The following is a 94,483-nucleotide window of genomic DNA, read 5'->3' as shown; positions in this document are numbered from 1 at the left end:
CGTCTCCAGCTGGAACAGGCTCTGGTTGGGGTAGGCGGTGCGGAGCGTCTCGATCAGCTCCGGTGTGACGATTTGCGGCTGCATGAATTCTCCGGGATTGAGATTGAGAGAGATCCGGGGAGAAGGACGCGGGTCCGCCCGGGAAGACCCGGGGCCAGGTTTGTCCACGTTCTGTCTCCTCGGACGATGCTCGATCAGACGTAGGGCAGCATGCCCGTGGCGAAGCCCGAGCACTTGATGCTGATGGCCTCGGCGTCCTCGGAATCCGAGATGCCACCGTCGCAGGCCACGAGCTCCACGCCCGTGAAGGTCTTGGACATGGCGGCATTGAGGCCCGGATAGAACAGGACGATGACGCCGTTGCGGAAGTCCGTCGGGTCCAGGTACATCTCGCCCGCGGCCAGGCTGCCGACGCTCATGGCCGCGCGCAGGGCCGTCATGGGGACGAGCAGCTCGGTGATCTCGAAGTCGATCTCGTAGGTCTTGTGGTTCGACCGGACCACCCCGTGGGCGTCCGCGAACCCCGCGCCAAAGACCGGCTTCTTGTCCTGGGCGAGCTTCCAGTTGAAGTTCTTCAGGCCGAACACAGGGACGCCGTTCACGAGCAGCTTGACGCTGTTCCCGGCGACGCCGTCCGCAAATCCCGGAGTGGGCGGCATGGCAGTTCTCCTTCAGTTGCGAGCCGGCAATGCCTAGCTCAGGTACACCTTCTCCAGGATGATCTCGAAGGCCTTCATGCTGTTGACGCTGGCCACCACCTGGACCTCGCCCGCGGCGCGCATTTCGGCCGTGGAGATCAGCTGCAGCTCGTAGCCGTCGATCTCGCCCTTCTGGACCATCAGGTTGGCCACCTGGCGGATGTCGGCCTCCAGGAGTTTCAGTCCTTCGCCCTCGCTGTCGTTGGGCTTGCCCAGGTGCGGCAGGGACGCCAGACGGGTGGCCTTGCCGAAGGCGTAGACCGCGCGCAGCTTCTCGACACGGTTGTAGGCGCTGCCGGCCGGGCAGCGGACGTTGGACAGGCCGATGATCAGCCCGAGGCCGGGTTCCTGGCGCAAGTGGATCAGGTTCTCAGTGACGAGCACCGTCTGCTGGCCCACGTTCCACTCAGGGCAGAGGGCCGAGATTCCGGCGGGCTGCTTGGCCAGCAGGCTCTCCTGGACCTTCAGAGCCGCCAGCTGGCCGGAGACCGCGCTGGTGATGCGGTTCCAGTAGACCGTCCCGTCGTGGCCGGTGAAACGGGCCTCGCCCGTGCAAATGACCGCGTTCGTGTCGGCCACGCTGGCGATGAGGGTCTGGATGGTCGTCAGGTAGGTGGACACCTCGGCGGCCGTGGGCGCCAGCGGGCTGGCCACCACCATCCGCGGCACGTCCAGGAGGGCGAAGCGCTCGCCCAGGTTGCCCGTCACCATCGTGCGGCAACTGGCCAGGATGGCCGCCCACAGCGTCAGGGTATCCGCGCCAACGAAGTGGACCCAATTGACGTCCGTGTAGTCCTCGCTGGCCGTGATGCCCGCCGTGACATCTCCGTTGGCCAGCGTCAGGCCGTCGTTGCCGCCCGTCATGTTGGCCGTGACCTTGGCCGCCACCAGCGTGCCGGCGCCCAGCGTGGCCTTCACCACGGACTGGCCGGCATTGATGGCGTCCACCAGCGCCGCGTTGGTCGTCCCGGTGAAGCTGGTTACCGTGTCCGTGGCGGGATCCAGGATCTCCACCGTGCGGTCGGCTCCGTTCGCCGTGACACCCACCTCCACGTCGTTCCACCACGCGCCCGGGTAGTAGCCGGTGAGGGTAAAGGCCGTGCCCGTGGCGCCGGGGATGGTCATGCTCGCCGTCGCCAGGGCGCTCCCGGCCAGGCGCAGGGCGTAGATGACCGAGGAGCCGGCATCCAGGCGCTCCAGCACCGCCTGCAGGAGCGGCCCGCTCTTCAAGAGATCGATGGCACTGCGCTTGTCCGAGAGGATGTAGCGGGTCAGCTTATCGCCGCCGCCCGCCGAGCCGGCCACGAGCTCAATGGCCGACGGCAGCTGGCTCATGCCGGCCAGCCCCGAGAAGTACTCGGTGTAGACGTCCTTGATGATCCGGGTCACGATGCCCTCCCTACTTCTTCGCCGGAGCCGCGAGCCACGCGGTCACCTGGGCCTGGAACTCTACCGGATCCACGAGGGCCGTCCGGGTCAGCCCGTGTTCGGCCAGGACGCCGGCCGCCACCGGCTCCGGCAGCTTCAGCTTTTTCAGCACGGTCTCCACCCGCTGCAGCGTGTTTGCCTTGGGATCCTTCAGCGGGTTCTCAGCTGGCTGGGTGAGTGGCGTGTTCGGCTTCGTCATGGTCTCTCCCTATTCCACGTCCACGGTCAGGGTCACGTCCTGGAAGGGTGGCGCCACGGTGGTCACCACGGGCCAAACGGCCATCAGCTCCACGTCCAGGGTCTTCTGCGCTTCGAATGGCACCCGGCTGAGCTGGGGACTCTGGTCGCTCTCGGTGATGAGGCGAAGGCGCTCCACGTGGACACTCGTCCCCGTCGCCGCGTCCACGAGATCCAGGGCCTGGCCCTGGGCGTGTGCGCGCAGGAGGCTGCGGATGGCGTCCGCCACTTCCTCCACCAGGGTCGCGCCGCTCTTGCCCGCCTTGGCCGCGCTGCGGATCGTCAGCCGCAGGACCTGGCGCTCCACGTGGTGCTTTTCGTAGCGGTAGGTCCCCGTGTCCTCGTCGAAGATCCGTCGGTCGTAGGTCCCCGTGCCCTTGGACCCGGGCCGGAGCGACACGAGGGTTACCAGCAGGCAGGGCCAGGGCTCGCCTGCCTGCGTCCAGGCCAGCTCGTCCTTGAAGACGGCCAGGCCGGGCGACAGGCCCACCACGTGGGCGGCAAAGGAGCGCTGGACGATCACAGGAACTTCTCCACGGTCTGGAACGCCATCTCCACGGCCGCTTCCACCGTCGCGGGGGTCATGGTCACGCCCATCATCCAGGCCGGCGCCATGAAGGGCTTAGGGCTAGGGTGGACGAAGAAGTAGGTCCGCTCCGCCCCATCCTGGATCTTGTGGCGCACCAGCCATTCCCGCAGGCCTGGGATGTTGTCCACCTTCACGAAGTGCCCTTTGGTGCCGTACTCCACTGGGGCCGCGTACTCAGATGGCGTGCCCACCAGGACGGTGAGCGGGCCGACCACGACGATGTGCAAGGATGCCCGCAGCGCTCCTAGGTCGATGGCTCCTTCGTCCGTCAGGCTCTGCTGTGCCTGAGTCTTGATGACCAGGGCGATCTGCATGATGGCCAGAGCCAGGCTCTTGGCCAGCACCTGTGGAAAGGCCTTCAGCAGCTTCTTGGTTTTCTCCAGGGCCTTCTTGTCCAGCAGCATGGTGACGCCGTCAAGCATCAGGCCCCCCCGTGCAGCTTCTTGGCGGCCAGCTCCAGGTGGGTCACCGTGCCGAAGAGGTTTCGCTCCACCACGTCCACCACCCGGTAGCGGTAGGCGCCGTGGGTGAACTCGTCGCCCTCGGCGACCATGGTCGCCGAGGCCACCACCACCAGGAGCTCGTGGCCCACCTGCAGCAGGTCCTCGGGGGCCTTGGCCGTAATCACAGCAGGGACGGCGGCGGGAGACCCGAAGCTCTCGCCCGGGTCCCCCGCAAAGCTCGTGGCCGGGGGGGTCTGGCGCGCCCGGAGCTGGATCACGTCGCCTGTCATGGCGAGCAGCTGGTCCATGTCCTTCAGAGACAGGGTGGCCTCGGATGCCGTCAGGTAGCTCACGCGCCCTCCGTGGCCGTGACAGAGCCCCGCTCGAAGAGGAGCGGCTTCAGCGACGCGAGGCCTTGGGCCACGCCCAGCTCCACCAGCCGCAGGTACTCCTCGTTCGCATGAGACAGGAGCTCGCGCCACGCTCCCGCAGCGCGCGTGTTGTCGATCTCGATGGCGCCGGCCTTGAAGCTCGGGCGCCGGGTGGCCTTGGCGATCTCGATCCGGCAACAGGTGGGCAGGGACGCCAGGAGCAGCAGCTCCTCGTCCGCCCCGGACAGATCCGGCTCGATGGTCTCCAGATCCGGCAACAGGATGTAGGCGCGCTCGAAGTCGCGGTTCAGGGCCGCCAGGCCCCGCTTCAGCGAGCCACGCAGCTGCTCGGTCGTCAGGTCGGCTTCATTCGCCGCGACGAGCTCGCTACGCAACGCGCTGATGAGCTGGGTGATCGTGGTGGCCATGGTGCCCTACTTCTTCCCGCCGCGGCCGCCCTTGCCCGCGGGTGCGTCTTTGGGTGCCGGACCGTGGGTCTGGCCTGCCGATGCGGCCGGGCCTTCGGTCGGGTCCGCGAAGGGATCCGGCGCCATGCCCTGGCCACCCGTGTCCTCGTCGTCATCACTCACGGTGATGAGGGCCACGCCGTTCGTGAGGGCCTCATCCGTCAGGAGAGATGGGTCCGGCGCCGTGCCCTCACCTTCCGTGGCGACCGTGGCGTCCGTGCCGGCCCCGCCAGCCTCACCGGCGCCCGTCTGCAGCGTGCCGGTGGCCGACAGACCCCCCAGAACCATTGCAGGCTGTTCATCCGGCACCTCCTCGATGAGGAGCAGGTCGGCGCGCTCCGCCACTTCAGCCGGCAGTTCCTCGGCGAAGGTCGTCGCCTGGACGGGGCTGAAGACCCGCTCTCCGATGGTCACCGTCGTTTCCTTACCTAGCACGTGATACATGGGTCCTCCTCAGGAGAGAGCACCGGCCGGAGGGATCCCCGGCCGGCTGTCTGATCCGTTGGGTTACGCGGTGATGACCGCCTTGAAAATCAGGTCGGGGCGCGTGATGCCCATCGCGCACTCGTGGTAGGTCAGGAAGCCCACCTTGAAGTCGGTCTTCTGCGGGTCCACCGTCAGTGGCGTGCGGACATCGTACTTGCCGACCTCCATGTCAGGGATGACGATGACCTCGGTCTTGCTCATCGAGGCCGTGTTGACGAGGCCCGCCCCGCCGAAACGGTTGAGGACGCCCTTCTCGATGAACTCGCGCCGGGACTCGGGGTCCAGGTTGAAGTCTTTCAGGTCGATGAGGCGGCTGCCGCGCAGGAGGATGTAGCGGGCGTTCAGCTCCAGGTCATTGATCTTGCTGATCAGATCACCGAGCCCTGTGTCGGTAAGCTTGCCGCCCGTGATGGTCACGACGTTGCTGGCCGGCAGCGTGGCCGCCGCGGCCGAGAGGAGCGCCACCAGCTTGGCGTTCAGCTTGTTGCGGATGGCCTGGGCCGCGTCGGTCTGCATCTCCTCGATCTTGCCCAGGTTGCCGCTCTTCAGATCGGTCACGTCCACCATGGGCTTGGCATGGAGGCGGAAGACCGGGAAGATTACCTCCTGGTCGTTGTTGACCTCCTGGCGGTGCGGCTGGCCGCCCACGCCGATGTAATGGGCCTGCAGGGTGCGTCGCTTGGTGTGCTTGGCATCCTGCCCGGGCGACAGGGTGTGCTCGGTCAGGATGAGGGGGACGATGTTCTTGCGCTCGATCTCCATCCGGATGACCGGGCCCACGGCCTCGGCCAGCGCATAGAGGCCGTTCTCCGTGCGCGTGGCCTGCTGCACCAGGTTCGCCAGGGCCTGCAGCTCGGCCTCGCTCATCGTGGCATGCTTCTTCACGTGTGCTCTCCTTGTCTCAGGATGGCGGGTTAGGCCACCAGGCCGTGGTTGGTCCAGAGGACGCTGATCTCCGAGCCATCCACGGAGAGCACGCGGCCCACGATCTTGTTCGTCGCCACCGCCACCTTCAGCTTGGCCGTGGTGGTGTCGAACGTGAGGTTGTTGCCCGCCGCCGGCGTGCCCGAGAACTGGTCCGTCTGGAAGACGAAGGCCCCCGTGTCCACCACGCAGGGCGTGGTCTCCGTGGCGCCCTGGGCGCTGCAGTCCTTGTCCGCGCGCTTGAGGATGCCCGCCGGCGTGTCCCCGGCGGCCGACACCACCGAGAACTCGTTGTTGCCGACGCTCTTCAGCACCTGACCCGGCGTGCCCGGCCCCTTGAGGACGCCGTCGCCGAACTCGATGCCGGGATGGGAGTTGTTGTACATGCTGCTCTCCTTGTGACTGGATCACCCGGCACCACCGGGTGGTGATGATTTCTACTCCGCGAGCTCGCCCCGCTCGCGGGCCAGGCGGCGCTCGTGGAGGGCGGACAGGCCCGCGCCGAGCTTCTCCGTCAATCCCTGGGGGGCCGGGTCGCCGCCCGTGGAGGGCGCCAGGCTTGCGTTGGCGCGCAGCGCACCTTTGCCTGCAGCGCTGGCACTGCCGGCACCACCGGCCGCAGCCGCAGCCGCCTTCTCCTCCTCGGTAGGCTCTGCGGCCTCCTTGTCGGGCGCACCGGACTTCTCGGGCGTGCCGGGCTTGTCGGGCATGTCCTTCCAGCTGTCCTCCACGGCCTTGCGGGCCTCGTCGGACAGACCGGCCAGCCGCTCAACCTCCGCCTGGCGCGCGGCGGCATCGGCGAAGGCCCGGCCTTTCTTCTCCATCAGAACCACCAGGGCCTCAGCCGCCTGCTTGGCCGCGCTTTTGGCCTTCTCGTCCTCGGCCGCCTGAACCTTGCCGGTCAGCTCCTCGTTCTGGGTGATGAGCTGCTCCGCAATCTGCAGGAGCTCGGCCTGGGTCATCTCCTTCAGCGGCTTCTGGCTGGCCGCCTGGGCATTCGGGTCCTTCATGTCGTCTGTCTCCTTGCTGATGCTCGTGAGGATCTGGATCACGCGATCCGCCGTGTCGGTGGCGGCCTGGCGGATCTTCGTGCTGGTGTCGTCCAGCGTGGCCTTTCCCGCGGCACACTCTCCCACGAGGCCGCCCACGACCATGCGGAAGGCGTCCTGCGTCCGCCACAGGTCGTCCTGGATTTCCTGCTGGATGAGGACCTGCTTGACGCTCTCGGGGCGTGCGCCCATGTCGCCGTAGAAGGAGGTGGCGCGCAAGCGGCCATCCTCGCCCTGGGCCATGGAGGTGATGTCGGCCTTGGGATCGGCGGGCTCGTAGCCCTCCAGGAGGCCGGCGCCGGTGAAGGTCACGCCGTGGAGGATCTCGAAGCAGTCCTTGCCCTCGACCTTTTGACCCTTCTGCTTCTTCAGGTGCTCGCAGCGATCCGCCGCGGCCGCGAAGGTGTGCCCGCAGACGGAGCATTCGCCCTTCTCGTAGGCGCACTCCATCGAGACCTTGGTGATGAGTTCCTCGTGGATTAGCTTGCGCGCCTTGGCCGCCAGGTCATCGCTGCCCGTGAAGAGCTTGCCGGCGCAGACCACCCGGCCGCTGTCCACGTCCTCGAAGGCCGCTGACTCGGTCTTGCCCACGATGTCCTGGGCCTTCTGACCATGCTTGAGGTTGATCTTCACCCCGGCCGCGCTGGGTGCAGCCGCCTTCAGTTCCTCCACCGAGAAGTGGTCGCTGTTCTTGTTGGTGCCGGCGTGACACAGGACGAAGGCGATCTCGTGGTCCTCGCCGCCTTCCTTGGCCTCCTCAGCCACGGCCACCAAGCGGCCCACGTCCAGGCGGGCGGTCATGCGCGCGTTGCTGGCCGCGCTCGCCTGCAGGGCGGTTATGGCCGCCGCGTCCACCGGGGGCTTATCCCTCACGTCGTCCTCCTTGGATTCCGCGGGCTCTTCGGCCGTCTTGGCCGTGCCCACGAACAGGTACTCCTTGGCCTTGGCCGGCTCTTCATTCCGCCGCTTGCCGGCCAGGCTGCCGTAGGAGAAGTCCTTCGTCTCCAACCGGAACTCGCGTCCGGCCTTCACGAAGAGCTCCTGCATTTCGGCTTCGCTGGGGTAGCTGTGGTCGCGGTAGGACAAGAGCCAGTTGGGGATGTGCTCGGACGCCCCGAAGACCTCTTGGAAGAACTCCAGGATGTTGGCCTTGGTCAGGTCGCCCTGGGTCTTTTCCATCCGTGTGACACTGTCGGCGTTGGGAGTGCGGCCCTCGCCCTTGACCATCACCGCGTCGACGACGTGGTAGTTGGCGCTGTAGTTGGCCGCGCTGAATTCAGTCACATAAGGGGGGTCGAAGTAAGCCAGATCTGCATCCACTTTGGGCAAGAACTCGCGCACGTCCAAGCGCTGGGCCGTGCAGGCGGGCCCCTCCAAGACCATGGAGTTGAGACGCCGAATGACCTCGCCCAGACGCTTGTAGAACTGCTCGGGCGAGTATCCATCCTCGCTGACCTTGCTGGTGGTGAACTGGGGAAACCAGCCGCGGGCCGAAAGCATGGTAGCGCCCAGGGCGGCTAGGGCGAGGTCGCGCTTATAGCCCTTCAGGGCGTCAACGTTCTCGCGCACCTCGTCGATGACGCCATGGATCTCGGGCTTCCAGAACTTGCCGGCGTAGTTGTCCCGGACGAAGGTGCCGGCCTTGGGGTTGGGCTGACAGAGGGCCTCAATCTCCTCGTCCGTCACGATCTCGCTCTGGTTGACCACCACGGCCCGGGCGATGTGATGGGGCCAGTGCAGGCTGTCGTTGGAATGGACGGCGAAGCCCTCGCGCTTGAGCATGTAGCTCACGCTTCCGCCGCCAGCGAAGGCATCGACCACGGTCTTCACGCCCTCGGGGATCTGCTCGCGGATCCAGTCTAGTAGCTTGCGCTTGTTCCCGATGTACTGGACGACGCTCTGGGGCGCGCCGGCACCTTGGGCGGTCAGCTCAGGGAAGAGGGCAGCTTCGACGGTTAGAAAAGGCATGCTCGTCCCCGCGAGTTCATGGATTCGCGGATACGATCTCCTGTCCGAGAGGGCATGTCAAGACTTGTTGGTGATAGTGCATAGGCCGATGGTGCTTGAAAAAGCAATTCTGCATTCTTTAGTATTTCTGAGTGGTAATCAAGCCTTCGACTTGCTATCCTCTGAATATCTTTCCAATGAAAAGGCAATGGACATCGCATAGCGACAGGCAATGGAACTGAGATACGATGCCCAGCTACTCAGATTTCGAAGATGTACAATCGAAGTGTATACTTGAGGCTGCTGTCGAGGACTGGAGCAATAAGGCGGTTGGGTTCGCATGAGCGGGTGAAGCACACTTTGTACACAGATCGGACCCGAAGCGAAGCCAGTATGCAGCCGACTCTACGTCTGTCACGGAACTTGCATTCAATGGCCATTTGAGTTTAGGCACAATGGCAAGCACAACGCAGTTGAAGCTCACGATGGGCCGACAATGATTATCAAGCGGCGCAGAATTGAGTGAAACTGAATGTGGCTCGGTAGAGGATTAACCCAGAATCGTAACGGGTGAGATCGTGACTGACGGATACCAGTATCTGGCGATAAATCCTGTAGTGGAAATGGGTTGTGAGATGGCCGCTGTCGAAGGAGACCACGGGCAGCCCCACATTCTCATCTGCCATGTCAAAGTGTCGGACGTCGAGAGAATGGCGACGTACTTAACTAGAGACATCCTTGACACATCCTGGATCATGGACTTGGATCCGAGATCGCAGCGTGCATATCGGCACACAGTGGCTGAAACCGCAACGCGCCTCGCTGACCTGTTTCGCCAGACAGCAGACACGAATAAAGTGAACAGCGCGTTCGGCGAGTTGATGGTTTCAATGGGCGCATCGAAGGCCATTGAACTCGTGTTCTCCCACACGGCACTCCCAATTGCGGAGCTTTGGAAGGCACAGATCAGCGGGAACGAAGGGTTTGACTTTCACACCATATGCCCAGCTCACGTCATCCACTTCGGAGAAGCTAAGTACTCCTCAAACAGCAATCCATACAGTGACGCAATCGAACAGATCGATCGCTTCATTGAAGAAGAGAAGCATCTTCGAGACACTCCTCATCTTCAACTCCTTGCCCCAGAAGGAATGGATGAACTTGATAGGGACACATGGGGGGTCGTTATTGCATTCTCGCTGGACGCGCATCGACCTCTCAATGTACTTCGACATGCAGTTGAGCAAGCACGTCAGGTTGCCCGGGTCAACAACTCTCATGCGATCATAGTTGTCGGTGTCAGCCATGGCGCTTAGATCTATACTCGCAAGCGTGAATGTAACGACGGAGTTGGCGGTCTTGTTGGACAGACTGCATCGTGAAGGACCAACCTCACTAACTGACCTTGAAGCGCTCGCCTACTATAAACGGTACCACTCCCTTGCCTTCACAAGAGTCGAGGGTCAAATTCTGGCGGCGTTAGGACTATTTCACAAAGTACAAGAAGACAACAATCTCTATTCATTTCTTATGTCTGGTTTCGGAAGAACCCATGAACAAGAATATGGCAAGCGTCTAACACCTATTCAGGCAAGTGTCAGCCGGTCCATCGATTCGATGCAGTATGTATCAATCTCTGCGCCAACAAGTTCTGGGAAGTCCTACGCAGTCCGCGAGTATATAGCTCGGGACCTGCAAGATGCCGTTGTCATTGTGCCATCACGAGCGCTGATCGCCGAGTACATGGGGGCTTTCAGAGATCGCTTTCGCAGCGACAAAAATGTGATGATTTGTCCTTTTGTTGAACAAATTTTCACAGTTCGGGCACCCCGCAGAATTTTCGTCCTAACCCCTGAACGCACGAAAGATCTGTTCAGACTATCTCGCGAGTTGCAGTCGGTGGGTACCTTCTTTCTCGATGAAGCACAAATCTCGGAAGATGATACGCGGGGTGTACTGTTTGATGTCACGGTTCGAAGGATCATCAAGCACTTCCCGCGTGCAAAGTTGGTTTTTGCCCACCCCTTTGTCATCAACCCTGAGGCTCAATTCAGCAAACATGAAATCGATTTCGAAAGGGGATACGCTCATTCATATGATCACGGATCTGTCGGTAGGATTTGCGTCTTCAGACACTCGAACGGCCGAGATTACTGCTTCTCACCTTACTTGACCAACGGGCATCATCTGAAAAACTGCGTGCAGTTCGAATGTGACTTCCCGACATTCTGTCTTTCCCCGCAGCATTCCATATTGGTCTACGTATCTAAAGCATCAATCTATGATGGAAGCTATCTAACAGACTTCTCTGATCACATTACAGATCTGCCTCCAATTGAGGAGCCAGATGCTCTTAGAATTGTAAGTAGGATAGTCGACATCATCGGTGCAAACGAGAATGAGCATCGTTCAGACATGATAACCCTACTGAGAAAGGGAGTCGTCATTCACCATGGATCTGTTCCACTCGAGGTTCGTTTTCTCATAGAGGATTTCATTCGTGGAGGCCATGCGGTCATGTGCTTCGCAACAAGCACTCTTGCCCAAGGTGTGAACATGCCATTTGACGTAGTATGGCTCAAGAATCCATGGCTGCCAGGTAGAGAGAAGGAGCGAGCACTGGCCTTCAAGAATCTAATTGGTCGGGCTGGCAGACTCACGAGTGGCAGCGAGTTTGATTTCGGTTATGTGTACACTACAAATCCAAAGCTCTTCATTGACCGGATGAACTTCCCCTTGAGACTAGATGAGGCATCAATAATTGAGACTGGCGACTACTCAGAAGACAGTGACACTGGTGAATACTTGAATTCTATTCGCGAAAACACCTTTGATGAGGATAAGAACTTGCCGATGTCGCGAGTTGAGCGACTATCAACCGCAATCGTCCTAGAAAGTGCCAGTCAAATTCTCGACAGCGTTTTTGCAGATGCCCGTGGTATAAGAGCAAGCATTGGGGGGGAGGACAAGGCCGAAATCAGACACAATGTTTGCGATTGTTATAGAAAAATCTACGAAGCCGCCCTAGGGCGGTGTCTCGTCGAAGGCGAAGTTGCGGTGTTTAGCCAAGCCATTCAGATATTTTTGCACACCATACAAGGACGAGCATTCAAAGAAATAGTTGGAATTCGGTACAGTCACATTTCAAGAAGAAATCTCGGAAGACAAGGGCAGGCGGAGTTCTCTCAAGCAGCTAGCCAACTGCCAAACAAGACACTAGTGCGACGATTCCCTCTATTCGTTGAGGGCACGCCGGCCAATGTAGTTAGCTATGATGCGGTGTTGTTTGACACTTATGACTATCTCGATCAAGTTATTTCCTTCTGTCTCTCAGATACCTTCGTAGCGGCCTTCAAGATCTACAGTGAGCGGACTATTGATGATCGCGCAGATCGTATGATTGAACTTCTCAAATATGGAACAAACAACGCCAAACATATCCTGCTCATGCGATATGGATTCGCACCAGACCGCATTGAAGAGATAGCAGAATATGTGGATTCGATCACAGTGGAGAATATCGTCTTCCGAAACGCCATAAGTGAAGCTCCGGATCATGTACGAGAAATAATCGAGTGGTATTTGCCTGAATAGCTAAAAACCCCGCCAAGTATGTTTCGGCATGGTATATGATTGAGTATAGTCAAGGATTGTTGATTACTCGCTCCAAAACTCTCTTTGGGAGGAAATGGCGACGGCTTTCACGTCCGGGAGTGGCCCCGCAAGAGCTTCGAGCCAACCCAAAGGATCTCAAGCCTACTAATCACTTTGAGGAGACCAGACCGATGAAGTCTCGAAAGTTACATACTACGCCAGTCTTGATTGTCACAAACTACAATATTATTCCCTATCCGAATGGCAAGTTTTTACACAGCTTTTCTCCGAAAAACACAACCACGGTGTACCAATTCATTGCGAATCATGAACCAATTCTCATGGAAGGACAGAGATACAATATAGGATTTACTGTTAAAAACGGCTTGAACTGGGTTGATGTATCGGCTACTGCAAAGGCAGACGAAGTAGATCCGCACAAGAGTCACTACGTCGCACGCTTGCTCGGGGAGGAATGTAGAGCTCTCGAAACGCAAAAATCAGATGATCGAATTCAATATAGCGCACCTGATGGTCACTATCTGGGAAGGAAGTATGCTTGGCGCATTTTTGGCATGGCTGTGGCACGTGATACCTTCGATGCATACCTTTCAGACATAAAACATCCTAGTATACCTTGCCTTACAAATGGAAGCCGATCAACAGCCTACAAGGAGGATGGACTAGGTGCCGCAATGGATGCCTTGATTCAGACAGCTACAAGGGTTGGCGGTAATAGATTCTATTCCCCGCTTCTACCTTCAAAGAGCTGGTTTCAGATCAAAGGCATCTCGGCCATCACTGACAAGAAGTGAGCATAATATTAAGTTCAGCCGTATTTGCACATACAGTCATCTAGATTTGTGTATTCTTGAAATATAAGCGTGATAATATCAGACAACTAAACTCCGATACTAAATTAGTTGACACTACTAATTGACATCATATTGACACTTTAACCCATTTAGCGCAGACTCTGACTTAATACTCTTTACACTGAAGAAGAATCTGCAACTCGTCATCGATGCTCTAGCGCTTTCTGGATCTCCAAGTTCTCCAATGCCTGGCGTGCATGGTGATCTTCCAGTATGTCCCTAAAGAGGGTAACCTTGAGGACGACGGGCTCGTGGATGCGGAGGCAAACAAGGCAGGTCGGCTAAGTCGAACTCATTGCCGTCCAACGGGTCTCAGTCTGGGCAATTGCGCTCTTCGTCGGAAGTTGGCCAGCGCCTGCCCCGAGCCCCCCTCCGCGTCTCAAACTACAGCCCTCGGTCACAGCGGCCTGCCTTTCCCAGAACCACATGGTGTAATCCGTCACGTCTTCTTCCTTGATCTGGCTAGCGCTATGGGTATAGCCCACGTGCTCTCGCCAGTATCTCAAACCTTCCAGGCCAAGCACCTTTTCGCCAACCTCTAGCATGCGATTGATGAGGTCTGATGGGATCGCCTCGTCGTCCGGGTAGGCGGGGTCGAAGACGTAATCGAGCACACCGTCCTGGAGAATCCACGCGCCGATGGGTTTCTTGCGTCCTTCAGCCTCCAGGTCGAAGACGTAGAACCAGTGCACCCTCATGGCTTCATCTCCCCCGTAGTCCGCAGCGTCTGCGTCCACTGCTCCGCCTGGCGGTCAAGCAGCGCCTGCAGCGCTGGCTCGCCGCCTAGCTCCTTCACGGCCTGCGCCCAATCGTGATACACCGCGGCCTGGCGCTCGTCGTCGTCGTGCGGGTCGTTGTGGCAGATGAGGAACTCGTAGGTGCCGCCTACCTCCCGCAGCCTGACGTGCAGGGCATCCTGCTCCAGCAATTCACATTCGAAGCAGTGCACGGGGTGGCCGCCGCCGAAGGTGTCCAAGATGCCCATCTCGGCGAAGAGCAGCCAGTGGCGCCAGCGCTCGATCTCGCCTGTCGCCCTGTTGAATAGTGGCGTCGCAGACAGGACGCGCATGCCGGCTGAGAAGGACACCAGCGTGTCCCGGTCCGCCACCCAGGTGACGCCCACCTCGCAGCCCGGGTCCTCGTGCAGACGGTCCAGATAGACCTGGAACACTCGCCGCTGCTGCTCGCGCATGTCCTCGCTCATCCGTTCACCCTCACCGCGTCATCGATGCCCCGCCCGTCGGGCAGCGCCGTGATCCCGTGCTTCTTGAACAAGGCCAGCACTCGCGTCCGCCTGGCCTGACTGTCCACCACGATGGCGTCCAAGTGCTCCAGCAGTGGGACCGCGCCCTTGAAGATCGTCTCGTTGCCCCCGTAGTTTGGCATTCGCTTCCAGGTTGGAATGTCCGAGATTCGGTTTTCGCGCACGAAATCGCCCACCACCTTGCCGTACTTGTCGCTGCTGTAGCTGATGGCGTCCGCGCGCCGTAGCATGTCCACCTTGAAGCGGATGCTGTTGGGATAGGGGCTGGCGCCCTTGATGATCCGCGTGAAGAAATAGCTGGCACCACCTGTGTTCAGGTCCTGGGTTGGGCTCATGCCGCCCAGCGGCACGCCCACGCCGAATCGGTCGGCCGTGGGCACGAAGGCACGGTTGGTGGGCAGCACAGCATCCAGAAAGTCCTCCACCGTGCCCTTGGTCAGGTGGTGCATGAGCGTGTAACCCTCCAGCTCCCTGGCCAGCTCTTCGCGCGGGATATCAAAGCGGTACTGCACGCGCATGCCGGCGCCGGCCTTGGCGCCCGTGGTGCTGGCCTGGTGGATGCCGGCGGGATTGTAGTCGGGGAGCTTGGTCACGTCCTTGACGCCCAGGTGCCGGCTCCAGGCCTCGCGCCAGACGCGTACGGCCGCCTCGCCCGAGCCTGCCTTGCGCGCTTCCTCCGCCGCCGCCAGAAAGGCCGGGGTCTGGTCCACCTTGGCGACATAGGCCACCTTCTGCAGGTACATGAGCTCCTCGTCCACGGCCGAGGCAGGCGCGGCGTCCAGACCCAGGACTTTCAGCTTGTCCATCGCCCGTGCCACAGTGGCCTCGCTGGTCCCCTCGCGCACGCGCACCGACATGCGGCCCTGCAGGGCGTAGCTCTTGCCCTCCGCTCGGCCCGTGCCCTGCCAGGGCTTGTAGACGACCTCGACCCCATCGCCCAGGTCTGCGTGGTACTCTACCAGCTTGTCGTGGATACCAGAATGCCAACGCGACAGGGGCACGTTCTCCGCCTCCACGGCCAGGCCGTGGCCGCGCGTGGCCAGGCGGTCCTCGGTCCACACCGGGCTGGTGGACACGCGCAGGCCGCTTGTCTTGGGCGCGGCCTTCATCCCCTGCCGCAGCGCCTTCAGGTCCGCCGCGCTGGGCGCGTAGGGCTTGATCAGAGGCATGCCCGTGGACATGCCCTGCCGCGTGGCATCCACGGCCTGAGCAATCGCGTCCAGCACGTCCAGGTACTGGCGCGCCATCGCCTGCTCCAGCGGGTTGCCGCCCTTGGCCAAGCGCTGCAGCCGGGGACGAAGCTCCTCGGCCGCGCTGAGCTTGCCCGTGTTGTAACCCAAATCGCCCTTGTGCGTGTTGACCGTCTTGGCCGCAGCCAGGATCGTATCCCAGAACTCATCCTCGTGCACCAGTTCCTTGGGAATCTCGCCCACCACATTGGCCTTGAAGACCTTCACCACACGCTTGTCCGCCTCGGGCCGCAGCCGCAGCTGCAGCACGGTCTGCCGCTCGCCGCTCAGGCCCGCCACCTCCCGCACCAGCACGTTCTGGTCCTCGATGTCGCCCCTGTCCACCGCCAGGGAGCGCCCTTGCCAGCCGGATTCCCGGATGGTCTTCACTTCTTCTGGCAGGTCGATGCGGCTGCCCCGCGCCCAGGCCAGCCCGTCGTCCACAGTCTTCGCAAGAGCCGGTTCCGCCACAGCGGCACCGAAGCGGAAGGTCACCTGCTTGCCTGTGCGCGCTGATTCGATCTGGCTGTAGAGGCGCTCGAAGTCCGCCCGGATGGCGTTCTTGCGATCCACCGCGGCGCGTAGGAAATCCTCCAGCGCGCCGGGCTGGCCGGCGAAGCGGCGGCCGGCATAGGGCATGAGCATCTCGCGGAAGGCCGCGTCGGAGATCGCCTCCACCCGGCGGATGCGTTCCTCCGTGGCTTGGAGGTCCAGCTTGATCTTCCCATCCCGGTGGGTGCGCAGGAGCTTGTTGTAGAGCGGCTCGTCGAAACGCCCGCCGGCGTTGGGTGCGTAGTCCACGGACAGCGTGTCGCGGCCGAAGTACTTGTAGAGCTGCCCCTTGTCGATACCGTAAACCCGGCCGTCCTGGGCGCGCAGGAACTGGCCCGCGTGGCCATCGTGGTTGGAGATGAGCCAGTCCACCACCTGCTCGTGCTGGATCTGCACCAGCTCCGCAGAGTCAATGGCCGCCACATCCATCTTCTCGAAGTTCGCGGGATCCCTGAGCCCCTTCTTCATCTTTTGGATCGAGCCCAGGCGCCGCTTCCCGTGCAGGTCCTTCAGCTCGATGCAGCGCACCTCGATGGCTTCCGGGTCGATCTCGCGCTGGATGAGGTAGGCCACCTCGTCGCCCCAGGCGCGGAAGTCCTCGGCGATGGGCTTGAACAGCCATTTGTCGCCGGCCTCATCCAGGTAGAAGTACTTCGTGTGGACGCCGCCCAGCTCGCTGGCGTCGCTGTGGAAGCGGAAGGGGTTCCGGGCCTTGAGCTCCTGCCAGGCATCATCGGCCGTGCGGGCCTGGACCGCGGGGCTGGCGGGCGCGGCCGTGGGCTGTGGCACGGGTGGTGTGGGCTTGGACGGCGGCGTAGCCTTCTTGAGCTTTGCCGCGTCCTTGGCGGCCGCCACCTTGGCCGCGACCTGCTCAGCCAGCTTGGTCTGGGCCGTCACGTCCGTCAGATAAGCGACCGACTCGTCCTTCGTGAACCACTGGAAGTTCTTGACCTTCGCCGCCTTGAGGATATCCCGCCGGACGGCCTGGGGCAAGGCCTCCACCGCGCTGGCGAAGGCGTGGTGCGACGTAAGCACGTACTGTTCCAGCTCGGCCAGTTGCTGGGGGCCCAGCAGCTCCTTCGTCTTGAAGAGGTGCTGGACCATTACATCGATCTGGGCGTGGTACTCGCCGAACGTGCCCGGATCCGTCTCCAGGGCCTTCAGCTTGCCCAGCTCGCTATGGAAGTCCGCCACGGCCTGGTTCGTCTTGGCCAGTTTCGCAGCGGCGTCCTCGGCCGCCTGCTTGGCCTGCTTGGCCGCTTCCTCGGCTTGTTTGAGGGCTGCTGCCTTGGCCGCGTCCGTGGCGTGGTCGGCCTTGTGCAGGGCCGCCACCAGCTCGTCCTTGCTCTTGAGCGCACCGACCTTGTACTGCTTGAACCAAGCCTCCAGCTCGGCGGGCGTGTGCCCAGCCAGCCACTCCTCGCTCTGGCCCGCGGCCTTCGACAAGAGGGCGATGCGGTCGGCCTTGGTGCGGGCGATGGACACGCCCTTCTCCTTGGCCACCTCGCGCAGCTGGACTTGGGTGAGCTTGCTGTAATCCCCGTCCTTCAGCGCCTCCTTGACAGCGGCGTCCTCCAGAGTCATCCCCGCCAACTGAGACTCCAAGACATCCTTGGTCATGAGTTGGGAGATGTCCGCCGGCACATGCGTGCAACGGCAAGCGGGGTGTAGCGGCTGGCTCGGCAGGTCTACCAGGCTGGTTTCCTTGCCGTCCAGCGGTCCGCAGTCGGGGCAGGTGCGCTCGTCGCCGGCCGTCAGCCAGCGCACGCGCTTGATCCCCACTTGCGCTTCGAACTTCAGCGCGCCCTGGTTGTAGGCGCGCATCACCTCGCTACGCGCGATGAGTTCGGCGCGCTGCTGCACGGTCTTGAAGACCGTCTTTCCCACCTGGCGGAACTCGTCCGGGTCCTTGACGATGCCGCCAATACGCCGGGCGATTTTGGCCGGACCTTCGCCCTGGGCAATGCCCACCTGCACGGCGCCCTTGATGCCGGCCACCAGGTCGTCTGAAAGCTTGCCCAGAAGCTGCAGCTGATAGTTCGAGAGGAAGTCCAGGGCGTCGGTGGGAACGAGGGAGAAGGCCGCCTCAGCCAAGGCCTCCCGGCCCGCCTGATCCAGGGCCTGGTAGCCGCCCACCTTCATGGCGCCCAGCTGGGCCAGCTTGCCCTCGATGCCGGCCTTGGTCGCCGTGGCCGTCAGGTCCTGATGGACCAGCGACAGGTCCTTCTTGAGCTGGGCGGCAGTCTGGGCCAGGTGCTTGTCCAGGGCCTTCAGCCGAGTCAGCTGCACGGCCTTGCCCGGCTGGGCGTCGGGACCGAACTGTGACAGGTCACCCAGCGCCAACACATGAGCCTTCACGTCCTTGGCCGCGCGGTCCAGGGCCTTCAGGCTGCCGGCCAGCACCTCGTCCGAGTAGGCCCCGGCCTGAGCCAGGCTCTGGGCCGTGGCCTGCTCGATGGCCTGGCGCTGGGTGAGTGCGTGGGAGCTGATAGCCCGGCTGCCCAGGGGCAGGAGGAGCGCCTCCACCTCCAGGTGGAGCTCTCCTCGGGGCAGGGGCGCGTGCCAGCTGCCGCAGCTGCAGGCTGCGCGTGGCATCAGGCGGTTGGCGTGGAATCCGCGGCCAGCTCTCGTACGCGTTCGCGGGCCACCAGCACGGCCCGGGCGCGGATGAGCTGGTCCACCTGCTGGTAGAGGCCGGCCACGTCGCCGGTCTGCGGTGCGCCGTTCTCAGGCGGCGCTGGCGCTGGCGCAGCCTCCGGCGCCCCCTTCAGCCGCTCCGCCAGGTTGAGCAGGTAGAAGACCTGGTCGAGGCTGAGCATCTCCTGCTGGGCCAGGCCCACGATGTCGCCCGGTGAGAGCGGGGCGATCACCTGCTTGGTCTCGCGCCCGATCTGGGCGTGCTCGATGTCCGGCGAAAGGCCCATCAGCGCCTGCAGGCTGCGCACGCTGATCAGCCCGCGGTCGTAGAGATCCACCAGCACCTTGCGCTGGTCGGCGCCGGCGGAGAGGTCGATCTCCTGGAAGGCGATGTGGACGCTCTCGCCCTCCTGCCCGCGCATGGCCAGGTAGTCGTCCAGCACCCAGCGCAGCATCTCGCGCGCCATGTCGCGGATGTCCGAGAGCATCAGCTGGACCTTGGCGAAGCCCAGGCTGGCGGTGGAGAAATTGGCCCCGTCGCCACTGACCAACGCCCGTGTGAAGCCCATGGCGACGATGATGTCGCCCTTGGTCTCCTTGGCCTTCTCTTCGACCTTCAACGCCTCACCCTCAGCGCCGTAGGTGTCGATGGTCACGTAGAACGGCACCACCGCCCCCTGTTGGGCGCTCATGGAGTCAAAGACCTTCTTGATGTCCTTCAGCATTGAGGCCTTGGGCATCACCACAGTCTTGCCGAACTGCCCGCCCACCTTGATTAGGCGGATGGGCATGGCCCAGCGTTTGGCGATGGCGCGCTCGGCGCGCCGGTAGTCCCGCAGAAGCTCGATGGACTCGAATGCTGGTAGCACCATGCTGGTGCCGTGCTCGGCGAAGCCAGGCGCGTCCCACATCCAGCGCCGGAACTGATCAATCGCGACCGGACCCACCTCCACGCGCTGCTTGGATGCATCCAGCTTGAAGGACGTCACCTTGGTCGTCTTGCCGTCCTCCACGACCACGTCCAGGAGGAGCGGGTTCAGGGCCTTCACCTGGGAGAAGTCCTTGTACTGCGGCTGGCCGTCCTCGGTCTCGCCCTTCTTCTCGCCACCGTACTCTTTGAAGGCCGCGGCCTCGCCCTTCGTCAACAGTTGCAGGAGCTGGTCCTTCAACCAGCGCTTGAGGCCCAGCCGCTCCTTCAGTGCGTCCACGTCCTTCTGCAGCTCGGTGCTGGAGGCGATCAGCGTGAAGTCCTCGCCCAGGGCCAGCGTGCGCCAGGCGTTGATGCAGTTGTTGACGATGGGCTCCTGCTGGTAGTACTCCCATGCCTTCGTGCCGCGATCCAGCCACTCAGCGGGAATGCCCGTCTCCGCCATCTCGCTGCCGAACGGATCCACCGTGGCTGCCTGGGCCTCTAGCTCGCCTCCCACGTGGTGGACGCTTTCGGCCGCAAGCTGGGCACGCGTTCCGATGCCAAACAAGCCCATCGAGCCCTCCTAGACGAAGACGTTGTCGGTGACCAGCGGCATGACGAATTCAGCCTCGCTGGAGGAGTTGTCGTCCACCAATTGCTTCAGGAGCTCGCGCTCCTTTCTCAGGGCTGCGCAGCGCGCGCTGTCGATGATGTGGTCGTTGCCCTTGGAATAGATCAGTCGACCCGCTTGGTTCTGCGAGTAGGTCTGCGTGCAGAACTGGTCCTCCCAGTCCGGGTCCGCGTCGCCGGCGGGGAAAAGGATGGTGCGCGCCGCCAGCCGCCCATTGATCAGGCTGGTCATGTACTCCTTGGTGCGCTGGTTCTTGGGCCGCCCCTGGGGATCGTAGCCCGTGGTCAGCGTGCCGCCGAAGTCGTAGGTCTCCACGCGGTAGGCGAACTGGTGGCCCGAGTAGCGGTCCTCGGTGGTGAGGATGTGCTCCACGGCCAGGCCGTTGGAGCCAGCGTCAAGGCCAAGGCCGGCGAAGTCGAAGTGGTCGTCGAGGATGGCGATCAGCGCCGCCTGGTAGGTGTAGGGCAGCCGCTCGTTGTGGACGCGCAGAACGGGCACCAGGCGGCCGCGCTCGTCGTCCAGCCAGACGGTGAGCTCGCTGGGGTCGTTCGTGTAGCCGAGGTCGCCGCCCAGCCAGTAGGTGCCGCGATTCTCTTCGAGCTGGTCGAGCAGGCCGTACATGCGGTCGATGGCCTCGTCCACGCTCTGCAGAGCTTCGAACTCCTCGCCGTCCAGGCGGATCACCTTATATGCCTTTTCCAGCTTGCGCTGGCAGGCCTGGAATTGGCGGATGTTGAAGGCCGCATAGCTCGGCGCGCCGTGGTCGCCCACCACCTCGTGCTGGAAACCTGCCGTGTCGCGGCCGCCGTAGAACCGGGCTTCCCGCTCGGTGTCGTCCTCCGTCCAGCCAGGCACGATCCAACTGGGCCAGTGGAATACCCGCCAGCCGCTGCCCTTCTGGGTAATCCGGTAATACGTCGTGTTGCGCAGGCCATTGGGGTTCGAGTAGCAGCGCATCTGGCCGCCGCGGTTCAAGACCCGGCGCAGGGCCCGCCAGGCAGGCTCTGGGTACCAGGCGGCCTCGTCCACCAGCACGCGATCGCAGTGGAGGCCGCGCACGCTCTTGCCCGTGGGGCCGGCGGGGCGGAAGTAGATGATCGTGCCGTTCTTCCAGGTCATCTGGTAATAGGGCTTGCGCGTGATCCGGTGCCGGCCATTCTGGTCGATGGCCACCATCTCCAGCAGGAACTCGCTGTTTTGAAGGTGGGCCTCCACCTCCTCGATGACCTTGTTCACGTGGCCGTCGTTGGGCGCCGTCACCAGCATGCGCCCGTTCTGGGCGGTCACGCCGTAGTGAAGGACCTGAACCACGATGTCCACGGTCTTGCCCACCGCCCGGCCGTCCTGGTGGACCACCTGCAGGTCTGGCTCACGCAGGTCCTCCTGCTGGTGGGGCCACAGCGCCATCGGCTGCCCGGCGGTCTCTCCATCCAGCTGAGTCAGAAAGGCCGCGGCGAACGCGACCGGATCCAAGAGGATCTGGGCAAAGGCCATCTCGTCGGAGGAGAGCTTGGCTGGCCGCGGAGGCTTGATGCCCATCTCGTTTACTCTCAATGGGTTGAGACTTGACTTTCGGACCCGACTAGTGCAGACTCATGTCCAGAGACATGCGCGGGCGGGACCTTGCGATCCCGCCTTGCCGCCACCCAACCACGGAGACCCCATGCGCGCCCACTTCCAGCGCTTCGACGAGCACCTCCAGTCCAGGCAGCTGGCCTACAGCACGCGAGTCCCCTACTTGGCCGAACTGCGCCGGCTGGCCACAGCCCTGGAAGAGGATGGCCAGTCCTCCGACTTGAAAACCCTGACCATGGATCGGATCACACGGTACTTCGTCCGAGAGGGGCGGTCAAGCCTGACTCAGCGACGGGCGTTGACCGTCCTCAACCAGTTCCTGACCTGGGCCAAGCACCCCCTGGCGGCTGAGGTCGGCGCCATGCGCATGCCGCGCATTCATACCGCCGCCCCCGACTACCTCAGCGAAGCCGAGGAGAAGGCGCTGCGTAAAACCCTACGCACACGCTCAGACGTGACCAGCCAGCCCAGGGACCGTGCTCTCTTCTGCCTGCTCTTGGACACAGGCCTGCGTGTGGCCGAGGCCGCCGCCCTGACCGTGGGCGACGTGGAACTAAGCGAGAAGATGATTCGGGTGAGCACCAAGGGGGGCAAGCAGCGAACCCGGTTCCTGCCGGTGGAAACCCGGGACATCCTGAAGCTGCTGGTTGCGCGCCAGCCGGCGCAGGCTCCGCTTTTCCGCAGCACGACCGGGAAGGGCATCGGCACCCGGCACATCCGCCGGCTCCTGGACTTCTGGGTGGCCCTGGCCGGGATTTCTCGCGGAATCCACCCACACGTTCTGAGGCACACTTTTGCCACCAGCCTGCTGAAGAAGACGGGCAACCTGCGCCTCGTGCAACTGGCCCTGGACCACGAAAGCCCCAAGACCACGGCCATCTACGCCCACGTGGCCGACGAGGAGCTTAGGGCCGCCATCGAGGGCAGGCGGAACTGATCATGGGGAGGCAAACGGGAGCCGTGGCAGGTTTGGAGGGGCATTCACAGGATGTATACTCGAAGTCCTGACAGGAGCGGTTTGTTGGTTTACGAAGTGATCAATGTCTGTTCAACTCGGTCTTATTGATCATTCCTTGTGTTTTTACGACTTTAACCCTATCAAACAGAAAGATGACGATGTCCACAGAATCGCAACTCATGGGCGCAGAACCCTATAGCCAAACTCCTGCCGCCCTGGCCATGCGCCGGCTTCGCACTCAGCGCCGGGAAGTCCGACTGGGCTTGCAGCAGAGCCCCGAGCAGCTTCGTATCGAAACCAGCCGCTACCTCTACCCCACGCTGCGCACGGAAGTGCGGGGATCCGGGAAGGTGTGGGTCCGCCACGCCTGGGAAGGCCGCGTGCAGGTGAATGGCCACAACCACGTCATCACGCGCAGCGTGTCCAAGTACGGAGCCCGTGGTGCCTACCTGCAGTGCCTGAATCAGATTGGCGAGTGGCTGCTCTTGCTCTACCCGGCGGAATGGGTGGAAACAAAGTTGGAGCAACTGCGGGATCAGGCACCCGGAACTTGACCTTGGAATTGATCAGCATGACCAAAGCGCCCCGAAAGGGGCGTTTCCTCTCTTGATTCAAGTCGTGCTCACGTAAAGACCTTTTTGAAGAATTTAATTACTGACTATTTATCAAAACCAACTTGACTAAGAAAAGTGTCTCTGCGTAGTTATGCCCACCAAACGAGGAGATGGACCCATGACGAAGATGACGCGCAAAGGCCTGATCAACATGCTGGGCGAAGACGAAGCCGCTTTCATGCAGCTCTTTAAAACCAACCTGATCCAGCTCATGGCAACTGACACCCTGGACACGGTCCAGCTTGCCCGCGACGAGATGGCCAACCGCGGCCTGGGAGCGAACGGCGAGTGGATCGGCTTCCCCGCCGCCCAAAAGCTCTGGCAGGCGCCGGCCGCCGCCGCCCAGCCTGGCGCCGACGACGCGACGATTGACGCCGGCATGGAGGTCCTGGCCCAGGTCCACCTCGGGATCAAAACGCTGAAGGAGCGCCGGATGGACGCCCTCGATTTCCAAGAGGTTAGCGTCCTACAGCTTAAGGACGCCCTGCGCGCCGCCTTTGAGCTGGGCCGCGCCAGCAAGTAACCGGAATCACCACACAATCAACAGGGAGATTTGATCATGGCAAAGCAGAACTGGGACGTGAAGGCCTTTGTGGCCGGGCAGTTGGCGGAAGGCAAGACAAATCTGGACGGCGCGCGCAAGCGGGTGACTCGCCTGGAGGTCGCCCTTCAGCAGGCATTCCTGCAGCTTGGGCAGGACGCCGAGTTGCAGCAACAGATGGGCGCAGTGATGGGCCGCCTGGAGGAGCTGAAGGGCAGTCTGGAGCTGGTGGCCAGTAACCTGGAAGCCAAACTGCCGCCTGCCCCGCCCAGTCAGGAGGCATGACCAACGACGACCCTGGACAGGGAGTCGGATTGGGAGGTCACACTCATTGCTGCATAAGGCGCTTCAAAGCGCCTTATGCTTTATCTATTCTTAATTCACTTCTATAAAACTATCTCAACTATTTAGTCCACTATTACTCGATCTTTACTTGACTAACGAGTATCACTCTGCGTAGTTATGCCCAACAAAAGGCGGACAAGACACCCGCCGGGAAAACAGGAGACACGGACATGCTACTCACCGACCTGATCGCCCGACTGGAAGAACTGGCCCAGGAACACCCGGACGCTGAGGTCCGCCTGATGACCCAGCAGAGCTGGCCATTTGAAAACTCCCTGCTTGGCCTCACCACCAAGAGCGCCATCACCGACGACGAGGACCAGCAAGAGGCCGAGCGCCTGATGGGGCTGGACATCGAGCTGGAAGACGACGAGGTCGGCCCGCGCAGGGAGCCCAGCACCGACCCCGAGATCATCTACCTAATCGAAGGTAACCAGCTCGGTTACGGCAGCAAGGCCGCCTGGGCCGTCTGCGACCGCTTCTAGGCAACCACCTGGGGCTGGGTCGCCCAGGCGCCCAGCCCTGGCCAACAAGGGAACGAACCCATGACTACCAACTACACGGTCACCTACACCGCCACCGGCGCCCACAACTTCACCGCCCACGTTTTCCCCAGCAACTTCGCCATCCACCTGGGCCGAGGCCTGCACAGCTTCCCAAGCTCCCATGAGTGCGACATGGTCGAGCAGGCCTGCCGCTGGCTGAACCAACCCGGCAACATCGCCTGCGGAGTGAACCTGGAAAACGACTGGACCGTCACCAGGACGCCGGAAGCCAAGCCAACCGACGACGGCATGCTGCTCGATGCGCGCCACCTGAAGCCCCAAGGCCTGGGTCTCCGGCACAAGTACGGCCTCGTCTACATGACCGGCAGCCAAAGCTAAACTCCCAAGTACCACCCCATGAACAACGTGGAAGCCGCCGTCGCTAAAAAGTGTCGGCAGGCATCGACCCATGCCAAGCTATCGCCGCTATAAAAACGGTCGTTCTAAGCAGCCCATGGCGCATCGCCCTAAAGCTGTGACAGAACCAATTGCTGAAAGCGCCCCGGATGGAGCGCTTCTGCTTTACCAGCATCCCGTCAGCTCTTGACTGTCTCAGCTATTTAAATAAGTCAAAATATTTCTCACCTTTAACTTGCTTATGAAAAGTGTCTCTGCGTAATTATACCCATCAAAACGGGAGTTAGACCAATGACGAACGAGACAAACACCGGAAACAACCTTAAGACGCAGAGCCTGACTTGGCTGATCGATACCTGGGAATACACCATGAACGACCCATCAAACACCGAGCTGGCAATCAGCATCTCGACTGAGCTGAAACGTCGGAACGTAGCGGCTTTCACCCGCTGGATTCACTGCCGCACCATCAGAAGCCCCCGCAGCTTCTTTCTGCCAACCGCTGAATAGACTCCCGACAACAACGCATAGAGGGACAACCATGGCACGCAAGACGATGACAACAACCGCCCAGCCCCTTGAGAACGGCCTCTTCCTGCTTGGGACCGCCAGCGCCCAGGTTGAATCGCTGCGAGCAACGCTGGCGCAGGCCGAGGCACAGCTAGGCGCCGACAAGCGCTTCCGGCACGACTTGGCCAACATCACCACCCAAGTCACCGCACTGGCAGAGGCCATCGAGGACGCCGCTGCAAACGCCGAGATGGTCAGTAACGAGACGGCTGCCTGACAACAAGCGGCGCGCCAGGGCCGGCTCGAACACCCGCTCTGGCCCTATGAAAGGGACCATGAACATGCTGCTCCTCACCAACGCCCCGACCTGGGTATTCCTCACCGAAGCTGAAGCCGAGAAGGCCGCGACCGACCTGGGCAAGGGCGAGGCCGAAGGCTGGACCTACACAGTTGTCCCCGACCCCATCGGCTCTGGCCGTTGCATCATCAAGGTCTACGACGAGAACGGCGAGTTCATTTCCAACCTAACCCGCTGAAAGAACAACCCCACGACAACTACACAGGACGCAGAGCTGCAAGCGCAGATGGCCACAGTGATGGGGCGGATGCAGGCCTTATAGGAGAGTGTGGAGTAGGTGGCAGAACGGCTGGAAACATTGGTTCCACTGGAATCCCAGGCCTGATGGTCAGCTGGCGTCTTATGCGAAGCGGGTCAGGTTTGATCCGCTTTGCTACTCACTATTCATCAAAGATGAAGATGATGTCCCGCTAATCTCAACCCAGCCAAGGCCATTTTTCTCGCTGCGGGGCTACCTTGCGTGATGGTAGTTTTTCCGCTTGATATCCATATGAATTCACGCGACAATGCATCCAAGTCAGTAGCGGATGTCTGAAGCCAAGACTTCAACCAGGCCAATTTGTCCATCATCGTATTGATTTCACCGTCTTTTGCTGGATGGATTTCAACCCAGATGACTTTATCACCCTTCTTCCCACCCTGTGACTTACCAATCCCATAATCCCAACGGTGTTCAGTTGGGCACTTAGATTGCAACGTTGAATCAATATCAACACTTCCCTTGAGTTTTGTGGACTTATTGACCGTAATATGAGCACGATCTACAGCCTTCAATGCTCCTAAACCTCGCTGATATGCGCTTGCAATGTCAGGTGAGGCTGCAACTGCTTGTGTGAAAGTCATGCTTTGCGCCTCCGCAGCCCATCAGCCACGGCAGATGCCACAACTTCATTGGCTCTTGCACTGAAGTCCGTTAGGCCTCCCCAACCTGCAACAAAGGACTCTGTTGAACCTGGATCAAGCCCAGAAATGTTTCGTACTGCACCATCACGCTCGAAATAGTAGACCTTAAACACTCGCTTCATTGTATCATGAAAAACAGCCTTTAATTGAGTGCCAGCTTGCACGTCAAACAATCTGCCTAACTTTGACTCACTGGAATTCTGCTCACGTAAGTGATTCAAGGCCCAAACCATTTCTAAGACTTGTGGTGAGTGTGTCGACAAACAGACTCTATAGCCGCGTGAGAGCAACTCCAGCACCAGCAGTAACATCAGGCTGATAGCTCGCGGATGGAGCCCCATTTCAAGCTCTTCTACAACAACCCAATCCACGGACTTCCGCTTTGCCATTCTCCCGGGTGGCATCAACCAATAGAGGCCGAGCAATAGCGGCATGAATTCTCGTTGCCCCGCCGACCAAACCATAAACGGGAGTTCGCCATGTGCATTACCTAGAACCATACGCTTCTGTGGTCGGGAACGGTCCACCTTCAAATCAAACCCGGCGAACACGTGAGCACGTAACTCGTCTCGATAGATTTGTTTCAACCGATTAGCGCGTGGAAAGAGCTGATCACCCTGAACGAATTCCTGCTCCATCAGCAGGCGCAACTTTTCGCTGAACTCCCGCACTGCGAAGGGATCACCGGCGGAGTAATCAGTGAAGGGGCGCGGCCAGCCGTCGCGCAGAGTCAATACTCGTTGCGCTGGGATGAAGAACATCTGCTCTCCTTGCCCAAGCTCAGGCGCCTTGATGCGACGCTTGGCGCGCGCTACCATGTCCACATCGCGGTTCTGCCAGCGAATCGTGCTCTTCTCAGACCAGATGGAGTGCATGCCTTCGCCAAGCATGAGGTCAAGGAACTCAGGCAGCTTGCCGCCCCAGTCCAAGCCGTGACGACGAAGGTCTTCCTGAACGTGGCGCATGTCAACCAACAACTTGAGTAGCTGTAGTGTTATGCTCTTGCCAGTGGCTTGAGGACCCACCAAAACGGTGAGATCCCCAAACTCGATTCGGGCTTTTTGGATTTGCCCGATGTGTTGGAGTTCCAGCACGTCCATCTCAGTTCTCCTCGCCGAATAGATTGCCCAGACTGGATTGCCGCAGCAGCTCCTCGCGACGCTCCCTTTCAAGTATCTCGCGCTTCCCCTGGATCATGGCTTCCAGCTCATCAGACCGGTCATTGAGTTCTATTGACAGGTTTTCGCGTTCATCAGCCAGTTCGTCCACCGTGGCATGCAGTTCTCGCAGCCGAGCTTCCACCTCATCCGGTTCCCATGCTTCCGATTCCAACAGCCGGTCGATCTGGTTCCAGTGGAATTGAATGGCACGACCAATGTCCCGACTCAGAATCGCCGCCAACGCCAGGGTGCTTTGTTTCACCGCACGCGCATCAACGGCGCTCGACAAGCAGTTTCTACCCGCCGTGGCGGCCTCCTGAAAGGCCAAGCGCGCTTCTTCCAGCTCCAGTGCCCCAGTCAGATCCCCTTCATGTGCCGTCGCGCCACTGGATGCCAGAAGAAGCAAGGTCAACCACGACTTGCGCTCCGCGACCGAGCCCGCTCGGTTGCGCCACCGGCTCCGATAGGCCACGGCAAGCCGCTCCCACAGCATCAATTCCCGCATGGGATGAATCTCGCGCTGGAAGTTGACGAGGAAATCCGTTCGCTCCATCAGGCCGGCATCTTCAATGGCGTGAAAAACCAATTCCGCCCGCAGCAGGAAATCATCCGGCAAGTCCCGGTAACGGATCGGACCTGGTTCCATGTTCACCTCTCGGCCTGGCGCCCACCTAGCTGCGATCAAGACTCCGCATTTTGCCCAAACAGGTCGCCCGTTTCCGCCGCCTTGCGTTGCCCCGTCTCGCAGGTCGGATAGTCCGCCGCACCCGCCGCCGGTCCTGCGGCAAACGCCCCCGGCCACCCGCCATGCTTCTCAATGACCTCGTCGATCTCGCCCATCAGGCGGATCGTCTCCTTCAGCGCCACGACAATCTTCTGGTAATGGGCGATGTCCTCGTCCGACAGCCGCCGCCCCTTGCGGTCCTTCAGCCACTTCTCGCAGACCTGGTAGCCGCCGATGTGGAAGTTCCAGACTTCCTCGGGCACGCCCTTGAAGCCCATTCTGCCGGGCGTGGCGGGCTGCCCTTTCTTGGTGGCCGCGGCATCCAACCAGACTGTGCCATCCGACCAGCCCACGCGCCCGACTTCTGGTTGGGGCGGGCCGGCGTAGGTGGTGATGAAGTGGTCGAGGGTGGGCGACTCCAGCAGATGCAAAGCGACGAGCCTGCCGCCAAAAAGTGTGAGGTCGCGGAACAGGTCCAGATTATATGTCAACGGAATGCGCGGGAAGCTTTTAATCAGGCACGCCTCATATCTCGTCCGGTAGCTAGGTGCATGAATGGTTGCATATACGTAGTGCAATAAATCGCGCGGCCCGCAGGTCACCTTCAAATCACCCATAGCAAGCGAAACTAAATTCAAATTAAGCCGTCTTCGAACTCTACTTACAATTTCATCACCAATGTTTGGATGAATGATGTTCTTCCCAAACAACAGGTCATTTGTGTGGACGAAGATTGGAAACGCAACATTATTCGCATGTGCACTCTCAAATGTGCAACTTTCTGTTATTTCAGAGGCAACAAATGCGTAAGAGAAAGGAGTCCTTTTGTTCTGTCGTTTACATAACAGCGTCAAGTTAGGTTTTACGAAAAACTCAAATAACTCCTGACGCGGGCGATCCATTAGTTCTCGTCCCCACCAGCACCATCTACTATCAAACGGGCGATAAGTGCAACGAACAACTCTTTCTTGTAACTCCTTTACTGCCCGAAGTTGTTTTCTAGCATCAATTGGATTCCAGTCCGAATTGCTCTCTAAGGAATATTTCTTGATAACCTCTTCATCAGAAATATTTTTATCCACTAAATCGTGAATCCTTCGCATAAGGTTTGACTGATCATAATCGATCACCAATTCGTCACGGTGCGTGATAAATCCAGTCGCTGAAGTTGGAAACCAATCATGCAGGTGGAATAACGAATCAAATTCAACTTGAGTAGATCCATCACCGGCTACAATGAGTTCGTATTCCGGCGGTTTTGGTTCAACGAGAATCCAATCATTATCACCATGTCTTTGCTTCAGTAAATATTCATATTTCTCTGTCCGCTTTCCCCAGAGTTCAGAAACTTTAGTTTGGTCTTTATAACCAACAACAGCGGAAACTCTGGTCAGCAATGAGACTGCAACACCTTGTCGAATGTCAAAGACGTTTTCGTCCTCAATGTCCTTTGGCGGCTGCTCGTTGATGTTCGAGTTGCCGTGAAGGTCCAAAAAGTATGCCCTCTGGAAGAACTGACAAACACGTCTTCTTAGCCCTCGATGAATTACTCCCTTAATAAAGCTGTGATTTGTGATGAATCCAACAATTCCTGTACCGCATGATGACATTACGGCTTGAGCCATCCCGATGAATTTCACATAGTCATCAGACAGAGGTTGGATGTTTCGTTCATTCCTCACGTCCTCCTTGTAGATTGCTACGAGATTCTCCGCATAATCACTGCGGTTTGCGGAATCTCTTGCATATGGAGGATTACCAATGATGACGGAGAACCTTTGGTGACGTTTAATCATGCTGACCGCTTGAGCTTCGTGCGCCAGCGCCGGCAGCATGGCCGTCGTGATCTGCTTGTCGTTGGCCGGCTCCAGGGCGTTGGTCAGGTAGATGCGTGCCCGCTCCTCGCTGTCGAAGTGGTAGCCCGTCTCATGGAGCTTGAGGCCGATCTTGAGATGGGCGATGGCGTAGGGCGCCATGAGCAGCTCGTAGCCGTGCAGGCGCGGCAGCAGGTGGCGCGGCACATAGGCGTTCCAGAGCGCCTCGATCTGCTTCTCGCTGTGACCGTGGGCCGTCCACTTGGTGGTCATCGTGCGGTGGATGATCTCGATGACCTCAACGAGGAAGGTGCCCGTGCCCGTGGCCGGGTCGAGGATCTGCACGAAGGGATGCTGCGGGTCCAGCAGGCGCGGGTGGTCGGAGTCCTCTGAGAGGTTGGGCAGCTGCAGGCCGGGCTGTCGCTGTAGCATCTCGCCCCACGTGGTGGTGTCGGCCAGCCCGTCCTCCAGGCCGAACTCCGTTCGCAGCAGCTCGTCCACCGAGCGCACGATGTAGCTTACCACCGGGCGCGGCGTGTAGAAGACGCCACGCTTTTTCTTCTCACCTGGATCGTAATGCCGAAGAAACTCCTCATAGAAATGGATGACTGGGTCTTCCTGTGGGTTCCTGTCGCCGAAGTCGCGGACGACGGCCTCCATGTTGGCGTCGTCCAGCAGCTCCACCACATCGAAGACGCCCAGCTCATCGAAGTCGATGCCTGACCCGCCCGCTTTCCCTTGCCGTCCACCCACCTTCAGGAAGGTCTCCATCAGCTCCCGCAGGAAGGGGTTGGTGCGCAAGTGACCTGCGAAATCGTCAGCAGTCTTCTTGTGTGGATCAGTGATGCGCGCCGAGAGCAGGCCGTAGGCGATGGTCTGGGCGTACATGTCGGCGAAGCTCTCCACCGTCAGGTCGTGGACCAGGGCCTCGCGGAAGGCATGCATCAGACGCGTGAGCGGGCCGCTCTCGCTCTCGATCGCCAGCGCCGTGGTGATGCGCAGGCGAATCGCCCTCGCCAGCGCCGCCAGCCGAATGGAGAGATCCTTGGCCGTGGAGATGACTTCCCGATGCCCCAGCGTGAAGGCTGCGCTCCAAGTCTTGCGCCAGATCTCCAGGTCGTTCTCGTTTTCCGGCCACGTGAGGTGCTTGACCAGGGTGTTGGCGGCGTGGGCAAGGTGCAGTGCCGTGTCCTGCTCGTCCCAGCCCAGCACCTTGAGGGTGGGTAGGTCGCGCGCTCCCTCGCTGGCGGAGAAGTGCGCCAGGCAGATCTGGCGGCTGGGCCCTTGCCCGTAGGTGGAGATGAAGAGCAGGTCGTCTGCGTGCCAGGCCTGCGCGCTGCCCTTGGCGCGCTTCTTCAAGACCACGCGGCCCAGGATGCGGCGCAGGGCCGTGACGGGCAGATTCTTGGGCTCGAAGTCGACGAAGAAAATGCCCCAGGGTTGGTGCGTGCTCAGCGGACGCAGACGGTGAATGGAATCGATCTTAACCGCCAGGGCGGGCTCCAGGCCCAGCTCCTCGGGTGTGTATTCGAAGGCGACGTCCTCGACGTCCGCGCCTTCGAGCGGCCAGTCAAGCTCCTCCCTCAAATAGGCTAGCAGCTCCTCGATCGTCTTGATGGAGCGCAGGCGCTCCCAGTTCCGGTCTTGGGTCTTGCTCATGGCTTCTCCGGTGTGGGCTTCCACTCGCGGGCGAGACGTTGCGCCTCTGCGATTTGGGCAGGGGTCATCTTGCCAGCCACAGTGCCTCTACCCCTCACCGCGTCCTCATCCCCGCTGGTGGCAGCAAGGTTCCACCACAGGTGAGCCATGATATAGTCCTGCGGCACGCCTCGGCCGTCGTTGTACATGACACCCAGGTTGTACTGAGCCGGTGCGTACCCATGCTCAGCGGCTAGGCGGTACCACTTGGCTGCTTCCGCGTAGTTCTGAGGCACGCCTTGGCCGAGGTGGCACGCAACCCCCAGGTTGTACTGGGAACCTACATGGCCTTGCTCCGCTGCTAGGCGGAACCACTTGGCAGCCTCTGCGTCATCCTGCGGCACGCCTTGTCCGCCGCCGTATATGCCCCCCAAGTTGTTCTGGGCACTTACATGGCCCTGCTCAGCGGCTAGGCGGTACCATTTGGCAGCCTCAACGTAGTCCTGCGGCACGCCTCGGCCGTCGTCGTACATGACTCCCATGTTGTACTGAGCCGGTGCGTACCCCTGCGCAGCGGCTAGGCGGTACCACATGACTGCCTCTGCGTCGTTATGCGGCACGCCCCTGCCTTTGGCGCATGCAACCCCTAGATTGTACTGTGCCGGCGCGCACCCCTGCTCCGCGGCAAGGCGGGACCACTTGGCGGCCTCTGCGTAGTCCTGCGGCACGCCTTGGCCGCCACTGTACATGTCCCCCAGGTTGTTCTGGGCACTTACATGTCCTTGCTCCGCCGCAAGGCGGTACCACTTAACGGCCTCAATGTAGTCCTGCGGCACACCCTGGCCGCTCTTGTACATGACTCCCAGGTTGTTCTGGGCACTTACATTGCCTTGCTCCGCCGCAAGGCGGTACCACTTGACGGCTTCAGCGCCGTTCTGCGGCACGCCCTCGCCGCTGTGGTACAAGAATCCCAGATTTAACTGGGCTCCTGCGTTCCCATGTTCAGCAGCCAGGCGGTACCACTTGACGGCCTCAACGTAGTCCTGCGGCACGCCCAGGCCCTTGGCGCACGCAACCCCCAGGTTATACTGAGCCGGCGCGTACCCCTGCTCAGCCGCTAGTCGAAACCACTTGACAGCCTCTGTGTAGTCTTGCAGCACGCCCTCGCCGTTGTAGTACATGACCCCCAGATTGCGCTGGGCCATTGTATTCCCTTGCTCAGCGGCTAGGCGGTACCACTCGGCAGCCTCAGTGCTCCCCTGCGGCTCGTAACCGGCTGGAAAGCCCTTGTCGACCATCACGGTTTTCCTCCATCAATCCACTTTGCCACGGCTTCCAGGTCTTCCGCGCCCCCCGGCTGGATGCGGACGGGACATATCCAACCCCCAAAGCCGTGGCCAGCTGGGCGTCTTGGCGGACGGTTAGGACGGGCAGCCCAAAGGCCCCGGCCAGCAAGAACCGGCGCGGCGCGGTCCGGCGTCCGCTTGGCGTCCACCCGGCCCAGCACCAGGGCGCAGCGGGGCGCGGGCCTGCGTCTGCGGGTTTCTTCCAGGACGCGGCCCGCGCTGGCCGTCGTGCTTCGTAGAGAGAGGCGGCCGTGGTCATACTGGTCCAGCAGGTCCAGCGCCAGCGAGAAGTCGCCCACGACCTTGAGCAGGCCCTTGGCCTCGCCGCTGCTCAGGGAGCGCTCCGTGGCGACGCGCCCCACCAATTGGACGGCGGCCAGCAGGCCCTCCAGGCGTTCCACCTGGGCTTGCAGGCGACTCTCGTTCAACGTGTAGCCGCGCACCAAAGTGTCCTTCAGGGTGCGGGTGGCCCAGATGCGGAATTGGGTGCCGCGCAAGGAGTGAACGCGGTAACCGACGGAGATGATCATGTCCAGGTTGTAGAAGTCCACCTGATAGGTCTTGCCGTCGGCGGCAGTTGTTGCGTTTTTTGCAACAACTACCTCACGCTCCAACTCCCCCGTGGCGAGGATGCTTCGCAGATGGCGGGAAATGACCGACTTGTCGCGCTGATAGAGATCGGCCAGCTGCTGCAGGCTCAGCCAGAGGGTCTCCCCCTGCAGCCTGACTTCCAGACGCCCCACGCCACCTTCCTGGAACAGGACGATCTCTCCTCCGCGACCCAGGGTCGGCGGATCGGCATCCTGCTTCTTGCGGGGCATCAATTGACCTCCATCCAGCAACGCAGAGCCGGCTTGACGCCGATGGGAGCGTCCACGCGCTTGAGGTAGGTGTTCTTGATGTGCTTCTCGACGCGCCCGCGCCAGTCCTTTAGCAGGACCTCATCCATTTGGCAGCGCCGCGCCGTCTCCGGCGTGCTGCGCACATGCTCGACGATCTCGCCCGGCTCTTCCAGGATGCGGTTTTGCTCCAGGTCGGCCAAGTACCAGCGGGTGGGGCCGGCCGTCAGGCTGAACTCGCCGGTCTCCAGGTCCAGAGCAGGCAGGGCGTAGCAGAAAAACACGCCGCGTAGACCTGCTGTCACTGCCTCCCGGCCACTGAACACAGCCCCCGGTAGCGCTTTCAACTTCGCCTCCAGCTCCGGCATCGCAGCCAGCAAGGCCTGGTATTCCAAGTGCAAGTCCTCGACCACGGTGCGCGAGCCCTCGTAGGCCGCGTCATGGGCATTGAGGACCTTGAGGTCGTCGTACATGTCCTCCGGCCGAAGCAGCTTGCCGCCTTCAATGCCCAGAGTCCGCGAGATCAGCAGAGTCTTGCGCGTGACGATGGTGTAGAGACTAAGCAACTGGTTCAGCTCATCGGGCGGGAGGAAATTCCAGTAGTGGACGATGCCGCGCGAGCCCTTCAGCTCGGGATGGTCCGCCAGAAGGCGCGCCTCCACTTCCGGATTCAAGCGGCGGTCCACACGGCCGATGCGCTGCATCAAGCGCACGGGGTTCCAGTGGATGTCGTAGTTGATCATCCGTGACGCGTCCTGGAGGTTGAGGCCTTCCGACAGGACGTCGGTGGAAATCAACACCCTGATCTCGCCTCCTTCCGCCTCCATCTCAGCAGAGCTGTGTCCGTTGTAATAGGGCGCGAACCGGGCAATCACCTGGGCGCGGCTGCCCGGCGTGCCGCCGTCCACCTCACCGACGCCTTCAATGCCCTCCGCACGCAATTGGCGCTTCAGGTAGCGGGCCGTGTCGGCGTACTCGGTGAACACCAGCACCTTCTGTCCCGCCAGTTCCTTGGACTTCAGCAGGCGCACCAGCCGACGCAGCTTGTCGTCATGCTTGGGCTGGAAATGCCTGGCTTCCTCCAAGAAGGCCGCGATCTGGTTCACATCTTGCAGGGTCTCCTGGATCATGTCTTCCACGCGGTACTCGGCGCGATCCAGCTTGGTCACCCGGGCCAGGAACTCGGGTGGTATCAAGTCGCTCTCGCCCTCTTCACCGGCCTCGCTCTCCCAGATCTCGCTCTGCCGGGAATGGACAAAGCCCAGCACGTCTTTGTGCTGCAGGAGGCAGCGCTCCAGCAACCTGCGCTCCCGCTCCGTCTCGCAATGGATCTCCAGGAAAGCGAGCAGCTTCTTCAACAGCCGGTCGCAGGAAATCTCAAAGGACGCCACCGAGCTTTCGAAGCGCTTCAGGAACTGGGTGCGGATGAGCCCCACCACCTCCTTCTGTCGGCTCTCCTCGAAAGGATCCACGCTGCCATCCTCAACCCGAGGAAAGGCCAAGGGGTAGTACATGGGCAGCGAAAACAGCGGGTGTTCCTTGCGGAAGGCCAGCTCAAAGATCTCCAGCAAGCGTCCGTAACTCTTGCGGATGCTGTAGTCCGCCACCTGGGGGGGCCTGCGCACGGGGAAGACCGCCGCCTTGCCATGCTCACGCAACTGGCTCTCCCGCACATAGGAGCGACTGCGCTGGACCACCAACTCACCGATCAGCGGATCCGCGGCGAGGACTTCCTGCAGCTCCGTCGTCAGTTCGCCCAGGGCGACTTCCGTCGACTGGGTTTTTGCCACAGCTGCACTCGCCATGCGCTGGCGCAGGTCCCGCTCCAGCTTGTTGACGTGGGCACGCAGGTTGTGGATGCCCAGGGACTTGAACCAATCCTCCTGGCGACGCGAGAACAGCTCCACCATGTGCCGGAAATCATGCAAGCTGTTGTTGATGGGCGTGGCCGTCAGCATGTAGAGCGTCTTGGATCGTTGCGTGTTGTCGAGGAGGTTGAAGAGCTGGAAGTAGCGGGAGGGCTCCACTTCTGCATCCGCGTCCCCTGGGGTGCCGGGGTTGCGAAAGTGATGCGCCTCATCCACGATCACCACATCGGCCAACTCCGTCATTCGCCGGAAGCGCTCGGGGAAATCTCCTTTGCGTCCCAAGTCCGAGTGACTGAAGACGGCCAGATTGCTGAAATCCGCGCCGCCGCTAATGCCGCCGATGTGAGGCAGATAGCGCTTCAGGTCCCGCTCCCAGACCCCTTCCTTGGCGGTCTTGGGCGCGAAGAGCACCACCCGCTTGCCCTCGTGCAGGATCAAGCGCTCAATGAGCATCAGTCCCACGAAAGTCTTACCCAAACCCACCCCGTCGCAGAGGAAGGCCCCACCATGGGCATGGGCAATCTTTTGCAGCTTCCAATAGGCCTCTTTCTGGTAACGATCCAACACGGGAAACATGCGCGACTGCCCATCTTCCCACTCAGTGTCCGTCAGCTCATGTCCGCGGAAATACTCCTGAAGGGCCTTGGCATAGATCTCGAATGGGGCATACTCCTGCGTTTGGCGCTCGATGATGCGAATGACCGCGTCTGTCACCTCACGGGCGTCATTCCAGTGGATTTCAAACCACTCCTGGAGCTGCGCCACTTCCCGCGCGCTCTGGACCTGGATGTTCAACTCGATGTTCTTGGTCAGGCCTGGTCGAGTGAAGTTGCTGGAGCCAACCAGGGCCTGGGAACCGACGACTTCCAGTTTGGCGTGTGTGATGTAGGCCTTGGCGTGGAACTTGTCCTTGTCGTAGACCCGGACATCAATCTGGCCGCGCCGCAGGGCATCGAGAATCGCCGGCACGCCGCGGAGGAAAGGGTTGGCATCCTTCTCCTCCTCCAGGCTGTTGTCCAGCCGATTCGTCGCTCGCGAAGTGACCGCCTCGCGCAGCGCCTGGCGCGTGCGTTGAGTGGTTTCCGCCCCCATGAGGATGCGCAGCTTGTCCAATCCTTGCCACTTGCCATCCAGGGCCAAAAGGGCGCCGATCTCGAAGTAGCCGGTCGCCACGTCGAAGGATTTGGCGATGCCGGCCCATTCATCTAGATATCGGATTCCAGTCCAGTTGGAGACGCTGTTGTCAACAATGAAAAGGCTTCGCCCTGATGTGGAGTCGCTCATAGCTTTCCTGCTTGAATAGGCAACAAGATTGGTGGAAGAGTATAGCACTGGAGCTTCTGCATATAGGCCAGCTACGCGTGCGCAAAAGCACCCCTTACAGCCAAGATGCCCCGGCGGGGCCTGCCGCTTTGCGCCAGACCACCCCCCGGCCCACCCGTTTGCCAGGCTGCCGGCAGGTGATGTACGCACTCTATGCCCGCGCCAACGTCCGGGAACAGCCATTCTCGGACATTTTCGCACGCACCTGGTGGGCGATCCCTTTGACACACAAATGCCGCCCCAAGGCGGGGCGGCATGATCCTGGACGTTTTTTCGCGGTTTTCAGGCAAACGGGTCCGGCGGAAGGTCCTCGCCCGCCAGGCCGATGGGTCTGGGCACGCCAAGGTCGTCCTCGTCGTCCAAGACCTCAGCCTCGTCCGGGGCCACAGCCGGCGCGTTTGCCTGCAGGACCTCCGCGCCGGCGATGGGCCGGCCCGCGGCCAGCGCGCGTCGCTGGGCCGGCGACAGCGCCCCACGGACGCGTTCCAGCAAGGCGCCCACCTGGACGCCGGCAGCCAAGGCACCCAGGGCACCCTTGCCGTCCTTCCCGGCCCGGCCGGCCTCCTGTTCCTTGGGCGTCGCCCGCAGGTTGCGCAGGTGCCTGTCCACCACCCTGGACAGCAGCTCAATGTCCTTCGGCTCCAGAGCCTCCATGCCGTAGGTCAGCCGCACGTGGGCCGCGCCGGCCGCCAGGATCTGGCGCAGGTCCGCGCCTTTATTGAGCCCGGCGTAGTCGCGGTAAATGTCAGCCACGAACCCGACCAGGGACAACTGCCAAGCCGGGTCCTGGAAGAGGGACGGGACAACCACGCCCGCGGGCAAGTCCGGCGCCGGGACCAGGTCCTCCGGCTTGGCTTGGTGCAGGTAGCAGCGCATGCCCGCCATCGGGACCGGCTGGCGGCAAAGCCGGCCGTCCTCCAGCTCCCGGTTGCAGCGCGGGGACCGGCCGAATCCCCCGCGGGTTCCCGTGTCCACTTTCCCCGGTTCCGGCTTCATGCTGGCCTCCGCGTTGAAGTCAAGCTGCCCCAGCTCCAGACAGGCCGGCCGGGGCATCCAGGGCCGGCGGGCTCACGCTGCGTATCCCCAACCGTTTCTAGCTTCATTTTCCGCTCAATTTTCTTGATCTGACATCAACTTGAGGTCTTGTCAGGTTCAATTGTCAGTACCCTCAGACCGCGTTCAAACCTTCAGCCTGCGCTTCACCTGGGGCCGCTTCACCCGTTTGGCCGGCTGCCCTTCCGCCTCCACGGGGCGCTTGTAGGCCTGGAGTTTGGGGTTGGGCATGGTCTCGATGAGCGGTTCCAGCTCCGTCTTCAGTTCGGCAAGGGCCGTGGCGGTCACGCGCTGCTCGGCGTCTTTCATGACGGCGTCGAACTCAGTCTTGGAGATGCGGCCGATGCGTCGCAGGACCTGACTGACGGGCCGGTGGTAGACCTGGGCGAGGAGCTTGGCGACGCGGAAGGGATCGCTGAAGGTGGTCTCATTGTTGGCGCTGGTGCGGAAGAGGTGTGTGGGCGTCTCGATCTGCTCGCTTCCGATGAGGTGGATCTTCATGAGGTCGGCCATCTCCTCCTTCCGGGCGTAGAGGACCTTGGCGGCGTCGGTCATGCGTTCGTATTCGACGGCGATGGCGGACAGATCGCTGGCGCCGACGTGGGCCTGGGGCAGGCCGCGTGCGACCACTTCCCGCCAAAAGGGGCACTGGACCTTGTGGTCGCAGTAGGCGCAGTATTTGTTCAGCTGAGCGGGAAAGGTGCGCGACCCTTCGCAGCGGTGGACGAGGCAGGTGATCTGGTGGACGGCCAGCTGCAGGTCGCTCTCCGAGCGCGTGGTTCGCTGGGACAGGCCATGGCGCAAGAGGACGAACTCGAAGTCGACGGGCGTGTCGGGTGTGACGGCCAGGGCTTCGCTGTCGCGGACGGCCAGCTCGTAGATGGAGGCCTGGAGGGACTGCCTGAGCTCGTCCTTGGTGTAGAGCATGCGGTTGGTCTTGTAATCCTTGAGGCGCACTACGCCTTCGGGCGTCATTTCCAGGCGGTCGATGAAGCCGATGATGCGGATGTCTCCCAGGGGGTCTTCGATGACGAAGTCAAAGGGCCACTCCAGGCCGAGGATCTGGTCGGCGTAGAAGTCGCCGTTCTTCAGGTACTCAACAAGGATGGCCTGGGCATCGGCCAGGACCTGGCCGGTGTGGATGACGTCGCCTTTTTCGGGCTTCTCTTGGAAGGCCTGGTGGAGGCAGTCGAGGATGAGCTTCTGTTGGCGGAAGAGCCTGCCCATGTGGCGTGCTTGCTTGAGAGTCAGTCCGGCGAGTTCCAGCGTCCGGTGGCAGAGGGTGCCGAGGACGGCCGGGCTACTGGGGTCTGGCAAGGGCTTGACGTAGTCGGCGCCGTAGATCTGGGGGTCGAGGTACCTGGCCTTGTAGGCGAGGGGGCACCTGGCGTAGGTGTCCAGCCGGGAGAAGGACCAGTGCTCGTTGTGGACCTGGAAGCCATCGGGGAGCTTGGGGTCCAGGAGGGGCAGGTTAGGGCAGCAGGGCGTCAGAGGCGCCGCGTGTGGCGTCGTCATGGGAGGATCCTTCCGTGGGTTCGGCTGATGGCGTTCGCGGCGTGGTGGGGCGCGCCTGCGGCCGCGCGGCGGCGGCATGGGGGGACAGGAGGAAGACCGGCGGTTAGGGCGGAATTGCGGCGTTCGCCTTGGGAGTGACGAATCTCCCACCCTGAGGTGTTAGACCAAAGACCGCCCAAACCTGTTTTCCCAGGGGTGTCACCTTGGGTCTGTAAGACGAAAAAGCGACTTCCCGCGGGACTCTGCCCGCACTGGCATTTACTTCTTAAAAGGAGAAAAAAACTGAGTTCGTGCGGGCGGAGTCCCGCGGGTAGGTTTTTTGATTTCTCAGGGGGGGGTGACACCCCCATGGGATGTACTTTGGGCAGGACTTCGGGCTTTTTCAAAGCTACACGTTGGTTGCCTGTATTCGAACTGCCCGAAGGCAAACTCGGGCAGTCGGGCAAAATACTCCTGTCAGTTTGTATCACGGAATCTCCATTTCTGCCCGACTGCCCGGGTTTGCGATCGGGCACGTCCAGAATTCGGGTCCATGGTTCATCCACGGTCTGTCTCCTCTCGCCACTCGCGGATCAAACGCGCCGGCGCGTTTTCTGCCAGGCTGACCCACTCGTGGATGCGCGCGCGGTCACCCGGGTGAGTCGGCGCATTGACTCGATTCAGCCAATTCGAAACTGTGTTCCGGGGGTAGCCCAGCAGCCCGGCCAACTGCCTGGTGTTGAGCCCGATGTCCGCCTTCCGCGCGCTGAGTGCTGCCAGTAGGGGATCCCGGATCTTCCCGCCAGGCGTGCGCACGACGCGCGGCGCCCGCGGCCTGGGCGGCGGGCTGGCCGCGTCCCGGGCTTGGTGCTCGCGAAGGTGGTCGCCCAGGGCCTGTTCGATCGTTGTGACGCGCTGTTCCAGGCGCTCAATGCGTTCCAGGACTTCAATCTTGAACTCGCGCATGAACTCGGCAGCCTTGTCCATGCGCTCGTTGAGCCTGGCCATCTGGGCCTTGGTGTCGCTCATGAAGTCCCGCCTGAAGTGGTGCGCGCAGCCTGCCGCTGCAGCAGATCCTTCTTCCATGCCGCCTCGGAGAGCGTCAAGCGCACGGCATCATCGATGGGGGTTGATCTTGATGTGGCCGGGCTTAAGAGTGCGACCACGATGGCCTGGTAGCGATCCCAATTCTCCAGCAGCGTGTCACGCTGTTCGTCGTTCAACCAGTAGGGGATGTCGAATCGCATACTTGTCCGCCCTTTCAGTTCTGGCTGGCCTGGCAGGGCATGACATGCGGCACGCCGGCGGCATCCAGGACCTGGTGGGCTGCTGCAATCTCTTGGTGGGCCTTGCGGAGTGCCGTGGCCATCCGGGTGATGGAATCGGCCACGCTGGCGAGCTCGACATCACCTTCGCCCGGGCAGAGGATGGAGATGTCTGCATCGGCCAGCGCCTTCCGCGCGTCCACCAGCGCCTTGAGGGGATTGGCCGCGTCGCGTGCCATGGCCCGCTGGCGGACAGCCTGGCCCCATTCGATCCCCAGGACATAGGCTCGCCGGAGTTCGTCGTTGACGTATATGAGGCTTGCCATTTCCTTGGCTGCCAGGGTGTCCGCCTCCTCGATGACGAGGCCTTGTTCGCGCCCCGCGCTGTGGGCCGCGCAGATGTCTTTGATGGGTTGGGTGGTGCTCATGGTCGCTCCGGTTTTCAATGGGTGTTGAACGCTTCGCTGGCGGCGGCCTTGGCCATGCGCATTGCCATGCACACTTGCCGGATTTGCGCCAGACAATCGGAGAGCGGGTGATGCTCCCACTGGGCCATGTCGGGTGGGATGATCTCGTCAAGGGTGCGCACATCGCGCACCTGGCTGTAGCGCCAGGGGACCGGATCGCCTTGGGCCTGCAGCAGGTTCTCCAGGATGGTGATGTCGAAGTGGCCACGGCTCCAGACGCGGATTTCGCCGTCCTCGGCCATCAGGCCGTCCTCGACGTTTCTCACCACGTCAGCCAAGCAGCGCGGCTCGACGATCTCCGTCTGGTAGATCCCCGTGTCAGTGGCGTGATGGCGCGTGTCCACCAGCAGGTCGCCCAGCCCGAACGACTGCTTGGCCCACCAGTCCACGGTTTCGGCGCTGGTGGTCCGACCGGCCTGGATCTGCTCATCCACGGTTCGCCGGCAGTCGACGAGTGTCATCTCATTGAGTGTGCCGTTCAGGTTGAAACCCACGATGGCGATGGCGCGGATGACGGCCGTGGGCGCCGTGTCCCAGGTCTCGATGTCGATCATGAAATGGTGGAGCATTGGGGTCCTTTCGTGCTGGGTCAGGATGAGGGGTGGTTGGGACAGGGCCGGCTGCCCCAGATGAGCCGATTCACGGCGCGGCGGTCAGTCCATGCTCAGGCTGGTGGCCGGGATGTGTCGAGGCATGACCGGCGTGGTCCAGAAGTGCCCCGTGCCGGACCAGTAGACCTGACCCTCGTCGTTGACGTAGAGGACCCGCCAGTAAAGGTGGGCGGCAGCGGGCAAGGGCGTCGGGCAGTGCATGTTGGTGGCATGGGTCTCCACATCCACAAAGGGGTGGAGCAGGCCCTGGTTGTCGGCCACCTGCAAGATCCAGGTGTGGTAACCGGCCTTGGGCACCCATGCGAAGAGCGTGCCCTGAGTGGGGACGTGGCGCTGGCCCAGCATGGGCGTGATGAGCTCGGGCGCGTCCCAGGCGGCGCTGGTTCCGACCAGGACCAAGAGGAGCAGAGCGGTGCGGATGGCGTGCTTCATGGCAGGATCTCCGGCTTGATGGTTGTGGAGTGCTGACCGGGTCTGCCGGTGGTAGGCTGGGATCCGGTGACGAAACTGCACGCCTGCGTGGTGCGGCGGTTGCCCACCTTGTCTACCCAGGTGAGACGCCAGAAGTGGCGCGCGCTTGGCGCAAGGCCGGTCAGAAAGTGTTTGGTGATGCCGCCCGGGAGTACGGCCCGGCGGATGACAGGTGTGAACTGGGCGTTGGTGGAGACATCCAACTCCACGCGCGCCATGCCTGGCTGCGGGCGCCAGCGCAGCGTGATGCCGCCGGACGGCACGCCATGCTCACCATCGGGTGGGGCAAGCAGCTCCTCCTCGCGCGGCTGGATGCCCACCACCATGCCCTGCGTGCTGGTGAAGCTCCAGTTGCCCGGGGTGATGTCATCCAAGGTGTACCAGCCGTTGTAGGACCCGTTCCAGCCGAAGTTCACGTGCTTGAACCCGTCCGACCGCCAGCCGTCCAGGTTGAAGGCGTGCCCACCCTGGGCCCCTTGGCCGCGGTGGATGATGGGGCGACCGGCATCAAGCTCTTCCCGAATCAGCTCCTCCCAAATCTCCGGCGGCGTGCTCGCCCGCCACACCAGACGGGTGGTGTCGGCGAAGCGCAGGAAGCCGCGCAAGGCGACGGGGATGTTGCTGGAGCTGGCCGTGGAACTCCGGTAGCCGTAGTTCATGCGCGCGGCAACGCCGGCCATGAAGAGCAGGCGCGCTGCAGCGTCTGTGGCACCCTGGTCGGCCAGCGCCTTCCAGGCCGGCGTCTCCTCAAGAAAATCCAAGCTGATTTCGCCGTACTTGTCGTGCTCGTAGGACTGGATGTTTCGTCCCCGCCAAGGGTGGTGATGGTGATGCAGCACCTGGCCCATGGCCGTGGCCACGCAGCCCGCATAGGCGCGCCCCGCGGGGCCGGCCGCATCGATGGGACAGTGGGCGTTCCAGCCTGCGCCCTGGCCCCAGCGCGCGGTCAGGAGCGGCGGGATCACCTTGACTTGCTCTTCCTCCTGGGCGCGCCCACTTGTGTCCAGGAGGTGCTCCCATTTGGCGCGGTTGGGGTTGTCTCCGCCAGCGCGCTCCGGCGGTGCCTGCCGGGTGATGAGGATCTGCTGGCCCCAGGCGGCGAGAAGCTCGCGCAGGCCTTCCGGGATGTCTTCGCCCAGGCCCTGCAGGTCGCCATGATCCGCCCAGCCCAGGATCGGTTGGGCCTGCAGGTCGCCAGCGACAAGGACGGTGGTGATGCCGCTGGAAACGACGTGGAAGCCTGGGTGGTCGTCGTCCAGATCCATCGTCTCCAAGACGGTGACGCCTGCCCGACCGGCGGCTTGAGATTCGGGCAAGCGCGCCAGCCAGGCGCCGGCGGCCTGGGTGGCCATCTCCTGGGAAACGGGCTCAACACTCATGGTGTGGTCCTCTCGTTGTGGGGTGGCGTGTTGATGGAGCTGGCCGTTGCCGACAACCAAGTCGGGCTGTAGGGCGGCGCATCCTCTGGGGGGTTCGGCATGGCTGCGGGCCCGCTTGGCAGCTCCTGCCCGGGGTCGTCCAGGCCCATGTGTTGGGCGCAAAGGACTGCGTGGATCTGGCCGGACATGCGTCTGGCCGTGCTGCAGATGCCTTCGTGGGTGATTGGGCCATGGGCGTGAATGGCGCTCTTGAGGCTTCCCGTGACCAGCCGGTCCAGGTGCTGCCTGTCCATGGGCCTGCAGCGCACGGAAACCAGCTGGACCAATTCATGCCCAGGCGTGTCGCGTGGGACGTGCAGGGCGTCGGCGATCAGGGCCAGGTGCTCGGCGGCGGTGGGGCTGAGGGGCGCTGGGTGCCGGTGCATGCTCATTCTCCCGGGCTCCAGTCCTGGCCCCACGGGCGCCAGGGCCCATTCTTCTTCTTCAGCGCCTTGACCACCCTGGGGTCATCCGCGGGCAGGGTGCGCGCTGCCATCCCCTCGCTGATCTGCCGGCTGTTGTTCCAGACGATCTCCAGTCCATGCGCGCCATGGGGCCTGGCCTTCACCCGGCACAGCCAGCGGCCAATCCCGGGAAGCGTCAAGCCCTCGCCCGCGTCCAGCTCGTCCAGCATGTGGCGCAGCACGTCCAGCGTGTCACGCACGGCGCGCTTGGCGTCGAGGTCGGTGTAGCCATGGAGGGTGCGCAGCTGGGTGACGATGTCCTGGGTGGTCATGGGTCAGTTCCCGAAGGGGTCGTCTGGCTCGGGACCGGGGCCGGTGGTGTCCAGGTCCTCTTCCTCGTCCGGGTCGTCCTCGTCGAGGCAGGGCCGACTGGGTAGGGCGGCCGGCTCCGCGGGCTGGTCCCCTGCGGGCGCGTCCTCACCGTCCTCGGGATCTGTGATGGGGTGATAACTCTCTGGCGCGGGGCCCTGCCCAGCCCAGTTCAGCGTCACGCGACCGGTGGGCTCATCGAAGTCCGCGCGCCAGGGCATCTCGCCCGTGAACAGTGGCCACTTGGTGCGCATGGCGCTTAAGTCCTCCACCGGCTGGTGCAGCTTCTTGAGCTGGCTTTTCACCAGGGCGATGGTGGCCTGCAGCTTGATTACGTCGCGGGGCTTCTCGGCGAACTCCAGCTGGGTGCGAGCCTCGTCGGCCTCGCGCAAGAGCCCACCGAAGAAGCGGCCCCAGCCGGCGCAGCCTGTGAGCTCCTCCAGATGCTGCACCTCGTGGATCAGCCGGTCATAGGCCCTGCAATCGATGTCGGTGGGACCGCCCTTGCGGTCCTTGCCCGTGGTAGGGGTGGTCACCTGATTCAGTGGAACCACCTGGCCCTCGATGTCATTCTTGCCTCGGCGCATGGATCCTCCGATTGGAATTGGGATGTGGTCAGTTGGTCCTGGGCGTGCACAGGAAGGCCGCCGTGGCGGCGTCCAGGTGCTGGATGGCGTCGTCCTGCAGGGTGGTGTCCCGGGCGCCGGTGGGCTCCATCATGCGGATGAGCTCGCGCGCTGCGGCGATCTCCTGCAGCATCACCAAGGCCCGCGCGACACTGGGGGCCTGGGCCGCCCGCGTGTCCAGGCTGGCCCCTTCGGCCACGCGCTCGGCCAGGACGCTGGACTCCAGGACGCCCATCTCCCCGGTGCCTTGAATTGCCTCGGCCACCAGCTTGAGAGCGGCGGCCGCGGCCTCCGATGTCTGGGCGATGGCCTGAGATGCCTCCGCCAGCCCGCGGGTCAGGTTGGCGCGCCATAGTGTGCGGTCCTCGCACAGGGCACGGGCGATGCGGGTGCGGTGCCCGTACCAGGCAACTGCGGCGCAAGCAGCAGTCACGGCAAACAGGGCGGTGTTCATTGGGAGGCTCCTTCGGTGCAGGACAGGATGAAGGCAGCGACGTCGCGGGGGCGATACATGGGCGAGTTCCCAATGCGTGTGAACGGCAGACCTGGTCGCTGGGCAGATCGCCAGTTGCGTAGGGTCGCCTCCTTGATGCGCAGGACGCTGCCCACTTCGCTGGCTGTCAAGAGCGCGGGTGGCCTGACCGAGTAGCCGAGCTGTCTGTGGATTTCAACCACTATCTCGTCCACCGATTGCGGCTGTACGGGCGTCAATGCGCGGCTCATGCGATTGCGTCCTCGACGCAAGGGGCCTTCTGGAATGCGGCCTGGTTGCTGAGTTCTACGATGCCCAGGGTGGTGGCCCGGAGGAGGTGGGCGAGGTAGAAGCGCGGGTGGCGTTTGGAATGATTGGGCATGGCTGCCGCCTCCTTGGTCGTTTCCTTAGAAGGGGGCGGGAAATCAGGCCAAAGGGGACAGGGGTGGAAGAAAAAGGCAGGAACCTGGGGGCTACTTCACATCGGTGTCCACCCGCCAGTTCGTGGTGATAACCACGGTCATGGCTTTGGCTGGCCAGTAAAACGCGGCCCGGGGCTTAAGCCTCCCGGTCTCAACCTGCAGGTCTTCCATGAAGTCATGCAGCAGGATCATGCCGGCCCGGCGGAAAACGCGCCACGCCGCCATGCGGCCCGTCTGGCAGGAGCCGGCACGGTCGTGGGCTCGATGGGCAGCACGCACCAATTCGTCCAGCCAGACGTCCTCCTCGCTGGGCAGACAGCAGAAACGCTTGACGGCGTCGAGGTAGGTGTCACCACGCTCATCCTCGCCAAAGGCGGCCAGTACCTCCCAGTTCGTCCAGTGGGGGTCCAGGTTCCGCTCTTCCCGGGGGGGTGTTCCGGGTCCACGTTTCTTCTTGGCCGACGCCACTCACGTCTCCCGGTTGGCAAACAGCTCACGCTGGAGTTGCGAGGCCAGCTCCAGCACCCTGCGCATGTGGGGGCGCTCCAGCCTGCTGGGCCAGCCCTTTCGAAGCCATGCATTGTCCGGCAGGGTCAGCATGCGAAGGCGTGCGGCCTCAAGCCGATCCGGGTGCATGGCTAAGAGCCGGCGCAGCCGCACGGACAGCGGCTGCGCGGATCCTGCCAGGACCAAGACCTGGAGGCTGGACCGAAGGTGGGTCCCGATATTTGCCGGCGGGCTGCCCCGAATCTCCTCTCGCACGGCGCGCAGATCCTCTTCAAGCAGCATGGTCTGCTCGACCAACATGCTCTGGCGGCTCGCCCTGGCCAGGATGTTTCGGGCCCGGATGCGGGCGCCCCGACCGGCGTCCTCACCGTCCACTAAAAGGTCCCGGCGCACCAGTTCGGCGCGTCGGCGTGTCAGCCAATAGGCCGCGTGCAGATCGCTCGAATGGAAGCCTGCCAGCAGCTCCAGCAGCTTTTCCATGGGCAGCAGCTTCCGGCCCAGGATGGCCAGGATCTCCCAGGCCGCAGGGGTTTCGTGGTAGAGGGTGCCGCCGGTGACCGGCTGGCTTCGAAGGCCATCAGGCCGCATGGCTTTCCTCCTGCTGCTCGCCTTCTGCAGCCTGGCCCGCCACCTCGCCATCCTCGATGTGGATCCCGATGTGCTGGCTGGTGGCCAGCTCAAAGAGGACCAGGACGTCGTGCTCGGCCGCCCAGGCCTTCACGCGGTCCCGCGTCCGTTCGGTCATCATAGATGCCTCGCGCAGGGCCAGGAAGCGCAGACGCGGGTTCATGGCCGCGCCCATGGCCAGGGACACCTCCAGGCGCTCGGCGTCGGACGCCTGCTCAAATAGCTTCCCGCGGTACACCACGTCGCCCTCTTCGGTGATGGCCAGGTCGGGGATGGGGAACGTGGCCGAAAGCAGCACCTGGGCGATCTCGTCATTCACGGCGTCGATCCGGCTCGTGAGCTCTTCGCTCCTGCCCTGCAGGCGCTCGACTTCGGTCGTCTCCTCGGCGTACTTGCGTGCGGTGCGGGCCTGCTCGTTGTCGGTCTCGGCCGTCTGCAGTTTGTCGCGCAGGGCCTGCAGGCCTGGGTCCACCAGCGCCAGCACGGACTTCTTCTTCTCCTGGCCCAGCGCCACCAACTCCTCCACCCGGTCGCGCGCTGTGGTAAGCCGGGCCTCCAGGTCGGCCACCAGCTGCTTGGCCTCGGCGTGCGCGTCGTAGAGGCCCTGCAGCTCGCGTCGCACATGCTCATTGGCTTCCTCCTTCCGACGGGCTTCATCGATCTGGCGATTCAGCTCGGTCAGGCTGACCTCGGCGGGGACGTCCAGATCCGGTGGCTCCATCTCGTCCAGGCGCGCCTGGGCGTTCTTCAGGTCGCGGTTGATCCCCGTGCGCTCGTCGTAGATGCCCTGCCGCTTCACCTTCAGCGGGGTGATGCGGTCGCCCACGCCGGCCAGGTCGATCATGACCTTGTTGCGCTTCTTCTGGTCCATGCGCACGAACTCGCTGGGGTCGAAGCACAGGGTGTGGAAGAAGGTGTCCAGGATGGCTTGGGGGCTGGGAAAGCTGCCCTTGTCCGGGGTCCAGATCTTGAGGCCCCAGCCACCGTCGGCGCTGATAGTCCGCGTAATGCGGATCCGCCGCGGGCTGCCGGCACGGGCATCATCGGCCGGCGCCAGGTCCAGGGTGATGCTGGCCTTGTCCGCATCCTCATGGACCGGCACGCGCTCGTCCTCCAGCACCTTGGCGCCACCCAGCGCCGTCCAGATGGCTTTGATGACACTGGACTTGCCCTGGCCGTTCTCGCCGGAGAGCTCGGCCGCGTTGGCCTTCGGGTCGAAGGCGATGCGCACAGCCTTCAGCCGCAGGAAGTTCTCGGCTGACAGCCCGATGAGCCGGTAGCTGTCGGCGAGCTGGTGGGGTTTCTTCTCAGCCATGATGGATCCTCTCAAAAGGGCAGGTCGTCCTGCTTGGTTTGGGTTGGCATGGGGTGGGGCGGGGTTGCTTGGTCTTCGGTGGCGGTAGGAAGCGCAGCCTCGTCTTCAGCGCTCAGGCCGTGCATGCGCTGCAGCGCCTTGCGAAGGTTATCGTGGCGGATCTTGAGGGCTCGCACGCGCTTGCCGCCTATGAAGGGCCGGCTGACATCGGCCTCCTCGATGACGTGCTGGGTTTTCAGCAGGTTGGTCAGGCGGTTGCTTGTGAGCGGCTTCTCAAAGGGCCACGTGCCATCCTGGTTGAGCTCGGAATGAATGCCCTCGGCGAGCTTGTGGCTTACGTACTTCCAGGCGTCGCCGCGCACCTCGTACGTGTCCTGGTCATCGCCGGTGATGATGTTCAGCAGCGTCTGCAGGATGAGGATGTCGACGCTTTCTCTGCGGGCCTCCTCCTCCCGCTCGACTTCTTTGCTGTGCTGGGCTTTCAGGATGATGTCCGTCAGGGACTGCGTCTCATCCCACTCCGCGTCCTGGTCCACCAGGCGGGCCATGGCGATCAGGGAAATCCAGATCTCGTACTCGCGGTTCTCGATCTCGGTGTAGGCCCCCATCAAGTCAACCGTGAAGATTCGCCTGACATCGTGGAACCGGGTCAGCACCATGCAGTGCATCATGTCCCGGAGCTGCGAAGCTAGACGTGAAAACTCCTCAGCCATCTGGGCATGGTGGGCGAGGTGGACGCCCTTTTCCTTTCGCAGGCAGTGGATGGTGATGCAACGGTTGTTCAACACAGGGTCGATCTTGTTGATGCTGCCCATGCATTTGGGGCCGAAAGCATCAAAAGGCTCGGGGCGCTCGGTCTCCATGTTCATCCGATAGACCACCGCCCCCTCGGCATAGGAGTCCAGAAAGAGGGAGCGGATGATGGCCTCCAGCGTGCCGGCCTTGGGAAAGCTCAGACGCTCGGCCTCGTCCATCAGGAGGGTGGAGCGGGATCCGTCGACAATGCGGTAGAGGGCTGCGTCGCTGATGTTGGCGGTCTTGAGTGCGTTGAAGGCCAGGGCCTCGATGAAGCGAAGGCTGAGGCTCTTGCCTGATCCCGACCCGCCGTTGAAGTGCAGATAGCCCACGCGACCAAAGACGGGGAAGAAGTAGGTCATCATGATCCAGATGGTCACGACGTCGTATTCGTGGTCGGCGGGGTACCAGATGAATCGCTTGATCAGGCTACGCATCCTCGTGAAGACGTGGGCGGCATTCGGCGTGTTGGCCTCGGGGGCGGTCAGCAAGCTCTCCATGCTGTAGGGCGCATCGCCCTTTGTCCAGCGGGGTAGGTCTTCATTGGGGAAGCTGATCTTGCCCTTGGCCTTCCTGCTGCGTGCCGCATAGGGGACCAAGGAGATGGACGGTTTCCCGTCCTGGATCACTGACTCGATGAGGAAAGGGGCGAGAGGCTCGTCATCCTTCGGCCTGAGCCAGACGCCGATGTTGGCGGTGGGGGCCTCGTTGAACTGGAACCCAAGGGCTGCCCGGTAGGGGATTTCGTCCTTGAATACGGCCCCCAGGGCAGGGGCCTGAGAGGCCACCAGCGTGGGTGTTGTCGAGTCACCCACGTCGGCTCCAGACCCGGCTGTCTTCTTTCCCTGTGCCCGGATCATGCCTTTCAGGGTCAGCGGCTTGGAATCGACCCGGGCTGCAATCCTCTTCAGGTAGACGTCCTGTAAGTTCTCGTCTAGCCCCTTGACGTCGGCCAGGAGCTCATGCAGCGCGGCCTGTGCATCGCGCGTCATGCGCTCGCCGGCCTTCACGTCTGGCAGCAGCTGCACCTGGTAGGTCAAGAGATCCGGGGCCCCACACAGAAGGGTCAGGAACTCCTCCTTGGTTCCCCCGGCTCGCGCCCAGTCGTTGATGTCCTTCTCGCCAGGCATGTGGAGGATCCGCACCTCCCCGTCGCGCAGGGCGGCCTGGATGGCCCGGCCCGCGTTCACCACCCGGCTGCGCCCGGCCTTGTCGTTGTCCCAGACGAGAGTGACCACGCGTAGGTGGGCAAAGAGGTGGGCGTTCTTGGCCACCTCCAGGCCCAGGTTGCCCACCGCTGGGATCTCCCACCCGGCCAGCGTGGCGGCATCCGGGACGCCCTCGCCGACGGTCACCTCTCGGTCCTTGTTGAACAGCGCGTCCTGGTTCCACAAGCCGGCCGGCTGGCCGGCCAGGTGGACGAACTTCCGCTTGTCGCTGGAGCCCGGAATGGCGCGAAAGGTCATGCCCACAGCGCGCTGGCGGATCAGCAAGGGGAAGGCGATGCGCGTGTCCCGGAAGAGGAGGCTGCCCGTCGCCCCTCGCAAACCGGCCTCTTCGAAATCCGCCTGGTTGAAGTCCGCCAGGAGGGGGTGGGTGCCACGCACCTGGTAGAGCTTCTCCAAGCTCAGCAGACCCACCTGGTGGTATTCCAGCAGCTTCTCGTGGAAGCCTCGGGCTGCCAGATACTCGCGCGCCTCCTTGGCCACATCCGTGTCGGCGAGGAGCTGTCCATGGGCATAGCGCACCAGGGCGCTGAGTGTCTCCTCACGCTTGTGGCGGGCCTCTTCTGCGATGCGATCCTCTTCGGACGGCGGCGCAAGGTCCCAGCCTTTGAGGGCGGCGGCATGCCTAACGGCACCCTTGAAGTCGAGGTGCTGCTCCAGCATGATGTAGTCGATGGGGCTGCCACCGCAGCGTGTGTGGGGATGGCTGGGACACCACCAGGAGTTGGTCTCCTGGTAGACCAGGAAGGACCCGTCCTTGTCCTCGTGGCCGGGGAGCGGGCAGCGGATGGGCTTCCGTCCCGTGTGGTGCGGGACCAGCTCGTCCATCGTCAACTCGCGCTTGATGCGCTCCACCAGATCCAGATACCCCACGGACAGTCTCCCTATCGAATCACGGCCTGGAACAGGTCCTCGTTCACGCTGGCCAGGATGGCCGCCGCGGCGTCGAACTGGTGCTCGCTCTTGTCCTTGGTGGCGTCCCAGCCGGCCTCCGACCACGGCCTGCCGTCCCTGGCGCGGCAGGCCTGGGCGGACTGGGCCACTCGCTGCTTGGTGGCAATGAGGCCGCCGCCCACCCGCTCTTTGATGTCCCCGGGCAGGAGCCAGATGGTGGGCGTTTCGTGGTAGACCTTGGCCGTCACCAGGAGGGCCTTGGCATAGGCCAGGCCCTTCAAGGCCGCGGCGCTTTGGGCGCCGGAGGACGGGGTTTCGCAGCAGAGTAGGTCCGGGCGGAATCGGGCCAGGAAGTCGCGGATGCCCAGTGCCAGGATCTCCAACCGACGCCCGTCATCGTCGGCCTTGCGGATGCCCAGCTTCTTGTCGCTGGGCGCGGTGGTGAGCGTGGTCATGGCCACGGGCCACCAGAGGTCGACGTCCACGGCTACCAGAGCGAAGTGGGTGAAGGAAGGATCCATGCCCACCACCAGCCGTCGGCCCGCGTGGGGCTTCAGGATCGCCGGGGCGAGCACGGGATGCAGCAGCCCGGCATCAAGGGCGCTGTTGGCGGCCTGGGCCGCAGGAGCGGCCCTCACGATGCTGGCCCGGAGCTTCTTGTAGGCGGCCCGACGCTTGGCATACTGGCGCAGGAAGGGCTTGGCGTCCGTGGCCACATGGGTCACGGCGCTGTCGATGAAGTCGTAGACATCGCCCTTGGTCTTGCCTGGCGACGCGCGCATCACCCGGCCCACGCGCTGCTCAACTCGGCCTTCGGCCTTGGCGGGGAAGGTCAGGAGCAGGGTGTTCAGCTCGGGAATGTTGAGGCCCTCGTCTGCGACAGTCGAGGCGAAGAGCACGCGCACATGGCCTTCACGCACAGCACGCCGGATGAGCCGCCGGGCGTCCTTCTTCACCTTCCCGGCCAGGAGCTCGCCCTGGATGCCTCGGGCCTTGGCCGCTTCGAAGAGCGGGACCAGGTGGTCCTCCACGCGGGTGGATAGCACCAGAATCACGCGCTCCTCGTCCTGGTAGAGGGCCTCCAGCGTGTCCAGCACCAGCCGCCTGCGCTCCTCGTCCCGGGCCAATGCTTCGGCCAAGGCCTGGTAGTCCTCGGCGCCCTGGTAGGGGAAGGTGAAGCTCGTGTGGACCTCGTGGATGACGGCTGGCACCAGGTAGCCGGCGGCCAGCAGGTCCTCTTGGCGGGTCTCGTGCAGGATGGGGCCGAAGGTGTGCAGGAGCTTGGGTGTCAGGCCGTCTTCCCGGTCGGGAGTGGCCGTCAGTGCCAGGCGCCAGGTAGCCGGGCAGGACGCCACCACGCGGTCGAATGTGCTGGCCGGGGCGTGGTGGCCTTCGTCAAGAATCAGGCAGCCGAAACCGGTCAGGTACCGGGTCAGAGCGTCCGCATGCATCTTGGCCAGGGTCTGCACCGTGGCCACTTGCACCGGCGCGATCTTCCCGGGCGCCACGCCCAGGTGCTCCTCCAGCTCCTCTTCCCACTGCTCCTTCAGGTCTAGTGTGTGGACCAGAACCAGCGTGCGCTGCCCGATCTCCACCAAGGCGGCCAGGGCCGTGACGGTCTTTCCGCCGCCGGCGGGGATCACCACCACGCCCTGGGTTCGGGTGACCATGGCTTCCTTGGCGGCCAGCTGGTAGGGGCGTAGTTCGATACGCATGGCGGGCAGTGTGCTGGGCGCCAAGGGTGCTCGGCTGCGCCGATCCTCTGTGCCCGGCCAGGCTGGAAGGTGCTTGCGCAGGAGTGCTACTGCACCACGGGGCATGCACCAGCGGCCCTGCCCGTCCAGCAGGAAGCCGTCCAGGCGCTTGGGGATCTCGCGCCAGACGCCGTCCACCTTCTCGCGCGGGGTTTGCACTCCCCGGGCCTTGGCCTGTTGGTAGGCGGGGTTGGGGTAGGACAGGGCCCTCTCCAGGATCTCCCGCTCGCGTGGGGAAAGGTCTCGCAGTGGGATCCGAATCAGGCTGTCCACCAGGATGGGCGCGCTCATGCGAAAGGGTCCTCCGGGTCGGCCAGGAAGGACCCAATGGCCGCCACCTCGCGGCTCAACATGCCGCCCGGGATGGCTTTCAAGAACTGTTTGCCGTACTTCTTCGTGCCCACCCGGCCATCCAGCAGCAGCACCACGCCGCGGTCGTCGTGCCGGCGGATCAGGCGACCGAAGATTTGCTTCCAGGTGATCAGGGCGATGGGCAGGCTGTGCTTGAAGAACCAGCCCTTGGGGTCGTGCTCGGCGATGTAGTCCATCACCGGGTCCGCTGGCGAGGGGAAGGGCAAGCGGTCCAGGGCCACGAGGGACAGGCTCTCCCCGGGTACGTCCACGCCCTGGAAGAAAGTCCGCGTGGCAAAGAGGACACTGGACACGTCCTCCTTGAAGCGGGTGATGAGCTTAGTGGAGGGGGCATCGCCTTGGCAGTGGCAGGCGTAGTTCATGCGTTCGAACTCCGGGGCCAGCAGGCTGTGAGCAGCCTTCAGCGCTTGGCTGGACGTGAAGAGCAGGAGGGCCCGGCCACCGCTCTGCTGCACGGCTTCGTGGAGCTCACCCTGCACGCGGTCGCGGTGGGCAGGATCGTTGGGCTCAGGAAGCCCTTCAGGCACCACCAGGAGGGCCGCGCTGCTGAAGTCAAAGGGGCTGGGCAAGACGACCTGACGCGTTGCAGCGTCCAGGCCGATGCGCTCGCGGATGAAGGTGAAGTCCTCATGGGTGGTGGTCAGCGTCGCGCTGGTGGCGATCAACGGAACCCAGGGCAAGAGAGCCTGTTGCAGGAAGGGTGCGATGGAAACCGGCTTGCCCTTGAGCTTCCAGCTCTCGCCAATGTGAGATTCCTGGCGCTCCACCCAGTAGACCCAATCCGAGAACTCCTGCCAGATCAGGCGATGGACCAGCTGGGCCAGCTGGCGACACTGCTCCTTCTGGCGTTCCAGTTGGGCGTGCTCTTTGGTTTCCGCCTCGTACTGGGCCTGCAGGGCGCGCAGCTCCAGCCAGGCGTGGCGTAGGGCCTCCAGAATGGGTTCCTCGTCGATGAGACCGGGGAGCTTGATGCGGTTCGATCCAGCCGCAGCGTGCCGGAACGCCATCAGTTTGATGGCCTTGGACAGGCCATCGGCGGCGCGGTCTAGTGCCTCGAACCCACCGCGTGAGAGGTGGCGTTTGAAACCACGGAAGCTCCAGCGGCCGATCTCTTCACCGGCAAAGTCGCTGCCGATGTCCGGGACCTCGTGGGCCTCGTCGCAGATGAGGGCGTCAAAGGTCGGCAGCACGCCGGCCATGCCGCACGTGGCCGCCTGGACCTTCAGGTGGGCAAAGAGCAGGTGGTAGTTGCAGACCACCACCTGGGCATCCTCGGCCTCGACCATGGCGGCCTTGTGGTAGCACTTCAGCGTGCAGCCGGCACACTCGCTTGTATCACCGACGGCGAAGTGGCGCCATACCCGGGGCTTAACTCTGAAGGGAAGCTCGCCTGCATCGCCCGTGCTGGTCCGATTCGTCCAGTCGAGAACGCGGTCGAACTCGTCCTGGTCTTCGCCGGAGACTCCAGCGAAGAGCATGCTCCGCTGTTCCAGGAGGAGGCTGCTGCATAAAAAGTTCCCTCGGCCCTTGAGGAGCGCGAATCGAAAGGGGCCGGGCAGCACTCGCTGCAGGAAGGGCAGGTCTTTCTGGGTGAGCTGCTCCTGCAGGGCGATGTTGGCCGTAGCGATGAGCACCCGCTGCCCAGTGATTAGGGCGTGCTGGATGGCCGGCACGGAATAGGCGAGGCTCTTTCCCGTGCCTGTCGGCGCTTCAACCATCAGACTCCGGCCATCCGTTAGGGCCTGCTCCACTTCCTGGGCCATGATGAGTTGACTGGCCCTGGGTTGGTAGTCGGGCAGCCGCTGAGACAGAAGGCCACCAGGGCCGAAGACCTCTTCAGCCGTGACAATGGGCTCCTGCATCTCCGGGTCGCCGGGCAGGGTGAGCAGGTCCTCTGGCAGCACCGGCCAGGGAGTGGAATCCGAAAGGTGCATGATTGGCTCTCTGCTGGGGTGGAAGTGAGGCCCGGTCGACAAGCACGTGAGGAAGTCGACCGGGCCCTGGGGAACGGGATCAGGAGAAGGGGTCGGCCTCGGCCGCACCCACGCCGCCATCATTCTTGGCGTGACGCAGGTTCTCCTCCTCTCCCGCGATCCACTGCTGGGCTTCCTTGAGCCTGGCCGCTGGGAGCTGGCGGATCTGCTTGATGCCGAACTTGGCCAGGAAATCGGCCATCATCTGCGCGCCCTGGGCGTCGCCCAGCGCGGCCTTGAGGGCCTTGAGCCGCTCGATGATGGCGTTTCCCTCGTCCTGGGTGATGATGGCCGGGGGATCGGGCTGCTTGGTGGTGCTGCCGCCACTGCCGCCCTTCTGGTCGTCGTCGTCGCGATCCTTGGTGAGGTCGTTGAGTTCCAGAGCGTCCAGCTGGGCGCGCAGCTCGGGACTGATGGGGGCCTCAGGAAGGATCGTGTAGGTGGTGTCCTTGGCCTTCTGGCCCGTGCGCTCAACTTCGAAGATCTCGTTGTCGACGCCGTACTTGACATCCATCTTGTTGACCTGCTTGAAGAACGTCTTGGAGTTCTCCAGGACCTTGAGGGCCTTGAAGATGTATCTGCCGCCAACCAGCTCGATGATGGCCACGTTCATCGAGGTCTTCAGGCTTTTCTCCTTGCCGCAGCCGTCTTTCCAGTCGTGGTAGTTGGTGCCGTCCCAGTACACCTCGCGGATGTGGGGGAAGCCCAGGAAGACCAGCAGGTGCTTGTCTCCGTCGTCGAATTTGAGGAAGCGGCCACTCTCCAGGGTGTGCTGCTCGTGGCGCTTGTTCATGTCGTCGAATCGGCCCATGGTGGGACCTCCAGATTGATGTGGATTACTGCGTGTCACGGATGACGCCCAGAAGGCGGGCTATGGCTGGGTAGGGTCTGAGGTTGAGGGTTGCCCCGAGCACGGGCTTGGTGCGCAGGCTTTCCAGGGGCTCCAGACAGGCACGGAGGGCCGTCTCGATGGAGGCGGACACGCGCTCCGTCACGATGGTGTCGAGGTTGTGCTCCGCAGCGATGCCGCCGAACTCCAGCGTCAGGATGAGGAAAGCTCCCTTGACGCGGCTGGCGACCTCTTCGGCGTCTGCGGTGGTGGGCAGGGTGGCGGTCTGGGTCATCCGGGTCTCCTTGGTCGTTTCCTTAGAAGAGGGCGGGAAATCAGGCCAAAGGGGACAGGGGTCAGAGTTTTTCCTTCAGGCGCCGCAGCAGCCGCTGGTAGCGCTTCTTGACGGTGTCGTGGGGGATGTGCCACCTCTCGGCCAGCTCGGCCATGCTGTAGCCGTAGACATAGATCCCCACCAAGAGGTCGCGGTCGCTGGCGGCGATGGGCAGCTCATTGATCTGGGCCAGCAGCGACTCGTATCCATCCACCCGCTCGTCCGGTGCGCGGTCCTCCTGCACTGCGTCGTCCGCCACGAGCTCGATGCGGTTGTCTTGCTGGTAGTCTCGCAGACCCAGGTGAACTCGGACCCGGTCCTTGGTGTCGTCCAAGACCCGCTTCTGCAGAAAGGCATCCTTCAGCCGCGCTTCAGGGGTGCCTTGGATGGTCTCCAGGAATGCGACCACGACAGTGCTCTCGACATCCGCCTGCTCGTTGCCATTTCGCGAATAGCGGCCGGCAAGCCCTCGGAGCAGGGGGGCATAGGCGACCAGCAGCCAGAGCTGGATGCTGGCACGCGCCGGATGCCCTGTCTGCAACTTCTGGAGGACCGTCGCCAGGGCCGCCTTGCGTTCTTCATTCTTGTCCTTTCCCTCCGGGCCGAGGAGGGCCAGGAACGCCTCCAGCGTCGCCGGCAGCGCGGCATTTTCCGCGGCCAGGGTCAAGTAGTCCGCGACGGACTGGGGGGTGAGGGCATCGGTGCGTTTGGTGGGTAGCATGGCCGCTCCAGCGCTGCGTCAGCGCCGGCGCGGCTTCGCCGGAGAGCGGGATCAAGGCCCGGGCGCTGGGTGCGCGCCGGAGCCGACAGGTGATGAACTGGGCAGAGTTCGCCCTGGCGACCTGTAGGCAGAGATCACCCGATCCGTGTGTCACACGGAAATGGGATGAGCACAGGAATGCCCGGGCCGAACGGTCCGCGTTAGACCTGGTGATCAACCAGGCCTGGACTGTCGCTCCGGGCTACTTGAGGGTCAGCAGAATGGAACGGGAGAGGGCGCAGTGGTGAATGGGACGGGCGATGGTGAGGGCCGCGATGTATGTAAGCCGGGACATGATCCACTCCGAGGTAACCGTGCAACGTGAGACACGGGAGCCAAGATAAGCGGGTCTGGTACATGGGTTGAGTGCCCCATTGCGGGGCTTGGGGATCCGAGGCAAGTCTTCGGCAAACTGTTCTCTGTTTGGCCTTCAGCCCGCTCCAGCAGTGGGTTTGCCGCCTTAGCGACGTCAATTTTCAATGGGATCAAGTGGTTAGGCGACCGTGCTGAGTCGAACGCCGCGATTCCATTCGTCAGCACTGAAGAAGAATTTGGCGAGGACTTTGGCTCCGCGGCTTCAGCCGCGACGCGTCTGGCGCGTCGCTTGCTTTTTCCTACCGACGTTTCTTCAAATCCAGCCTGCAAGCGCCGTGACAGGCGCAAAGTCGGCTGCAAGCTGTTGTTAGGTTCCATTCACCTCGTCAAAATCTCGTCCCATTGCAGACTGTTCCACCTTGAGCACTTCATCATAAACAAACTGAAGAGCATCCTTGAAAACTTTTGCAGTTGACTGATCAAACATCCATTCACAATAAGCATATACCGCAACGACAACCTGTAGCGCCGTACCTAAATACTGACTGAAGTGCGTTTGACATCTACTTCTTCCCACATGCAACAGTCCATCATCACCAACCTTCAGACAATGATGTAGCATTCCAGACCATGTTCCGTGAACAAAGTGTGAGTTAATCTTCTGTCCTACTATATAACCAAGATCACTTTCCCCAATTTCACGCATCATGATATCAAAACGAGGAAGACATTTACAATCTCTTACATCCTCTTCACTAAGATTTGAAATCTCTAAGAAATTCTCAATTGACTTCAGCATTCGATTTTCGATCTCCAGTACTGCTCCTCCTCGCGATTTGATCTCCTTTTCGATTTCATTCTTCAAACAAACATCGGCTTTCAGACCATTGGCCATGAATCGCACAAACTTGTCATAAGTCCCGCTTCGACATAACCAAACAACTTTTATTGAAGATTCAAATATACATCGATCCAGAATAGCTGTAGTTTCACCAAACTCGCCATTCCGTGAAATTAATGCTACCGAGTTCATGAGTCTACTGCATCTAAATAGAAGTCCAGCTAGAACAATATGTTGCAATCTATTCAATTGTCTAACCGAAGGTGATTCAAAGCTTATTAGGGAAACCTCATTAGCAAGCATCATTACGTGTTGATACCACTCGAATATTATAGGTCTATAATCATTCGTTCGCTTACATGACCTGATGACTTCATCAGCAAAGCGCGGTGGATCAGGGAATATCTTCATTTACGTCACTTCAGTTCCTTGTGAACCTAACGTTGACTTCAATTGCCCACCCAGAGGCGCGCCGCTTGCGAACATTTCCGTCCAAGATTAGCGTCGCGTCCAACGCAAGCGGCGTGACGCTGGGCGGGGCAATTGCAAGTTCTTGTCAGACATTTGCCTCAAATTCTACATCTGACAAAGGTTGAAACCAATCCCAGAGTCCGGTAAAACTCAAACCACGTGGAATAGGATTGTCTTCGATGAACATCGCATCGATGAACTGATCGATATAGGCCTCGCCCGTTCTGCGGGGATGTTTTGAGATCCACGAATCGTAGAAGGAGCTGTGCACTCGGTAATGATGTGAATGTATGAACGGTGACCAAAGATCTTCTAACTCATTATCATCGCGAATATCGATGATCTCAATCTCTTCCATAACCCGAGTGTCGCCGCCACCCCAGGCAGTTTTCAGCAATTCAACCGCACTCGCATCTGTGGCTGGGGCACCATAGCCAAAAACTGTGACCATAAATGTATCATTTAGAATTGCCTGGATTGCCCTCCACTGCCGATCTATGAATTCAGTGTTTTGATAGTTCTTCTCTGCAACAGGGTACAGAATCCTTGTCGGAACAAAGCTCTCGCCACATTTAGAGCAACAACTTCCAATGTCACCCATTGAATGCCCATGACGACAATAGCCGACAGCTACATTTCCATGGAGAAAAAGTGGACGGGGCATTGGGAAGCGTCGGCCATTTCGCTTTATTGCCTGAACCAGGAAAGGATCCCAATTGAATGTCGCTACATAGTCTTTCTCGCGCAGACTGAGAACAAGATGGTCGTAGATAGTGGGTTCTTCCGGTAACTCCAAACTGCTAAAGTAGCGATGAATGCGCTCTTCGAGCTCTCTCCGTTGCGATTCCATATCCTTTCGCAAGTAAAGCTCCGAATAGAATGTTTCAAAATTGCCCTTGCTACAGTCAATTCCAGATTTCGAAACGATGTCATCAAGTTCAAGGATTTCAATCAAATTCGACATCAGCGGGAGATGCTTTCCGAATCGATCGCCAGTTGGTGTAGATGCGTAACTTGCCCCTGCGCCAAGAATGACTAAGTGCGGTCTACCCATTTCCACTTTTTCGATTTCTTGCGCTGCTGTTCTGATCATCTTTCCCCCAAATGCCTAACGGCTGGCGTCAGCCGCGTCGCGCTTGGCGCGGCGCTTGCCTCGTCTTACCGACGTTTCTTTGTGTCAAGTTCTGTAAGCACTGTGACAAGCGCATAGTCGGCTGCACGGCATGTTATGCATACGTACTTCTACTTGCCAGGTGTATCGCTCTTTTCAATTCGAGTTCCCGGAACTGGCTTAGGTTCAGGCGGTGCTGATGATGCCGGTTGAGTTGGTTGCGATCCTTGACCTGATGTTGTCCCGCTTGCGGGATTTTTTGGAGCTTCATTCTGGTTTGACATTTTTGGCTCTCCACCAAATGACATTGCGAGTGTTAACGTAACGATTGACAACAGAAACACCCCGAATGCGACTTTTGTCCAAATGAAAGCCTCCTTCAAACATGAGGCCATCGTGTTTACTTGCTCTGAATTTTCTGCCGCCGCAGCAGCATAATAATGCGCCAGTGATTCCCTCGTCGTCTTGGCATCTTCTGTTCTGAACTTTTCCAGGAATCCTTTTGCATCAGGCGGTCCCTTATATCCGTGAAGTCGCAAAACGTTCAGAATTTTGAAGAATGCAACAGCTGAGGTTGCCAATAGAGACAATTCAAGCACCACAAAAGCTAGACGAATGCTAAGGGTTGCTTGACTGTCAAAAGTCGCTTTGAAAAAAGTCAGAACCCCTGTTCCGATTAGTAATGATACGATCGTTAAAAGAGTACGCGCCTTGTCATCAAGTGAAGAGGCATGATCGTTGACAAATGCGAAGTAGATCTTAGCCTGAGACAGCCTATCGCCTGTCGTTTCTTCAATCTCTTGATTAGACAACTACTGCTCCTTGTGCATAACGTTCTGCATAAGCTGTGACCGGCTTGGCGCGGGCTTTGCTCGTCAAGCCTGACGCGCAGGCGTCATCTGCCAGGGCAAAGGCCGCGACAAGGCGAGGCATCAGCTTCATGCAGTTGTTATGTGCTATTACAATTTAGATTCCCATTAAACTGCGTAGTAGTTCCATAGTCTTTCGCGCAGTTTTGATAGATTGTTTGCATCAAACTCAAGCAGCGGAAAGAGAACTTGCTTATCGGAAATTTCAAGTATTGCTTCCGACCATATCGGACACATATCATCCAAAATAAACTCGAAGAAACTCTCAATCTCATTCTTAATATCCGTTAATAAAATTTGTTGTGTTGAGTCTTTGTACTTCCTCACTAGGTGCAACAGTATTGTCGGTGACAATGGAATTGTGTTATCAAGTTCTGACCATAGGTTATGAGTTCCAAAACTGGAACGACTAAGTACTGAATCTAAAACTAAAGCGTTGCAGACTTTCAAGCCCAATGCCTTAGATAGGATCGAGTCCTGAAAAGATTGAGGCTTTTCTCTGAAAACTCTTAGTTGCCTTAATCCTTCTTTGATGCGGCTTTCATTTGCCTTGATCATTCTTGCGCCTTGTGCTGGTATGGCCGATTTTGCTTGGATATGCAGTACAACGTTTTCATGTTGGGCATATACCAGAATATCGAATTCACCCCCCGCCCAGGCTTTGTTCTCAACTATCACCCAATTGCCAATTGCCTTCAACAGCTTTACAGCAATACTTATCAACTGGGGTTCCATGTATTCTGATATCTCACCATCAAATCTTTTTCGATCAATTTTGTTCAATACATAGGGAATGTTTCTTTCTGAAAGCATGATTTGAAGAGTATTTGGATTGAAGCAGATAGATTCTTTGTACCGAATAAATGGCGGAAAAAAACCATCTCCGAACCGCATGTCAGATTCCTCATTATTAGTGTAGAATGAGTACAAGCTGAGAATCTTCTCATATGAATCGGGATGGATATTGGAGATTTTTATAATTAGATCTTTGCAGAAATATTCTTTAAAGTTTATGGTCTGCCATTCGAATAGCTCAGGCAACAACTGCTCTTGTCTGCTAGGGTCGTTTACACCTAATCGAGATATCGCTGCTGCCATTCCTAAACAATAGTCTGCGAATGCAAACCATGCAGCACGGAAACGCTTAAATTCCTCATAGGATACACCAACTCCCGAAAGAAAGCCTGTGGATGATAATATTGGCACTTCAAATGTGTGAGTAGCGTGATGATTAAACAGAATTTCCAGTGTCTTGTTTAGAAACTCACTGTCTCCTTTTGGTAATTGCTCTGCCTGCCTATCAAACATATTCATGTAGTTTGTAGGAACACGAACAAGGTAGGGCAACGCTAAATCTGATAGTATGATATCTAGCGATTCAGAGTGCCTGAATTCAGGGCTGCTATGTTCGAGTCGCAACCGGTTTGTAGTGCATTCTATGACCTTGTAGTATCCACGATGTACTTCAGGCATTATCTCACAGAAATGGCCATATGCTTGCAATAGCTTTAACTGTTCTCCATCTGAATCGACGGAGAAGTAAGCCTGTTGTGTGTCAAGTGCGCTACTACCTATCTGCGTACTATCGCATGTAAGTAACAGTGGTGCCATATAGGAGAGTCGACCAATCAGTGCGCAGCCTGCATCGATTCTTGGCTCGATGTTTTCACTAAATCTCTTACCGTTAAACAAATTATCAATCACACCGAACACAGCACCGAATATGCACTTTGAGGGAAGACCGAATATCTGCAGTCGCTCAACAGCTTTATCAACGGATTGCTCAAATTCTGCGGGTGTCATTTTATGTTCCTTTGCATGACAACTTCAACTGCACATAACGTTGGCTTCAGCCGCGGCGCGCCTGGCGCGGCGCTTGCCTTAGCTTTCTTTGTCTTCCTCTTCGCTCACTTCTCGCAAGCGCCGTGACAGGCGCAAAGTCGGCTGCAAGCACATGTTATGCCGAAGATTTCCGAGTAGGCGGCTCACCTGGGCCTTGCCAAACTCCACCAGTTTCCCAAAGCGGCAGCAAATCATATTCCGGGTCATGCCTTGTCAGCTCATTTTTTCGGACAATTGAAAACGAAGACAACCTAAACTGCGGTAGAGCATCAATGAAGCCCAGTTCTGGACGGTCCGCGTCAAAGAAGCCAAATATAACCGGTGTCCCATCTTTATACTTTTCGCGAAACTTGGGGAAGAACGAGCTTGCTGTGATCACACATCGCTTTCCAAACACAATCATTCCATGGTGTTCGACAACGATATCCATCAATGACACTTTGCTGAGATTCTGGCGCTGCAAGTCAAAAAAATCTTTCGCTCTCTTTCTATTTATCCCAGGTCTGCAGATGATCATATACTCAGATTCATTGAGAATAATTACTCTTACCACAATGCAACCATCCTTGTCGTCTTTTTCTTGGTCCGACCAAACTAATAAGAGTTCTGACAGCTGCCTCGCATAACTATGATCGGAGATAGCCATTCCCACAAGTGGAACATCAGGAATCGATTTGTCAGGTGGACAAGCATATCCAAACACCATGCCCGTCCACTTTGCTGGATCAATATCAAATGTAGGAAGTGCGTGGAGAAATGCGGCAGGATGCGCAAAGGCGAAAAACTCAAAAACCTTACCAAGGATAAACAATACCAAACCAAAGACAAACGCCACAACTACTGATTGAAAAGAAATGAACGATGACAATAGACCTGTCATTGCCAACATCCAAATAGTCCACCGTACAAATCTCCTATACCTAAGATCAAGGTATAGTCTCAGCGGCATTCCTCTCTTACTACGCAAAATCTGAAATCGCATTCGGTTCGTCCAAAGCCGTAATCTGAATTTAAGTTCCCTAAACTTCGTATCAGACATGTTCCAGTTCTCACATTTCAATTTGCTTCGGCATAACTAAGAATTAGACAGTCTAGATAAAACCCCGCAGGATCTTATGTGACTGGCGCATCCCCTTGACCCGTCAGAGAAAAAGCACGCTGCGCGCAGTATAACGAGATAGGCTTTATGCGACCTACGCGGGTTCGCTATCGAGACGGATTGAGAGGGGGGACTTGTCAAGACTTGCTCTGTCATATTCCGCCATTGCCTCGGATGTAAGTACGAACCGAGCACGGACCGGGGCATCAGATTAGAGACACATTGGACGCAACGGAATTCTTGCCCCGATTGCAGTCCGGCAATTCGGATGATGCATCAGACCAAGGAAGCTACTACTCCTTTGGAATTCGAACATGCTCTATCGTTTGCTCATGATTAGCCCGAACGGGGTTCCGGTGCCATCCTGGCATAGATCTCAGTGGTCGTCTTGGACTCGTGCCCCAGCTCCTTCTAAACCGCCTCAAGCGGCGTTCTGGCGTCAATCTGGAAGTGAGCCAGGCTGCACCGCCAGTTGTGCGGTGGCCTTAGTCCTTCTTCGCCCGCAGCATCTCTTCCGTCGCCCGCTCCACACTCGCCCGCACGGGATCGAGCGCCAGTCTGGCGTAGATCTCCGTAGTCACCTTGGACTCATGACCCAGCGTCTTTTGGATCACCTCCAGCGGCGTGCCTGTGTCGATCTGAAAGGAAGCCAGGCTGCGGCGCAGGTCGTGCATGTGAAGGTCGGTGAGGCCGGCCCGCACGCAAATGCGGTCCCAGCCGTTCTGCGGTGATGCCATGTGTCCCTTCTGGCGTCCAGGGAACACGAAAGGCCCAGCATGCCCAGCCGCGCGCTGCTCCAGGATGGCCATGGCGTGAGAGGATAGGACCACATGGAGTTCGCGGTGGGTCTTCGACTCCCCACCTGGGATCGTCCAGAGCGCCTTCTCGCGTGATACATGCTCCCAACGCATGGCGAGCAGGTTGGTCTTGCGCACTCCCGTGAAGAGCAGGAGCAAGATGAAGTCACGCAGGTCGCGGCTGGGATCCTCGTCTATTGCCTTCAGGAACGCCGGCAGCTCGTGGGCTTCCAGCCGTCGCGTGCGCTCCTGTTCTTCAAAGAACTCGATGCGCGCAGCGGGGTTGGGAATGCCCAGTTCGTGCACGGCAATGGCGCGATGCAGGACAGCCTTCAGCGTGGCCACCAGGCGGTTGGCAGCGATACGGCCGTTGTCCTTCCCAATTCGCTGATGCAGGGCCTCCACGTCCTTCCGCCGCAGCTCGCGCACAGGGCGCCCCTGCAACGTGCTCAGGTGCATGTCCCAGGCACGCCGGTACTCTGCCAGCGTCACGTCTCGCCGCCGGGTGGCCGCGTGCGCCATGTATTCCTCAAATGCCTCCATCAGCGTGAGCTCGGCTGGCACGTCCTCCACAACTTGGCGCGCCGGCGCGGGCCCCCTGCCCGCTAGAATCTCCATCACCATGTCGATGGCCATGCGCCTGGCGCGATCCACCGCCAATTCTTGCACGCTGCCGAGGCGCACCTGGTGTGTGCGCCCTTTGCGGTGCTTCACCACGTAGAAGGACTTCCCGCCCGCGGGGGTCACCATGCAGGCCAGCGCGGGCACCTGATCGTCGAACACCCACGTGCGCTTCGCACCATCCCCCTGCAGGGCCTCCAGGGCCGCTTTCGTGAATCGAATCCTCAGCATCCTCACCTCGCTCGTTACCCTTCAAATATCAGACCGGGATAGGACCCATTTGACCGGCGTTTGACGGGTCAAAATTGTCACAAGAATGAAACACTCAACCTTTTGACTATCAAGCATTTAGCTGCAACGAAGGGATGAAAGCCAATTGTTCCAGTGACAAGCAGAGGGACCCCTTTTGGGGGCTCCCTCTGTTTTTACCATCCGGCCTGCGCGCCGCCGGCAGCCCCCACCAACACCGGCGCTTCCGGCGACTGTCCCGTCCCATCGACACTCCGCGCAGCCCGCTGCAGACGGCGCAGTCCGGCCGGAACTCCCGGTGGGACCCGCCGTTGAACGGGCCCTGACTTCGACGCGCCCGGGCCCTCGACTCCCGGCCGGCCAACCTCCGAGGCCGCTTTGCGGCCCTCATCCGCGACACGTGTACTGCAGCCGGACTGCCTTCCGGGTGGATTCCGGCTGCCCATTCCGGAGGACTGATCATGCGCTTCCATCGACGCACACCCACTCTGGTGGCCGCCGGCCTCCTGCTCATCAGCTGCCTCGTGCTGGTGCTCGTCACCAGTTGCGATCTCGCGCCCGTGGGCGGCTGTCCGCCCTCCTTCGAAGGAGAGGCCGCCACGCCCCTCAGCGGGAGCTGGGATTCCCAAGGCTCCGATACCGACTTCGCCAAGGACCTCTCCGCCAAGTGGTTCTGCATCTGGTTCCCGCGCTGGTGCCAGCCCGAGCTGCCGGAGGATCCCCTGGGAGACCTCTACTACTGGGGCGGGCCGAACTTCAGCGTCAAGCGGGCGGACGTGCCGGCCTGGGCGGCCTTCCACAACGCCAGTCTGAGCGCCTGGCGCCACGCCGAGCGCAACCCCGAGGGCCTGCTTCGCGCCATGGAGGAGGCCGCCGCGGCCTGCGGCGTGGCCGACCAGTTCTCCCGGCAGGACCGGGAGGTCTGTCTCAACCTGTTCAAGCGCTTGCTGGACGGCGAGTTGTCGCCGCAGGACATGCCCACCCACGCCGACCTCATGCGGACCTGGCAGGACCGGCCGACCCGCGGGGCCTTCGCACACGACAAGGAGCTGCCGGCCCTGCTGCGCGATCTGGAGAACGGCATCGCCGCCGCCGAGGTGCGGAAGTGGCAGGACTTCGCCGATTCCAAGGCCAACAGCGATCTGCGCGAATACTGGAGCGCCTCGTGCATGGCGGCCTCCGTCGCCTGGTGGTTCGAGTTCAGCCAGGATGTGGGGGAAGATTGCTCGTGGGGCGTGTTCGCCGATCTGACCGCCCTGCAGCGGACGCAGAACTGGCAGGGCGTGGCGGTTGCCTCGCTGGCCGGGGCGCTGGTGGACGTGATCCAGCACTTCTGGCCGCAGGACGAGTAGCGGGTCTCCAGCGGGCGGGCTGTCAGCGGCGGTCCGCCCGCTCAACGACCCCGCAACAGGCCCGCCAGGCGTTCGCCGTGGCGGGAAAAATGGAAGTGCTGCAACGCTGTTTGCCGACCCCGCTCGCCGATGGCCGCCAGCTCGCCACGCCGCCCGTAGATCTCCAGCAGCTTGGCGCGCAGGCGCTCCGGCCGGTCCGACGGCAGCAGAAAGCCGTTCACGCCGTCCTGGAGGTAGTCGGCATTGTCGCTGACCGCCGTGGCCAGGGTGGCTACGCCGGAGCCCAGGTAGCCGGCCAGCTTGGTGGAGAAGCCGTACTCGTTCTGCAGCGTGCGGGGCCGCGGCAGGATCAGCAGGTGGTGGGCTCCCAGCACGCGCTGGATTTCGCAGAGGGAGCGCTCGCCGTGGAAATGCACGCGCGCCTCCAGGTCCAGCCGGCGGACCAAAGCACGCAGCCGGCGCCCCTCCGGCGTCTGCCACTTGCCGTAGATCTGCAGCTCGGCGTCGGGCAGTTGTCCGCGCAATTCGCCCAGGACCCGGATGAAGCGGCCCAAGCCTTCCTTGCGCTGGCTCACGCTGCCCGTGAAGCCGATCTGGAAGCCGGGGGGCGGCGGGTCGGCAGCGTGCGGCGCCGGCTCGTCCATCAGCACGGGCACGCGCACCAGGTTGGGATTGCGCGGCGCGACCCAGGCCTCCAGGCGGCGGGAAATCACCACCACGCCCTGGTAGCGGGAGATCTGCCGGTCCAGCAGCGCGGCCTTGAGCAATTGATAGGGAAAGAGCAGCCAGTCGCGCAGGCAGTCGCCCAGCCGGTTCCACTGGAAGCCCCGCAGGTGCAGGGCCAGGCCCAGCTCGAGTTCGTTCTTCTCCAGATAGACGGCCAGCCCGGCCTCCTGCAGCGTGCGCCGGGTCAGCCGGTTCTCCCACAGCTCGTGGTTGTTGGGCACCACCAGCACGGAGCACTCGCCCCCCAGCGCGCGGATCCGCTCCAGCACCTCCCGCAGCCACCGGCGGAGGCGCCGGCGCGGCCACCCCTGTTCCCACCAGGCGAGCGGAGGCAGGGTTCGGCCCTGGGCCAGGCAGCCCGCCACCCCCGTCTCGAGGGGCGGCGCGCCCAGGTCCAGGCAGCGCGAGGAAAAAATGTGGACGTGGCCGCCGGTGGCCGCCACGAAGGCCCGGGCGTAATTCAACAGGCGGGACCAGGCGGCGCCGCCGGGGCGGTCCAGGCGGACGTAGCAGAGGATGACCAGCTGCCGCGGCGCCACCGGATCCGTCATGGGTGACGCTCGGCGATCAGGCCCTGGTAGAAGGCCTCCAGGCGCTCGGCCTCGCGCACGCTGGTGAAGCGCTCGGCCAGCCGGGCCTGCCCGGCCGCGGCCGTTTCCCGCCGCAAGCCGTCGTCGTCCAGCAGGCGGCCCAGGGCCTGAGCCAGCGCGCCCGGGTCGCCGGGCGGCACCAGCAGGGCCGCGCCGCTCCCATCCAGGGCCTCGCGCACGCCGGGCAGGTCGCTGGCCACCACGGCCAGCCCGGCGGCCCAGTATTCAAGCAGGGTGTTGGGAAAACCCTCGCGCAGGGAAGGCAGCACGCCGATTCCCGCCAGCGACAGCACGCCGGCCGCGGGGCGGACGAAGCCGGGGAAGCGCACGCTCTCGTCCAGACCCAGCTCCCGGCTGCGGGACTTCAACTCGGCCTCCAGCGGGCCCTCGCCCACCAGATCCAGTTGCAGGACCCGGCCCGCGCGCTGGAGTTGGTCCACGGCTTGCAGCAGCGGCTCCAGGCCCTTGCCCGCCGCCAGCCGCGACAGGCAGACCAGCCGGTCCGCCGGTCCGGGCAGGGCGGGCCGCGCCGGGGCCAGCGCGCCGTTCCAGGACACCGCCACGTCCTCGGGACGCAGCCAGCTGTAGTTCGTTAGCAGTTCGTCCCTGACCACCTGGGCGGGGGCCAGCAGGCGCGTTCCCAGCAGGTGGTGCGTGCGGCGCCGGACCCAGCTGTCGGGGAAGTCGCTGCCCGAGCCCACCCGGTGCACCACGGGCACGCCGGCCAGCCGGCTGGCCACTCCCGCGGTGGACAAGTCGCGGCCCGTGTTGCAGACCGTTACCTCAATGCCCAGGCGGCGGATCAGGCCGTGCAGGCGCAGGATCAGCAGGGGCGACCAGCTCATGCCGAAGGCCAGCGGCAGGATGCTCAGGTCCGCGTCCCGGCAGGCGTCCAGGAAGGGGTCGCCCGTCCGGCCGGCCACCCACAGTTCGTGACCGCGCTGCTGCAGGCTGCGGGCACTCCGCAGGCACCAGCTCTTGACGCCGCCCCAGCGACGCGTGCTGTTGACGTAGAGGATCCTCATGGCCGCCGCGCTCCCCGTTGGGACTGGAACAGGCGGGGCTGGCCGCGCAGCAGGGACTCCACTTCGCGCCAGACGCTCTCCGCCGGAATCTCCTCCAGGCTGCGGGCCGTCTCGCAGGGCCCGCGGGTGGGCAGGCGGCGCGTCTCCGAGGCCGTGGCCACCCAGCGCTGGGTGGCGTCCCCCGGGCGCGTCCAGCTCTCGGGGTGCACGCGGCCGAAGACGGCCACGCTGGGAATGCCGGAGAGGGCCGCCAGGTGCTTGGGTCCGCCGTCGTTGCCCACGAAGAGCGCGCAGCGGGCCAGGATCTCCTTCAGCACGGGAAAGGAGGGCAGGGGGTAGTCCACCAGGGCCGCGGGGCCGATGCGCTCCGCCACCCGCCGGGCCGCCTCCTCCTCGCCCGGCCCGTGCACCAGGAAGGGCCGCAGCCCCGCCGCAGCCAGCCGCCGGCCCACCTCCGCCAGCGCCTCCGCCGGCCAGACCTTGTAGGGTTGCCGACTGACGCCGAACAGGGCCGCCACGGGCCAGCGCGCGGGTCCGCCCGGGCGGGCGGGGGGCAGGCTGGCCGTGCCCTGGAAAGTGGCGCGGCAGAACAGCTCCGCCTCCTGGCGGGCCTGGGGCGCCACGGGAAACTCCAGCTCCAGGTCGCGGGGATCGGGGGCGTGGGCCTCGTCCAGCAGCCGCCCCAGCAGCCGCAGCTTGTCCAGGGCGCTGTAATCGGCGTTGTGTCTCACGTAGCGCGTGCTGTAGACCAGCGGCCTCCACCAGCGGCCGCCGTATCCCAGCCGCACGGGCGCGCCGCTCAGCCGCGCCAGCAGGCCCGTCTTGGCCAGGCCCTGGCAGTCGATCACCCAATCGTAACGGGCCCGTCGCAATTCCATGGCCAGGTCCAGCAGGTCCACGCCCGTGGGCCGCTCGCTCAGCAGCCGGATCTCATCCACCAGGGAATTGTGCTCCAGCACCTGACGGCTGCCGGGTTCGCAGAGGAAGTCCAGCCGCGCGTCGGGGAAGTTGCCGCGCAGGCTGCGCAGCAGCGGCGTGGTCATGAGCACGTCGCCAAGGCGCCGCAGTTGGATGACCAGGATGCGAATCATGGACCGGAGGACCCCGGCGGGACCGGCCCGCCGTACTCCACGTACTGCTTCTCCTCCACCAGCGCGGAGCCGAAGTGCGCGTTGAGTTCACGCTTCAGCCGGGCGCGCCGGTCGTTGGTGTAATACACGGCGCGGGCCAGCTCGATGAAGCGCGCGTCGAAGCGTTGCTCGCGCTCCAGCACCCGCAGCTCGTCCTCGATGCGCCAGAGTTCCGCGTTCACCTCGTCCAGCCCCTGCTCCAGCTCCGGATGGGCAAGGCCATGCGTCCGGGCCACGGCCTCCAGCTCGTCCAGCTCGCGGCGGACATTCTGGCGCTTGGCCGGATCCTGGATCTCCACCAGCTTGATGCGCAGGATGGACATCTTGTCCAGCAGTTCGCCCACGGACACGGGCACGGATAGGATCACGCCTCCTCCTGGATGCTGAATTGGAGATCGTAGAGCTTGCGGTACTCCTCGCTGGTGCGCAGGAGCTCCTCGTGCGGACCCACGCCGTCGATGCGCCCCTCCTTGAGGCAGACGATGCGGTCCGCCCGGATGATGGTGGAGAGCCGGTGGGCGATCACCAGGGCCGTGCGCTCGCTCACCGAGCGCTCCAGCGCGGCCTGCACCAGCTGCTCGCTCTCCGAGTCCAGCGCGCTGGTGGCCTCGTCGAAGACCAGCACCTGGGGATGCCGCGCCACGGCCCGCGCGATGGCCAGCCGCTGGCGCTGTCCGCCGGAGAGGTTGTGCCCGCCCTCCTGCACCAGCGAGTCGGGGCCGCCCATCTCGCGCACGAAGCCTTCCGCGTTGGCCAGGCCCAGGGCTTCCTCCACCTGGACTGGATCGGGCACCGCCCGCGGATAGCAAACGTTCTCCGCCACGCTGAGCTGGAAGAGCCAGGTGTCCTGGCCCACCACGCCGAACAGGCCGCGATAGGCGCCCAGGTCCAGCTCGCGGATATCCCGCCCGTCCAGCAGCAGCTCGCCCTGGCTGGGATCGATCAGCCGCAGCACCAGATTGGCCAGCGTGGTCTTGCCCGAGCCCGAGCCGCCCACCAGGGCCAGCATCTCGCCCTTGCGCAGGGTCAGGCTCACGTCCTGCAGCGCCGGCTTGCCGTCGTAGGACAGGCTGACGTGGCGCAGCTCGATCCCTTCGCGCAGTCCATCCACGGGCCGGGGATGCTCGGCCAGCGCCAGCGAGCTGCGCAGTTTGAAGATCTCCAGGATGCGGTCTCCGGCGCCTGTGCCGCGTTGCAGCTCGTTCCAGGTGCGGGCCGTGATCTTCAGCGGGTGCAGCATGGCCAGCAGGGCCGCCAGAAAGGTGAGGAAGGCCGAGCCCGACATGCCCTCGCCGCTGAGCACGTGCCGGCCGCCGTACCAGAGCATGAAGACGGCCACGAGCATGGAGGCGAACTCGCCGAAAGGTCCGGACAGCCCGGCCACCAGCTCCAGCTTGCGCATGCGGCGGAAGTAGCTGGTGGTGGCCTCGCGGAAGCGCTGGATTTCGCGCTCCCGGGCGAAGAAGGCCTGCACCACACGGTAGCCCTGCAGATTCTCCGAGAGCCGCTCGGACACGCGCGACATGTGCTCCTGGGCGCGCCGGCTGTAGGTGCGCAGCTTGCGCCCGATGTACTGGAAGCCGCCCACCGCCGGGGCCAGCACCAGCACCGAGATCAGGGTCAGGCGCCAGTCCACCAGCAGCGCCAGCACGAAGTAGACCAGACTCTGCAGCAGGTTCGAGAGCAGGTCGGCCACCTTGGTGACGGTCAGGCTGCGCACCACCATCACGTCGTTGACGACGCGGCTGATCAGCTCGCCCTGACGGAAGCGCTGCACCACGTCCAGCGAGAGGTCCTGCAGGTGGGTGAAGAGGTGGTCGCGCAGGCGGCGCACCATGGTCTGCTCCACCTGCACGAAGAACACGCGGTAGAGGTAGAAGGCGAAGAACTTGGCCGTGGCCAACCCCAGCGCCAGCCCGCAGAGCAGCAGCAGCACGGTGGAGCGCGTGTGACGTCCGAGGAAGGCGTCCAGGGCCTGCCCGGCGGGCTCGCGCAGACCGCCGGCCGCGTGCAGGGCGTGCGACAGGTCCTGGCCCAGCTGGCTGATGGACGGCCCCAGCGCCATCACCTTATCCGGGGCGGGGTCCGCGGAGGCTCCGCCGAACACGCCCTCGAAGAAGGGGTAGATCAGGCCGATGTTCGCCCCCGCCAGCAGGCTGGAGAGCACCATCATCACCAGACCCAGCGCCAGGTAGCTGCGCACCCCGCGCAGGTAAGGCAGGAATTGTCGAATCAGTGGCCACATGTTGCCAATATACTTGAAGAGCAGGCCCCTCTTCGCGCCGAGGATGAAACGTTCCGGTTGATGTGGGGCCTGAGCTCGCTTCGAAACCGGGAGTTCCCATGTCGCACATCCGTCCTGCCAGTCGCCGGGCCGCGGCCGGCCTGCTGCTGATCATCGCCGCCCGCGCGGCGGCCTCGCCCCTGGATCGCTTCCAGGAGCAGGGCGAGCTGCACGGCTTCGCTTGCCGCCACCTCTACCTGGACAGCCAGGGCCGCACGGCCGGGGCCTGTCTGGTGCACGAGTCGGGCTTCACCGTGGACCTGCTCCCGCTGGAGACCGCGCCTCAGGCCTTCGTGTGGATCGCCACGCCCGTCAGCGGCCACCAGGGAGAGCCCCACACACTCGAGCATTTGCTGCTGGGCAAGGGCCGGCGCGGCCTCTCCGTGGCCAACGCCGAGGAATTCCGCCTGAGTTCGTCCACCGCCTTCACGGGCCAGCTGGAGACCTGCTACCACTTCAGCACGGCCTTGGGCGAGGAGGCCTTCCTGACGGAGTTCGGCGACCGCCTGGACGCGCTCCTGCACCCGGACTTCAGCGACGAGGAGATCCGGCGCGAGGTCTGCCACGTGGGACCCAAGTCCGGGCCGGCGGGCCTCGAGCTGGAGGAGAAGGGCACGGTCTACACGGAGATGCTCTCCAGCTGGGACAATGGCTGGAGCCGCGCCTCTCACCGCCTGAACGCCGCGCTGTTCGGCGCGGACCACCCCCAGGCGGCCTACCAGGGCGGCATTCCCGCGGAGATCCGCCGGCTGACGCCCCGGGACATCCGCGACTTCCAGCGCGAGTCGCACTTCCTGGGCAACATGGGCGTGGAGCTGGTGCTGCCCGCGGGCGGCATGAACGAACCGCTGCTGGCCAAGCTGGACAGCCTGCTGCGTCGTGTGGAGCCCGAGCGCCCGGACTTCTCCACCCGTACACGCGGCGATCTGCCGCCGCTGCGGCCCGCCGCCGGGCTGCTGACGGAGGTGGTGGACGCGCCCGGCGCCCGGGAGGGCGAGCCGGCCCTGCTGCTGGCGGCCTGGCCCCCCACGCGCAAGCTGGCGCGCCCGGACTTCCTCTTTGCCCAGCTCTTTCTCTCCGTGGCCGGCTCGGGGGAGAGCTCCGACTTGTATCACGAACTCATCGATCCGGCCCACGCGGCGGATCCGCTGGGCGCGGCCTGGCTCAGCATGTGGATCGAGGATGCGCCGGGCCAGGCCGTCTGGCTGGGAATGGGCAGCCTGCCTCCTTCCCGTGTGACAGTGGCGGGTCTGACGGAGATCCGCGCCCGGATCCTCGCTCGACTGGGCGAGATTTCTGCCTGGCGGGCCGGCGAGCCGCAACTGGAGTCCCTGAAGGAGCGCGCACTGGCCCTGCTGGCCTCCCAGCGCCGCCAGGGCCGCGGCCTGTTGGACCATCCGCCTGGTTTCGGCCAGCGCGGCACGAGTTCTTTTTGGGCCGACCACCTGCGCAACCTGCGCGCCACGGGCGAATTCCGCCTGCGCCTGGACGAGGAACCCGCCCTGGCCGACATCGAGCAGCGCCTGCAGCGGGCGGGCAATCCTTTCTCCGCGCTGCTGGACCAGCTGGGGCTGCTGAAGACGCCGCCCCACGTCGTCGGCACGCGCAGCAATCCGGCGCTGCTGGAGCAGAAGGAGAGCGAGCGGCTGGCCCGGCTGGAGGCCTTCGCCGATTCCCTCGAGACCGCCTACGGTGTGACGGACCGCCAGGAGGCCCTGCGCCGCTTCGCCGCCGACTACGACCAGGTGAGCGCCGAGCTGGAGGCCCAGCGCGCCGGCCTGCCCGTGCCCGAGCTGCCCGCCACCCTGCCGCTGGACTACGACCCCGAGATCCTGACCGAGGAACACACGCTGGCCGGCGGAGTCCCGCTGCTGCACGGAGTCTTCGAAGGCATGCAGGGAGCGCGCTTCGATCTGGCTTTTGATGTGGGCCCCCTCGCGGGCCTGCCCTGGCTCTCCGCCCTGCCCGCCCTGCTCACGCAAAGCGGGCTGCGGGGCGCAACGGACACATTGGACTTCCGCCAGGTGGAGGACGCCCTGCGCCGGGAGGTGAGCTGGGCCGGCTGCTGGCTCGACACGGATCTGGAGGCGGGCCGGGCGGAGCTGGTCTTCACCTCCGTGGGGACGAGCGCGGAGGAGTGCCGCACGGGCATCCGCTGGCTGGAGCGCTTCCTGACCGACGCGGACTGGTCCGCAGCCAACCGTCCCCGCCTGCGGGAGATTGTCCGGCGGGAACTGTCCGGTCTGCGGGAGACGCGCAAGGGCAGCGAGGAGAGCTGGGTGGAGATCCCCGCCGCGGCGTGGCCGCAGCGCCGGCAACCCGGACTGCTGCGGGCGGGCTGCTTCCTTACCCAGGAGCACGATCTCTTCCGCTGCGCCTGGGCCCTGCAGGATCTGCCCCCCGCGGCCCGGGACCTGCTCCGCGGACTGGCACGCCTGCCCGAGCAATGGCCGGGGCGCCCGGATTCCTGCCTGGCCTGGACGCGCGGCCTGCTGGAGGCCCCCGCGGACGGGCGCGCCCGCTACCTGATTCGGCTGGATCCCAACTTCAGTTCGAGTGCCCTGGATGCGGCGACTTGGCAGGTGCTGGAACTGGCCGTGCGGGATCTGGCCGCCTTCGGCGCCGAGTTGCCCGCGGAGTCCTTCGCCGCGGACTGGGCCCGCCTGGCCCGCGAGCTGACAGACTCGGCCGAGTTGCTCACCCAACTGGACCTGCGTCTGGTGAACCGCTGCGGCCGGCGCCGGGCCTGGTTCACGGGCAGCCGGGCCGCCTGGGACCAGGTGCGGCCCCTGGCCGCCTCGGTGGCCGAGCGCCGGGTGGATCCCGCGGAGCGCGAACAGAAGGTGGATCGAAGCGCGATGATCCTGACGGGTCTGCAGGTTCGAACCCGCCTGCTGGGCGTCGACCAGCCGGAAACCTGCCGCGGTCTGCTGGATCCCGGTTCCTCCAGCGGCGTGGTCATCGCCAGCGCACCCCTGACCTGGCAACACGCCTGGACGCGCGAGGACCTGCTGAACCACCTGGCCGGCAACCTGCTGGGCGGCGGCAGCGACCAGGGGCTGTTCATGCAGACCTGGGCCGCCGGACTGGCCTACTCCAACGGCATCCGGCCCCGGGAACGCACCGGCGTCCTGCGCTACTACGCCGAGCGCTGTCCCGATCTCTCCCAGACGCTGAGCTTTGTGGAAGAGCGCGTGCGACAGGCGCCGCCCGTGGATGCCGCCCGGACGCGCACGGCCCTGATCACGGCGCTGGGCGGTTCGCGCACAGCGCTGGATTATGACGAGCGCACGCGCCAGCGGGCGTTGGAGCTGCAACTGGTCGAATGGGTGGACGAGTACGGCCGGCACACGGGACCGTTCAGCGGTAAAACCACACGCCTGGACGATTTGCGCGGCTTCCGCCGTGGGCTCATCGGCCTGCTGGACGACCCGCAGCTGCCGGCCGAACTGGAGGCGCGCAAGCTGGCCGTGCACGCGCGCGTCTTCCCGGGCCTGGCGGAGGGCGGCTGGCTGCCGCTGCCCGGGACCCAGTTCTTCATCATCGGGCCGGAGCGGCAGTTCGAGCTGGCGGACGACTACCTGGCGGCCCGGGCACCCGGCCACGCGCTGCGCCGGCTCCGGCCGCGGGACTACTGGCTGGTGGAGGAGAAGTGACCGGACTGCCCCGACTCCACGTCGCCACCGGCAACGCCCACAAACTGATCGAACTGCGTCACACGCTGGAGGAGGCCTTCGGCCCTGTGGAGCTGAAGAGCCTGCGCGACTTCCCGGAGCTCGCCGAGCCCGTCGAGGACGGCGCCACGCTGGAGGAAAACGCGCTGATCAAGGCGCGCGCGCTCTTCGCCCACGCCGGCGGACTCTGTCTGGCGGACGACACCGGCCTGATGGTGGAGGCGCTGGGCGGCGCGCCGGGCGTCTACAGCGCGCGCTGGGCGGGCGAAGCCTGCAGCTACGCCGACAACGTGGCCAGGATGGTGCGGGAGATCGCGGTCGTGCCCGAGGATCGGCGCCAGGCGAGCTTCGCCACCGTGCTGGCCGTCATCGAGCCGGACGGCCGTGAGACGCTGCTGCGCGGCTTGTGTCACGGACGGATCCTGGGCGCGCCGCGCGGGACCGGCGGCTTCGGCTACGATCCGGTCTTCCTGCTGCCCGAGCTGGGCAAGAGCTTCGCCGAGCTGACCCTGGAGGAGAAAAACGCCGTCAGCCACCGGGGCCGGGCCGTGGCTGAGCTAGTCTCCTGGCTGCGCTCGTCTTTGGGTTGGGAACCAACACAGAGACACAGAGAGATGAATTGAGGGTTTAAGGCAGGGCCGTCACAACGCTGATTTCCTCAAAGTGCCTTGGCTGTGCCTCTGTGCCTCTGTGGTGAAAGAGGCAACGGATCAGCGCGGACGCTCGTGCAGCACGCGCGTCCAGCGGCGCAGCACGTAGAGGATCAGATAGGTGGCCAGGCCCGCCAAGAGGGCCAGCTTCTGCCCGCTGCTGAACTCGACGGTCTGCCCGGCGAAGAACTCGCGCAGCACCAGCAGCAGGACGAAGAGTCCCACCAGGGCGAAGAAGCCCGAGAATTCCCGCCGCAGCACGTTCTTCCACGAGAAAGAGAGAGCCCAGGGCTGCCAGCGCGAGACGCGCGGCAGGAAGGCCGGGGTCACGGCGGCCCAGGCCGTGAAGGCCGCGCCGAACTCGCCTTTGATGAATTCCTCTTCGCGCAGCATGACGCGTTCGTAGAAGAGCCAGAAGCCCAGCATGACCAAGAGCGTCAGCCACCAGAGGCCCGGCAGCAGGGCCAGCCCCAGCCACATCAGGGCGTTGCCCACGTAGAGCGGATGCCGCACCACGCTGTACCAGCCCACCGTGTTGAGCTGCTTGGCCACCTGCACGCTGGTATTGCGCCCGCTGGTGCCGTCCGGCGTGTGGCCCACCACGTCGGCGCGGATGAACTGGCCCGCCAGGGAGACGGCCACGCAGGCCCAGATCCAGCTGGCGGAGAGTGGCAGGGCGGCGGAGCCCTCCAGCCAGAGGGCCAGGATCAGCACCGCCAGGAAGACCAGCGGCACATAGCTGCGCAGGCGGAACAGAGTGTCGCCCTGGGTGCAGAGTCGCTGCTGTAGCTCCACGAATCCCCCTGTCAGCTGGACCTTAGCAGCCTGTCGGAACAGGCTCTCAGCCGAACACGTGGCCCGACTGGACCGTCACCCCCGCCTCCGCCGCCTCGTCGCCGGCGTGATACGAGCTGCGCACCAGCGGCCCGGCCTGGATCTTTTCCACGCCCAGGCTCTTGGCGAAGCGCGCGTACTCCAGGAACTGGTCCGGATGTACGTAGCGCTCCACGGGCAGGTGCTGCTTGGTGGGCTGCAGATACTGGCCGATGGTGATGAAGCGCGCGTCGTGGGCCTTGAGGTCGCGGATGAGCTCCAGCACTTCGGCGTCCGTCTCCCCCAGCCCAACCATGAAGCCGCTCTTGGTGAAGAAGCCGGCCTGGGCGGCCCGGCGGATCAATTCGAGGCTCTCCTGGTAGACGGCCTGGGGCCGCACCGTGCGGTAGAGCCGCGCGATGGTCTCCACGTTGTGGTTGAGCACGTCGGGCTTCTCCGCCAGCACCAGACGCAGGCAGGCGGCGTCGCCGCGGAAGTCCGGGATCAGCACCTCGATGGTGGCCTCGGGCAGGGCCTTGCGCACCTTGCGGATGGTCAGCGCGAACAGGCCGGCGCCCTTGTCGGGCAGCTCGTCGCGGTCCACGCTGGTGATCACCACGTGCTTGAGCTGCATCTGGCCGGCGGCTTCCGCCACGCGGTCCGCCTCGTCCCAATCCACCGTGCCCGGCCGGCCGGTCTTCACGTTGCAGAAACCGCAGCTGCGCGTGCAGGTGTCGCCCAGGATCATGAAGGTCGCCGTGCCCTGGGTCCAACACTCGTGCATGTTGGGACAGCGGGCTTCCTCGCAGACGGTGACCAGCTTCTTCTGGCGCAGCAGCTGGTTCATCTTGACCACGCCCGCGCCGGAGGGCAGGCGTACTTTCAGCCAGTCGGGCTTGCGCAGCCGGGGCTCGGCGGGTTGTTCGCTCACGCGAAGCTCCCTTCCTTCAACAAGAAAAAAGCGGCTGGAGGGCCGCGGTGGGGGAACGGCGCGGGGCAGCGACCCACGATGCCGCACATGAGGGTGGATGGGCTCGAACCATCGACCTACGCCTTAAAAGGGCGCTGCTCTGCCACTGAGCTACACCCCCCACACGTCCAGGAGGCGCGCCGCCGGGACGCGTCCAAGATAGGGCGGCTGGGCTTGGAGTGCAACGAAGCCGCCCGGGCGGCCCAGGGCGCCGGCAGGCGGCGGCGGATTCCGGCGGGCTGCGGGCCTATTCCACGTGCACCAACTGCCCGCCCTCCTGGCGGATGGCCTGCTCCGTCTGGTTGTTCATCACCAGGATGGTGATCCGCCGGTTCATGGGATCCTCCGGCCGGTCCGGGAAGAGCAGGGCCTGGCTGGCCAGCCCCACCACCCGGCCGATCTTGTCCGGCGCGAGGCCGCCGCGCAGCAGCTCGCGCCGCGCCGCGTTGGCGCGGTCGCTGGAGAGTTCCCAGTTGGTGTAGGTGGGCGAGCCGTAGGGCAGGGCGTCCGTGTGGCCGCTGATGGAGATGCGGTTGGGCACCGTGGAGACGGCCCGGCCCAGTTCGTGCAGCAGGTCCAGGGCGCTGGGCTCGAGGGTGGCGCTGCCCAGGGCGAACATGGAACTGAACTCTTTGTCCATGATCTGGATGCGCACGCCTTCCGGAGTCATCTCCACCTGGATCTGGTCCTTGTACTGCTCCATGGCGGCGGAGGTGTTGAGTGCGTCCTGGATCTGCGCCTGCAGTTGCTCCAGCGAGGCCTTCTCCGCCTCCTCGCCCCCCGGCGCGCCCAGGTCCGCCTCGCCGCCTTCGGTGCCGGATTCCGTGCCCGAGACGCCGGAGGCGCCGCCCAGATCCACCACCGTGGGATTGTTGAAGTAGTTGGAGATGGCGGCCTTCTGGTTCTTGTCCGCCTGACCCAGGATCCACATCAGCATGAAGAAGGCCATCATGGCGGTGGCGAAGTCGGCGAAGGCCACTTTCCAGGCGCCGCCGTGGTGTCCGTGCGCCGCGACGATGCGCTTGATGACAATGGGCTGCTCGGCCGGTTTTGCGTCCGCCATGACCTATTCCTTCTTCGCGCCGCGGAGGAAGTTGGAGAGCTCCTCGAAGTCCGGCCGGCACTCGGAGGGCACGGTCTTGCGGCCGAACTCCAGCGCGATCTGCGGCGCGTAGCCTTGCAGACTGGCCAGGAAGCAGGTCTTGATGGCCACGAACCAGTCGGCCTGCTGGCGGGCGCGCCGCTCCAGGGCCGTGCTCAGCGGGGCGAACACGCCGTAGGCGAACAGGATGCCCAGGAAGGTGCCCACCAGGGCGGCGGCCACCTTGTGGCCCAGCTCTTCGGCGGGACCATCCAGGGCGCCCATGGTGATCACGATGCCCAGCACGGCGGCCACGATGCCGAATCCCGGCAGGGCGTCCGCGATCCGGTTGACGGCCTGGGCCGGCGCCTCCGCTTCGTGGTGGTGCGTGCCCAGCTCCACGTCCATCAGGTTTTCCAGCTGGAAGGTGTTCATGCTGCCCGACACCACCAGGCGCAGGTAGTCCTGGATGAATTCGATGGTGTGATGGTCGGCCAGGATCTTGGGGTACTTGCTGAAGATCTCGCTGGAGTCCGGCTTGCCGATGTCCGCCTCGATGGCCACCAGCCCCTGGCGCCGGATCTTGTTGAAGACGTCGCCCATCATGCCGAAGAGCTGCAGGTAGTCGGTCTTGGTGTAGCGTGGACCCTTCATCACGGCCGGGATCTCGGCGAGCACGGCCTTGATCACGCTGAAGGGATTGGCGATGATCATCGCACCGAAGGCGGCGCCAAACAGGATCAGCAGCTCCAGCGGTTGCCAAAGGGCCGCGATGTGTCCGCCTTCCAGGACGAAGCCGGTGATCACACAGCCGAAAACAGTGATGATTCCGATGATCAGGTTCACGAAAGAAGTTCCTCGCTGTCAGCCTTAGGCAAGTCCCGCCCGGGACCGTGGCTCGCGCCATCCGTCGGGACTTGTCTGCATGATCGTCACAAGGTGGGCGAATCCTTAGCCGCGCGGCCCGGAGCTTTCAGCGCCGTTTGGCTTTGGGCGCACGCCGCGGCCGGTTTTCCTCAGCTTCCGCGGGAAAGTTCCGCTCCATCCAGTCCTCGTCCCGGTGCTCCAGCACACGCGGATCATCCGCCTCCGCGCCCAGCCAGTGGGCCAGGCGCTGCTCCTCCGCCGCCTGGGCGGCCTGGGGATCCGGCTCGGCCTCCTCGGGCAGCTCCAGCTGCTCGCGCCACCAGCGCAGTTCCGCCTCCCCCATCACCTTGCCGCCCTTGAGAATGGCCGGCTCGCGCGGCGGCTTGGGTTTGGGCGCTTCCGCCGCCCCCATGGCCGCGCCCAGACCCAGTCGACGCAGCAGATCGGCGAAGTCCAGCACGGACAGGCCCAGGCTGCGGGCCTCCTCGCGCCGGGCCGGATCCTCACTCACCAGCACGTAGAGGCAGGCCGACTGCCGACGTCGGGCGTCGCGCTTCAGCCAGGACGCAATCTCCGCCGGCCCGGCCGCCACCCGTTCCAGCACCTGGCCGGGCTGGGAAAAAGCCTCCGCACCACCCCAGGCAGGGCTCGCGAAGAGCCGGATTTCCACGGAATGATCTGCAGTCTTTTTCCCCTGCTCGTTCAGGATTTTCCAAAAGGCTCCTGCCGGACGGAGCCAGCTGGGATGCTGACGCCGCACGTGGAGTTCCATGCCCTGTCCATCAAGCAGATAGCACGTGGTGCTGGTGCTTTTCACTGCCTCTCTCCGGACTTATCCACAAGTTCAAGCCACTGCCGGGGCCGACTGCCGGCCAGACCAAAAAATGGTGGACAAGCTCATTTCACCATTACAAGTCAATGTGTTCCGGAATCGTCGCCCCGGCCATTTTTGTCCGTCCGGGCTTGACAATCCATTAACTCACGAGTTGTCCACAATCTGGCGGCTGGGCCTGGAACTTCCACACTATCAGAAATCCGCAGTGGGCAGAATTGCTCAGTTGGTCGCGGTGGCAGCGCGGTCAGGCTTCCGCGGACTTGGGAGCCCGGGAATCGCCCACCTGCGGCGCTGCGCCGGCCCGGAGGTGGATCTGCATGAAGTCCCGTGCCACGATCACGCCCGGCCAAGCGGCCTCTGCGGCCTGCTGCACGGGTCGCATGTCGCCCATGTAGCGCGTGCTGAAGTGGGTCAGCGCCAGCTGCCGGACCCCCGCCTCCCGGGCCACGCGCACCGCGTCGTCGGTGGTGCTGTGCAGCGTGCGCCGGGCCTGGGCCGCGTCGCCGGGCAGGAAGGTGGCCTCGTGGATCAGCAGGTCGGCGTCCCGGGCCAGCGCCACGGAATTCGCGCAGTAGGTGGTGTCCGTGCAGAAGGCCAGGACCGTGCCCGGCCGCGGCTCGCCCACCAGTTCGGCGCTGCGCACCACCCGCCCGTCAGCCAGGGTGACGTCCATCCCGCGCAGCAGCTGCCCGCGCTCGGGTCCGAAAGGCACGCCTAGAGCGTCGGCCTTCTCGCCGTCGAAGCGGCCCAACCGGGTCTTCTCCTCCAGGCGGTAGCCCAGCGTGTACAGGCGGTGCCGGAGGGGCGCGGCCGTCAGCACGAAATCGTCGGTTTCCAGGACGGGCGTGGGTTCCTGCAGGGCCCCCCACTCCTGGATGATCAGTTCATAGCCAAAGTCCGTCTGGGACAAGCGCTTCATGAAGTCCACGTAGCGGGCCAACCCCGCCGGGCCGGCCAACAGCAGAGGCTCTTCCCGGCGATTGAGCTGGAAGCTGCTGAGCAGGCCGATCAAGCCGTAGAGGTGGTCGCCGTGGAGGTGCGTGATGAAGATCCGGTCGATGCGCCCGCGCCGGAAGCCGCTGTGCAGGATCTGGCGCTGGGTGCCTTCGCCGGCGTCCAGCAGCAGACTTTCCTTCTCGGTCAACAGCGCCAGGGAACTGACGTTGCGCCGCGGGGTGGGGGTGGCGGAACTGGTGCCCAGGAATATCACGTCGATCATGCGGGCGCGTCTTTCTCAAACTCAGCCGGGTTCCGAGGGGCGCTCCCGAGGCTTTGGCGGCTACAGTTAGCGCACTCTCTTGAGCTTTGATAGATATTTTTCGGAACTTTGGCTAATCAAAATTCACAGCCTGCAAGGGCACATGGCGTCCACGCAGGAGGTGGAGAATAGTAAAGCCCCGCCGTCTTGTCGCATCGGTGGGGAAACGCTACTCTCATCCGGTAAACCCCTGTCGGTCTTGACCTTCACGGGATTCATCATAAAGGAGGCCCATATGAGCCGCATTAATCCCAAGGACGTGCACGCCGTCATCGGCAAGCACATGCTGGTGGACGCCCTCGATCTGGTCGTCGACCTGCAACACAGCCACGGAAGCTGGATCCGCGACGCGCGCACCGGGCGCGACGTCCTGGACATGACCAGCTTTTTCGCTTCCAACGCGGTGGGAATCAACCACCCGAAGCTGACGGAACCGGCCTTCCTGGCCGAAATCGGCTGGGCCGCCATCAACAAGGTGACCAACAGCGATTTCTACACCTGCGAGATGGCCGAGACCGTCGCGGTCTTCGGCGAGGTGGGCATTCCCGATTACCTGCCCCACCTCTTCTTCATCGAGGGCGGCACCCTGGCGGTGGAGAACGCCCTCAAGACGGCTTTCGACTGGAAGCACCGGATGAACCTGGCCGCCGGCCGGGTGGTCCACGAGAACAAGCTCTCCATCCTGCATTTCAAGAACGCCTTCCACGGCCGTTCGGGCTACACGCTCTCCATGACCAACACCCACGACCCGCGCAAGTACATGTACTTCCCGCGCTTCGATTGGCCGCGGGTGGATCCGCCCTACATGCTGTACCCGGCCGGTGAGGCCGAGAGCGCCCGCGTCGGCGCGGCCGAAGAAGCCTGCTATGCCGCCATCCGCGGCGCGGCGGCCGCCCGTCCGCACGAAATCGCCGGACTGATCGTCGAAGGCGTCATGGGCGAAGGCGGCGATCGCCACTTCCGGCCGGAGTTCTTCCAGGGGCTGCGCCGCCTCTGCGACGAGCTGGAGATCTTCTTCATCATCGACGAAGTGCAGAGCGGGATGGGCATGACGGGCAAGTTCTGGGCCCACCAGCACCACGGCGTCCAGCCCGACGCCATCAGCTTCGGCAAGAAGGCCCAGGTCTGCGGCATCCTGGCCGGACCGCGGGTGGACACGGTGGAGCACAACGTCTTCCGCGAGCCCTCGCGCATCAACAGCACCTGGGGCGGCAACCTGGTGGACATGATCCGCTTCCGCCGCATCCTGGAGATCATGCGCGACGAGAACCTGGTGGAGAACGCCCGGATCATGGGCGAGCGCCTGCTGGCCGGCCTGCACGAGATCCAGACCCGCCACGCCCAGGTCAGCCAGACTCGCGGTCTGGGCCTGATGTGTGCCCTGGACGTGGATCCCGAGCAGCGCAAGGAGATCAAGCGCCGCTGCTACGATCAGGGCATGCTCGTGCTGCCCTGCGGCGAGAAGAGCATCCGCATCCGGCCGCATCTGGCGGTCTCGGCCCCGGACATCGACCGGGCGCTGGAAATCCTGGACACGGCCCTGAAGGGTTGAGGTCCGGCGACCTGAGCATCACGGGACAGGGGCGCGCTGCGGCGCGCCCCTTCCTCTCCTGCGAGAACGCCGCCCGGCATGCGGTCAGCGCGGCTTTCATTTATCACTTTCCAGCATGAAGCATTTATCCCTGGACCTGCCCGCCGTCCGCGCTCATCTGGTGCGCTTCCTGCGGGAATCCATCCGCGGAACCGGACACGAGCGCGCCGTCCTGGGCCTCTCCGGCGGGATCGATTCCGCCCTGGTGGCCGCCCTGGCAGCGGAAGCCCTGGGCCCCGCGAATGTGCTGGCCCTGATCCTGCCCTGGCGCGGCTCCCAGCCCGCCTCCGCCGCCGACGCCCGCCAGTTGGCCGGGCAGCTGGGCCTGGAGACGCGGGAGATCGACATCACGCCCATGACCCTGGACTTCGCCCGGGGCCTGGCCCCGGCGCTGGGCGAACCCGATCCGCGCCGGCTGGGTAACGTGATGGCCCGCTGCCGGATGGTCTGCATTTTCGACGCGGCGCTGGCCTGGCAGGCCCTGCCGCTGGGCACCTCCAACAAGACCGAGCTGCTGCTGGGTTACGGCACCTGGTACGGCGACCTGGCCAGCGCCGTCAATCCCATCGGCGACCTCTACAAGCAGCAGGTCTTCGCCCTGGCCCGCGAGCTGGGGATCCCCGCCGCCATCCTGGACAAGGCCCCCAGCGCCGACCTGGAGGAAGGCCAGACCGACGAGGCCGACCTGGGCTGGAGCTATGAACTGATGGATCGCATCCTGGTCCGCGCGGTGGACCTGCGCCGCCCGCGCGCCGAGATCGTCGCCGAGGGCTTTCCGCCGGAGGCCGTGGACGGGCTGCTGGACCGGGTGGCCCGCAGCCACTTCAAGCGCCTGCCCCCGGTGATCGCCAAGGTGGGGCCGCGGGCCATCGGCGCGGACTGGCTCTACCAGCGGGACAGCCGGTCGTGAGCGCCCCGCGCGCGGAGGGCGGCCGGCTGATCCTGGTCCCCACGCCCATCGGCAATCTGGGCGACATGACCCTGCGTGCCGTGGAGGTATTGAAGGAGGCCCAGCACATCGCCGCGGAGGACACGCGCCTCTCCCGTCGCCTGCTGGACCACTTCGGCATCGCCACGCCCATGAGCTCCTACCACGACTTCTCCACCGAGCGGGAACGGCAGCGGCTGGTGGCGCGTTTGCGCGCGGGCGAAACCGTGGCCCTGATCAGCGACGCCGGCATGCCGGGCATTTCCGATCCGGCCTACCGGCTGGTGAACGCGGCGCTGGACGAGGGTTTCCCGGTGAGCGCGCTGCCCGGCGCCAGCAGCATCCTGCCGGCCCTGGCCGCCAGCGGGCTGCCCACGGACCGCTTCCGTTTCCTGGGCTTCCTGCCGCGCAAGAAAGGCCGGCAGACGGCGCTGGCGGAACTGGCCGCCTCGCCGGAGACGACAGTCTTCCTCGAGGCTCCGCACCGGCTGGAGCACACGCTTGCCGCCCTGGCGGAGAGCGTGCCCGGGCGCCGGCTCTGCGTGGCACGGGAGATCAGCAAGCTGCACGAGGAGTTCGTGCGCGGCGACGTGGCGGAGGTCCAGCGGCATTTCGCGGAAACCGGCGTGCGGGGCGAGTTCGTCCTGGTGCTGGAGGGCGCCCGGGCCAGCGACCGGCGCCACAAGCGGGGCAAGGACGACAGCCCGGAGGACGAGGAGTAGATGTATCCCACCCTGTTCCAGCTCGGCAACTTCCGCCTGTCCACCTATGGGTTGATGATGATGCTGGCCTTCCTGGCCGGCATTTTCCTGGCCGTCCGCCGGGGCAGGAGCCGGGGCATCCCCAAGGAGTTCGTCGAGAACCTCTCCACGGCCATCCTGCTGGGCTCCATGCTGGGCGCGCGCGGGCTCTACGTCCTGACCCATGTGGAGGAATTCCGCGGCGACTGGTGGTCCGTCGTCAACCCCATCCAGCCCGACGGCAACTTCGGCATCGCCGGTCTGGTGCTGCTGGGCGGCGTGCTGGCGGCCATCCCCGTCGCCATCTGGTACACGCGCAAGAGCGGCCACTCCGTGCTGGACGTCATTGACCTGCTCTCCCCCAGCCTGGCTCTGGGCATGGCGCTGGGCCGGGTGGGCTGCCTGCTCAACGGCTGCTGCTACGGCAAGTCCTGCGACCTGCCCTGGGCCCTCACCTATCCCGAGCACAGCCACCTGCACAGCCTGGGACCGGTGCATCCCACCCAGGTCTACCTGATCGCGGCGGACCTCGTGCTGATGACGATCCTCCTGCTCGCGGCGCGCGCGCGGCGCTTCCCGGGCCAGATCTTCGCCCTGTTCCTGATCTGCTACTCGCCGGCCCGCTTCATCGTGGAGTTCCTGCGCGACTACGAGGCCTCGATGATCCTTGGCCAGTTGGGCCCCTGGTCGGTCACCACCAGCCAGCTGCTCACGCTGGGGATGTTCGCGGTGGGCTTGGTCCTCTATCGCAGCCTGGCGGCCCGGGCCGGCCGGAGTGCCACGTGAACGGACGCCTGCTCAGCCTCGAGGGGCTGGATGGCTGCGGCAAGAGCACCCAGCTCCGGCGCGTGGAGGCCTGGCTGCTGGAGCGCGGCTGGCGCGTGGCCTGCTTCCGGGAGCCCGGTGGCTCGCGCATCTCGGAGGCTGTGCGCGGCCTCCTGCTGGATCCCGCGCACACGGCCATGGCCGGCGAGACCGAACTGCTCTTGTACACCGCCGCGCGGATCCAGCTGCTGAAGGAGCGCGTGCTGCCGGCGCTGGTCGAAGGCCAGATCGTGCTGCTGGACCGCTTCGCCGACAGCACCACGGCCTACCAGGGCCACGGCCGGCGCCTGCCCCTGGAGACGGTCCGCACGCTCAACGGGCTGGTGCGCGAACTGGCCTGGCCCGAGCGCACCTGGTGGCTGGACCTGCCGGCCGCCGCCGCCCTGGCTCGCACCGGCGGCCGGGACCGGATGGAACGCGCCGGGCTGGAGTTCTTCCAGCGCGTGGCCGCCGGGTATCAGACGATTTGTCGGGACGAGCCCGCGCGCGTGCTGCGCGTGGACGCGGACGGCTCGCCCGCTGACGTGTTCCAGCGCATCGAAACCGATCTGCTCCGCCTGTTTCCAGGCAGAAGGGACCCTTCATGAAGCGCATGATCCGCCTCCTCCCCCTCTTGCTCCTGTTCCTGATGGGCGCCGGCCAGCAGCCCGACCGGGAAGTCTACCTGCAGGACGTGCACGACAACCTGATCCGCTTCGGCGAGGTTTATCGCAACCTGGCCTTCCGCTACGTGGACCAGATCAACCCCGAGGCCGCCATGAATGCGGCCATCCGCGGCCTGCTGGACGAGCTCGATCCTTACTCGGACTACTTCATCGAAGAAGCCGCCCAGGAGCTGGACGACATGTCCCGCGGCCAGTACGGCGGCATCGGGATGGAGGTGGGCCTGCGCGGATCGGAGAAACGCATCACGGTGATCAGTCCCTTCGAGGGCTCGCCCTCCTGGAAAGCCGGCCTGAAACCCGGCGACGAGATCACGCGCGTGGACAGCGTGGACGTGACGGGCAAGCCGCTCTCCGACGTGGTGCGGCTGATCAAGGGCGCGCCCGGCAGCCCCGTCACCATGGGCATCCGGCGCAGTGGCTCGCGGGAGGTCAAGGACTACACGCTGGTCCGCGAGCTGATCAACATCCAGGACGTGAAACTGGCCGAGCTGGTGGATCCCGCCACGGGCACGGGCTACGTGCGGCTGGTGCGCTTCTCCGGGCTGGCCGGCGAGAATCTGGCCACGGCCATCGAGGAGCTGAAAGCCAAAGGTCTCAAGCGCCTGGTCCTGGACCTGCGCGGCAATCCCGGCGGCCTGCTGCGCGAGGCGGCGGCGGTCTCCGAGCTCTTCCTGCCCAAGGGCACGCCCATCGTGGTCACCCGCGGCCGCAACAACGAGCTGATCAAGGAAATCCGCGCCGAGCGCGATCCGGTCTTCACGGGTGAGCTGGTGGTGCTGGTGGACGGCGGCAGCGCCAGCGCCAGCGAGATCGTGGCCGGCTGCCTGCAGGACCACGATCGCGCGCTGATCGTGGGTCAGCAGAGTTTCGGCAAGGGTCTGGTGCAGAGCGTGCTGGACCTGGACGAGGAAGCCAAGATGAAGCTCACCACCGCGCGCTACTACCTGCCCTCGGGCCGCCTGATCCAGCGCATCGACTACTTCGAGAAGAACGAGGTGCTGGACCACGTGGCGGACAGCACGCTGGCGGACACGCTCTTCCACACCGAGCAGGGCCGGCCCGTGATCAGCGGTCGCGGCATCACGCCGGACGTGGAGGTGAAGCCCGAGCGCCAGAGCTGGCTGGCGGTGGAACTCTGGCGCGCCAACCAGTTCGCGGACTTCGTGGACGACCGCTCCGCCGCCGGCGCCCTGCCCGCGGACGCGAGCGGCACCAGCCTGCTGGCGGACTTCCGCGCCTACCTGAACGAGAAGGAGTTCAAGTACCAGCCCCGGGGCTCGGTGCAGCTGGACGAATTGAAGAAGATTCTCGAGGAGGAGCGCGTGGGCCCCGAGGGCGCCAAGGCCCTGGAGTCCATGCGCGCCGCGCTGGGCGACAATCTGCCCCAGCAGTTCAAGGCCCACGAGGATGAGCTGGCGCAGCTGCTGGATCTCGAGCTGATCGACCACCGCGCCGGCCAGGCGGCCCGCTCGCGCGAGGCGCTCAAGCAGGACCAGGTCTTCCAGCAGGCCCTGCAGCTGCTGTCCGGCAAAGGCGAGTACCGGCGCGCGCTGGGTCTGCAGGGCACATGATCCCCGCGCTCTTCCTGGATTTCGACGGCACGCTGACCGAGGAGGACACGCTGGTCCAGCTGCTGGACCAGTTCGGACGGCGCCTGCCCGACGGCCGGGACTGGCGGGCCATCGAATTCGACGACAGCCTGCCGGAGAACGTCAAACTGCAGGCGGAGATGGATCTGCTGGACCTGCCCCTGGCCGAGGCCCTGGCCTGGCTGGACGGCGCCACGCGCCTGCGCGCGGGCTGCGCCGAGTTCCTGCGGGAGGCCGCCGGTCAGGGTCTGGAACCGGTGGTTCTCAGCGGCGGACTGCTGCCCCTCATCCGGCACGTGCTGGGTCCGCTGGCCGCGCTGGTCCAGGTGCGCGCCAACGATCTGCGCGTGGAGCCCGGCCGCTGGCGCGTGCTGCCGGCCCACTCGCCGCGCATCCGCAACCAGTGCAACCATTGCAAGACCTGGCATCTGCGCCAACGCCAGCAGCAGGGCCGGCCCGTGATCTACGTGGGCGACGGTGCCACGGATTTCTGCCCGGCCCGCGAGGCCGAGCTGGTGTTCGCCCGCTCCAGCCTGGCTGGACAGCTGCGCAGCGAAGGGCGGAGCTTCCTGTCCTTCACTACCTTTGACCAGGTGGCGGAGGAGCTGCGGAATCGCGACTGGCGGCTGTCTCCGGCCCGTCCTTGAGCCGGCCCGGGCGGGTTGGCGTTGGACCCACACCCGACCGCGCCAAGACAGGGGACCGCATGCGTTTCAACACCCGGGCCATCCACGCCGGCAATCAGGTCGACCCGTTGACGGGCGCCATCTGCCAACCCATTTTCCAGAGCTCGACCTTCGTCCAGGAAGACATCGGTGTCACACGGGGCTACGACTACTCCCGCGCGGGCAATCCCACCCGCAGCGCGCTGGAAGCCAATCTGGCCGCGCTGGAAAACGCCCGCCACGGGCACGCTTTCTCCTCCGGCCTGGCCGCCCTGCAGGGCCTGATGCACCTGCTGCGCCAGGGCGACGAACTGGTCTGCAGCGCGGGCGTCTACGGCGGAACCTGGCGCTTCCTCACCCAGGTGATGGAACCCTGGGGCCTGCGCAGCCGCTTCGTGGACACGGCGGAGCTGGATCAGGTGCGCGCGGCCCTTACGCCGGCCACACGCCTGCTCTTCGTGGAGACGCCCACCAATCCCATGATGCGCCTGAGCGACATCCGTGCCCTGGCCGCCCTCTGCAAGGAGCGGGGCGTGCTGCTGGTGGTGGACAACACCTTCCTCTCGCCCTATTTCCAGTCGCCGCTGGCGCTGGGTGCGGACATCGTCCTGCACTCCTGCACCAAGTACCTGGGCGGACACAGCGACATGATCATGGGCGTGCTGATGCACAACAGCGATGAGCTGCAGACCAAACTGGCCTTCGTGCAGAAGAGTGCGGGGGCGGTGCCCGGGCCCTTCGAGTGCTTCCTGCTGCTACGCAGCACCAAGACCCTGGGCGTGCGCATGGAGCGCCACTTCGAGAACGCCCTGCGCGTGGCCCACTACCTCGAGGAGCATCCGGCGGTGACCGCCGTGCACTATCCGGGCCTGCCCACCCACCCGCAGCACGACCTGGCCCAGCGCCAGATGCAGGGCTACGGCGGCATGCTCTCCTTCGAGTTGAAGAACTACGAGGCCGCCCGGACCGTCGCGCGTGCGTTGAAGATCTTCAGCCTGGCGGAGTCCCTGGGCGGCGTGGAGAGCCTGGTCAACCACCCGGTGGGCATGACCCACGCCTCGGTGCCCCGGGCTCAGCGCGAGTCCTACGGTCTGACGGACGCCCTGCTGCGGCTTAGCGTGGGCATCGAAGACGTCCAGGATCTGGTGGACGACCTGGCCCAGGCCCTGGCGCTGGCGAACTGACGTAGCATTGGACACGAAGAACACGAAGCTGCACGAAGGCGACTGAAGGATGGATTTCGAAGTGGCTCCAGCTGCCGCTGAACTCCAGACCCTCACATCGGCTTCGTGCCCTTCTCCGCTCTTCGTGACCTTCGTGTCCCTCTAACAAAGGAATAGCCCGTGAGCGAGGCCACTTGGACCACGTCCATCACCAAGACGGCCGCCGGCGAGTTGCGCGTGCGCGGCTACGAGATCACCGCGATGATCCGCCAGCTGACCTTCGCCCAGACCGTCTTCCTGATCCTCAAGGGCGAGCTGCCCAGCGCGGCCGAGGCGCGGATGATGGAGGGCATGCTGGTCTCCTCCATCGACCACGGCATCACGCCGCCTTCCAACTTGGCGGCCCGCACGGTGATGAGCGGCGGCAACAGCCTGAACGCCGCGGTAGCCGCGGGCGTGCTGACCATCGGCGACAGCCACGGCGGCGCCATCGAGCAGTGCGCGAAGATTCTCCAGGAGGCCGTGGCCAAGGGCGAGGACGCCCCGGCGCTGGTGGCCCGCTTCAAGGCGGCGGGCAAGCGCATTCCGGGCTACGGGCACCGCATCCACGCCCGCGACCCGCGTTCCAGCGCTCTGTTCACGCTGGCCGACGAGTGCGGCTTCACGGGTCCACACATCCGCTTGGCGGCGGCCCTGATGGAGGAGCTGGAGAAGGGATCAGCGCACAAGCTGCCGCTCAATGTGGACGGCGCCATCGCGGCCATCATCTCGGAGATGGGCTTCGATTGGCGGCTGGGCAAGGGCTTCTTCCTCATCGCCCGCGTGCCCGGGCTGGTGGCCCACGTCTTCGAGGAGTGGACCACCCAGAAGCCCATGCGCAAGCTGGGGCCGCTGGGCGGCGAATACGCCGGTCCCGCGGATCGCGAGCTGCCCTAGCACGGCCAAGGCAGGACACGAAGGCCACGAAGATTCACGAAGAGCGGGAAGAGGCCGTGGTTTGGAGTTCCTGATCTCATGACCTCACCCGATCATGAATGGAATCCCGTCACCCAACCAGAATCTTCGTGTTCTTCTCTTCTCTTCGTGCCCTTCGTGTCCGTTTCCCGAGGAGAGACCCCATGCTGAGAGCGCTGTTCCGCGGCGGCTTCATCGGCGGCCTGACGGCCTTCCTTTGGACTGCCTTCTCCTGGAGCGTGCTCTCCTGGCATCAGGCCACCTTGCTCCCGCTGTCCGATGAGGCCGCGGCGCAGGCCTTTCTGAGACAGGCGGCGCCAGCGTCCGGCGTCTATCTGCTGCCCAATCCCCACCACCAGCCCGCCGGCCTGCCCGACGACTCCCTGATCGCCCGGCTGGACGGCCAGTTGGACGCTTCCCGCCAGGGTCCCGTGGCCTTTTTGGCCGTGCGCGCCGCGGGCCAGGATCCCGCCCATCCCGCCTGGTTCCTCAACACCCTGCTGATCCATCTGCTGGGCGCCACCCTGCTGACCCTGGTGGCCTGGCAGCTGCGCGCCCTGCCCTTCTGGAAACGCTGGGGCGTGCTGGAACTAGCCGTGCTGGCGGGTGGCGTGCTCAACCAACTACCCGATTGGAACTGGTGGCACGCCGGCCCAGCCTGGACGCTCACTAATCTGGCGGACCTGCTGCTCGGCTGGGGCATCACGGGCCTGATCATCAGCTGGGCCGTGGGCAGCGGAAAATCCTTCACCGACCCGCGCGCCTGATCCCGCCGGAATCGCCCTCCCAGACCCCCATTCCACACCTCGATCCCGACCGGCCCGGCCGCAGCTCCCTCAGCTTTGTGCCCCGAAATCGCTTCCCAGCAGCCCAGCTTTGAAACTGGTTCAGGAAGGCAGCCGATTCTGGCATAAGTTCTGCGTTGTCATTAGGATACCAGGGGCACAGATTGCGCCAGCTGTTGCGCAAATCCGAGCGCTGGGAAACGAGATCGCTGGATTATTCGGACTCCCCAACTTCTGGCTGGGGAGATGGGACGTTTTATGTCCCTTTGGCAAAGTGACCCTGAGCATTCTTGCTTGGAGGGAGCACAATTTCAGTCACTCGTCGTTGGGGCCGTATCCAAACCGCATGACTGCCGACCCTGGTTATCGCGCCGACGTTGTTCTGAACATATTTGCATTATGGTCGCATTGAAACTGAACCCCCACACGTCGAGATTTCAATATTCCACGAAGGGAATTCAAAATGTTCCACCGCGTTTCCGCCGCTGGTCGCTTCGATCCATCGTCTTCCACCCGTCCCATCATCCGGGCCTTGTCCGCGCTGTTTTCTCTGACTCTGGTTCTGACCCCGGCGTGGGCCGCCCCGCTGGGCCCGACGCAGGTGAGCGCCATGGCCGCGGCCTGGGCCGCCCGGAGCGCGGGCTTCCAGGATGCCCAGATCAGCAGCGTCCACGCGCTGGCCTGGGACGCCGCCGAGCCGGTCTTCTATCTGGTCAGCCTGAATCAGGGCGGCTGGATCCTGGCCTCGGGCGACGACGCCCTGCGCCCGGTGGTCGGCTGGTCCGCGCAAGGCCTGCTGGACGGCGAGCTGCCCCCGGCCCTGGTGACGCGCCTGCAGGAAGAGGAGCGCGCGGTGCTGACCCTGCGCGCCACCGGCGGCAGCTGCGCCGAGAATCAGGCG

Annotated in this window: 88 protein-coding genes and 1 tRNA gene; 26 read left to right on the top strand and 63 right to left on the bottom strand. The window is 63.3% G+C overall.

What is annotated here, in order from left to right; all coding sequences use genetic code 11:
• Positions 1-194: 194 nt before the first annotated feature.
• From WC326_13140 to WC326_13090, 11 genes are all read right to left on the bottom strand, one after another.
• Positions 195-659 (bottom strand): hypothetical protein, encoded by a 465-nt coding sequence (locus WC326_13140; GenBank protein ID MFA7332008.1) that lies wholly within the window; start codon positions 657-659, stop codon positions 195-197.
• 33 nt (positions 660-692) lie between these two features.
• The gene (locus tag WC326_13135; GenBank protein ID MFA7332007.1) at positions 693-2,087 is read right to left on the bottom strand and encodes a hypothetical protein; all 1,395 of its coding nucleotides are present in this window, start codon (positions 2,085-2,087) and stop codon (positions 693-695) included.
• Between the two features lie 10 nt (positions 2,088-2,097).
• The gene (locus WC326_13130) at positions 2,098-2,325 is read right to left on the bottom strand and encodes a hypothetical protein (protein MFA7332006.1); all 228 of its coding nucleotides are present in this window, start codon (positions 2,323-2,325) and stop codon (positions 2,098-2,100) included.
• Positions 2,326-2,334: 9 nt separating this feature from the next.
• The gene (locus tag WC326_13125; protein MFA7332005.1) at positions 2,335-2,886 is read right to left on the bottom strand and encodes a hypothetical protein; all 552 of its coding nucleotides are present in this window, start codon (positions 2,884-2,886) and stop codon (positions 2,335-2,337) included.
• Positions 2,883-3,374, bottom strand: a complete 492-nt coding sequence (locus WC326_13120) for a hypothetical protein (protein ID MFA7332004.1) — start codon at positions 3,372-3,374, stop codon at positions 2,883-2,885. Before WC326_13120 ends, WC326_13125 begins: the two co-directional genes overlap by 4 nt.
• Entirely contained in the window at positions 3,374-3,748 is a 375-nt protein-coding gene (locus WC326_13115; GenBank protein MFA7332003.1) for a hypothetical protein, read from the bottom strand. Before WC326_13115 ends, WC326_13120 begins: the two co-directional genes overlap by 1 nt.
• The gene (locus tag WC326_13110) at positions 3,745-4,194 is read right to left on the bottom strand and encodes a hypothetical protein (protein MFA7332002.1); all 450 of its coding nucleotides are present in this window, start codon (positions 4,192-4,194) and stop codon (positions 3,745-3,747) included. Before WC326_13110 ends, WC326_13115 begins: the two co-directional genes overlap by 4 nt.
• Before the next feature lie 6 nt (positions 4,195-4,200).
• The gene (locus WC326_13105; protein MFA7332001.1) at positions 4,201-4,677 is read right to left on the bottom strand and encodes a hypothetical protein; all 477 of its coding nucleotides are present in this window, start codon (positions 4,675-4,677) and stop codon (positions 4,201-4,203) included.
• 63 nt (positions 4,678-4,740) lie between these two features.
• Entirely contained in the window at positions 4,741-5,604 is an 864-nt protein-coding gene (locus WC326_13100) for an HK97-fold major capsid protein (GenBank protein MFA7332000.1), read from the bottom strand.
• A 29-nt stretch (positions 5,605-5,633) separates the two neighbouring features.
• On the bottom strand, positions 5,634-6,029 hold the full coding sequence (locus WC326_13095) for a hypothetical protein (GenBank protein ID MFA7331999.1): 396 nt from the start codon (positions 6,027-6,029) through the stop codon (positions 5,634-5,636).
• 51 nt (positions 6,030-6,080) lie between these two features.
• Positions 6,081-8,660, bottom strand: coding sequence for a DNA adenine methylase (locus WC326_13090; protein ID MFA7331998.1), 2,580 nt, complete (start codon positions 8,658-8,660; stop codon positions 6,081-6,083).
• A 557-nt stretch (positions 8,661-9,217) separates the two neighbouring features.
• Between WC326_13090 and WC326_13085 the strand changes: the two genes are divergently transcribed.
• The 3 genes from WC326_13085 (at position 9,218) to WC326_13075 (ending at position 13,048) form a co-directional block, all read left to right on the top strand.
• On the top strand, positions 9,218-9,955 hold the full coding sequence (locus WC326_13085; GenBank protein MFA7331997.1) for a hypothetical protein: 738 nt from the start codon (positions 9,218-9,220) through the stop codon (positions 9,953-9,955).
• Between the two features lie 46 nt (positions 9,956-10,001).
• Positions 10,002-12,233: a DEAD/DEAH box helicase gene (locus tag WC326_13080; GenBank protein ID MFA7331996.1), complete on the top strand. Its 2,232-nt coding sequence runs from the start codon at positions 10,002-10,004 to the stop codon at positions 12,231-12,233.
• 191 nt (positions 12,234-12,424) lie between these two features.
• Positions 12,425-13,048, top strand: coding sequence for a hypothetical protein (locus WC326_13075; GenBank protein ID MFA7331995.1), 624 nt, complete (start codon positions 12,425-12,427; stop codon positions 13,046-13,048).
• 341 nt (positions 13,049-13,389) lie between these two features.
• On the opposite strand, the gene WC326_13070 is transcribed toward WC326_13075, so the two are convergent.
• The 5 genes from WC326_13070 to WC326_13050 are packed head-to-tail and all read right to left on the bottom strand — an operon-like array spanning position 13,390 to position 21,870.
• Positions 13,390-13,806, bottom strand: a complete 417-nt coding sequence (locus tag WC326_13070) for a hypothetical protein (protein ID MFA7331994.1) — start codon at positions 13,804-13,806, stop codon at positions 13,390-13,392.
• Positions 13,803-14,312 (bottom strand): hypothetical protein, encoded by a 510-nt coding sequence (locus tag WC326_13065; protein MFA7331993.1) that lies wholly within the window; start codon positions 14,310-14,312, stop codon positions 13,803-13,805. Before WC326_13065 ends, WC326_13070 begins: the two co-directional genes overlap by 4 nt.
• The gene (locus WC326_13060) at positions 14,309-18,748 is read right to left on the bottom strand and encodes a phage minor head protein (protein MFA7331992.1); all 4,440 of its coding nucleotides are present in this window, start codon (positions 18,746-18,748) and stop codon (positions 14,309-14,311) included. Before WC326_13060 ends, WC326_13065 begins: the two co-directional genes overlap by 4 nt.
• Positions 18,748-20,274: a hypothetical protein gene (locus WC326_13055; protein MFA7331991.1), complete on the bottom strand. Its 1,527-nt coding sequence runs from the start codon at positions 20,272-20,274 to the stop codon at positions 18,748-18,750. The genes WC326_13060 and WC326_13055 overlap by 1 nt, the downstream gene beginning before the upstream one ends.
• Positions 20,275-20,283: 9 nt before the next feature.
• Positions 20,284-21,870 carry a hypothetical protein gene (locus WC326_13050; protein ID MFA7331990.1) on the bottom strand — a complete coding sequence of 529 codons (1,587 nt, stop codon included), beginning with the start codon at positions 21,868-21,870 and terminating at the stop codon, positions 20,284-20,286.
• Between the two features lie 124 nt (positions 21,871-21,994).
• On the opposite strand from WC326_13050, the gene WC326_13045 reads away from it, so the two are divergent.
• The 9 genes from WC326_13045 to WC326_13005 all read left to right on the top strand — a co-directional run bounded on the left by WC326_13045 (position 21,995) and on the right by WC326_13005 (position 26,312).
• Positions 21,995-22,843, top strand: coding sequence for a tyrosine-type recombinase/integrase (locus tag WC326_13045; protein ID MFA7331989.1), 849 nt, complete (start codon positions 21,995-21,997; stop codon positions 22,841-22,843).
• A gap of 200 nt (positions 22,844-23,043) precedes the next feature.
• Complete coding sequence (locus tag WC326_13040) at positions 23,044-23,418, top strand: hypothetical protein (GenBank protein MFA7331988.1); 375 nt, start codon at positions 23,044-23,046, stop codon at positions 23,416-23,418.
• Positions 23,419-23,596: 178 nt separating this feature from the next.
• Positions 23,597-24,001, top strand: coding sequence for a hypothetical protein (locus tag WC326_13035; protein ID MFA7331987.1), 405 nt, complete (start codon positions 23,597-23,599; stop codon positions 23,999-24,001).
• A 36-nt stretch (positions 24,002-24,037) separates the two neighbouring features.
• On the top strand, positions 24,038-24,304 hold the full coding sequence (locus tag WC326_13030; protein ID MFA7331986.1) for a hypothetical protein: 267 nt from the start codon (positions 24,038-24,040) through the stop codon (positions 24,302-24,304).
• A 230-nt stretch (positions 24,305-24,534) separates the two neighbouring features.
• Entirely contained in the window at positions 24,535-24,849 is a 315-nt protein-coding gene (locus WC326_13025) for a hypothetical protein (protein MFA7331985.1), read from the top strand.
• Positions 24,850-24,909: 60 nt separating this feature from the next.
• The gene (locus WC326_13020; protein MFA7331984.1) at positions 24,910-25,248 is read left to right on the top strand and encodes a hypothetical protein; all 339 of its coding nucleotides are present in this window, start codon (positions 24,910-24,912) and stop codon (positions 25,246-25,248) included.
• Positions 25,249-25,557: 309 nt separating this feature from the next.
• Positions 25,558-25,776 carry a hypothetical protein gene (locus WC326_13015; GenBank protein MFA7331983.1) on the top strand — a complete coding sequence of 73 codons (219 nt, stop codon included), beginning with the start codon at positions 25,558-25,560 and terminating at the stop codon, positions 25,774-25,776.
• A gap of 31 nt (positions 25,777-25,807) precedes the next feature.
• The gene (locus WC326_13010; GenBank protein ID MFA7331982.1) at positions 25,808-26,053 is read left to right on the top strand and encodes a hypothetical protein; all 246 of its coding nucleotides are present in this window, start codon (positions 25,808-25,810) and stop codon (positions 26,051-26,053) included.
• Between the two features lie 58 nt (positions 26,054-26,111).
• Complete coding sequence (locus tag WC326_13005) at positions 26,112-26,312, top strand: hypothetical protein (protein ID MFA7331981.1); 201 nt, start codon at positions 26,112-26,114, stop codon at positions 26,310-26,312.
• A gap of 209 nt (positions 26,313-26,521) precedes the next feature.
• Here WC326_13005 and WC326_13000 read toward each other — a convergent pair whose 3' ends face one another.
• From WC326_13000 to WC326_12830, 35 genes are all read right to left on the bottom strand, one after another.
• Positions 26,522-26,977: a hypothetical protein gene (locus WC326_13000; protein MFA7331980.1), complete on the bottom strand. Its 456-nt coding sequence runs from the start codon at positions 26,975-26,977 to the stop codon at positions 26,522-26,524.
• Positions 26,974-28,137: an AAA family ATPase gene (locus tag WC326_12995; GenBank protein MFA7331979.1), complete on the bottom strand. Its 1,164-nt coding sequence runs from the start codon at positions 28,135-28,137 to the stop codon at positions 26,974-26,976. The genes WC326_13000 and WC326_12995 overlap by 4 nt, the downstream gene beginning before the upstream one ends.
• Before the next feature lies 1 nt (position 28,138).
• Positions 28,139-28,843, bottom strand: coding sequence for a hypothetical protein (locus tag WC326_12990; GenBank protein MFA7331978.1), 705 nt, complete (start codon positions 28,841-28,843; stop codon positions 28,139-28,141).
• A gap of 35 nt (positions 28,844-28,878) precedes the next feature.
• A complete protein-coding gene (locus WC326_12985; GenBank protein ID MFA7331977.1) occupies positions 28,879-32,394 on the bottom strand; it encodes a type ISP restriction/modification enzyme in 3,516 nt (1,171 codons plus the stop codon).
• Entirely contained in the window at positions 32,391-33,671 is a 1,281-nt protein-coding gene (locus WC326_12980) for a tetratricopeptide repeat protein (GenBank protein MFA7331976.1), read from the bottom strand. Before WC326_12980 ends, WC326_12985 begins: the two co-directional genes overlap by 4 nt.
• On the bottom strand, positions 33,671-34,540 hold the full coding sequence (rhuM, locus tag WC326_12975; GenBank protein ID MFA7331975.1) for a RhuM family protein: 870 nt from the start codon (positions 34,538-34,540) through the stop codon (positions 33,671-33,673). Before rhuM ends, WC326_12980 begins: the two co-directional genes overlap by 1 nt.
• On the bottom strand, positions 34,540-37,932 hold the full coding sequence (locus WC326_12970; protein MFA7331974.1) for a helicase-related protein: 3,393 nt from the start codon (positions 37,930-37,932) through the stop codon (positions 34,540-34,542). The genes rhuM and WC326_12970 overlap by 1 nt, the downstream gene beginning before the upstream one ends.
• A gap of 99 nt (positions 37,933-38,031) precedes the next feature.
• Positions 38,032-38,745: a hypothetical protein gene (locus WC326_12965; GenBank protein ID MFA7331973.1), complete on the bottom strand. Its 714-nt coding sequence runs from the start codon at positions 38,743-38,745 to the stop codon at positions 38,032-38,034.
• 183 nt (positions 38,746-38,928) lie between these two features.
• Entirely contained in the window at positions 38,929-40,317 is a 1,389-nt protein-coding gene (locus WC326_12960; GenBank protein ID MFA7331972.1) for a PD-(D/E)XK nuclease family protein, read from the bottom strand.
• A gap of 537 nt (positions 40,318-40,854) precedes the next feature.
• Positions 40,855-41,325, bottom strand: coding sequence for a helix-turn-helix domain-containing protein (locus WC326_12955; GenBank protein MFA7331971.1), 471 nt, complete (start codon positions 41,323-41,325; stop codon positions 40,855-40,857).
• Positions 41,322-41,543, bottom strand: a complete 222-nt coding sequence (locus WC326_12950; protein ID MFA7331970.1) for a hypothetical protein — start codon at positions 41,541-41,543, stop codon at positions 41,322-41,324. The genes WC326_12955 and WC326_12950 overlap by 4 nt, the downstream gene beginning before the upstream one ends.
• Positions 41,544-41,557: 14 nt before the next feature.
• Positions 41,558-41,989 carry a hypothetical protein gene (locus tag WC326_12945; protein ID MFA7331969.1) on the bottom strand — a complete coding sequence of 144 codons (432 nt, stop codon included), beginning with the start codon at positions 41,987-41,989 and terminating at the stop codon, positions 41,558-41,560.
• A gap of 14 nt (positions 41,990-42,003) precedes the next feature.
• Positions 42,004-42,597, bottom strand: coding sequence for a 3'-5' exonuclease (locus tag WC326_12940; protein ID MFA7331968.1), 594 nt, complete (start codon positions 42,595-42,597; stop codon positions 42,004-42,006).
• Positions 42,598-42,681: 84 nt separating this feature from the next.
• Positions 42,682-43,071: a hypothetical protein gene (locus tag WC326_12935; protein ID MFA7331967.1), complete on the bottom strand. Its 390-nt coding sequence runs from the start codon at positions 43,069-43,071 to the stop codon at positions 42,682-42,684.
• Positions 43,068-44,489, bottom strand: a complete 1,422-nt coding sequence (locus WC326_12930) for a C10 family peptidase (protein ID MFA7331966.1) — start codon at positions 44,487-44,489, stop codon at positions 43,068-43,070. The genes WC326_12935 and WC326_12930 overlap by 4 nt, the downstream gene beginning before the upstream one ends.
• Entirely contained in the window at positions 44,486-44,914 is a 429-nt protein-coding gene (locus tag WC326_12925; GenBank protein ID MFA7331965.1) for a hypothetical protein, read from the bottom strand. The genes WC326_12930 and WC326_12925 overlap by 4 nt, the downstream gene beginning before the upstream one ends.
• Positions 44,915-44,916: 2 nt before the next feature.
• Positions 44,917-45,264: a hypothetical protein gene (locus WC326_12920; protein ID MFA7331964.1), complete on the bottom strand. Its 348-nt coding sequence runs from the start codon at positions 45,262-45,264 to the stop codon at positions 44,917-44,919.
• 3 nt (positions 45,265-45,267) lie between these two features.
• A complete protein-coding gene (locus WC326_12915) occupies positions 45,268-45,888 on the bottom strand; it encodes a hypothetical protein (protein MFA7331963.1) in 621 nt (206 codons plus the stop codon).
• A 28-nt stretch (positions 45,889-45,916) separates the two neighbouring features.
• Positions 45,917-46,381, bottom strand: coding sequence for a hypothetical protein (locus tag WC326_12910; GenBank protein ID MFA7331962.1), 465 nt, complete (start codon positions 46,379-46,381; stop codon positions 45,917-45,919).
• Positions 46,378-46,650 (bottom strand): helix-turn-helix domain-containing protein, encoded by a 273-nt coding sequence (locus tag WC326_12905; protein ID MFA7331961.1) that lies wholly within the window; start codon positions 46,648-46,650, stop codon positions 46,378-46,380. Before WC326_12905 ends, WC326_12910 begins: the two co-directional genes overlap by 4 nt.
• A gap of 222 nt (positions 46,651-46,872) precedes the next feature.
• Entirely contained in the window at positions 46,873-47,289 is a 417-nt protein-coding gene (locus tag WC326_12900) for a hypothetical protein (GenBank protein ID MFA7331960.1), read from the bottom strand.
• Positions 47,290-47,916, bottom strand: a complete 627-nt coding sequence (locus tag WC326_12895) for a hypothetical protein (GenBank protein MFA7331959.1) — start codon at positions 47,914-47,916, stop codon at positions 47,290-47,292. It abuts the gene before it with no gap.
• Entirely contained in the window at positions 47,906-49,270 is a 1,365-nt protein-coding gene (locus tag WC326_12890; protein ID MFA7331958.1) for an AAA family ATPase, read from the bottom strand. Before WC326_12890 ends, WC326_12895 begins: the two co-directional genes overlap by 11 nt.
• 11 nt (positions 49,271-49,281) lie before the next feature.
• A complete protein-coding gene (locus WC326_12885) occupies positions 49,282-52,164 on the bottom strand; it encodes a hypothetical protein (protein MFA7331957.1) in 2,883 nt (960 codons plus the stop codon).
• 11 nt (positions 52,165-52,175) lie between these two features.
• Positions 52,176-54,230, bottom strand: a complete 2,055-nt coding sequence (locus WC326_12880; GenBank protein MFA7331956.1) for a DEAD/DEAH box helicase — start codon at positions 54,228-54,230, stop codon at positions 52,176-52,178.
• Positions 54,227-56,245 carry an ATP-dependent DNA helicase gene (locus tag WC326_12875; GenBank protein ID MFA7331955.1) on the bottom strand — a complete coding sequence of 673 codons (2,019 nt, stop codon included), beginning with the start codon at positions 56,243-56,245 and terminating at the stop codon, positions 54,227-54,229. The genes WC326_12880 and WC326_12875 overlap by 4 nt, the downstream gene beginning before the upstream one ends.
• Positions 56,246-56,324: 79 nt before the next feature.
• Positions 56,325-57,095, bottom strand: a complete 771-nt coding sequence (locus tag WC326_12870; GenBank protein ID MFA7331954.1) for a hypothetical protein — start codon at positions 57,093-57,095, stop codon at positions 56,325-56,327.
• 25 nt (positions 57,096-57,120) lie between these two features.
• Positions 57,121-57,408 carry a hypothetical protein gene (locus WC326_12865; protein MFA7331953.1) on the bottom strand — a complete coding sequence of 96 codons (288 nt, stop codon included), beginning with the start codon at positions 57,406-57,408 and terminating at the stop codon, positions 57,121-57,123.
• Between the two features lie 61 nt (positions 57,409-57,469).
• A complete protein-coding gene (locus tag WC326_12860; GenBank protein MFA7331952.1) occupies positions 57,470-58,168 on the bottom strand; it encodes a sigma-70 family RNA polymerase sigma factor in 699 nt (232 codons plus the stop codon).
• A gap of 721 nt (positions 58,169-58,889) precedes the next feature.
• Positions 58,890-59,666, bottom strand: coding sequence for a DUF5677 domain-containing protein (locus tag WC326_12855; protein ID MFA7331951.1), 777 nt, complete (start codon positions 59,664-59,666; stop codon positions 58,890-58,892).
• A 253-nt stretch (positions 59,667-59,919) separates the two neighbouring features.
• The gene (locus WC326_12850) at positions 59,920-60,927 is read right to left on the bottom strand and encodes a hypothetical protein (GenBank protein ID MFA7331950.1); all 1,008 of its coding nucleotides are present in this window, start codon (positions 60,925-60,927) and stop codon (positions 59,920-59,922) included.
• Between the two features lie 149 nt (positions 60,928-61,076).
• A complete protein-coding gene (locus WC326_12845) occupies positions 61,077-61,757 on the bottom strand; it encodes a hypothetical protein (GenBank protein ID MFA7331949.1) in 681 nt (226 codons plus the stop codon).
• Between the two features lie 165 nt (positions 61,758-61,922).
• Positions 61,923-63,617, bottom strand: a complete 1,695-nt coding sequence (locus WC326_12840; protein ID MFA7331948.1) for a hypothetical protein — start codon at positions 63,615-63,617, stop codon at positions 61,923-61,925.
• 154 nt (positions 63,618-63,771) lie between these two features.
• Positions 63,772-64,536, bottom strand: coding sequence for a hypothetical protein (locus tag WC326_12835; GenBank protein MFA7331947.1), 765 nt, complete (start codon positions 64,534-64,536; stop codon positions 63,772-63,774).
• 704 nt (positions 64,537-65,240) lie between these two features.
• Positions 65,241-66,404 carry a tyrosine-type recombinase/integrase gene (locus WC326_12830; protein ID MFA7331946.1) on the bottom strand — a complete coding sequence of 388 codons (1,164 nt, stop codon included), beginning with the start codon at positions 66,402-66,404 and terminating at the stop codon, positions 65,241-65,243.
• 479 nt (positions 66,405-66,883) lie between these two features.
• Here WC326_12830 and WC326_12825 point away from each other — a divergent pair, with 479 nt between their 5' ends.
• Complete coding sequence (locus WC326_12825; GenBank protein ID MFA7331945.1) at positions 66,884-67,774, top strand: hypothetical protein; 891 nt, start codon at positions 66,884-66,886, stop codon at positions 67,772-67,774.
• A gap of 41 nt (positions 67,775-67,815) precedes the next feature.
• Here WC326_12825 and WC326_12820 read toward each other — a convergent pair whose 3' ends face one another.
• From WC326_12820 to WC326_12800, 5 genes are read right to left on the bottom strand one after another with little or no spacing between them, the layout of a single operon-like run.
• Positions 67,816-69,051, bottom strand: a complete 1,236-nt coding sequence (locus WC326_12820) for a glycosyltransferase family 4 protein (GenBank protein ID MFA7331944.1) — start codon at positions 69,049-69,051, stop codon at positions 67,816-67,818.
• Positions 69,048-70,115 carry a glycosyltransferase family 4 protein gene (locus tag WC326_12815; protein MFA7331943.1) on the bottom strand — a complete coding sequence of 356 codons (1,068 nt, stop codon included), beginning with the start codon at positions 70,113-70,115 and terminating at the stop codon, positions 69,048-69,050. The genes WC326_12820 and WC326_12815 overlap by 4 nt, the downstream gene beginning before the upstream one ends.
• Positions 70,112-71,206, bottom strand: coding sequence for a glycosyltransferase family 9 protein (locus WC326_12810; GenBank protein ID MFA7331942.1), 1,095 nt, complete (start codon positions 71,204-71,206; stop codon positions 70,112-70,114). Before WC326_12810 ends, WC326_12815 begins: the two co-directional genes overlap by 4 nt.
• Positions 71,203-71,568, bottom strand: a complete 366-nt coding sequence (locus WC326_12805) for a hypothetical protein (GenBank protein MFA7331941.1) — start codon at positions 71,566-71,568, stop codon at positions 71,203-71,205. Before WC326_12805 ends, WC326_12810 begins: the two co-directional genes overlap by 4 nt.
• A 41-nt stretch (positions 71,569-71,609) precedes the next feature.
• Positions 71,610-73,490 carry an ABC transporter ATP-binding protein gene (locus tag WC326_12800; GenBank protein ID MFA7331940.1) on the bottom strand — a complete coding sequence of 627 codons (1,881 nt, stop codon included), beginning with the start codon at positions 73,488-73,490 and terminating at the stop codon, positions 71,610-71,612.
• 98 nt (positions 73,491-73,588) lie between these two features.
• Here WC326_12800 and WC326_12795 point away from each other — a divergent pair, with 98 nt between their 5' ends.
• Both WC326_12795 and rdgB read left to right on the top strand, forming a co-directional pair.
• Positions 73,589-77,185 carry a hypothetical protein gene (locus WC326_12795; protein MFA7331939.1) on the top strand — a complete coding sequence of 1,199 codons (3,597 nt, stop codon included), beginning with the start codon at positions 73,589-73,591 and terminating at the stop codon, positions 77,183-77,185.
• Between the two features lie 5 nt (positions 77,186-77,190).
• A complete protein-coding gene (gene rdgB / locus WC326_12790; GenBank protein MFA7331938.1) occupies positions 77,191-77,826 on the top strand; it encodes an RdgB/HAM1 family non-canonical purine NTP pyrophosphatase in 636 nt (211 codons plus the stop codon).
• 87 nt (positions 77,827-77,913) lie between these two features.
• Here the strand turns inward: rdgB and WC326_12785 are convergent, their stop codons facing one another.
• The 7 genes from WC326_12785 to rnz all read right to left on the bottom strand — a co-directional run bounded on the left by WC326_12785 (position 77,914) and on the right by rnz (position 83,638).
• Positions 77,914-78,648, bottom strand: coding sequence for an isoprenylcysteine carboxylmethyltransferase family protein (locus WC326_12785; protein ID MFA7331937.1), 735 nt, complete (start codon positions 78,646-78,648; stop codon positions 77,914-77,916).
• A gap of 46 nt (positions 78,649-78,694) precedes the next feature.
• Positions 78,695-79,597, bottom strand: a complete 903-nt coding sequence (gene lipA, locus WC326_12780; protein ID MFA7331936.1) for a lipoyl synthase — start codon at positions 79,595-79,597, stop codon at positions 78,695-78,697.
• 88 nt (positions 79,598-79,685) lie between these two features.
• A tRNA-Lys gene (locus WC326_12775) sits at positions 79,686-79,757 on the bottom strand.
• Between the two features lie 126 nt (positions 79,758-79,883).
• The gene (locus WC326_12770; protein MFA7331935.1) at positions 79,884-80,699 is read right to left on the bottom strand and encodes a flagellar motor protein MotB; all 816 of its coding nucleotides are present in this window, start codon (positions 80,697-80,699) and stop codon (positions 79,884-79,886) included.
• Positions 80,700-80,702: 3 nt separating this feature from the next.
• Positions 80,703-81,563: a flagellar motor stator protein MotA gene (motA, locus tag WC326_12765; GenBank protein ID MFA7331934.1), complete on the bottom strand. Its 861-nt coding sequence runs from the start codon at positions 81,561-81,563 to the stop codon at positions 80,703-80,705.
• A gap of 127 nt (positions 81,564-81,690) precedes the next feature.
• Positions 81,691-82,401 (bottom strand): hypothetical protein, encoded by a 711-nt coding sequence (locus WC326_12760; GenBank protein MFA7331933.1) that lies wholly within the window; start codon positions 82,399-82,401, stop codon positions 81,691-81,693.
• A 262-nt stretch (positions 82,402-82,663) separates the two neighbouring features.
• Positions 82,664-83,638, bottom strand: a complete 975-nt coding sequence (gene rnz / locus WC326_12755; GenBank protein ID MFA7331932.1) for a ribonuclease Z — start codon at positions 83,636-83,638, stop codon at positions 82,664-82,666.
• Between the two features lie 274 nt (positions 83,639-83,912).
• Here rnz and lat point away from each other — a divergent pair, with 274 nt between their 5' ends.
• The 11 genes from lat to WC326_12700 all read left to right on the top strand — a co-directional run.
• Positions 83,913-85,229: an L-lysine 6-transaminase gene (lat, locus tag WC326_12750; GenBank protein MFA7331931.1), complete on the top strand. Its 1,317-nt coding sequence runs from the start codon at positions 83,913-83,915 to the stop codon at positions 85,227-85,229.
• Between the two features lie 115 nt (positions 85,230-85,344).
• Positions 85,345-86,178, top strand: coding sequence for an NAD+ synthase (locus tag WC326_12745; GenBank protein MFA7331930.1), 834 nt, complete (start codon positions 85,345-85,347; stop codon positions 86,176-86,178).
• On the top strand, positions 86,175-86,918 hold the full coding sequence (rsmI, locus tag WC326_12740; protein ID MFA7331929.1) for a 16S rRNA (cytidine(1402)-2'-O)-methyltransferase: 744 nt from the start codon (positions 86,175-86,177) through the stop codon (positions 86,916-86,918). The genes WC326_12745 and rsmI overlap by 4 nt, the downstream gene beginning before the upstream one ends.
• Entirely contained in the window at positions 86,919-87,722 is an 804-nt protein-coding gene (gene lgt / locus WC326_12735) for a prolipoprotein diacylglyceryl transferase (GenBank protein MFA7331928.1), read from the top strand.
• Positions 87,719-88,348, top strand: coding sequence for a dTMP kinase (tmk, locus tag WC326_12730; protein ID MFA7331927.1), 630 nt, complete (start codon positions 87,719-87,721; stop codon positions 88,346-88,348). The genes lgt and tmk overlap by 4 nt, the downstream gene beginning before the upstream one ends.
• Positions 88,345-89,997, top strand: coding sequence for a S41 family peptidase (locus tag WC326_12725; protein ID MFA7331926.1), 1,653 nt, complete (start codon positions 88,345-88,347; stop codon positions 89,995-89,997). The genes tmk and WC326_12725 overlap by 4 nt, the downstream gene beginning before the upstream one ends.
• Positions 89,994-90,662, top strand: coding sequence for an HAD-IB family phosphatase (locus WC326_12720; protein ID MFA7331925.1), 669 nt, complete (start codon positions 89,994-89,996; stop codon positions 90,660-90,662). Before WC326_12725 ends, WC326_12720 begins: the two co-directional genes overlap by 4 nt.
• Before the next feature lie 59 nt (positions 90,663-90,721).
• Positions 90,722-91,864, top strand: a complete 1,143-nt coding sequence (locus tag WC326_12715; GenBank protein ID MFA7331924.1) for an aminotransferase class I/II-fold pyridoxal phosphate-dependent enzyme — start codon at positions 90,722-90,724, stop codon at positions 91,862-91,864.
• Between the two features lie 159 nt (positions 91,865-92,023).
• Positions 92,024-92,779: a citryl-CoA lyase gene (locus WC326_12710; GenBank protein MFA7331923.1), complete on the top strand. Its 756-nt coding sequence runs from the start codon at positions 92,024-92,026 to the stop codon at positions 92,777-92,779.
• A 182-nt stretch (positions 92,780-92,961) separates the two neighbouring features.
• Entirely contained in the window at positions 92,962-93,564 is a 603-nt protein-coding gene (locus tag WC326_12705) for a hypothetical protein (GenBank protein MFA7331922.1), read from the top strand.
• A gap of 481 nt (positions 93,565-94,045) precedes the next feature.
• Positions 94,046-94,483 (top strand): Spi family protease inhibitor (locus tag WC326_12700; protein ID MFA7331921.1); only part of this gene is annotated, 438 nt, incomplete at its 3' end.

This window comes from Candidatus Delongbacteria bacterium (assembly GCA_041675285.1).
Lineage (GTDB): Bacteria > CAIWAD01 > CAIWAD01 > CAIWAD01 > CAIWAD01 > CAIWAD01.
The sequence above is the reverse complement of the archived record's forward strand: the minus strand, read 5'-3'. Positions and strand labels throughout refer to the sequence as shown.

Coding starts and splice junctions, on each gene's coding strand:
- WC326_12805 (MFA7331941.1), bottom strand. CDS start 71,568: ATGTCCATCCTGCGCATCAAGCTGGTGGAGATCCAGGATCCGGCCAAG.
- WC326_12800 (MFA7331940.1), bottom strand. CDS start 73,490: ATGTGGCCACTGATTCGACAATTCCTGCCTTACCTGCGCGGGGTGCGC.
- WC326_13000 (MFA7331980.1), bottom strand. CDS start 26,977: ATGACTTTCACACAAGCAGTTGCAGCCTCACCTGACATTGCAAGCGCA.
- WC326_12795 (MFA7331939.1), top strand. CDS start 73,589: ATGTCGCACATCCGTCCTGCCAGTCGCCGGGCCGCGGCCGGCCTGCTG.
- WC326_12930 (MFA7331966.1), bottom strand. CDS start 44,489: ATGAGTGTTGAGCCCGTTTCCCAGGAGATGGCCACCCAGGCCGCCGGC.
- WC326_13070 (MFA7331994.1), bottom strand. CDS start 13,806: ATGAGGGTGCACTGGTTCTACGTCTTCGACCTGGAGGCTGAAGGACGC.
- WC326_12905 (MFA7331961.1), bottom strand. CDS start 46,650: ATGAGCCGCGCATTGACGCCCGTACAGCCGCAATCGGTGGACGAGATA.
- WC326_12995 (MFA7331979.1), bottom strand. CDS start 28,137: ATGGACGTGCTGGAACTCCAACACATCGGGCAAATCCAAAAAGCCCGA.
- WC326_12725 (MFA7331926.1), top strand. CDS start 88,345: ATGAAGCGCATGATCCGCCTCCTCCCCCTCTTGCTCCTGTTCCTGATG.
- WC326_13040 (MFA7331988.1), top strand. CDS start 23,044: ATGGGCGCAGAACCCTATAGCCAAACTCCTGCCGCCCTGGCCATGCGC.
- WC326_13045 (MFA7331989.1), top strand. CDS start 21,995: ATGCGCGCCCACTTCCAGCGCTTCGACGAGCACCTCCAGTCCAGGCAG.
- WC326_13065 (MFA7331993.1), bottom strand. CDS start 14,312: ATGAGCGAGGACATGCGCGAGCAGCAGCGGCGAGTGTTCCAGGTCTAT.
- WC326_12815 (MFA7331943.1), bottom strand. CDS start 70,115: ATGAGGATCCTCTACGTCAACAGCACGCGTCGCTGGGGCGGCGTCAAG.
- WC326_13055 (MFA7331991.1), bottom strand. CDS start 20,274: ATGGGCTTGTTTGGCATCGGAACGCGTGCCCAGCTTGCGGCCGAAAGC.
- WC326_12745 (MFA7331930.1), top strand. CDS start 85,345: ATGAAGCATTTATCCCTGGACCTGCCCGCCGTCCGCGCTCATCTGGTG.
- WC326_13130 (MFA7332006.1), bottom strand. CDS start 2,325: ATGACGAAGCCGAACACGCCACTCACCCAGCCAGCTGAGAACCCGCTG.
- WC326_12920 (MFA7331964.1), bottom strand. CDS start 45,264: ATGACCACCCAGGACATCGTCACCCAGCTGCGCACCCTCCATGGCTAC.
- WC326_12925 (MFA7331965.1), bottom strand. CDS start 44,914: ATGCACCGGCACCCAGCGCCCCTCAGCCCCACCGCCGCCGAGCACCTG.
- WC326_13095 (MFA7331999.1), bottom strand. CDS start 6,029: ATGTACAACAACTCCCATCCCGGCATCGAGTTCGGCGACGGCGTCCTC.
- WC326_12935 (MFA7331967.1), bottom strand. CDS start 43,071: ATGAAGCACGCCATCCGCACCGCTCTGCTCCTCTTGGTCCTGGTCGGA.
- WC326_12880 (MFA7331956.1), bottom strand. CDS start 54,230: ATGAGCGCGCCCATCCTGGTGGACAGCCTGATTCGGATCCCACTGCGA.
- WC326_13020 (MFA7331984.1), top strand. CDS start 24,910: ATGACTACCAACTACACGGTCACCTACACCGCCACCGGCGCCCACAAC.
- WC326_12890 (MFA7331958.1), bottom strand. CDS start 49,270: ATGGCTGAGAAGAAACCCCACCAGCTCGCCGACAGCTACCGGCTCATC.
- WC326_13060 (MFA7331992.1), bottom strand. CDS start 18,748: ATGCCACGCGCAGCCTGCAGCTGCGGCAGCTGGCACGCGCCCCTGCCC.
- WC326_13010 (MFA7331982.1), top strand. CDS start 25,808: ATGGCACGCAAGACGATGACAACAACCGCCCAGCCCCTTGAGAACGGC.
- WC326_12960 (MFA7331972.1), bottom strand. CDS start 40,317: ATGACGACGCCACACGCGGCGCCTCTGACGCCCTGCTGCCCTAACCTG.
- WC326_12830 (MFA7331946.1), bottom strand. CDS start 66,404: ATGCTGAGGATTCGATTCACGAAAGCGGCCCTGGAGGCCCTGCAGGGG.
- WC326_12910 (MFA7331962.1), bottom strand. CDS start 46,381: ATGAACACCGCCCTGTTTGCCGTGACTGCTGCTTGCGCCGCAGTTGCC.
- WC326_12810 (MFA7331942.1), bottom strand. CDS start 71,206: ATGATTCGCATCCTGGTCATCCAACTGCGGCGCCTTGGCGACGTGCTC.
- WC326_12770 (MFA7331935.1), bottom strand. CDS start 80,699: ATGGCGGACGCAAAACCGGCCGAGCAGCCCATTGTCATCAAGCGCATC.
- WC326_12860 (MFA7331952.1), bottom strand. CDS start 58,168: ATGCTACCCACCAAACGCACCGATGCCCTCACCCCCCAGTCCGTCGCG.
- WC326_12875 (MFA7331955.1), bottom strand. CDS start 56,245: ATGCACCTTTCGGATTCCACTCCCTGGCCGGTGCTGCCAGAGGACCTG.
- WC326_12705 (MFA7331922.1), top strand. CDS start 92,962: ATGCTGAGAGCGCTGTTCCGCGGCGGCTTCATCGGCGGCCTGACGGCC.
- WC326_13025 (MFA7331985.1), top strand. CDS start 24,535: ATGCTACTCACCGACCTGATCGCCCGACTGGAAGAACTGGCCCAGGAA.
- WC326_12865 (MFA7331953.1), bottom strand. CDS start 57,408: ATGACCCAGACCGCCACCCTGCCCACCACCGCAGACGCCGAAGAGGTC.
- WC326_12940 (MFA7331968.1), bottom strand. CDS start 42,597: ATGCTCCACCATTTCATGATCGACATCGAGACCTGGGACACGGCGCCC.
- WC326_13030 (MFA7331986.1), top strand. CDS start 24,038: ATGGCAAAGCAGAACTGGGACGTGAAGGCCTTTGTGGCCGGGCAGTTG.
- WC326_13075 (MFA7331995.1), top strand. CDS start 12,425: ATGAAGTCTCGAAAGTTACATACTACGCCAGTCTTGATTGTCACAAAC.
- rnz (MFA7331932.1), bottom strand. CDS start 83,638: ATGATCGACGTGATATTCCTGGGCACCAGTTCCGCCACCCCCACCCCG.
- rhuM (MFA7331975.1), bottom strand. CDS start 34,540: ATGCCCCGCAAGAAGCAGGATGCCGATCCGCCGACCCTGGGTCGCGGA.
- WC326_12965 (MFA7331973.1), bottom strand. CDS start 38,745: ATGAAGCCGGAACCGGGGAAAGTGGACACGGGAACCCGCGGGGGATTC.
- WC326_12955 (MFA7331971.1), bottom strand. CDS start 41,325: ATGAGCGACACCAAGGCCCAGATGGCCAGGCTCAACGAGCGCATGGAC.
- lat (MFA7331931.1), top strand. CDS start 83,913: ATGAGCCGCATTAATCCCAAGGACGTGCACGCCGTCATCGGCAAGCAC.
- WC326_12715 (MFA7331924.1), top strand. CDS start 90,722: ATGCGTTTCAACACCCGGGCCATCCACGCCGGCAATCAGGTCGACCCG.
- WC326_12870 (MFA7331954.1), bottom strand. CDS start 57,095: ATGGGCCGATTCGACGACATGAACAAGCGCCACGAGCAGCACACCCTG.
- WC326_13140 (MFA7332008.1), bottom strand. CDS start 659: ATGCCGCCCACTCCGGGATTTGCGGACGGCGTCGCCGGGAACAGCGTC.
- WC326_12980 (MFA7331976.1), bottom strand. CDS start 33,671: ATGGTCGACAAGGGCTTTCCAGCCGGTTACGAGCCGCAGGGGAGCACT.
- WC326_13110 (MFA7332002.1), bottom strand. CDS start 4,194: ATGGCCACCACGATCACCCAGCTCATCAGCGCGTTGCGTAGCGAGCTC.
- WC326_13015 (MFA7331983.1), top strand. CDS start 25,558: ATGACGAACGAGACAAACACCGGAAACAACCTTAAGACGCAGAGCCTG.
- WC326_12720 (MFA7331925.1), top strand. CDS start 89,994: ATGATCCCCGCGCTCTTCCTGGATTTCGACGGCACGCTGACCGAGGAG.
- WC326_12945 (MFA7331969.1), bottom strand. CDS start 41,989: ATGAGCACCACCCAACCCATCAAAGACATCTGCGCGGCCCACAGCGCG.
- WC326_12840 (MFA7331948.1), bottom strand. CDS start 63,617: ATGACACCCGCAGAATTTGAGCAATCCGTTGATAAAGCTGTTGAGCGA.
- WC326_12970 (MFA7331974.1), bottom strand. CDS start 37,932: ATGGCTGTTCCCGGACGTTGGCGCGGGCATAGAGTGCGTACATCACCT.
- WC326_12825 (MFA7331945.1), top strand. CDS start 66,884: ATGCGCTTCCATCGACGCACACCCACTCTGGTGGCCGCCGGCCTCCTG.
- WC326_13050 (MFA7331990.1), bottom strand. CDS start 21,870: ATGGGCATCAAGCCTCCGCGGCCAGCCAAGCTCTCCTCCGACGAGATG.
- WC326_12985 (MFA7331977.1), bottom strand. CDS start 32,394: ATGAGCAAGACCCAAGACCGGAACTGGGAGCGCCTGCGCTCCATCAAG.
- WC326_13005 (MFA7331981.1), top strand. CDS start 26,112: ATGAACATGCTGCTCCTCACCAACGCCCCGACCTGGGTATTCCTCACC.
- WC326_12895 (MFA7331959.1), bottom strand. CDS start 47,916: ATGCGGCCTGATGGCCTTCGAAGCCAGCCGGTCACCGGCGGCACCCTC.
- WC326_13120 (MFA7332004.1), bottom strand. CDS start 3,374: ATGCTTGACGGCGTCACCATGCTGCTGGACAAGAAGGCCCTGGAGAAA.
- WC326_12950 (MFA7331970.1), bottom strand. CDS start 41,543: ATGCGATTCGACATCCCCTACTGGTTGAACGACGAACAGCGTGACACG.
- WC326_13105 (MFA7332001.1), bottom strand. CDS start 4,677: ATGTATCACGTGCTAGGTAAGGAAACGACGGTGACCATCGGAGAGCGG.
- WC326_12820 (MFA7331944.1), bottom strand. CDS start 69,051: ATGACGGATCCGGTGGCGCCGCGGCAGCTGGTCATCCTCTGCTACGTC.
- WC326_13090 (MFA7331998.1), bottom strand. CDS start 8,660: ATGCCTTTTCTAACCGTCGAAGCTGCCCTCTTCCCTGAGCTGACCGCC.
- WC326_12855 (MFA7331951.1), bottom strand. CDS start 59,666: ATGCTTGCTAATGAGGTTTCCCTAATAAGCTTTGAATCACCTTCGGTT.
- WC326_12915 (MFA7331963.1), bottom strand. CDS start 45,888: ATGCGCCGAGGCAAGAATGACATCGAGGGCCAGGTGGTTCCACTGAAT.
- WC326_12990 (MFA7331978.1), bottom strand. CDS start 28,843: ATGGAACCAGGTCCGATCCGTTACCGGGACTTGCCGGATGATTTCCTG.
- WC326_12835 (MFA7331947.1), bottom strand. CDS start 64,536: ATGACAGGTCTATTGTCATCGTTCATTTCTTTTCAATCAGTAGTTGTG.
- WC326_13035 (MFA7331987.1), top strand. CDS start 23,597: ATGACGAAGATGACGCGCAAAGGCCTGATCAACATGCTGGGCGAAGAC.
- lgt (MFA7331928.1), top strand. CDS start 86,919: ATGTATCCCACCCTGTTCCAGCTCGGCAACTTCCGCCTGTCCACCTAT.
- WC326_12850 (MFA7331950.1), bottom strand. CDS start 60,927: ATGATCAGAACAGCAGCGCAAGAAATCGAAAAAGTGGAAATGGGTAGA.